Origin of the sequence: Arthrobacter sp. MYb229, from assembly GCF_002975405.1 — a bacterium.
GTDB lineage: Bacteria > Actinomycetota > Actinomycetes > Actinomycetales > Micrococcaceae > Glutamicibacter.
In genome coordinates this window covers 1-115343 of sequence record NZ_PCPS01000006.1, presented here as the reverse complement: position 1 = coordinate 115343, position 115343 = coordinate 1, and the positions used below count along the sequence as shown (strand labels likewise).

Genomic DNA, 115343 nt, shown 5'->3' with positions numbered 1-115343 from the left:
TTACGATCCAGTCAAAAGATTGTTGAACAATCTCTATTTTTGGTGCATGCTTAGATAAACGGCACAGCGAGACGGGGATCACAAATGACATGCATCGACCTGAATTCCGACGTAGGCGAATCTTTTGGCAATTGGGTTATGGGCGACGATGCGGCCATTTTCAGATCCGTCTCCTCGGCCAACGTAGCTTGCGGCTTCCATGCAGGGGACCCCACCGGCATTGCGCAGACCTGCCGCGCTGCAGTCTCTGCGGGCGTCACCATCGGTGCACATGTCGGCTATCGCGATCTTGCCGGGTTCGGACGTCGATTCCTCGACTGCTCCGCTACCGAACTCGCCGATGACGTGCTCTACCAGCTGGGCGCACTGCAGAGCTTGGCCCGAGCTGCGGGATCCAGCATCAAGTATGTCAAGCCGCACGGCGCCCTCTACAACACCATCGTGCACCATGAGGCCCACGCTCAAGCCGTCGTCGACGCCGTTAAGGCGTTCGGCGACGATCTTCCGGTGCTGCTCTTGCCCGGTTCGGTGGCACTGGCCAAGGCCGAGGCCGCCGGGCTGCGTCCGGTCGCCGAAGCCTTTGCCGACCGCAATTACACCCCCGAGGGCACCCTGGTCTCGCGCCGCGAGGCGAACGCCGTGCTCCACGACTCCGTGCTGGTCACCGAAAACATGATCCGCCTGGCCACCGAGGGGACCATCAAGGCGGTGGACGGTTCGATTATCCAGATGCCAGCCGAGTCGATCTGCGTGCACGGCGATACCGCAGGATCGGTCGCGATGGCGGCCGCGGTTCGCGCCGGACTTGAATCGGCCGGCGTGCAGATCAAGAGCTTCGCATGAGCATCACCGCGGTACACGCCGCCGGAAGCCACGATGTGCTCGTCGAATTGGATGATCTCGAATCCGTCCTTTCCCTCGACGCCCTGTTGCAGGCCCAACCGTTGCCTGGGCAACGCGACGTCCTAGCTGCCGCCGCGACGCTCATGGTGAAATTCGAAAACGTCGAACAGGCCCGGCAGGCCAGGCAGCTGTTGCCCAAGCTGACATTGAACACGGCAGCGGCAACTACGGGCAAACTTGTCACCATCGAGGTCTATTACGACGGTGCGGATCTGGAAACCGTCGGGGAGCTCACCGGCCTTGGGGCCCAGGGAGTTATCAACGCGCATACCGGCCAGCAGTGGCGTGCGACGTTCGGCGGATTCGCGCCCGGTTTCGCCTATCTTCTGGGAGAAAACACCGACCTGCAGGTTCCCCGCCGCGAGAGCCCCCGTACCCAGGTGCCCACCGGTTCCGTGGCCCTCGCCGGTGAGTACTCGGCCGTTTACCCACGCCAGTCCCCCGGCGGATGGCAACTGATCGGCCATACCAATGTCGCGCTGTGGGATCTGGGTCGAGAAAATCCGGCGCTCATCCGCCCGCAGGACCGTGTGCAGTTTATTGCCTCACGCCAAGCGCTGACCGTGAAAACGGCGGCCTCGGCCGCTACCGAAACCGAAGCTCCAACGGGTACCGGATTGGCCATTCTCGATTCGGGTTTGCAGAGCCTGCTCCAGGACACCGGCCGGCAGGGCTTTGGCGGGCTCGGCGTACCGGCCAGCGGCGCCGCCGATCTCGCCTCCTTGCATCAGGCAAATCGGCTGGTTGGAAATACGGCCGATTCTGCCTGCATCGAAAACCTGACCGGTCGGATGAGCCTGCTCGCCCACGGCGACCAGGTCCTTGCGGTGTGCGGAGCCGAAGCGAGGCTGGTCATCACTCCGGCGGCCGGCGACGACCTCCGTGCCGAACGCGAGGTTTGCATGGACGCGCCCTTCGCCCTGCTGGACGGCGAGCGCCTGGATCTGGAGCCCACCGGGAACGGATTGCGCAGCTACCTTTCGATTCGAGGCAAGATCCAGCTGCCCCGAATTCTGGGTTCGCTGTCCACCGACACGCTCTCCGGGGTGGGTCCGGCTCCACTGATGGATGGAAGCTTCCTGCCGGTATCGCTGCCGGAGAACCTGCAAATCGTGGGACAGGGCGAACCGAGCACCCTGCCCCGGCCAGATGCCGAGGGCTGCTATGTTCTGCGCGTCCAGGCTGGCCCGCGCGATGACTGGTTCGGCCCCGCCGGACTGGCGAAACTACTGGACCAGCGCTGGCTGGTCACCAGCGAGTCCAACCGCATCGGCGTGCGGCTGGGCGCGGAAGGGGACGCCAGCGCGCTTGAACGCGTTCGGTCCGGCGAGCTTTCCAGCGAAGGCGTCGCGCTCGGCTCCTTGCAGGTACCTCCCTCGGGATTGCCAGTGCTGTTCCTGGCCGATCACCCGGTCACCGGCGGCTACCCGGTGATCGCCACGGTCATCGCCGAGGATCTATCCGCCGCGGCACAGTTGCCGCCAGGCTCACAGCTTCGTTTTGAACTTTCCGAATCCACCCCAAGCACCGAAGGATCCCAGGCATGAAAAAGGTCTTGATCGCCAACCGCGGCGAAATCGCTGTTCGTATTGCCCGCGCCGCAGCCGACGCCAATTTGGTATCGGTTGCCGTCTATTCCGATCCCGATGCGGATGCCCTGCATGTGCGCCGGGCCGATGAAGCCTACGCGCTGGGTGGGACTTCGAGTGCCGAAACCTATCTGGATATTTCCAAGATCATCGCCGTTGCCAACCGCTCCGGGGCCGACGCGGTCCACCCGGGCTATGGGTTCCTTTCGGAGAACGCCGGCTTTGCCCGCGCAGTCATCGAGGCCGGGCTGATCTGGATCGGCCCAACCCCTGAAGCTATTGAGCTATTGGGCAATAAGGTGACGGCGCGCGAAATTGCGGTACGCGCCGGTGCCCCGCTGGTGCCCGGTACCGATGCACCAGCGGCCGACGCATCCGAGGTGCGCGCCTTCGCCGAGAAGCATGGCGTGCCGGTAGCCATCAAGGCGGCGTTCGGAGGCGGCGGACGCGGGTTGAAGGTTGCGCGCACCATGGAAGAAATCGAGGATGCCTTCGAATCGGCGGTCCGTGAAGCCACCGTCGCCTTCGGCCGCGGCGAGTGCTTTGTGGAGCGATTCCTGGACAAGCCGCGCCACGTCGAGGCACAGGTTCTCGCCGATACGCACGGCAATGTCATCGTGGTGGGTACTCGCGATTGCTCGTTGCAGCGCCGTCACCAGAAACTCGTCGAAGAAGCGCCAGCCCCATTCCTCTCGGATGAGCAGCGTGCCAAGATCCACGAGTCGGCCAAGGCCATATGCCGGGAGGCAGGCTACGTAGGCGCAGGAACCGTCGAATACCTGGTTGCGCCGGACGGACTCATCTCCTTCCTGGAAGTTAATACCCGTTTGCAGGTTGAGCATCCCGTTAGCGAGGAGACTGCCGGAGTGGACCTGGTCATCGAACAGTTCCGGATCGCCGAGGGCAAAGAACTGTCTTTGAAGGAAGATCCGCAGCCGGTAGGCCATGCCTTCGAATTCCGCATCAACGCCGAAGATCCGGCCCGTGGTTTCCTGCCCGGCCCGGGGACCGTGACCCGGTTCGAGGTCCCTACCGGCTCCGGAATTCGTGTCGATGCCGGGGTGCGCAGCAACTCGAATATTCCCGGGCAATATGATTCGCTGATGGCTAAGCTGATCGTGCATGGTGCGACTCGCGAGCAGGCTCTGCGCCGCGCCCAGGTGGCTCTGGCGGAGTTCACCATCGAGGGTGTTCCCACGGTTTTGCCCTTCCACCGGGCCGTCGCCAAGCATCCAGACTTCACCGCCGAGCAAGGCTTTAAGGTCTACACCACTTGGATCGAATCGGACTTCGCCGAGGAACTGGCAAATAGCGAGGAAATCGCCACCACGTCCGTCGGCGGTGAGCGTGAAGTGCTCACCATCGATCTAGACGGCAAGGCGATGGCGTTGGGCCTGCCTGCCGCGCTGGTGCACGCCATCCGCCACGGTGGTTCCGCCTCGGATGGGGCAGGCGGAGGCGAGGCTTCGGTGGTCGACGCCGACGCACTGCTGTCCCCCATGTCCGGAAATCTGGTCTCTTTCTCGGTCGAGGACGGAACCCCGGTGGCCAAAGGCCAGACGGTGGCAGTCTTGGAAGCAATGAAAATGGAATCACCGGTCATCGCGCATCGCGATGGAGTCTTCACCGCGGCATCGTTTAACCCGGGACAGGCAATTAATCGTGGTGAGTCATTGGGAAGCATCGCTTAGCCAATGCGGGATTCTGCGAAGCACTGGCTAGATTAGAGGAATGAGCGTGAACGAGATCTACACTTCGATTCCACTGGGCAGCGGATCCACCCATGCGCATACCAGCACCTGGGTGGCCTCGACGTTGCGCCAAGAAATCGCCCAGGGGCGGCTGTTGCCAGGCTCTAAGCTGTCGGAGCAGGCGCTGGCCGACGCGCTGGGAGTCTCACGTAATACCCTCCGCGAGGGGTTCACGCTCTTGGACAGTGAATTGATCATCACGCGAATTCCAAACCGTGGAGTGTTCGTGTCGTCCCCGGGTGCCGCAGACATCCGTGAGATCTACGCGGTGCGTCGCACCATCGAACCCGCAGCGCTTGCGTGGGGGCCCGCTTTGGATGTCCCGGCACTGGCCCAGGCGATCGTCGAGGCGCGCGCCGCGGCCAAAGCGCAGGACGTTCCGGGCATGGCTGATGCCAATCAACGCTTTCATGAGTCCGTGGTGCGAGCCACCGGGAGCGTTCACTTGCTCGAACTCATGGGCCGAATTCTCGCCAAAATGCGCTTGGTCTTCCATTCGATGAGTGATGCCCCAGATTTCCATTCGCACTATGTGGAACGAAACGCTGCACTTGTTGCATTGCTGGCCTCCGGCCAACGGAACGAAGCAGCCCAAACCCTACTGGGCTACCTGGATACCGCGGAAGCCGAACTTCTCGACCATTACGAGTCATCTCAAAAGATCTAGGAGCGCTATGCCTGAGTCTTCTTTGCCTGCATTGGCCGAAACGATTGCACGTCGAGCCCACGAAGGGCAAAACGATAAGTCAGGCGCGGATTACATTACGCATCCTGCTCGCGTGGCGGCCAACGTTAGTGAACAAGGCGGTAGCGAAGAGGCCGTCGCAGTGGCCTGGCTACACGACGTCCTTGAAGATTGCGCGGTCACTTCCTCGGATCTTCTGTCTGCTGGGATCCCGCAGCGGGTCATCGATGCCATCGAATCGGTGACCAAACGTGAAGGGGAACAAATCGAAGATTATTGTGCCCGGGTCCGGGCAAACCCCATCGGACTCATGGTCAAGTACGCCGACCTCGCGGACAATACCTCCCCGGAACGCACTGCGCTGCTTGAGGACGCGGTACGAACCCGGTTGGCGGAAAAGTACGCGTACGTCCACTCATTGCTGGCGAGCTAAGTGCGTCTGCGCCTGGTCGTCCAGTCCTGAGGTATACCAGGTTATGGGACCGGCATAGCCGGTCGTAGATTAATGTCCGGGCTGTGCCGATGACTTGGTGTGCGGAAATCGCTAACCAAAAACTGTCCTCAATACGGTTGCAGAGGCCCCTAGCCGTGCTCGCGAATACGCTGTGTCGTTGAAAATCTGCACGGCATTTTCTCTTCACATGATCCGTGAAGCGCGTAGCATCGAAGTACTAGGTGGGAAGGACCGTGCCGACATGTTTGAGAAATTCACCGATCGAGCACGGCTTGTCGTTGTCTTGGCACAGCAAGAAGCCACTGCTCGAAACGACGACCATTTAGGCACGGAGCATTTCCTGCTCGCTCTGGTGCGAGAACCTGATGGTATTCCTGCCAAAACTTTTGAGGCCCTGAACATCTCCTACGAAAATGTGCGCGAGCAGGTCAACGCGTTGGCAGGCAACGAGAAGTCCGGAATTACTGGCGAGCTGCCGATCACCAAGCATGTAAAGAAGCTCTTAGAGCTATCGCTGCACGAGGCCAAAGAGCTAGGCCATGACTTGGTCGACACCGAGCATCTCTTATTGGGGCTGCTTCGCGGTAGCGAAGGCATCGCGTCCAAAGCCTTCAAAAGGTTGGGAACCACTCCCAACCGAATTCGCCAGGAACTCATTAGGCTCTGGTCTGGTAATTCTGGTGAATCTCAAACCGGCAGCTAAGCCGGTCCTTCCAGCACTTGGGTGATCGCCACCTCATCATGCCTTGGGCCCAGCGTTCTGTTTGGAGAGTATCGTTAGAAACGGCTAGCAGGTCAATTAGTACGTGGCCAGAGCAACTTGAGTGGAGTTTGTCCGACACGGATACTGCATATTTTCCTTGCGCCGATGCTGCGACGGACCGAAGCAGCCATACTTTGGTTCATTTTCCGAAAGGACAAGACTTGAAACTGCCTGTAGCCGAACTACACATCCATTTGGAAGGTTCGTTAGAGCCCGAAACGATTTTTGCCCTTGCCGCCAAAAATCGGATCGCTCTGCCCTACCAGTCGGTGGAGGAGCTGCGGGAGCAGTACGATTTTAACAACCTTCAGTCCTTCCTTGATCTTTTCTACGCGAATATGGCCGTGCTGCGCACCAGCGAAGATTTCCATGAAATCACTCGCGCCTACCTGCAGCGAGCACACGATTCTGGTGTTCGTCACGTTGAACTGTTCTTTGATCCCCAAGCACATTTGGAACGCGGGCTGACACTGTCCGACGTGATTTCCGGAATCAGTGCTGGTCTTGATGAAGCCAAGCAGCGTTGGGGCATGACTCATAAGCTCATTGCCTGTTTCTGGCGACACGCCCCGGCAGCCTCTGCCATGGAAATCCTGCAGCTGATTGTTTCCGAAAAGCATGAGATCGATGGAATCGGCTTGGACTCTTCCGAGCTTGGATTCCCTCCTGAGCTCTTTACTGAGGTCTTCGCTTACGCCCGCGAGCACGGCTTGCATCTGGTGGCCCATGCGGGCGAGGAAGGGCCAGCTGACTATATCCGTCAGGCCTTGGACCTGTTGCGGGTTGAGCGCGTTGATCACGGCATCCGTTGCTTGGAGGACCCTGAGCTCGTGACACGCTTGGTCAATGAACAGATGCCGCTGACGGTATGTCCTTTTTCGAATGTGCGATTGCGTGCAGTGGATACCCTGGCAGATCATCCGTTGCCTCAGATGCTCGAAGCTGGGCTGAAGGTTTCCATCCATTCGGATGATCCTGCCTATTTCGGCGGCTATATGGATGCCAACTTTTCGGCCATCACCGAACAATTCTCCTTGACTGCCTCGCAGCTGGCTACGCTGGCCCGGAATTCCTTTGACGGATCTTTCCTCGAAGCGGGAGAAAAAGCGGCTCGCGTAGCCGAGGTTGATGCGTGGCTCGAATTACAGGCGGACGCGGAGCCGCGTTAATTAGAAGTGCCGCGATTCCTTGGGGATGGAATCGCGGCACTGGACTCAACAGGTACTCGTACTTTGGGGGTTACGGCACCTGATACATCGAGTCCCTGGCATCGGTGATTAACATATGCCCGGGGGCGTGTCCGATAGCCAGCACAGGACGGGATTCCATGACAGCGGCTTGTGGGGTCACGCCGCATGCCCAAAAAATTGGAATGGTTCCGTCCGGAATGGTGAGTGCATCTCCGAAGTCTGGTTTGCCCAGATCCGTGATGCCTATTTCTTCGGGATTGCCCACATGAACCGGGGCTCCGTGTACCGCTGGGTAGCGGGAAGTGATACGCACGGCGTCCGCTACCTGAGAAGCCGGTATTGGACGCATGGAGACGACCATCGGTCCGGAAATACTCCCGGCCGAGGCGCTGCGAATGTTCGTCTTGTACATAGGCACGTTCACACCTTGGTCGATGTGGGCAACGCCTATGCCATTTTCAATCAGGGCCGCTTCGAAGGTGAATGAACACCCCACGATGAAAGTCACCAGATCATCTCGCCAATACTCGCTCAGATCCGTAGGTTCGGCTATTTTCTGGCCGTTTTGGTAGACCGTGTATTTCGGAAGATCGGTGCGAATATCGCCATCGGGCAGTAATTCGTTGCTCGTCTGGCCCGCTTCCAGTACCCCTAGAATCGGGCAAGACTTCGGGTTGCGCTGGGCAAAGAGTAGTACCTCAAAGGCCAGCTCGCGTGGCACGATGATCAGATTCGCTTGGGCATATCCGGCAGCATACCCAGCGGTGGGTACGCTCAGTCCTTGCCGAAAGAGTTTACGGGCTGCTGACGGGGCCATACTGGCACGTTCGTCGCGATGTGGTTCGAGCGGGATCATGAAGTTCTCCTAGATCTCAGACGCGAGCTCAGGCCCACATTTTTGACAGGCCAGTGAGCGACATCCATCCGAGGTAAATAGTCAAGAGCCAAGTCAAGGCGCCAATAATCAACAGCCATGCCGGGTACTTGTAATCGTTCAGCAAGTCTCGGCGGCGCCAAGCCACCCACAACAGGACCGCAAAGCCAACGGGGAGGATCAATCCGTTGAAGGCGCCGGCGAAGATCAGCAAGGTCTGTGGGGCTTGGCCCAGGAATAGGTAGATTGCGGCGCATACGGCGATGAACGCCACGGTGATCAGATTTCGTGTGCGTTCTTTGGTCACCGATTTGGTGACGAAGGAAACCGAGGTGTAGGCGGCTCCGATGACGGAAGTCAACGCGGCGGACCAGAGGATGACGCCGAAGGTGCGTAGTCCAATATCTCCGGCTGCTGCGCCGAAGGCCTCGGCGGCCTTGTTGTCGCTGGTCAAGGCCACGCCACCGGCAACGACGCCGAAGATGGCGAGGAACAGCAATACTCGCATGACACCTGTGACGATGATGCTGACAACCGAGATGCGGCTAACGGCCTTGACATGCTCGACGCCCGAAGTGCCGGAGTCAATCATGCGGTGCGCACCGGCATAAGTAATGTAGCCACCGACGGTGCCGCCGATCAGCGTTGTAATGACCAAGAAATCTATGTTTTCCGGCATCACGGTGTTCTTCAGCGCTTCGCCAACCGGCGGGGCAGCAATGATTGCAACGTAGAGCATCAACAGGATCATGATCGCCCCGAGGAGTACCACGATCCGGTCCAGTGCCATGCCGGCTTTCTTCGATAGGAAGATGAGAATGGCGATTGCCGCTGAAATTGCGCCACCTATTTTTGGGTCAACGCCCATCATCGCGTTCATGCCAAGACCGGTGCCGGCAATATTGCCAATGTTGAAGACCATGCCACCGATAAATACCAGCGCCGCAAGGAACCAGCCGACGCCGGGAAGCACCTTGTTGCCCAATTCCTGGGCGCGCAATCCGGAGACTCCGATAACTCGCCAAACGTTCAGCTGAACTGCGATGTCTACCAAGATCGAAACGACAATCGCGAAGGCGAAGGACGCTCCTAGCTTGACCGTAAATTCCGAGGTCTGGGTGATGAACCCCGGCCCGATTGCGCTTGTTGCCATGAGGAACATGGCGCCCATAAGGGCTGTGCGCCGTGCCCTACTGCTGAGCTGCGGCTGAGTCTCTGAATGTGCCATGGTTCCATCCATTACAGGTTGCGGTGACTGCGGTCACAAGTCTTGGTGACTCACAGAAGAATACAGGTTGTTCAACAATCTGCACAAGAGGTTGTTCAACAATCCTCTTCCCGAATTTCCCAGAGACCGCGGTTGACCTGTAACTGTGTACACAAACAATGGCACAAGAATTCTTAAAATACGACACCTCGCCCCGCGAAAAACACAACTTCAGAGTTTTTGCGAGCCGAGGTGCCGAGCGAGCATGGCTAGCCCTGACGCGCTTTCATCCTTGGATTCTTCTTGTTGATCACAAAGACCCTGCCGCGACGGCGGACCACTTGAGCACCGGGCACCTTCTTCAGTGCTCGGATTGAATTTCTAACCTTCATACGCTTTCACCTCTTCCCCATATATCCGACTCCTCCTGATCTGGCCCAGTTGCACTCGAAGCGCCATGCAGGGCCAGAAGCTGTTCATCGCTTAGTTCGCAGGATTCCAAGAGCGCCCTGACCTCAGCTTCGCAATGCTCCGAGCCGGTCAATTCCAGATGAGTGCAAGCAACGTCGCTTTCCCATGCCCCGGTTGATTCCATCCAGACCCGTGGCCCAGTACCGGTGAGCGCAACACGTACGCCGGGGCAGCTTGCCATCCAGAGCGTCCCGCGAACGCACATGCAGGTTGCGACTACCTCCGGCAGCACCTCGCGGAAACGGTCGGCATCAAGTGGTCGCTCGACTCTGATGAGAATTTTTGAATCTGCGATCTCCGAATCACCCGCGCCATGCGAGAAATGACCGGGGCGAGACCTAAGAAGGGCTTCGTGCTGGTCATAATCACCCAAAACAACTTCGCTTGCGCCTGAATTGAGCGCCGCATGCGGCGCTAATTCCGCGATCAGCCTCGCCCCATGCTCGTATTGCTCACCGGAAGCTTTTAGATGCTCAGCCGATTCGCCAAGAAGCTCTACGCTCACTCCTTCAACGAGCATCAGGCTATCGGCCAGCGCGAGTTCACGGATCAGGAACTCCCCTGCGGTTCGCTCATCATTTGGCACGGCGTTGAAGCCTGACTCCCACAGGGTCCTTCGATCCCAGAACTGGTCTTCCGTCGCGGCCGGGTCCAGCGCGAGGACCACGTGGTCGATTGTGACCCCACGCCCCGCAAGCTCGGAACGCACTATGTCCAAGACCTGATCACTATGCCAAGTAGCCGGCAGCAGTTGGATCACCACGGCATCTTCGCGCCCAGGTAGCAGGCGCAACAGCGTCGGGAGAATTTCAAAGCGCACAGCGCAGCCTATGCAACCGTGCTCGAGTACGGATTCGGCGCGCTCGGTAGCATTATGCTTTCCTTCAACTCGGCGCAGGACACGATTGCCCTCTAGCAGATCGTGGCCAATAACCAGCGCCTCGGGATATTTCCCAAGCAGTCGACTGACGGCGACATCTCGGCAGTGGACTTCCAAAGATGAGACAAAAATAAGCTTCATAAGGCTCGAGCTTACATGAGAATGATTCTCAATATAAATAACGAATACTTCGTGTTAACCGGCAGCGGGCCGCCAAAATCATCAATGATTGATGATTTGGCGGCCCGCACCGTGGAAAATTCCTAGTGGAAGAAGTGACGCGCTCCGGTGAAGTACATGGTGATGCCAGCAGCGTTTGCCGCGGCGACAACTTCCTCATCACGAACCGAACCACCAGGCTGAACGACAGCCTTAACGCCGGCGTCAAGCAAGATCTGCAGGCCATCGGCGAACGGGAAGAACGCATCCGAGGCGGCAACGGCACCTTCGGAACGTTGCTCGGAAGCGGAGCCGTCAACGTTTTCCGCGCCCCCGGCGGCATCTGCACCGGATTCAACCTTCACGCCAAGGGTATTGGCGCGCTCGACTGCAAGCTTGCACGAGTCGACGCGGTTGACCTGGCCCATGCCGATACCCACGGCTGCACCGTCCTTGGCGAGGAGAATTGCGTTCGACTTCGCCGCACGCACCGCACGCCAAGCGAAGGCAAGATCTGCCAGCGTCTTCTCGTCGGCAGCCGGGCCGGCCGCAAGGGTCCAGTTCGCCACGTCGTCACCGGCAGCAGTGATCTTGTCACTGGCCTGCACCAGCATGCCGCCGGAAACCTGACGGAACTCGTTTGCGTTGCGCGCGTAGCCCTCTGGCAATGCCAGCAGGCGGATGTTCTTCTTGGCCGAGAGGATCTCTACTGCTTCTGGCTCGAAGTCCGGTGCGATGACCACCTCGGTGAAGATGCCCTTGACCGTTTCGGCCATTGCTTTGGTCACCGTGCGGTTAGCGGCGATGACACCGCCGAAAGCCGACACCGGATCGGTGGCATGCGCCTTGGCATGGGCCTCGGCGATTGGATTGGCCGCCTCCGGGGAAGCGACCGCAACGCCACAGGGGTTGGCATGCTTGATCACTGCCACCGCGGGCTGCTCAAAATCGAAAGCGGCGCGCAGCGCCGCATCGGCATCCACGTAGTTGTTGTAGCTCATCGGCTTACCGTGCAGCTGGTCCGCCTGAGCAATACCGGCTGGGGCCGCCTCGTCAACGTACAGGGCTGCCTGCTGGTGCGGGTTTTCACCGTAGCGCAGCGCTTCGGCACGCTGCAGGGCTACGCCCGCGTAGGCTGGCCAGTCGATAACACCGTCGCCGTCCTCGTCAAGGAACTGGCTGGCGGTCCAAGAAGCCACTGCGGTGTCGTACGCCGCGGTATGGGCGTAGGCCTTCGCCGCCAGACGCTGACGGGTCTTCAGATCGAAGCCGCCCTCTGCGGCGGCCTCGACGACCTTGGAGTAGAAGGTTGGGTCCACCACGATGGACACCGCTGCGTGGTTCTTCGCAGCCGAGCGGACCATGGCAGGTCCTCCGATATCGATCTGCTCGACAACCTCGTCCTGGCTGGCTCCCGAGGCTACGGTCTGGACGAATGGGTAAAGGTTCACCACGACTAGATCGATCTGCTCGATGTCCATGGCGGACAGGGTGTCCATATGTTCGCCCACGCGACGGTCGGCAAGAATGCCGCCGTGGATGCGCGGGTGCAGGGTTTTCACACGGCCATCGAGCATTTCCGGGGAGCCGGTAACCTGCTCTACCTCGGTGACTGGAATCCCTGCTGCCGCGATCTTCTTGGCGGTGGAACCGGTGGAGACCAACTGCACGCCAGCTTGGTGCAGTCCGGCGGCCAGTTCCTCCAGGCCAGTCTTGTCGTATACGGAAATCAAGGCGCGGCGGATGGCCACACGATCCAAGACGGTCTTACTCACGAAAATGCTCTCCCGGCGGTGAGATGAAAAGGGGCGGGCAACCAATGGTCGCCTTCCCTATTCTAGCGCCGGAAGCAGGCGATTCTTCAGTTCATGTCAGCGCTACTGAACTGGTTGCTCCAGCTGCGGGAAATGCTCGACGAGCTGCTGCGGTGTCAGGCAGAGTTCGAGCAGTTTTTCTGCATGATCGTCGTCGGCAACATAGGCGACCAAGTCGACCTTTGTCCGTTCGTTCAGCTCCTCACGCAATGACTGAGCGACGGCAACGAGGGTGTGATAATAGCGCTTAATTGTGCTCTCCCACCCTTCGCGGGTAGCCAGATCCGTCATCGCATCCGACCAGATTTGGGCGGCCGGGTCTTGGCATAGATCGATAGCGGACCAATGCCAATCGCTCGGTTCCCACTTATCTGAGTAGAAACTGTCGCCATCGTCTTCTTCGAGATCTGCCTCGATGGCACTCAGGACGGCATCGAGATCTTCGCTGTCCCCGTCCTCATCTGCCTCATCGTTCTCATCCGCGGAGTCTTGAAACTCATCCTCGGTTTCGGTGACATGCTCAACGCTGAGCTGCCCCTGAAGATCAGCGTCCGAACGATCCTCGTAGTTGTCGTCCTCGTCGAGATCTTCGCCGCGTTCCACCAGTAAGTCCCGAGATTCGCTTTGGCGATCGCGTTCGAGCGCTTCAACAGAATTTAATGCCAGCAGCGGCATTGCGATGTTCTCGCTCTCCGAGGTGCTGACACCATGCAGGGCAATGGCATAGAAGTTCTGTTCCGGGTGTTCGGCAATCACTTCCGCCGCGTGTCGAAGGGCAGCCACCCGTATCGCCTCTTCGAGAGCGGTCCAATCTACTCCCATGACCAGAGAATACTCCCTTCGGGCCTCGCGCAACAGGCCTTGACGAAGCCGTGCAAAAGGCGTAATGAGATGCGCTGAAGCTACAGGTTTCGGTATGCTTCGACGCGAAGCGTGCCGCACTTTATGTGGCCGATCCTAGGAAAGGCCAACGACAGTGCCAACTGCCACACTCCCCTCCGGCACGCACATTGTGCAGGAGCTGCCCTTCAAATGGAAGGTGCAAGGCACCATCTTCATCATTGGTGGGCTGGGCTTCATGTTTGATGCCTGGGACGTGACCCTGAACGGTGCGCTCATCCCGTTGGTGGCCGCCGAATGGGGCCTGGACCGCCCCACGGCCGCGTTGCTTGGAACCTCTAACCTGGTGGGCATGGCGCTTGGCGCTTTCCTATGGGGAGGAATCGCGGACAAATACGGTCGCAAAAATGCCTTCTCACTGACCTTGCTGATGTTTTCGATATTCACCGTGCTTGGCGCGCTCTCCCCTAACTTTGGTTTCTTTGTCGCCTTCCGCTTCCTTGCAGGAGTAGGCTTGGGAGGCTGCATTCCGGTGGACTACGCCTTGGTTGGCGAATTCACCCCGGCAAAACTGCGCGGACGGGTGCTCACGGCAATGGATGGCTGGTGGCCCATCGGCGCGGCACTGTCCTTCTTCGTTTCCGGGTGGGTTATGGCCACTGCCGAGAACTGGCGCTTGATTCTCGCGGTGATGATCCTTCCGGCCTTCATGGTGTTTCTGGTGCGTTTGAAGATGCCCGAATCCCCGCTGTTCCTCGCGGCCAAGGGACGCGAGGTCGAAGCCCGACAAGTCATCGATGAATTGGTGCAGCGTACCGGTGCCGCACCTCGGGACTACGTCATCGAGGCGGCCCCATCTGGCAAGGGACCACGCTGGTGGGAGCAGGTCGTGGAGCTGTGGCGCTACTCGGCCAAGCTGACGGCAACCAGCTGGCTGTTGTTCGTCACCGTCTTGCTCGTCTACTACCTGGCACTGACTTGGCTTCCCACCATCTTGACCGAGGCCGGCATGGCGCAGTCCGCCTCGTTTTTCGCCACCGCGGTGATGGCCCTGATGGGTCTGGTCGGTGTGCTGATCGCCGCCTTGCTCGTAGAGCGAGTGGGCCGCAAATGGCTGCTCGGCATCTCCGCACCACTGGCGGGGATCGTGCTGATCGTGGTCGCCGTCAGCCTGGACGCACCGGCCACCGCGGTGGCCTGGATTCTGGTGTTCGGCGTTGTGGTCCAGGTGGCGATTCCGGTGTTGTATGCCTACGTCTCCGAGCTGTACCCGACCGAACTGCGCGCCAGTGGCTTCGGCTGGGCCTCAACCATGTCCCGCTTTGCCGCGGGCTTTGGTCCGTTGCTCTTCGCCGCCCTTTGGCCGATCGTCGGACTGCCCTGGCTCTTCGCCGGGGCTACCTTCTTGGTGCTCCTCGCGGTGTTGTTCATGGCCCGCTTCGCCCCGGAGACCCGCGGGCGCGACCTTCGCTAGGGACTGCGCAAGCCAAAGGGAGCACGAATACTTCGTAGTGGACGAGGCGACTTTTTCCTCGCTTACCGAGGTATTGTGAGCTCATGCCTAGGCTCGGAACTGTGCGGCCGCTCGGCGTCACGCGCCGGGTAGCTTTCCCGCTGATTTTCGCGGGCGCCCTGGCGGGAGCGCTGGCCTCCTGCAGCGCGGACACCCGGCCGGATTCGGCCTGCATGCCGCCGGAATTTTCGCTGTCCCAAGGGACCGCGCAGCGCGGAGAACCGGTGCAAATTTCGGCACCAGATGCGGATTGCGACCCTCGTTACGGACCTCAAGCCCAGGTGGAAATCAGCATCACCGATGCGCAAGGCATCGAAGTCATCCACACCACCGAACCCATGGGCGATGCCGGGAAGTTCAGCTACACCTTCGAAGTGCCGCAGGACATGGAACTTGGCAAGGCGGCTATCAGCGCCTTTCCGCACGCGGTGGACTGGTGCGATGACACCGGGGTGAACAACCGGATTTACGGCGGGCTGGCTATCGTTCGCGCTTCGTGCAGTATTCCCGTGAAAACCTTAGAGATCATCCGCTAGGCCGGCAAGGAATGCCGCCCCGTGCACCGGGCTTCGGGCCAAGAAGCGAAGGTCCTCGAAACCTTCGGCGGCCAGTGCCGCGCGGAGGCGCTCTTGATAAATGGGCTGGTGCTCGATTACCCCACCGCCGAGCACCACGGGAGCGGAGATTCCCAGCTGGCCGGCGACAACGCATACCTTGGACACCACAAAGGTGATCGCCCGCTGAAGAATTTCTTCGGCCGCGGCATCCCCCGACGCAATAGCTTGGAAAACTAGCGGTGCGCACCGAGCCCAGTATTCACGCGAACTTCGCTTGTGGAAGAGCCCAATGAGCTCTTCGGGATTCGCGCACCCGACATGCTCCAGCAACGACGAGGTCAGAGCCGACTCGCGTCGGCCTCGGTTGAACTCATCCAGGGCGTGGCGCACCGCCTCACGGCCAAACCAGTAACCCGCTGCTTCGTCTCCCAGCAGGTAACCCCATCCCCCGTACCGTGCGGTCTTCCCGGCGGAATTCAGACCCCAAATCGCTGACCCGGTTCCCAGAATGACCGCGATCCCCAGATCCGATTGCCCGGCGGCCAGGATCAGCCGCGTATCGTGCACCACCCTGACCTCAGCATCCGGAACAAACGGTTCGATGAGTTTGCGCAGCGCCAGGCTATCGGCGTCGGTGTCGATCCCTCCGGCACCTGCAATCACCAAATCAACCTGCGGTTCGCCGAGTTCCGCGAACGCTTCGCGTAGCGCCTGCCGGGCTTCGTCCAGGCTGACGTTTTGCACGTTGGCGCTGCCGGTGCGAACCTCTGCAACGATCTGGTCGTCCAGGTAGCGCACCGCGTGCGTTTTTGTTCCACCGATATCGAGCGCGATCAGTCGAAGCGGTGCTGATTTACTTGCGTGCGTCGATTCCATGGTGACCTTTGTCTGCCGTCTCTTCGGGTTCTTACCCGGCTTTAGCTTTTCATGGCGCTTGCCCAATGGCCGAGGAAGCAGCCAAACCACCTGCACAGAACGCGATTTTGCAGAACCGTCCACGTGAGAGCGCGGTGGAGAGCTCAACCATTCCGCTTATTGGATAGTCTAAATGCAAGCTTACTGTTCTCAAGGAACCGTTGTTCCGAGAAAGGCATTCATGCATGATGACATCTCGCTGACCACCGGACGCGTCAAACGCGTCCTCAATGAACGAATCCGTCCCTCGGTGTATTCGGATTCGGTCCCGTTCGAGGTGTCGTGGCATGAGCTGCCAGGTGAACCGATCCCCGCCGTGGAAGGTATCGCCCTTGACTACACGCCGACGCAGGTCGGCGCCGCGTGGGGTGCCGCTTGGGGTACCACCTGGTTCAGGCTTCGCGGGCAGGTCCCGGAAAGTTGGGCCGGACGCCGCGTGGAGGCGGTCATTGACCTGGGCTTCGATGCCAACATGACCGGGTTCCAGTGCGAAGGGCTGATTTACCGTCCCGACGGAATCACCATCAAGGCGCTGAACCCGCGCAATCAATGGGTTCCGGTCAGCGAGTCAGCCGAGGGCGGTGAACAACTCGAGCTCTTTTTGGAGGCAGCTTCCAATCCGGTGCTCCTTGATTATCACCCGTTCTTGCCCACCGAGCAGGGAGATATCCTTACCTCGTCCCCGCGCAAGCTCTACACCACTCGCCGCATGGATTTAGCGGTCTTCGAACCGGTCGTCCATGATCTGGTCCTCGACCTTGAAGTGCTGCTGGATCTGCAAGCCGAGCTGCCCGAAGGTCCACGTCGCATGCAGATTCTGCAGGCGCTGGATAACTCAATGGACGTGCTGGACCTGCAGCGCATCGTTGACACCGCGCAGGCTGCACGCGACCGGCTCGCCCAGGTGCTCGCCGCCCCGGCGGAACACAGCGCCCATCAGATTTCGGCGATCGGCCACTCGCATATCGACTCCGCCTGGTTGTGGCCACTGCGCGAAACCATCCGTAAGGTCTCACGCACCTGCTCCTCCATGGTGGAACTGCTGGATTACGATGATGAGTTCCTCTACGGAATGTCCAGCGCACAACAATACGCCTGGCTGAAGGAACACCGTCCCGAAGTGTGGGACCGCGTGAAAAAGGCGGTGGCCGACGGCCGTTTCCTCCCGCTAGGCGGCATGTGGGTCGAATCGGACACGGTGATGCCTTCCGGGGAGTCTTTGGTCCGTCAATTCCTCTATGGACAGAAGTTCTTCCGCGACGAATTCGGGATCACCTCGGCCGGAGTGTGGCTTCCGGATTCCTTCGGCTACTCCCCCGCGCTGCCGCAGCTGATGCGCCGGGCAGGCTTTGAATGGTTCTTCACCCAAAAGATCTCCTGGAACCAGCAGAATAAATTCCCACACCACTCGTTCTTGTGGGAGGGAATCGACGGATCGCGAATATTCAGCCACTTCCCCTCCATGGATACCTATAACTCGCAGCTTTCCGGCGAGGAAGTCGCCAAGGCTTCCCGACAATTCCGCGAGTCACGGCTGACCAACAATTCGATCGCCCCGGTGGGCTGGGGCGACGGTGGCGGCGGAACCACGCGCGAGATGACCGGCAAGGCGCGCCGACTGGCAAACCTTGAAGGCAGCGCCACGGTGAAGTGGGAACATCCCAACGACTTCTTTGACCGCGCCCAGCAAGAGTTGCCAAGCCCTCCGGTTTGGGTGGGCGAACTCTATCTTGAGCTTCACCGCGCCACGCTCACCAGCCAGCACCAGACCAAACAGGGGAACCGGCGCACCGAGCAGCTGCTGGTCGAAGCCGAACTATGGGCGGCCACCGCCACCATCTATGCCGGTGCCGAATACCCCTACGAGCGGATCGACGCGCTCTGGCAGACGGTATTGCTGCACCAGTTCCACGACATCCTCCCGGGCACCTCGATCGCCTGGGTGCACCGCGAGGTGGTGGCCCGGTACGCGCAGGTCATCGAGGAAGCAGAAACGCTCATTGGTGCAGCGCAGCAAACGCTCGCCGGAACCGGCACGACATCGCTGACCTTCAACGGCGCAGCCTTTGCCCGTGCGGGCATACCCTTCGGGGCCGCCGGCGAAATTTGCGCAGCCGAACACGAGGCCGTGCAGGTCGCGGACCATGAGGGCGGATACCTGCTGGAGAACGCTCTGGTGCGGATTTTCGTCACCGCCGAGGGTCTGGTGAGCTCCGCAATCGATGTGGCTACCGGCCGGGATGCCATCGCTCCGGGGCAGGTGGCGAACCTGCTGCAGCTGCATCAGGACTTCCCGAATATGTGGGATGCCTGGGACGTGGACAAGTACTACCGCAATCAGGTCACCGACTTGCGCGCGGTGGACTCGATGGAGCTTTCCCGCGAAGCGGATGGAAGCGTGAAGCTGACAATTCTGCGCAGCTTCTCGAATTCCAAGATCGAACAACAGCTCGTTCTGGCGCCTGGCTCACGGACCCTGCAGATCAAGCAGAGCACCGAGTGGCATGAGGCGGAGAAGTTCCTCAAGGTCTCCTTCCCGCTGGATATTCGTGCGGAGCATACGATCGCCGAGACGCAGTTCGGCTACCACCAACGAGTCACCCATGTGAACACCAGTTGGGAGGCTGCGAAGTTTGAAACCTCCATGCACCGCTTCGTGCTCGCGCAGGAGCCCGGCTTCGGTGCGGCACTGATCAACGATTCCATCTATGGCTTCGATGTCACCCGCGACTCCACCGAGGCCGGCATCTCCACCACCTTGCGCTTGTCGCTCTTGCGCGCTCCGCGATTCCCGGACCCGGAAACCGACCAGGGGCGCCAGACCCACCGCTACGGTTTGGTCATCGGCGCGGATATCGCCTCGGCGACCGAGGCAGGAGCCTTGCTGAACAGCGCCGCGCGGGTCATCCAGGGTGCCACGCCGGTGGCTCCGCTGGTCACCCTCGACGGCGAAGGCCTGGTGGTTTCCAGCGTGAAGCTTGCCTCCGATCGCTCCGGCGACCTGGTGGTTCGGGTCTACGAGTCGCTGGGACGGCGGGCGCGCGGCAGCTTGAAAATCAACGCAAAAATCGCGGCGGCGAGTACCGTGAGCCTGCTGGAAGATGCGCTCCCCGAGAACGGCACCGAGGTGGCAGACGCTGAGGTGCGCCTGGCCTTGGGTGCCTTCGAGGTGCGCACGGTTCGCTTCGGCTTGGCCAGCTAGCCGGCGACAGGCAAGGGGCGCCTGGTCCACGCGCTGACTCGTATGGACCAGGCGCCCCTTGCCGCTCCGTGAGGCGACCGCAGTATCCGGCGCCGCTACTGGATCATCGTCCCGTCGGGTGCGACCGCGTACCAGACTTCGTTAACCCCTTGGCCGGCAACATCACCCGCTTTGCTGTCATTGATGAAGGTGTACAGCGGCATTCCGTTGAGCGTCAGATGCATTTCGCCCTCGGGGCTGGTGATAGTTCCAACTTCGCCGGTGACTCCTTCCAGGGTCGGGGTGTCGCTGGTGGTTGTGGCGATTGGCCAATTGGCCAGGCACTCGCCGGTGCAGGCGCTGGTCGTGGTGCCGGCCGTGTCGTTGGTGAAGTAGTACAGGGTCATGCCGTTCGCGTCCACCACGACATCACCCAAACTCGTGGAAGCAACGCCCAAATCAACGCCCGCGGCGGTGTCCATCGGCGCTTCGGAGGTGCTCTTCGGCCCGCCGTACATGCCGCCACCGCTGTCGTCGCCGCTGCCCGCGCCGCCACCGCAACCGGCAAGCAGCAAGGCCGCGCCAAATAACACCGCGGCGGGAGCAGCAAATTTCCTGCGGCTGATCGTATTCATGATGCATTCCTTTCATCGGACGGGCTGAGCGGTCTGGCCCCGGCCAAGACCGAATCCACGCGAGGCCATTGAGCAGAGTTGCCCGCAGACTGCCCTCAATGTCTAAGACGCAGAGAAATGTGTTCTGGTTCATGTTTTTGCAAATTTTTCTGCGCATACTTGGAATGTGAATGAACCATTTTCCGTACCGGCGCGTCTTAGTGGGTGAAGCTTTGCCCTCACGACGACCGACTGGAGCGAAGGTGCCATTAGACGCACAGGTAGTCTCCGACATCTACCGCGAGCATGGAGAGGCTCTGCGGCGCTTTGCCTTGCGTGTCGCGGACAATCGGGACGAGGCCGAAGATGTGGTGCAGGAGACCGTGCTAAAAGTTTGGAAGGCTGCGCCGGTATTGACCGGCTCGCTACGCAGTTATCTGTTTGCGACGGCGCGCAATGTGATTATCGATCGGCACCGCCGGGCGGCTGCCCGAATTTCGGCCCTGCCCTTGGGCGAAACCGATCCGGAGGCCGGCGACACCTCGCGAGAAATATCCGAGGCCTTGGACCGGATACTGATGGAGGAAGCGCTCATGCGCTTGAGCTTCGAACACCGCAAGGTAGTTTTGCATCTGCATTATTTCGGTTCCACGGTGGCGCAGGCAGCACGGGATCTTGGCATCCCGGAGGGTACGGTGAAATCGCGGGCCTACTACGCGATGCGTTCCCTGCGCGGGATCTTGGAGGAGATGGGGGTTGGGCAGTGAACGAGCACATTGATCTTGGAGCGCATGTGCTCGGCGGGCTGAGCCCTGATGAGCAGGCTGCCTTCGAACTGCACCTGTCCGGATGCTTGGAATGCCGGCAGGAATTGGCTGTCTTCGCTCCCGTGGCCGGGCGTTTAGGTTCGGTGGACGCGGGCACTGCGCGGACCTTGCTGGAGCCGCGCCCCACAGAACCAGAGCTGAGGGCCGAGGTTGATTTGCTGGACTCCTTGCGTGCCCGGCGGCGCTCGCGGCGCCTGATTCAACGGTCGGCGCTCGCGGTCGCGGTCGCAGCTTCGGTGGCCGCCGGGGTCTTCCTGGCCCCGGTAGTGCGCCCAGCCCCGGCGCCGGATGCCACCTATGAGGTTGTTGGCCTCACCGGGCAACAGGTCGGTCTGGGGCTGAATGCAAAGGCCTGGGGCACCGAACTCCGATTCGAAGGTAGCGGACTTCCCACTCAGGGCACGCTGTCGCTCTGGGTGGTCGATTCCACCGGCGCGGTGGACCAGGCTGGCGCTTGGAGCGCCACGAAAACGGGCAAGACCCAGATGACCGGTGCCGTCCCCGTGCAGCTGGACGAAATTTCCTCGATTCAGTTGCGCGACGTCGATTCGAAAGTTCTCGCCGAGCTGCAATTGCCTGCGCATCCCGCGCCGCAGTCAAGCTAGCTGCTGGCGGTCCACCGCCGGCAGCCCGTGATCCTGCCATCCGGTTGGCGCCCGGCCAGCGTGGCGGGCAAGAATCTAGCCGCTCCCGGTACGAGCCTCGCTCAGCCCGGGATGTGGCCGGTGGCCTACCAGGGGGAGGGCTCGTAGTCCTTGAGGAAGCAGCCGTAGAGGTCGATGCCGCGTTCCCCGTCGACGATCGGCTGGTAGACCCGGGCCGCCCCGTCGATCAGGTCCAGCGGCGCGTGCCAGCCCTCGGCGACCATGCGGACCTTGGAGTCATGCGGGCGCTCGTCGGTGATCCATCCGGTGTCCACCGCGGACATCAGGATCCGGTCGGTGACCAGCATTTCCTCGGCGCTGGTGCGCGTGAGCATGTTCAGCGAGGCCTTGGCCATATTGGTGTGCGGGTGCCCGGCGCCCTTGTAGCGGCGGGAGAACTGGCCCTCCATGGCCGAGACGTTCACGATGTACTTGCGGTGCGCGTCGCTCGCGGCCAACGCCGGGCGCAGCCGCGAGGCCAGCAGGAACGGCGCGGTGACGTTGCACAGCTGCACCTCAAGCATTTCCAGCGCGTCGACGTCCCCCAGGATCTGCGTCCAGGAGTTTTCGGTGACCACGTCGGGCACCAGCCCGCCGGCGTCGATCGCGGTGCCGGTGGCAATTTTTTCGAGGGTGGCCGAACCCGCGGTCATCGCTAGTTCGGCGAGCGCCTGCGCATCGTATTGCGCGTGGGCTGCCGGTGCCAGCAGGGCTGAATCTTCGAGCCGGAACGCGCTGGCCAGCGCCTTGGGGTGTTCTGCCGGCGGATTGGCCTCGCCCCACAGCTCCGGTCCGCCGCGCACGAATTCGAGCTCAGCCGGAAGTTGCTGATGCTCGGCTTCGATCAAGTGCTGGTAGGAATTGGTGGTGCGCCGCACCGTCTGGGCCGCGTTATTGATCAGGATGTCAAGCGGACCTTCGGCGGCGACGCGGTCGGCCAGCGAGATCACCTGAGCGGGGTCACGCAGGTCGATTCCGACGATGCGCAGCCGGTGCATCCAGTCTGCCGAGTCTTCGATCGCGGCGAAACGCCGGACCGCGTCGCGTGGGAAACGCGTGGTGATGGTGGTGTGGGCGCCGTCGCGCAGCAGGCGCAGCGCGATATGCATCCCGATTTTTGCCCGGCCACCGGTGAGCAGTGCGCGTCTTCCGCTGAGGTCTGCGCGGGCGTCCCGGCGTTCGCGGCCCTGCGCGGCACAGGCGGGGCAGAGGTAATGGTGGAAGGCATCGACCGTGGTGTAGCGCTGCTTGCAGATGTAGCAGCCGCGCGGGCGCAGGTATTCACCTGCGCTTTGCTCCGCGGCGGAGGAACTCAGATCCAGACCCAGGGTTTCGTCATCCAAGCGATGTGGCGAGCCGGTGGCGGTGCGTTCGATGACCGCCCGGTCTGCCGCGGTGATTTCGGCGCGCTTCTGGGATTTGCGGTGGCGTTTGGCGGCCTTGAACATGTTGCTGGTGGCACGGCGGACGGCGATATGCCGCTCATCCTCGCTGGGAAGCCGGTGCACCATGCCCAAGACCTTCAGGGCGGTTTCGAGTTCGGCTTCGGTAAAGTGGGCGTCGTCGCCGGTGGGCTCTGCCGGGTGTGGATGTTCAGTCATGTCGCCATCCAGTCTACTTTGTGCCGTTGCTGGCTACTTGCCCGTTGCCAGATCCGCCAAGGTATCGATCAGCAAGCGGCGTTCGACCAGCTTGATGCGTTCGTGCAAGGTGTCTTCGGTATCCTCGTCGCGCACTGCCACGGCTTCTTGACGTAGGATCGGGCCGGTGTCTACCCCGGCGTCGGCGATGTGCACCGTGCAGCCGGTGACCTTGACCCCATAGGCCAAGGCGTCCCGCACGCCGTGGGCTCCCGGGAAGGAAGGCAGCAAGGCCGGGTGAGTGTTGATGTACGTGCCGTCGAAAGCATCGATGAATTCCTCGCCGACAATGCGCATGAATCCGGAGGAAACCACGTAGTCGGGCCGGTAGGACAGGCACTTTTCGGTGAGCTCATGATTCCACTGCCCGCGGTCGGCGTAGTCCTTGAAATTGACCACGAAGGTTTCGATGCCGGCGGCCGCCGAACGCTCAACGCCGTAGGTGCCGTGCTTGTCCGCACCGACTGCGGCGATCTCTACATGAGGCAATTCGCCAGTTGCCACGGCGTCAATGACCGATTGAAGGTTCGAACCGGTTCCGGAAACAAGTACAACAATGCGCATACAGGCTATTCTACGGTTCCTTTGGCGTGCGGTTATCGCCGCCGCCGGCAGGTGAAGTAACGGCGCTCACAATAGCTGCGCTGCACAGCCTAGACTGGGCAGAAGCGCAACCAGAAAAGGAGCATGCCATGACCGAGATCATTCCGGATGACAAGAATTGGACCTTCGTCCTAGAATCCGTCTGCACCGAATGCCATCACGACGTGAGGAACGTGTCTCCAGCCGATGTTATCGAACAGCTCCCCCAGCTCGTCGACCGCTACCTGCTCGCATTGCGCCGCCCGCAGGCGCAAGAGCGCACCAGCCCGACGCGTTGGAGCGATCAAGAATATGTGCTTCATGTAGCCGAGATGCTGGTGACGATGACTCGCCGTTTGGAGCTTATGACCACTCAGGATGATCCGACCTTCCCCAGCTGGGACCAGGACCAGGCCGCCGAAAAGGGCAACTACAACCAGCTCGAAGTCGACGAGGCAGCAGCACGGTTGCGAGCCGCAGCCTCGCTCTATAGCAACAAGCTGGCCCGCATCGACAGCTCCGATTATGGCCGCAAGGGGCTGCGCTCCAATGGCGCAGCCTTCACCGTAGCTACTTTGAACCAGTACGCTTGGCACGATGTACTGCACCACATTTGGGATTTGAAAGCCTAGCGGACTACTAGGAGTTATTTATTTCAACCGTTTTTTGCCCCGCGGATCTCCTTGATTAGACTGCTTGATAAGCACGCCAAATCCTCACAGTTCAAGGACCGCAAGAGTATGAAGAATCATCACGCCGGCAAGGTATTGGTCTTGGCTCTCCTCGGGCTGTTCATGCTTTCGGCCTGCAGTGCCGATACCGCGTCCGAGGAAACTACCGCCCCGGTTCCGGACGCAACCGAACTAATGCCGGTGTTGAGCGAAGAAGCTGGAGACGCAGACCGGCTACCGGAGGGTTTCGAGACTTCCGAGGCCTACACCGCCGAAGCGCTGAGGATGTTGGCGCAGTCGAGTTATGGCGACCATTTTGTGGCCGAAGGCGTCAACGGCGAGCTCTGCTTGATCACCGTGGCCGCACCAAAAGAGCAAGGCATGGAACCCGAAGTCGCCGCCTCAACCTGTCCACCGGTCGAGCATGTGGCCGAGAACGGTATCCTGCTAGCGGTAACCGGCGGCGAGTCGAGTTTCGACGTGGTGACATTCCTGTTGCCACCGGATATTTCAGAGCAAACCGCCACCGAGACGATCAACAAGCTAGTACCCAATAATCACACCGACCTTCGTCCTGCGGTGGAAATCCTCAGCAATGATTCGGCCGTCTTGCTTGTCATGACTTCAGAGACTTCTCAGGAACTGGGCGATTTCCAGCTTCCCCGCCCGAATGGTGATTCGCTGACGATACGGCCATTGGATTAAAGCAAAAACGAACACCTTGGAATCTCAGATGCAATGATCTACGCTGAAACGCCAAAGTGCTCGACAGTTGATTCGGTCCATACGCGGGTGCGCCACCACCGCAGCGCTGTGCAAAAAGATCGCATGCTTTTCTGCGCCTCTCGCCCCGCTGGCTACAAGGCCCAACCAACTCGGAGGCCGGTTGCCCTTCGCTGAATTGAATGCGAACCTGAGGTTGCCGGGGTTTTCTATCCTTCTAGTACGGGATCAGTTTCGAACAAGGGGGCAACCAGATAGCCGATCGCGGTACCCAAACCAATTTGCAGCGCCAACGCGCCGGCGGTGATCCACATATGCGGGCCCAACTCGGTCAGCCGGCCAACGGCCAAGGAACCCGAAGATAACCATGAACCGCTCAAGCTCACGAGACCGGCGACTATTCCGGTGAAGATTGAAAGGCACATGGTGGACAGGCCAAGGGAGAGAATTGTAAAAGGGATGCGGCGGGCAAACCAATCTTCCAGATGGTTTTCTCCCACACGAAGGAAGTACCAGCCAGCAACGATTCCGGCAACTACCGGGAGCAAGAGAAATAGCCATTGATTTCCCGCTTCGCCCGAGGGCAATGCCGCGAAGAGCGGCATGGACGGCAGCGGACCCACGGTGGTTTCCAACGTTGAAAGCGTGCTTCCGGCGCCGATGCTAAAACCGCCACCGCTAATCCAAGACAGCACCCAAAATACCGCATTCGGGATCAGCCCCAGCTGCAGCAGGGTCAGCGCAAAGGAACCGATGGGGCCCGGACGCAGCTCCTGGTAAATATTTGCTACATCGGCCCAGTGCAATCCCACGGTCACACTCATCAAGATGCCGGAAATAGCTACGGCGGCCATATATCCGATGAAACCGGCCACGATGACGTGCCATACATAGGATCCGGCCCAACGCCGATGTGGCGAGACACGCGATATATGTGCCGCAACGTCGACGCCGATGAGCCTGCCCCAGGTACCGGCTTCCCGGCGTGCGCCAAAGATCAGTCCGATGAAGGCGATGATCAGCGGGATAAAGGTCGCCGGCACGACGTCTGCCCTCGCGTATGCGTTACTCGCCAGGAAGGCCATGCCGGTGCCGATGGCACCATAGGTAATGAATGCCCCTGCAAGGCCTTGCCACAACTGGTCGGTGTATGAGGCCCTCGCGATTCGCCGCCCTGCGCGCCAGCAGAAAATGAATGGCAGCAAGCTCAAGCCCAACGGCAAAAGTGTCAACCACCCGGAGGCCGAGCTGGGATCTGCCTCCGGTCCGAGGTTCATGACTTCTAGCGGAACCCCGTGAATCAATAGCCACAGCAGGCCGCCAAATTGCAGGATCGTTTCAAAGGATTCTTCGAGGAACCCACCGCTGAAATACACCGCAACCAGGGGCACGATCAGCAGCGCCATGCAGAACACGACAGATTGCACAATCTCGAACACACCCTGCAGGGCAAGGGGCATTGGCCATCCGTTGCGCAAGCGCAGCATCACGGCTTTCATGGGTTTCTTTTCGCGGCTCATCATCTTCAATGGTGCCACCATTGCCGCCGCCCACCGAGAAGCGACGCGCAACGGCAACCCATCAGGTCATCGGACCGGAAGCTAGTAACTTGCCGGAGCAGCTGCCTGTCCATCGTCCTTAAAGCTCGCGGCCAATGCCTCCGTGGCCCGGGCAAGCAAGGCAACGTCGGCACCGACACCCACATAATCGGCGCCGGCTTCGATGTACTTTCGCGCAGTTGCCTGATCGAAGGCATTCACTCCGGCATATTTGCCGGCGGCTTTTGCTGCCTCGATGGACTGCAGCACGCCGGAGACCACATCCGGGTGGCCTTGCTGACCGATCACGCCCATTGATGCTGCCAGATCCGAGGGGCCGATAAAGATCCCATCAACACCTTCGGTGCCAACGATCTGGGCGACGTTTGACACCGCCTCAGCCGACTCGATCTGCACCATCACGGTGATCGTATCGCCTGCACGATTAAGGTAGTCGGGAATTCGGTTCCAGCGCGCCGATCGCGCCAGCGCCGAGCCGACACCGCGCACGCCAAGCGGCGGATAGTTGCATGCGGCGACCGCGCTAGCCGCTTGCTGGGCATCGTTGACCATCGGAATGATCAGCGACTGCACGCCCAGATCCAAGAACTGCTTGATAACGACCGGGTCGTTGACCGGCGGGCGCACTACCGGGATGGTGGAATAGCCGCGCACCGCTTGGAGCTGCGCCAAGATGTTCTGCAGGTCATTGGGTGAATGCTCGGCATCGATGAATAGCCAGTCAAAGCCTGCGCCCGCGCAGATCTCTGCGTTGAGCGCCGAGGCGGAGCAGACCCAGATGCCGGTGAGCGCATGGTCTGCCTCGCGCAGCGCGTCCTTGAGCGACGGGTCGGGTTCTACTCGAAATGACATGTCACGGTTCCCATCGGTCCGTAGTCCGCAAAGACCGTGTCGCCCTTGTCCACCGGCATGGGACGGGTGAATGAGCCGGCCAGGATGATCTCCCCGGCGTTGAGCTTGTCCCCGTGCGGAACGATTTTATTCGCCAACCAGTACACTCCAGCGGCCGGGTGGTTTAGCACGCCCGCTGCGACCCCGGTCTCTTCGATGGTCTGGTTCTTGAACAGGATGCCCGAGACCCAACGCAGGTCGATGGCATCCGGCTTCATCGGTGTGCCACCGATGACCATGGCACCCATCGCGGCGTTGTCGCTAATGGTGTCGACGATGCTGCGGCCCTTCATCTCAATGCGGGAGTCTAGGATCTCCAGGGCCGGAATCACATATTCGGTGGCCTCCAGCACGTCAAAAATATTCGCGTTTGGGCCTTCGATATCTTTCTTCAGTTTAAAAGCGAGTTCCATCTCCACTCGTGGGAACGTGTATTGATCCCAGTTGAAGGTGCACCCGGTGTCCAGCACCATATCTTCGAAAATGATGCCGTAGTCAGGTTCGGTGATTCCGGTCGCCATCTGCATGGCGCGCGAGGTCAAGCCGATCTTCCGGCCTGCCAAGACACGGCCGTTGGCTTCGCTGCGCTGGCGCCACAGGTTTTGCACCCGGTAGGAGTCCTCGACGGTCATTTCCGGGTAGCGTGCGGTCAGGAGCGGCACGGGCGTACGGGTAGCGCCTGCCTCGACAAGTTCATCGGCAATCGCCGTGATAATTTCCTCGGATAGCATCGACGGCTACACCTTTCGCATTCGAATTAAATCTACATGGGCTTTGTGGATGACATAGCTCACAAGTAAATATGCTATCGAGCTTCAAGGCTTCTGGCACATCGTACTAACATCCGCCGCCCGCAACGTCCGGAGGCAACGGCTAGATCGTGGATCAGCTTTTGCTCCCCTGGATGTTCGCCAGTAGGGCTTCGAACGGAAGTGTGGTTAGCGGGTCGTTGGGGTTTGCCGTGTCGCTGACCGATGGAGCAATCGAGCGCGTATCCGCCAGATCGGTATCGGCTTGGAGGTTTCCTCCATCCGCGGCAAGGGCCACAATGACCTCGCGAGCCACCCGCCGGGTGCGTTCGGCCAGGGTCCCGGCAAGGCCCTCGCCGCCAAAATCTTCCGAAGCGGCAAAAACGGTAGTAGGCATGATCTGCGTACGCAGGTAGGAGAAGATCGGTCGCATGGCGTAGTCCACGGCAAGTTGATGGCGCTGCGAGCCGGCAGTTGCAGCCAAAACTACCGGCTTTCCGTCCAGCGACCTCGGATCCAGGATGTCGATAAAGGATTTGAACAGTCCCGAAATCGAGGCCGAAAAGACCGGAGTGACAGCCACCAGTACGTCGGAATTCACAACCGCATCCACGACTTCCTGCAGCGCAGGTGGAGCGAACCCGGTAAGCATGTTATTCACGATGTCCTGCGCAAATTCACGCAATTCTACGTTGAGTACGTCGGCTTGGACTCCTGCACCGGCCAGTTCCGCTGCGACGCTTTCACCGATCTGGCGCCCGAGCAGCGAGGTGCTCGAAGGGTTGCCCAGTCCGCCGGAGATGACCACGATTGATTTGCTCATTATTCCCATCCTGAATCCAAATTTTATATGCGTATGCATGTAATAACGGGCGGGCGGTTGATTCTATTCCCGCCCCGGCGCGAATGCCCCTGCAGCTCATCTTGGGAACTTGTTTTCATTATTGTGACGGTCGCAAAGATATTGATACGATGATCTTTATGAGTAATGACCATGCAGAGTCCAAGAATCAGCGCGACATCGAGTCCGGCGTTCGCACCGATTTCCGAAATGCCATGTCGTACGGAAGCTACCTGGATTTGGAACGCATCCTTTCGGCCCAGCACCCGGTCAGCGTCCCAGAGCATCACGACGAAATGCTGTTCATTATTCAGCACCAGACCAGCGAACTCTGGCTGAAGCTGATGCTGCATGAACTGCTCGAAGCTCGCCGGCTGATCGACTCGGACGACCTCGGCAAGGCCCTGAAATGCCTCGCTCGTGTGAAACATATCCAGAAAACCCTCACCGAGCAGTGGTCTGTTCTCGCAACGCTCACACCACGCGAATACGCGCAGTTCCGTGGTTTCCTCGGCTCATCCTCGGGTTTTCAGTCATTCCAATACCGTGCGGTGGAGTTTATCCTCGGCAACAAGCACGAAGGCATGCTCAAGGTGCACGAATCAGACCCGAAGGCACACGAAACGCTCACCGAGCTACTTAACGAACCAACACTTTACGACGCCTTCCTCGCTGCGCTTTCGCGCAAGGGCTACCAGATCTCCTCAGAAATCCTCGAACGCGATGTCACCAAGCCCTGGGAATTCCAAGCGTCGCTAGTGCCAATCTTCAAGGAAATCTACGAGTCCGAAGATACCGTGTGGAATCTCTACCAGGCCTGTGAAGACCTAGTGGATCTGGAAGACAACTTCCAAGCTTGGCGCTTCCGCCACTTGCGCGTGGTGCAACGAACCATCGGCTTCAAATCCGGGACCGGCGGCTCATCAGGCGTCAGCTTCCTGAAACGCGCACTGGACCTGACCTTCTTCCCCGAGCTCTTTGCGGTGCGTACAGAAATTGGCTCCGACTAGCCCCCTTGCCGCATTCGCCCTTGATGATTTCGAGTCTAGGACCGGTAGCGCGGCGTCGGTGGTACGCACCATTGCCGGCCTCTACCTGCGCCATGAGACAACGCCGGTTCCACGTCCCCGAATCATTGAGATGGCTCGAGCGGCAGGGGTGTCGACTCCCGCAGCACAGACCGCTGTTTCGCGGCTCATCGACCGCGGTGTACTGGAAACCGCGGGGCCTGCGGCACTTTCGGTGACCACGCCCGCTATGGCGATGTTTGCCCGCGGCAATAGGCGTATTTTCACTCCGCGTTGCATGGAACATTCCGATCGTTGGGTCCTTGTCGCTTTTTCCTTGCCGGAAGCCCTGCGCGCCACCCGGCATCAGCTGCGCAAACATTTCGTCCAGTTAGGTGGAGGCCTCGTCTCGGCTGGCCTGTGGATCTTCCCCGAATATTTGCAATCCGAGGTCTTGGAAGTCCTGGGAGCCTTGGACGCGAGGAACTACGCCACGCTTTTCATTTCGGAGACATTCGACCACCCGGGATCGGCCCGTGAAGCCTCCGCACAGTGGTGGGACTTGGACAAATTGGCCAAACTCCACCGCTCTTTTCTTGCTGCCACGGCGGGACTCGACGCGACGTCGATAGACGCTGAAGATGCCTATCTCGGCTATGTCGTGCTCATTGATGCGTGGCGAGCCATCCCGTACCTTGATCCGGGTCTCCCCGAACAGATGCTCCCCGATAACTGGCCTGGCCAAGCAAGCCGGGAGCGGTTCGTGGAAATTTCGGCCGCCTTCAAAGACCGGGCTGCGGCACATGCCGAGCACCTGCTGCGCTTGGCGGGCTGAAATCCTTCGATTAGCGCCAGACGGGCTCATCTGTGCCGTAGGGAGCCGGCGGCCCTGCATAATCAAGTGCCAGGCCTCCACACGATAGAGCTGGCGGGGCATAGGTCAGTTCTCCGAACGTACTGTTGATCTTGCGCACTGCGGGTTGACCCAGCGGTTCAATGTCCGCAGTTGGCAAGGGCTGCTCCAGCAGTGCCGTAGCCGTGCGAACCAGCGAGAATCTCGCGTGGCCGGTCATTCCCTGAGTTCTTCGCGCAGCCGCCAAGGACACCACGGCCGCAGCCATCCCGTATCCGGTTGCATGATCCAGCGCCTGCACCGGCAATGCGCCCGGTCTGCCCTCGGCGTCCCGGTAGATATCCGCGATACCGCATGCGGCTTGTACGATGCTGTCGAAGCCACGACGCTTTGCGTAGGGGCCGGTGTCACCCCATGCGCACAACTCGACGATGATTAGATTCGGATAGCGTTCGCGTAGCTGCTGAGTCCGCAATTCGTGCGCCGCTAAAGCACCGGGACGGTACCCGAGTAAAACCACGTCTGCTTCGCTCAACAGCTCATGCACGGTGTTTGCCTGCCGCAGATCGCGCAGGTCAATTTCCGTGCTTCGCTTTCCGAATCCGGTTTCTATGTACTGGCCCTGCAGTTCGGGCATTTGCGGAGGATCGACACGTAGGACGTCGGCACCCAACATCGCTAGGGTACGCGAGGAAGTGGGTCCCGCTATGACCCGGGTGAAGTCCAGGACGCGTAGCCCTCGAAGCGGCTTGGCTAAGTCTTGAGAATATTTCCACAATCGGCCCTGCGACACCTCGCTCATCGCGAACTCGACCCAAGGTCCGGCGGCAGCCGCTTGCCCCATTGCCGTAGCTTGCCATTGCGCGCGCGTTCGAACCTCTGCCGCGATCCCTCCGCAGGCGGTGATCAGTTCGACGACGTCGCCGGCTTCAACCATCAGAAGAGACTCAGCGAGCCGTTCGGGGCGGTCAATCCTCAAGGCTTGGAGCAGGGCGCGACGGTGATGCGGATAATTCGCGTGCGTGCGTATCCAGCCGTCGCTCGTTTGATAGAACCCAGAACAGGCATCGAACGCATCTCTTCGTTGCCCAGCGATGCGCAAGTGTTTCGTGGAAGCAAAGGCGGCGGCAGCCCTGCGAGCATCGATGGTGAACAAATCTTGGCTGCCGGTCAGCTGATTAACCGCCGCGGCACATAATTCGGTGGAGGCAATCGTTAGCCCCTCAACGTCCAAAGGCCCACCCCACCACCGCCGGGGCCCACTCCAGTTCTTTGCACGCAGAGCTGGAAGCAGCCCACACTGGGCAAATTCGGCATCGAGTGAAGGCACATCTCGGAGCTGGGAGGTACTCATCCCCGCGTGAACTGACTTTTAGGCATGTGGCTAGCGTGCCATTGCGCTCAATCACAGGCAAATGCTGCGGATACCGCGGTGCCTGCCCTGCAGACGCAGGGTTAAACACCTTGAGCTCGTGCCATTACCCAGCTGGGTAATGGCACGAGCTCAAGACCAAAAGCGAAATTAGTTCGCTGGTACGTTCAGGGTCTGACCAACCATGATCAGATCTGGGTCATTCAACTGATCGTCGTTCAGCACGAACAATCCACGCCAGTCCTTGACGCCCAAGCTGTCAGCAATCTTCGCAAGAGTATCGCCGGACTTTACGGTGTAGTCCTTGCCCGAGTCGGTAACCTTGATGTTGAAAACTGGTGCCTGAGGTGCCGCTTCAACGTGCTTGCCAGCGCTTGGCTGCGTGACCTTCTTGGAGCTACCGGTGCGCTCCAACGACTGCGAAGGCGCAGCCTTCTTGGTGGTCTGCTGCTTAGGCGCTGCCTGCTGCTTTGGCGCTGCCTGCTGCTTTGGAGCCTGCTTCTTTGGAGCTTCCGGAGCCGAGTTGCCCGATGGCGTGCCGCTCAGCCCAAGCTTCGCCGAGCAAGCTGGCCACGCACCCCAACCCTGTCCGGCCTGGACCTTGGTGGCGATACGAATCTGCTCGGCCTTCGAAGCCTGGTTAGGCATGCCACTGCCGCCGAATGCCTTCCAAGTCTGAAGCGAGAACTGCAAGCCACCGTAGTAACCGTTGCCGGTGTTGATGGACCAGTTGCCACCGGATTCACACTGTGCAAGCTTGTCCCAGCTGCTAGCCGCGGAAGCCGGCACGGTCGAGGCGACGACTGCGGTGCTTGCTACTGCTACGGCGGCCAAGGTGGCTCCACCGCGACGAATGATGTTTTTGGTCTTCTGCTGGATCATGACTCTCCAGTGCCCTTCCACGCTCAGGCCTTCCTAGGCCATCCCTGTGCACCGCTCTGCGTCGCATTTCGACTTTTTTTGAAGTACTGCCCTGGTGAGCGGTTTGGAAGTCCCGGCAGTAGGTGTTTCCCCATAACACTGCGAGTGTTATCGAAACGTTATAAATGACCATAGCGCACGACCCCGCACCCTACGCAACTCAGGATTCTTTCAGAAACCCCGTAAATACAGGTCAAAACGGCCAAAGAAATTTTTTCGACGATCCCTTTTTTGGGCGATTTCTTCGAATCCACCGCCGAAGTTGTTATCTTTTCTAAGTGGATCTTGCTTGTGCTTTTGTGATACAGCTTTCACCGTTTTCTCGCTGTGTCCTCCACCTAGGTTCACTGCCCGATGGTGCACTAACGAGAAAGTTTGTTTCCTCACCGTTCGCCACCTCCTTGCCTGCCGAGCCGCTGATTGGGAAACTTCGATCCACTTCTAACTGCCGCCTCACCGCACGGTATTTAGGTAGTGTGGGACTCGGAATAACAAGTAGTGTTTCTGCAAAACGGCAGATAAGGGAACCCGATGGCATTTAGCGACCGACTGACCAAGGAACGAGTCAGGGAGGCCTTGAGCTGCTATCCCCGGGCGATGCGAGAATTCTTCCGAATCGACGGGCTAGACGGAGCCGCTTCCCTTTCCTACTATATGGTTCTAGCGATGTTCCCCGGACTGCTGGCACTGATCTCTTTGCTTTCGCTGGTTGGAGCAAGCGAAAGTAGCACTCAATGGATTATGGATCTGATTCGCCAAAGCCTCGCTGCTAGCGGACAGCAAACCGGCGACGCCCAGCAACTAGTCGAAACCGCTGAGCAGCTACTCACCGGCCTCGCGAGCTCAGCCAAGGGCACATTTTGGGCCATTTTGATCGGTTCCCTCGGTGCCCTGTGGAGCACCTCCGGATACGTGACCGCATTCAGCCGGCAAATGAACCGGCTTTTCGGTGTACGCGAAGGTCGTCCACAATGGAAGAGACGCCCGCAAATGTTTGCCATCACCGTGCTGATCATGGTCGTGGCCGTGATTTCTTTGGCACTGCTGGTAACGTCCGGTTCGATCGCACGGGCCATGGGAAATCTTTTCGGACTCGGCGACAGCTTCGTGCTGCTGCTGAACATCGCCAAACCGCCAGCCCTATTTGTGATGATCCTGCTGGTTCTTGCCTTGTTGTACCACTTCACCCCGAACGTTAGACGCGTAAAGTTCCATTGGTTTTCCCCAGGAACATTTACGGCTCTGATAGTTCTTGGCCTTTCCGCAGTGGGATTCACCGTCTACCTCGCAAAATTTGCAAGCTACTCGGCCACATACGGAGCGATTGGCGGCGTCATTGTTCTCGTTCTGGCCTGCTGGATCAGCAATATCGCACTCATTATCGGGGCATTGGTAGACATTGAATTTACCCGTCTGCGCCAACTACGAACCGGCCTTGCCTCAGCAGCTGAGGTGCATCTTCCCTTGCGCGACAACACCATGGTGGCTCGCGAACAACTTGCGGTTTACAAGGACTTAGTCCGAGCCCAGGAGATTCGCATCAATCATGGCGGAGATCCATTACAAGATATGGAAATTGACCCGGCCGGACGGACCAAGCGCAAAACAAAGTGGCTGCCGGTTGGCATTGCGGCTGCCACGGCTTGGCTGGTGTCGCGTAGCCGTGCGACTAAAAAGCTAAAACAGCCGAAGAAGACTCTGAACTCCTAAGAATATGCCGGCTCCGCCCAACGCCATGATGACCAACAGCCAAAGCGTGGCAAAGGTCCCGGTGGCGCGGGCAATCAGGTAAGCATCGGATTGCTCAATGTCACGGCGCCGCCAAGTATGAACTGCCAAGACCTTGAGGTAATCACGGATTCCCGAGCAAAGCAGGAATCCGCCAAGGAGCAAGGCCAAATATATGTAAGCACTGGACGGTGCAAAGAAAACGACTCCGAGAGCGACCAAAGCGCTCGCGCTGCACACGACAAATGCTGGCCAGTTACGCACGAAAACTAAGGCAAGCACAAAGAACAACGCGTATATGCCCAAGGCTCTGCCGGCATAGCCGGCGGCAGTGGCCCACAATAATGCAGCCGAGACTAGAAGTGGCGCGGGATAGCCAAAGATCCCAGAAATAATGATCGAGACCTTTCCCCGACCACGGCTGACAACTTCGCCGGAGTGGTCCCAGCCGAGGCGGAGCCCAGTGACGAAGCGCCCGGTGAACAGCGCACTGATTACATGTCCTAGCTCATGGACCAGAGTGGAATACATTCCGGTAATTCGCCATACCGGGCGTGGAAGTACCAGCCCAAGGACAAGGACTAATAGGATTGTCCATTGCCCGGAGACGAGATCAACAGGTTGCGATTCCCATAGCCGAGCCCAAGCTCCATTGAGATCTACAATCATGTTCGCTCCAGATGCATTTCGATCGTCGATTTCTCTCATTCTTTCAATCCCTAGCGCATTCCCCGAATTGCCACTTCGACCATGCACCAACTTCTGGGGATGGTCACAGGTGAGAGCAATACGATTAACGGCAGCATACTGTTGTCGTTTTCTGGAGGTTTCCTTGTCTCGCTTGGCTTCTACCGCCATTGCCGTCACCGGATTGACTGGCGGATACGCCACGGGTCGCATCACCAAGAAGCGCCCACTTGCCGCGGTGGTGTTGGCAGCAGCCGGTACCGGGGCATTCTTCATCTGGAAAAAGGATGCCGGAACAGCCAAGGCAATTGCCTTGGTCGGCGCATACCTCACTGCTTTCGGTGCATCGCACCCATTGTCAAAGAAAATCGGAGCTTGGCCAGCGGTCAACACGGTCACCGCCGCGGTGGGTGTTCTTTCGCTAGTTGTCGGCGGCGCGACGAAGCCTTCGCAAGACTAGGCAACGGACATCAATTGGTCGGGGCAGAGTGCTACGTTGACTAGGTAACCACCCAGTCTGCGAAAGGCACCGCCCCCGTGTTCTTCTTTGGTGATCAGTTCGTCTTTTCGGCTAGTGACCTTGCGGTCGCAGTCGACTGTCATTTTCAATCGTTGTGCCTGCTGGATGTAAAACTCGGGCGCCGGGGAAAGACCGAGTCGGCTACCGACGAAATGCTTGTAAGAACCGCGGAGCTCGGAGACGTCCACGAACGAAACGTGCTTGCGGAACTAATTGAGCAATACGGTGACTACGACCCGCAGTCCGGCACCGGCGTCAAACAGCTCCTCACAAGACCCGAACACAATGCTGCGTCCTTGCAGGCAGCGCACCGCGAAACCATCCAAACGCTTCGCAGCGGTGCGGACGTCATCTTCCAAGCTACGTTCTTTGACGGCTCTTTTATCGGATTCGCCGATTTCTTGGTTCGCCAGCCCGACGGCAGCTGGGCTGTTTGGGACACCAAACTCGCAAGGCATGCCAGGGTTTCCGCATTGCTTCAAGTTGCCGCCTACGCAGACCAACTGCAAGCCGAAAACATAGCCGTACACCCACAAACAACATTGGTTCTTGGCGACGGTACTCACTCGGTGCACCGAATCGACGAGATCCTCCCGGTGTTCCGCGCTCAGCGCGAACGATTTATCAAGATGGTCGGTGAGCACTCCGCAGCCAATGGCCCGGTGCTCTGGGATTCGGACACTATACGCATTTGTGGCCGTTGTGATTTCTGCGCGGAGCAGGTGAGCATCACACGCGATGTGCTGCTGGTAGCCAATATGTCCATGGTGCAACGTGAGAAGCTTCGTCGACAAGGAATCTTCACTATCGACCAGCTTGCCGCAACGAACGCCAAGGAAGGCACCTCGCTGGCCCGCACGGTCGATCAAGCAATAATGCAATTGGGTTTGGGACAGGTGGACGGTACCGAGCAGGGGGTGTCCTACCGGGTGAAGTCGTCGCAAACGATATCGACGCTGCCCAACCCCGACCAAGGTGACATATTCTTCGACTTCGAAGGCGACCCGCTATATCAGGAACCCGTCGATAACTCGTGGGGATTGGAATACCTATTCGGGGTCATTGAAAATGATACTGGAGCACCGGTATTCCGCCCCTTTTGGGCACACAGCCGCGCCGAAGAACGACAAGCCTTCTTGGACTTTATTGAGTACGTGCAAGCGCGCCGTCAGCGCTTCCCGAACATGAAGATCTACCACTACGCGGCCTATGAAAAAAGTGCACTACGTAAACTCTCACAGGTTCATATTGCAGGAGAAGACGAAGTCGACCAGTGGCTCCGCGACAATCTACTCATTGATCTCTATGAAACGGTACGAAACTCGTTGGTGGTGTCCACCCGTTCGTATTCAATCAAGAAGCTTGAACCGCTTTATATGAAAGAGCATCTGCGCTCCGGTGATGTCACCGATGCGGGTGCTTCCGTGGTCGCCTATGCCCACTATGTATCTGCGCTGGCCTCCGGTGCTGATGCGCAGGCAGCGCAGATTCTCGAATCAATCGCTGACTACAATGAATACGATTGCCTGTCGACGCTTCGCTTGCGCGATTGGCTCTTGTCGCTCGTAGACTTCCAGCCACAAAGGCATCCTGATGTAGAGCTTTTGGACGAAGTCCCCGACGAATATGAGCCCACCGAAGAAGAGCTACGGCTCCAAGAATATTTGGCCGGGCTCCCGCACAACCAAGCACTGAGTGACGATGACCGGGCAATCGCCATGGTCGCGGCGGCCACTGGCTACAATCGCCGCGAGAGAAAGCAGTTCTGGTGGGAGCATTTCGACCGGCTCTCCGCACCTATGGACGATTGGTCCGAGGTACGCGGCATCTTCACGGTGGACTCCGCAGAGCTACTTGAAGATTGGCATAAAGCAACCGAACGCGCCCGGACGTTGACCAGAGTCACCAAGCTTTACGGAACTCTGGCCGAAGGATCACTGCTCAGCCCGGGCACCGGGGTCTTTGCCATGTTTGCCGCACCCCTGCCCGAAGGCATGGAAGCAGGCGACGACGCGCTTCGCGGCGGAGCTTTCAACGCCACGGTGGTCGAGGTTGGCGAAGGATGGATTGCCATCGCAGAAAAGACCAGTGGGAAAGTCTCCGAATACGGGTCTTTCCCCGTCGCGCTCACCCCAGGCCAGCCAATAGCCACCAAAAGCATTGACGAAGCATTGGCACAGATCGCCCAAGAGGTAGGTGCCATTGTCCCGGAGCTACCGCAACAGCCTGGCATAGATATTCTGCGTCGAATTCCACCGCGGTTGAAAACTCTAGCTACCCCGACCGCCCCAGCAATAGTGGACGGTAACGCCCAAGTTTATCCTGCCTTGGTGGAAGCCCTGAAGGACTTGGATCATTCTTATCTTGCTGTTCAGGGCCCTCCGGGCACCGGCAAGACCTTTGTCGCTTCGCATGTGATTCACGAATTGGTTAAGGACGGCTGGAAGATTGGAGTCGTCGCCCAATCTCACGCGGTAGTTGAAAACGTTTTGCGCAAGGCCATCGAAGCAGGCGTGCACCCCGATCAGGTTGCGAAGGAAGTCAAGCACAAGGACCCGGTGCCGTGGACTGGTATCAGCGCCGCGGCGATTGACGATGCGATCCGCTCTGCAGACGGTGCGCTAGTTGGCGGCACCGCGTGGACGATGACCGGCAAACGGATCCCGGCCGCGAGTTTGGATTTATTGGTCATCGACGAAGCCGGACAGTTTTCGCTGGCTAACACCTTGGCCGTTTCACGGGCAGCACGTAACCTTCTGCTGCTCGGAGATCCGCAACAGTTACCGCAGGTAACCCAGGGTTCTCATCCCCAGCCTGTGGATGAATCAGCATTGGGCTGGCTATCCGAAGGTCGCCCGGTACTACCGGAGGAATTGGGCTACTTCCTTGCAACATCATGGCGCATGCACCCGCAGCTTTGCGAAAAAGTCTCGGCGTTGAGCTACGACCACAAGTTGTTCTCCGCGAAGGCCGCGGGGCTCCGCGAACTGAGAGGAACAGCCCCTGGCGTTGAGACCCGCATCGTGCAGCACCGTGGGAACACGACCAGCAGTGCCGAAGAAGCCTCAACCATTGCGGGGCTAGTCCGCGAGCATCTGGGAATGCTGTGGAATCCGGGTGGCGGGAAGGAACCGCGGGTACTGGCCGAAGCAGACATTCTTGTCGTGGCCGCCTACAACGCCCAGGTGAATCTGGTGCGCGAGATCCTTGACGGGGAACAGCTTTCCGGGGTGAAGGTCGGCACGGTGGACAAATTCCAGGGTCAAGAAGCACCAGTGGTACTGGTGACAATGGCCTGTTCAAGCGCCGACGATGCTTCACGAGGTATCGATTTCCTGTTGAACCGAAATCGCATCAACGTGGCCATCTCCCGAGGCCAGTGGAAAGCGGTGATCGTGCGTAGCGAGCGACTCACCGACTTCCTGCCATCGAATCCCGCCGCATTGTCGCAACTCGGTGCTTTCATGGCGCTTTAACCATTGGCCGTCCATCGATTCGGCGCGTCTTTCACCGCGCCGAATCGATAACTTCTGCTACGTCAAAGAAGGACTTCAGCACGGGCCGATCCCCGCGTTGCTCTTTGTCGAATTGCAGGCCATCGACGTTTATTCGCATCTGCCGCTGGTAATCATCGCGTTGCTGCATCCATGCGGTGATGGTGCCGTCTACACCGTAGAAGTACATAAACCCTTCCTTCTTCAACAGCTCAAATCGTGCACCCGAGTATGACCCGGTGCGAGCGATATCTGAGCCAAAAGGGTAAATGAACTGATCGGTTTCGCCCAGGATTGGTTCGACTTCGTCCTTCCACAGCTTCATGTCACGTTTGAAACGGCCCAGGCTCACGGTTCCGGTTGCGATATGACCCCATGAATGAGAGGCGAAGACCCACCCTTCCTTTTTCATCGCCTCGGCGATTTTGGTTGCTTCTTCCCGGTCCTTTTTAAGATTCTTACTATCCGGATATTGGCTTTGCGAAGTCCGGTAGCCGAATACACCGTTATAGCCGGTCATGGCGATGATCCCGCGAGCATCCCGGTAGGAAAAATCCGGATGCTCGGCTACAAAGTCATCGAGCACTGTGGTCACGTCGTACGCGCCCACATGCTTCTTACCGTCACCGTCTACATATTCGTTTCGGACGTTGCCCTTCTTATCGAGCACCAGCCGGTCGGCGAAACCATCGCCTTCCATATATTCGTAGTAGCTCAGGTCATCAAGGGATAAGACGATGGGTTTTTTCCCGGCCGGAAGCATAATTTCCCGGTAGCTCATATTTTTCTTCTTATCGAGACCGGCGAAGTCAGCAGGGTTGACCAGCACGAAATCACGGCTGTGCAGCTCTTGGAGGATCGCTTCAAATTCCTTTTGCGTCACCATATAGTCCCGGTAGCCCTGTGCCCTATTGTCTTTATCGAAGGCGCGCTTCGGATCAACAACGAGCGAGTGGAAGAATAAGTGCGGAATCTGGTCGGGGTGTTCCCACGCAGAGGTGCCCTTCTTTTCAGATTCGAGACCCCGAACCAAGTCGTTGAGTTTGGCGCTAGGGTCTTCCTCCGCCAGTTTGATGGCGGCGTTGTAGTCGTACCCGTCGGCAAGTCGATTGATCTGGGCAAGGACGCCTTCTTCGCGTGCAGCTTCATCTGCAGCCTTTTGAGCCTCTACGGCTGCTTGAGACGCGCTACTAGCAGCTATTTCAGGGTCGACTTGGTCACTACAACCGGCCAATGCCAAGACGACTGTGGCCACTACCGCGATCTTGATGTGCTTCACTTCGCATCTCTCTCCTCGTAGCGGCTATCCCCATGGACGCTACGATTTCTCCTTGCCATCACCTTGTTTCCGACCTTACACATACTTATCTGGGGTTTGTACCCTTGGACGCAGTCGGCCGGGCAACAACTTGGCAACACTTTTCACTTCACAATTTCTCACATGAACCTTCAGGCTCGATGGCTTAGAATTGATAGGTTAGGCGTCGAAAGATCAAGGATGTACATGCAGCCCTCGCATCGCGCGAACAGCTTGTGGCTTCAGTCCCAGCAGTTCAGGAGTTCGGCAGCATATCGGCTTCTTACCGCGCAGCCTTGGGCTGTTGCCTTTATCCGATCAGAATTTACTGCGGACAAGCCACGTGTAGCCCTAGAACTTTTCCATGCTTCATTGGATTCGTTCTTGAAGCTCGCTCGCACCAGCGACGAACAGATTCCCCAAACGTATTCCGCCCAAGACTTCGCCGAGGTCTGGGTCAAGCAGGGAATCTTGGCCCGTCCCCTGATCGACGGGCGTTTCGTCTACGAACCGAGCGCACAGACCTTGCGTACCCTGCGTTTCCTCGCAGATTTTTCGGCTGACGACTCGCACCTGAACTCTTCTCGCTTGAATACCTTGCTGTCCTCGCTGGAGTCCTTAGCCCACGAGACAGATCCAGACCCTGAAGCGCGTATTCGTGCCTTGGAGTCACAGATTGCCATGCGGCAAGCGCAGATCAATGAACTGCGCACCGGTGATGCTCCTGCGGTGCTTTCGCGTGCCACCGCGCTGTCCGCGACTCGCTCGGTGCTTGACTTGGCTTCGAGCCTTCCTGCCGACTTCCGCCTAATGCGCGACGGGGTTCAGGAGATGTTGCATTCCCTACGGGAAGGCATCTTGGACGCGTCTACGGCAAAAGGCGTTGCGGTAGGCCAAGTCTTAGAAGCCGACCGCCAGCTCCGTTCAACCGCCGAGGGCGAGACCTTCCGGGGCTTCACGGAGTTCCTCAACTCTCCAGACGCGCAACAGCGTTTCCGCGCCGCACTTTCTGAAGTCCTAGAACGCAACTTCGTGGACGACCTCGATACTCCGGAACGCCAGATTCTGACCAATTTGCTTCGTGAGCTCCGACGTCAGGCAGCAGAAGTCCATACTTCGTACGGAAAGCTCTCCGAATCGCTGCATGCCTTTGTTCAGTCTGAGGACTACCAACAAGCACAGCTTCTGCGCCAGGCGGTACGTAGTGCTGAAGCGGCGATCGTGAAGTCTGTGACGCTCAGGCCACGCAGTGCTTTGGCTCCGCTTGAACTTTTCGCCCCACAGTTCATGACGCTTGCTGGCCTAGGCATCTTTGACCCGTCCGAGCATGTGGCCCCGCCGCCGTTGGCGGCAGCACCGGACTACAGCGCCTCCGATATCGTGCGCACCCCATCCACTCCGCAAGCGAATATGGCTTTCCTCCGTGAGTCGGTAACAAGCAAGCTTGGCCACCGCTCAGAGGATCGGCTCCCGCTCGATGAAATTTTCAATGATCTGCCCGAAGAGCACCGCCATCTGAATACCGTGCGTGCCTTGATCGAAATAGGCCGGACCAACGGCGAATCACTGAGTGAAACGGATTTGATGACCATCACCTTCCGGCAGATTGATGGTTCTGAACGTACAGCAATTCTTCCCGCCCTAACTTTCACGAAGGAGCCGCTATGACCAGCACAAATTCATATGCTGCACCCATCACCGAATCGCTCTTTGAGGGAGACCGCGGCAACTTCTCATTGGAGCTGCGGCAATTACTAGTACGTTTGCTACGCGGCCCCTACCTCGATGGGTCAAACGACCCGGCGGCTTGGCAGCTATTGCTAGACCAGCAGGAAGTAGTAGGAGCCTATGTTTCGGAAATTTTTCTGACCATCTCCATGGACACGGATCGAAAAATTGCGATGCTTACTCCAGCGCAAATCGATCAGGTGCACACCTCTCCGATTGCCCCGCGCCGCGCCTTGAAGCGCGACGAAACCTTGCTCGCGCTACGCCTGCGCCTACTGCTGGAACAGCATTCCGGCACCGGAACCGACGCAGTCCTTTCACGAAGCGCCATGCATGAGATCTTGGCCGAACATCGTAGTCCCTCCGATCGCGATGACAAACGCTTTGCCGAATCCTGTGACGCGGCAATTGCCCGGCTGAATTCCCTGCGCTTGCTCACCGGCACGGAATTAGCCGACGAATTCAGGATTTCTCCGGCCCTAGCGATGGCCCTGCCCATTTCACGAATCGAAGATATTCCCCAATATATCGCTGCGATCGATGCAAACGAATCGACGCTGAATCTGTCCGCCGACACTTCCGAAGAACTGTCCCTGGATTCAACCGACCTGGTGCAGGAGTAGCCGATGAGTATAGAAATGACCCTCCCGCTCGGTGTCGCCCTCAACCCGGGACAGCATCGGCTCTGCCGGATCCAGATCGTTAACTGGGGCACTTTCCACGGCCTGCACAACCTTGAAATTGATCGCGCTGGAACGCTGGTCACCGGACACCCCGGCGTGGGTAAGTCGACCTTGTTTGATGCCATGGGGCACATCTTCTTTGCGACCCCCAAGCTCAACGAGTCTGCAAACGATGCCGCAACTCGCGCCGATCGCCGCACCACCTTCTCCTACCTGCGTGGCCGCAAGTTCAAGACCAGCTCGGGCACCGTCTATCAGCGCCCCGGCGCTACATGGAGCGCCATCTTGCTGGGCTACGAGGATGGCCTGGGCAACACCGTCAGCATTGGCGCGGTTTTCGACCTGCCAGACGCAGGGTTAGAGAATCAGGTGTCCAAGCATTATCTGCTCAGTGAAGGCGCGCTGGATATTGCGGAGCTTGAACATCATGGGCCACGACGTTTTACCGTGTCTTCGCTGTCCAAGTCTTTGGAACCAACCGAGGCATTTGATACGCACAAGGCCTTCATCGAACGTGTCCGCCGCCGCCTTGGGGTGGAAAGCGACAAGGCTTTTGCCTTGCTTCGCACCTTGCAAAACGGCAAAGGGTTGGCGAAGGGTGTCAACCAGTTTTTCCGTCACGAGGTGTTGGAAGAACCCACCACGCTGAAAGCGGCAGCGGCGGCGGTGGAGGACTTCGCCCATCTGCGCGGCATCTACCGTCAATTGGATACGGCGCGCGCACAGCGCGATGTGCTGGCCCAGGTTCCAGAGCAGGATCAGGTTTATCGAACGCTCGCCCAACGCATCGGCGAGACCGAACAGCTGCTCAATAGCGATCTGCAGCAACTCGATGCCAAGGTCCGCCAGCATATTCTGCGCAACGACTTGCACCGTCATCAACGCGAACTAGCCGAGCTCAAGGAACAAGAAGCTGACATTCTGGCGCGCAAGAGCCGGACCGAGGGCCAGCTTCAGTCGCTCGCGGCGGCCCACGATTCCGCTGGTTCAGCCTCGCTGATGCTACTAGAGCGTGAGGCGGATGCGGCACGCAAGGCACTTTCGGAAAAGGAATCCGCGTTACGCGCGTTGCAGGAACAGGCGACCGCTGCCGGCTTGAACTTCGAGTTCAGCGCCACCGGGCTCGATGAGCTGCGCGGGAATGCCGCCCGGACCATGCAACAGCTGGCTTCCATCACCAAAGATGCGCAGACGGTTGAGTACGAGGCCATGGCCTCGCTGATGGCGCTGCGCAAGCGTGCAGAAGCATTGGACGAGCAGATTCGTTCCTACCAGCGCCGTGGCACGAATATCGATGACCGTTCAGTGGCAGCACGCAGAGCCATCGCATCGGCTTGTTCCTTGAGCGAAGAGCAGTTGCCCTTCGCTGGCGAACTGATGGATGTGGCCGCTGACTCGGCCATCTGGCGGCTGGCTGCCGAAAAGGCATTGCGCTCGCTGGCTCGCACCATTTTGGTGCCAGGCGAATTCCTCACCCAGGTAACGCACGCAATTGACGAACTCGACGGATTGGGTCGAGTACGTTGGGTCGATACGTCGGTCAAACCACGCGAAGCAGAAGCCGGACCGGCCGATTTGGTCAGCAAACTCGACTTTGCTTCAGGTGAAGCGGGAACCTGGCTGCGCACCAAGATCACCGCCGATTATCCGCTGGCCTGTGTGGAGAATGACGCGGCGATGCATGTGCATCCCAAGGCCATCACTCCCGCAGGAACCATCAAATCCGGTGCGGGTAGCTTTGAACGCGATACCCGCAGCGTCCCGGCCTCTGATTATCTGCTTGGTTTCACCAACGAATCCAAAATTTCGGAATTGCAGAACAAAGCCGAACGCCTCAAGGAACAGATCCTGAAAGCCCAGGATGCCGCCGATGAACGGACGGCAGCAAAAAACCAAGTCGTTGCGAAGTCTCAGCTGCTTGCGGCCATCGTTGCCGACGAACGCAATTTTGCCCAGCTAGATGCTTCAGCTGCGCTAGATTCCCTGCGTCGCAGCGAGCAGAAGCTCGGCGACGCACTGGTGCTTTCGGGCGATTCTTCGAAAATTCGCCAGCAGATCGAAAACGCAAAGGCAGATTCTGAGCAGTTGGTTGGCGACCTCGCGTTGGTGCGCTCGCGTATTGATGATCTAGAGCTACAGAACGAACGTGCGCAGAAAGTGCTCGCAACCACCGAAGGTGAGGATGCAAACGGCAACTGGGTCTCCGCTGTCCCTACTCATCTGCGTCACCATGCGATCCTTGGCCCGATTTTGGAACAGGTGGCTGCGGGCGATTGCCCGCCAGTAGATTCCATTGGCGAAGCCTTCGCCGAGGTCAAGGTGCAGCTAGGCGGCCAGCTCAACGATTTCTCCTCGCAACGCCATGAAGTAGGTGGGGCGCTAAGCGACACCTTCAAACGCTTTGCCCGAGAATTCGGTACCTCGCACGCGCAGACGCACGGAACAACTCCGGAAGCCGCCGAGCACTATGCCAAACTGCATGGTCAGATCGTTGCAGACGGATTGCCCCACCACGAAGCACAGTTCCGCGAGTACTTTGCCAACCGTTCCTACGAACGCTTCAGCGACCTGTTGCAGCTGCTTGACGAGGAACGCCGGATGATTTCCGAGCGAATCAAACCGCTAAACCAGATCCTTGCCGATGTCACCTTCGAACATGGCTCGATGCTGCGGTTGGAAGTTGAAAACTCGATTCCCGTTGAGGCTGGAACCTTCCGCAAGGAACTGAAGGCGGCATTAAATGACGCCTACACCACCAAGGAAGAAAGTACCCTGGCGAAGTCCTACCAGGCACTTGAAGCCCTAGTTTCCGCACTGAGCGATCCAGGCTTGAACGCCTGGCGGTCTACCGTGCTGGATGTTCGGCAACACGTGGTGATTAGCTGCAATGAGCACAAGCCGAACGGAGAGGTGGAGACCGGCCTGGAACCTGGCACGCTATCCGGTGGTGAGGGCCAGCGCTTCACGTCCTTCATCATGGGCGCAGCCCTGGCCTATCAGTTGGGCTTTGCCTCGGCGGGTTTCACTTCCTACGGCACCGTGATGATTGACGAAGCGTTCATCCAAGCGAACTCCGAATATGCGGCAGCTGGCATCCGTGCGCTGCAGGAGTTCGGTTTCCATCTGGTTCTGGCGGCGCCGGAAGACAAGATCGATTTGAGCCACCACCTGGGTTCCATTATCGATATCATCAAGCATCCGGGATCTAATATCTCCGGCTTCGTCACTACTGGTCGCTCCCCGGCGCTGGCCACCACCATTACGCTGCGTGGTTAGCGCGGCAAGACAACAGGCAGCACCCAGCCCTGCTCCCAGGAGCATTTCGGCAAATTAAACACGACGGGGTCGGAATAGTTGCTCATCAACTATTCCGACCCTTGCCGCATCATCAATTACTCGGTAGCGAGCCCCTCCACCGGAGATAGCTTCGCCGCACGACGTCCTGGTGTAATCGAAGCAAGCAACGCTGCCAGGAGGCTCACCAGCAGAACCGCCGCCAGCTGCAGCCATGGGATCTCGTAGCTCATACTTCCCACGCTGGACAAGGCGCTGTGCGCACCGAGCAATCCGTAGACCGCGCCGAGAATGAGTCCCAGCAAGGCTGCCACGCCACCGATCAGCACCGCCTCCGTGGCAAGCATGGAACGCAACTGCTTCTTCTTCAGCCCCAATGCGCGCAGCAGGGCGTTTTCCCGGGTGCGTTCGAGCACCGACAGGCTCAACGTGTTGGCCACGCCGATCAATGCGATCAGCACGGCTACGGCAAGCAGACCCGAAACGATCATCAGCAACACGTCGATAATCTGGGAGAACATTGCCTTCTCCGTCACGCCGCCGGAAATCATCGAATTTTCAACACCCGCGACATCCGCAATGGATTCCACCAGCTCAGTGACCGCCCCATTGGAGAGCGACGGATCAACCTTGATCGCTACCCCGGACTTCCCCTCCTTGTCGGAGATGCCTAGTTTGGCTGCGGTGTTTTCGGTCAATGTGTTCGAAACGAAGCTTGCCGAAGTAGTTCTGAGCTTCACCGGCTGACCGTTGACCGTCGCGTGGTCCGCCTCGATCTGCCACCAGGTCGAAAGCAATTCGCCATCTCGTGGAACGATCTGCTCGTCATGGACTACCGATGCGTACGACTCCGGGTCGACAACCATCGCGTACTCTTCGCTCGAGGAACCGTCGGGGAATTCGGTGGCAACGGTGCGCATGGTGTACGCCGACACGCTTTCAACGCCCTCCAGCTCGGCGAGCTTAGGCGCCACGGAGTCACTAGTCAAAGTGTCTTGAGCCACCGTCAAGTCGATCGGGTATTCGCCGCTGATGCTCCCATTCAAGGTGGCCTTGGCACTCTGCCCGCCGACCATGATCATCGAGACTAGCGTGACGCCGATCAGCAGCGCGGTGGCAGTAGCGGTGGTGCGTCCGGGGTTTCGAACGGCGTTGAGCGAAGCCAGCCTGCCAGCCACCGAGCGACCGGTCATCAGCTTGCCGATACCGAACACCGTAGCCGGAACAAACAACGAGGCCAGCATCAAAATGCCGGGGAAGGACAACAGCCCACCGGCGAAGGCAATCAGCAGCTCGGAATTGAGTGCTCCATAGGCTAGCAAGGCTGCGCCTGCGAGCGTCAGTAACGAGCCGAAGATGATGCGTACGAGGCCTGCACGGTTCTTGACGCTGGCCGCATCAAATGGGCGCAAGGCGGCAAGCGGGGCCAGGCTCATGGCTCGACGCGCCGGCAGCCAGGCAGCCAGAACAGTCATCACGATACCGACGGCCAAAGGAATAATGATGCCGCGAGCATCCACGGCCAAAGTTGCGTAGGACATTTCAGGTACTAGATTTCGCAGCAGCTGAATCAGGCCTGCCATCAGTGCCACGGCCAGAGCTACACCCACCACCGAAGCGATAACGCCGATCAGCAGCGCTTCGATCAGCACCGAGCTGCGGATCTGTGCGCGTTTGGCACCCAGGGTGCGCAAGAGCGCCAGCTCGCGGGTGCGTTGCGCGATGACTACCGAGAAGGTATTCATCACCACCAGACCGGTGACTATCAGCGCGACCAAGGCAAAGACCAGCAAGATGATGGTCAGCTGATCGGTTCCTCCGGTCATGCTTGCCACGTCGTCGAGCACCTGTTCGTCGGCGGTGTTGACCACCACATCGACCAAGTCCTTGCCATGGAAATACTCGGCCACTGCGGCTTGGGTTTGAGCGACGTCCTTCTCTGCATCGATCACCAGCCTGTTCAGCTGGGCATTCTCGCCTGCAAAGCGTTCCCAAGCGTCTTCTTGCATGGCGAGCTGGGCGAAGGAGGAAGACATCGGATCGGTGGTAGTCTCCACGATTCCGACGACTTTCAATTCACGCATCTTCGCGTTATCCTCCATGCTCGACAACGCGACGGTGTCGGCAACTGAGAGGCCCATCTGCTCGGCATGCTCCTGGTCGATCACGACCTCATCGGCGCCCAGCGGGGCACGTCCCTCGAGCATCGACATACCCGAGAGCTTATTTTCTGCGGAGATGGGTTGCAGCATTACGGTGTAGCCGTTGTCGCCGGTACGCAATGCTGCGCCCATGACTCCGTCGCCATAAACGCCTGAGACTTCGGGAAGATCACGGATTTCACGGACCGTATCCATGCTCAGCATGCTCGTGTCGCGATCGTTGGGTGTTAGCTCCCAATCGACCGAGGCCACCAGGTCGGCGTTCTTATATGAGTCGCCCAAGCTATTCTTTAGCGTTGCACGCGTAGAGGAATCCACCGCGAGGGTGGCGCCAAGGAAGGCCGTGCCAATGGCGACGGCCAGGAGCACGGCGATATACCGTCGCGCATAAGTTTTAATGTTCGCTATTGCTACCTGAAGCATGATCCTACTCCGCTAGGGAGGCGAGAGCCTCGGTGACGCTGGCTACGGTGGGGTCTTCGAGCGAACCGACGAGGTTTCCATCCTTCATCAGCAATACGGTGTCCGCGTAGGATGCTGCAGCCGGATCGTGGGTGACCATGATGATGGTCTGTCCCATTTCGCGGGTGGAGGTGCGCATCAAGGAGAGCACTTCAGCACCGGTTCGAGAGTCCAAGTTGCCGGTCGGCTCATCGCCGAAGACGACTTCAGGGCGGGTGAGCAATGCACGAGCTACGGCTACGCGCTGCTGCTGTCCACCGGAAAGCTCGTGTGGTTTGTGCGTCAGCCGGTCACGCAGACCCAACGAATCGATGACGACGTTGAACCATTCACGGTCGTGCTTCTTGCCGGCTAAGGACAGCGGCAGCAAGATGTTGTCCCTGGCATTTAATGTTGGAACGAGGTTGAAGGATTGGAACACGAAGCCGATCTGCTCGCGGCGCATAGTGGTCAGCTGGTCATCGTTGAGTTCGGTAAGGTTCTTGCCACCGATGATGATTTCGCCAGAATCGGCGTTGTCCAAGCCCGCCAAGCAGTGCATCAGGGTCGACTTGCCAGAACCTGAGGGTCCCATGATTGCGGTGAAACGGGAACGGGCAAAGGCCACATCCACTCCGCGCAAAGCTTCGACTCGGGTGCTGTCACGACCGTAGCTCTTGCTTAGTCCTCGAGCTTGGACTGCATAGTCGGTTACCTGCTGTGTTTCAGTTGTCATGCATCAATTATATAAAGCTCCTAGCCAATTGAGGATCGGTCAGAAGGTTTGCATCTACGCTGCGGGAGTCATACCACGGGATGAGAGAGCCTCCCGGTACCCTCATCCCGTGCACGGTCACGAACGCCTAGCACTGCGAATGGTAGTCCGAGTCGCGGTGGCTTCGGGGTTCGATCTGGAAGGTTGAATGCTCGATGCTGACCTCAAAATGATCCGCCACGCACTGTTGAAGTTCACGCAGCAGTTGACCGGCCGCACCGGCCGTGAACATGTGGTCCTCGGCGACAATATGCGCGGTGAGCACCGGAAGGTTCGAGGCAATTTGACTGGCGTGCAGGTCGTGAACGGCGATCACGCCCGCCTGTTCTTCCAAGTGCCGGCGTACCGATTCAAGGTCCAACCCACGGGGCGTTGATTCGAGCAAGATATGCGTCGTCTCCCCCAGAAGCTTCACGGCGCGTGGCACGATCAGCGCGGCAATGACGAGCGCTGCGACCGAGTCCGCGCTCGCCCATCCGGTGAAATGGATTGTCAGCGCGGCAATAATGACCGCTACGGATCCCAGTGCGTCATTCATGACCTCGAGGAACGCAGCGCGCATGTTCAGATTGGCCTCGCGCCCCGCGGAGATGATCCACATGGCTAGGAGATTTCCGGCCAAGCCGACGATACCGAAGATCAGGAGGCCTTCGGCGTGCACCTCTGCCGGTACAAAGAGGCGACGAACCGCGTCGATGGCCGCGTAGATGCCGACGGCGAGCAACAGTGCGGATTGTAAGGTCGCGGAGAGCACCTCGGCGCGGCGGAACCCCCAGGTGCGTTTGAGTGTGGGCTTGCGCTGAATCAGATTGGCTGCGGTCAACGCAAGCAAGAGCCCCACCGAGTCGGTCAGCATATGGGCCGCGTCGACGAGCAAAGCCAGCGAGTTGGTAACTAGCGCGCCAATAATCTCCGCGAGCAAGATACTCACGGTAATCGCAAATGCCCATGCCAGCCTGGTGCGGTTCACATTTGAGTGGTCATGTTCATGGCCATGGCCAGAAGTGTGCTCATGCCCCATGCCCTAGGCCTCCAGAGATTGGTGCGGGTGAGCTTCGTGCCATCGATGACCGCTGGCGCTGGAACTTGCCAACTGCTCCGCTTGGGTGAGAATCATTGTCAGTTGCGTGGTCTCAGTAAGGGAATAGAGACTTGCACGTCCCTGCGTGCGCACGGAAACGAGATCGCTTTCGCGGAGGCAAGCCAGATGAGCGCTGACGGTGCTTTGCGCTAGCCCAAGGTGTTCGGTCAGCTCTTTGACCTTGTGTTCACCTGTTTTGAGATGCACCAGGATGAGCAACCGCGTGGGGTCAGCTAGGGCGTGGAACAACGCTGCCATTTTCATGCGTTGAGTTGCTCCAAGCTTTGCATCGACAAAAGACTCTATTATCGCCATATGACGATAATAGCTCGAGCTTCTGCAAATGGCCGTTTATGACTCTGCGTCCTCGATACGCAAGTGGCATGATGATTTCATGAGTGAAGATTTAGTTATTGGTGCAGACGGGTTGGCCCGCCCGCAATGGGCCGCAAGCAACGCGCTGCTGCGCGAGTACTACGACACCGAATGGGGCATGCCTGTCACCGGGGAACAAGCCCTGTTTGAACGACTCAGCCTAGAGGGCTTCCAGTCAGGTTTATCGTGGGCCACAATTCTGGCCAAGCGCGAAAACTTCCGTTCCGCCTTTCAGGGATTCGACCCGCAGTTGGTCTCGGCCTACGGTGAGCAGGATTACGAGCGACTCATGGACGATGCCGGTATTGTCAGAAATAAACTCAAGATTCGGGCAACCATCGCCAACGCTCAGGCGACGCTCGCATTGCGTGACGATGGAGGCCTGTCCCAGCTGATCTGGTCTTTCAAACCTGAAAGCACCCCGTTCCCACGCACCTTGGCTGAAATTCCCACGCAGAGCCCGGAGTCCAGCGCGCTGGCCAAATACCTCAAAAAGCGTGGCTTTAAGTTCGTTGGCCCAACGACTATGTTCGCGCTAATGGAGGCTATTGGGATCGTTGATACGCACCTAGTCGGCTCACATCGCCGCGGCACCTCTGGCGTCTGGCCAGCCTAGATGAAGTTCACGGTTCCAGTGGACGGAGTTCTGGATGCCTCGCACGCACTCTCGGTCCTGGCTATCCATTCATTGCCGAATCAGGAGCGGCTGGATCGCGAAGCGTCGAGCGTCGTCCGCGTGCTACGCATCGATGATCAGCTCCACGAACTCAAAATACTGCTCGGCACCCACGAGGCCACGGTGCACACGCAAGCCCCAGAATCGCTGCACCCCAGACTCGCCAAGATCATTAGCACCTGGCTAGGCCTAGCTGACTCGAATGAGCTCAGTTATCAGCAACTGGCCACCATCAGTGCCCTGCAGCCAGCATTGGACAACTTCCCGAACCTGCGGCTTATCAGCTACCCGGACCTCTTTGAGGCGCTCGCCACGACAGTTCTAGGGCAACAGATCTCAACGAGCGCAGCCCGAACCCTCGCCACCCGATTCGTCGAAGCGCTCGGAGAACTTCACGCCTGCGGACTGCGGGCGTTCCCCGATGCGCACGCCACCGCGCAACTAACCGCCGAAGAACTCCAGCAGGTGATCCGCTGCCCGCTTTCCCGCGCAGAGACGCTTCTCCGGGTCGCCACGTGGTTTATTCACACCGGCGGGCGTCTAGCCGAAAACCATGACGAGTTCCTCAGCAGCCTGCTCGCCCTGAAAGGCGTTGGCCCCTGGACACGGGACTATGTTGCATTGCGTGGCTTACGTCAGAAGTCCATATTCTTGGATACGGACTTAGTAGTGAAACGGGCCATGCGCCAGTTGCGCATCCCAGACATTGAATGCCTTCAGCTTCCAGAAGGCGCTAGATCACTGGCCACCGTCTTGTTGTGGGCCTTCGAAGCAAACAAAAATTGAGACGCACCGACAGATTCTAAGCCGATACGTCTCAATTTTGCGGTTCGGCTGATTGAGCAAGCCAGCTGATCCCCTGTTTACAATTTTCCCGGTACCGCCGGCAACTACTGCATGGTGAGTAAGCCACGTGGTAGCAACCGAACGATCCCCGTCGATCAAATTGCTTGCCTTCCCCGTCCACACACGGGGTAGGCATTGACCTTAGCTTACGGCAAATTCAGCCAATAACGTCAAGCATCAATGATCATATTTCCGATTATTAAGCTTAGGGGTGCCTAATTAACCGAACTTGCAGTTCACGGATCATTTGCACTGCAGGCCCAAGGCTCCATCCAGGCCAATTGCGTTCGGGCTACTCGTTGAATATTTGACCCACGGGCGTCCGCTTTTCAGCTTGGAATACATCTTCCGCGCGGCCAAAAGCCCAGTAGGCCGACAGCGACATATCCCGACGGTCCACGCCACGCTCGTCATAGAAATAGGAGCGCAGTGCCTTCATCACCTCACGCTCGCCATGCGCGAAAACTTGCACCCGTCCGCCCGGCCAAGGGTGCTGGCGCACTGCCGACTCAAGGGTTGAGGCCTCCGGGGTAAACGCCGCGCCGCGATGGATCCAGCGGATATCAACACCACGGGGTGCGCGCATTTCAATTTCGTCCCCTGCGCCTTCGACCTCAATGAGCACCTGCCCCACCATGTCTTCACGCATGGCCTCGAGCGATGCCGCGATCGCAGGAATCGCAGTCTCATCACCTACGAGGAGGTGGAAATCGAATTCGCCCTTGGGCTCATACATGCCACCGGGGCCCGAGAAGCAGACAGAGTCGCCGATCTTCGCATCACGCGCCCACGGTCCGGCCAGCCCATCGCTTCCATGGACGACAAAGTCAACTTCAATAGTGCCCGCGGCCGCATCGGAACGGCGCACCGTATACGTCCGGCGCACCGGCATATCTTCTCCGGGCAGCCGTTCGCGCAATTCATCCATGTCGTAGGGTAGCGTCAAGCCCAGCTCCGGCTTGGCGAAAAGTATCTTGATGTAACGGTCTGTCGCTGATTTGTCGACGAAATTCTCAAACCCAGGGCCACCAAAGGTGAGGCGAACCAGGTGTTCCGAAATTTGCTGCCGCTTAACAACCTGCAAAACAACTTGCGGGCGCACCGGGCGCCCACCCTCTGCTCGTGCCACAAAAACACTTCCTAACTGAATAAGACTAGATAGACCTACCCTAATTCATTTACAGCCCACCAGTTATCGCGCGAACGTCGATGGACCTTCCAACACAGCCAATGATTCACGCTCCGCGATGCTCAAACGTTGCACGCGTGAAGTTAATGGGTCAAAATAGGCCAGCGTTGTCGAGGCCTTTACGCAGACGTGGCCCTCCACAGGATCTCGGAATTCATAACAAATATCAAAACTCGCAGGCTTGATATTCGCTACCCACAGATCGACTCTGACCGGAACATTCCGATATTCCAGCGGCCTGGAGTAGCGCACGCGATGCTCAACAACAAGGATCTGCACCCCATTGGGGACCGCGGAGAATATATCCACCTTAGGCTTGGAACCTGGTGCGCCCGTTCCGCCAGGTACGCCGAAGCCAGCGATTCGCGCCTCTTCCATAAGCCGAATCAGATTGACGTTGTTGACATGTCCATATGCGTCCATGTCGCCCCAACGCATGGGTACTTCTACGCACAGTACCGAGCCGGACATTATTTTTCCTCCCCCAAGCGATCATCGGGACGAATCACATCATAAGCAGCTAATTGCTCTAGGATCTGGGACCCGTCGGGCTCGTAGCTCCAGCGAATGCCTGGTGTCGTGCGGCGCAAATCAGTTGAACGCCCACCGGCGAGCACCGCTTCGGAGGGCGTCAATTGACGGATGACTATCGTGTGCACATGCTCCGGGTAGCGCCGGGCAAACTCCGCGTAAATCGTCGGATCATGCTGCCCGTCGTCTCCGATAAGCATCCACTCAATGTTTGGAAATTCCACAGCGAGCCTGCGCAATTGGTCAACTTTATGTTGCATACCGCTACGGAACCAGCCTCGGTCGGTTGGCCCCCAATCGGTCAGAAGCAGCGGACCCCGTGGATACAAATTGCGCGAGATGAATCGTTCCAGAGTCTGCGCAACATTCCACGCACCGGTAGAAAGATAAATTGTTGGGCTCGTCGGGTGCTCCGCCAAAACGCGTTGCATCATCACCGCCATACCCGGCGTCGCGACGCGGGCATGCTCCGAAAGCACGAAGGAATTCCACGCGGCGAGCAGTGGCCTAGGCAGCGCCGTCACGACAACCGTGTCATCCACATCGCTAATGATGCCGAAACGTTGCGTCTCGTCGATGACGAGAATCTGCGCGGTGGCGGATTGCCCATTGTGGGCAGTGATTTCAATATCGTTCCAGCCAGCTGGCAGATCCACCGAAAGTTTGACATCTAGGACGCCGCCGCGGTCCGCGAGGACTTCGAACCGCTTTCCGTCAGCAAGCACAGTGACTTTCCCAAAAGGAAGTACCGCCGAGGTGAAGTTGCGGAACCCTCGGATCCCATCTTCGACAACCTTGGCATGGTGCTTGCCACCCTCGAACGCGCCGGGTTTAGCCATGACCACGCGAGCGAGAACCCGCACCCATCCGCCTTTTTTGGCCGCATATCCGTACCCGTTGTAAGGAAGGATAACCGGACCCAATCCCTTGTCGATGGCACGGCGTGCTCGCCATTGCAGGACATGGTCCTCAAGTCGCGAGGCTACGTGGCGTGCGACCCTATTACTTGCTGCATGGCTCATGTTAGTAGTCTTTCATGTTCGGGGACTGCAACGCGTCTAAAAACAAATGCGTCACAAACTCTTGAACTTTTCTACATAACGTAGAAAACTAGTTGCATGAGATATCAGCACACTAATGATGCTCCAGTTTTGGTGCTCACCGAAGAACAGTCCTGGGAGCTATTGGCTCACACGGCACATGGCCGAATAGCCACTGCGGCGGCCGGAACCGTGGACATCGTTCCGGTAAATTACGCGGTGCATAAAGGAAATATCTACCTACGCACTGCGCCGGGAAACAAACTCGCTTCGATGGTCGTGAACTCCTCGATTGCTTTGGAGGCCGACGGAATCCTTTCCGACGAGGCCTGGTCCGTAGTGGTGCACGGTACCGCAGAAATTTTGGAGCACGAAGCAGATATCAATGAGGCTCTCGAAAGCGGTGTCAGCCCCTGGGCACAGAGCATCAAAGATTTTTGGATCAGAGTGACCGTCAACTCGATCTCCGGTCGTCATTTCATCCTCGGTGAGCAACCGGAAGCCATCTAATCCCTCCGCATATGCGGTAGCAACACGATGGGCTCGCGGACAGCACATTGTCGATACCGGCCGCGAGTCCAGATTCTGCAGTTTGCTGCTACCTGCGATATTCGTAGAATCCTTCACCGCTCTTACGGCCCAGTTTCCCCTCGGTCACTTTCTGCGTGATCAACGGGTGCGGTTGGTCCACCTCCTCACCGGTCTCTGCGTAGGTCGCTTGGGCAATGAAATCGATAACGTCCAGACCCACGAGGTCCATCAGCTCAAAAGGCCCCATCGGGTGCCCCAGCGCGGTACGCGCCGTGGTGTCTATATCTTTGATGCTGGCAACCTCCGCAGAAGCCAGATTGAGCGCTTCACGCTGTATTGCCCCCATCATGCGGTTAGCAATGAAACCCGGGATTTCTTTATTCACCAGCACCGGCTCTTTCCCTAGCGCGCGGGCGACCGCCGTCACCGCCTGGATGGTCTCATCACTGGTTTGCTCGTTGCGCACAATTTCTACGCACTTCATGACCAAGGCGGGGTTGAAAAAGTGCATATTGCAGACCTGGCTCGCGCGCCCGCTGGCCTCAGCCACTTGGGACGAAGCCAAGGTCGAGGAATTGGTTACCAAGATGGCATGAGCTGGAGCGTTTTTGCCCAGTTCGGCGAAGATTGAGCGTTTAATGTCTAAACGTTCGGCTGCCGCTTCGATCACTAGGTCCGCTTGGGCCGCGCTAGCGTCCAGCTCGGTAGATCGGCTCAGCCGTGCCAAGGCGGCGTCGGCAAACTCTGCCTGCAGCTTGCCCTTAGCGACACGTCCGGCGGCCCAACTTTCCAGATCGCTGCGAGCCGCGTCCAAAGCGCTGCCCGAGATGTCCTGCAGGATCGTGGTGTAACCGCCCAGTGCGCAACTCATCGCAATCTGCCGGCCCATAGTTCCGGCGCCGATGATCAGAATAGTCCTAATATCCATTAGTTCCTCTTCCTAGCCGCGGAGATACACGGTAGTGGTGTGGGTATAAAACTCGCGGGCGGCGGCTCCCTGTTCTTTCGGCCCGTATCCGGATGCTTTCGCCCCGCCAAATGGTACGTGCGGATCGGCTCCCGCAGATTCGGAGTTCACATGCAAAATACCGACGTCCAGGCGTTCTTGCGCGCTAATCGCCGTAGCCAGGTCGCGAGTGAACAGCGCAAGACTCAACCCGAATTCGGAATCCGCGGCGGCTTCGAAGGCGGCCTCGGTTCCGGAAACGCGCAGCACACTGAGTGCCGGGGCGAAGAATTCCTCACGCCAAGCGCAATTTTCCCGACCCCGAGAATCGCTTGGGATGCCAAGCACGGTCGGTGCCACGTAGTTTCCGCTGGCTGGAACTGCGCCCTCGAAGATAACGGTGGCGCCTTCCGACCTAGCTTTTGCGACGCCCGCCCTGACCGATTTCGCCGATTTGGCGTCGATGACCGGTCCCATCTGGACCCCTGGATCCAGTGGATTTCCGGTTACCCAGTTTGCCAGTCGCGAGGTGAGCTTTTCCAAGAATTCATCGGCAATCGAGTCATCCAAGATCAGTCGACTCGTAGCGGTGCATTTTTGCCCGCTGGAGCGGAATGCCCCAAAGAGTACCTGTTCGCTGGCCAGGTCCAGGTCTGCATCGGCCAGCACCACCGAGGCGTTCTTTCCACCCATTTCTGCTTGCACTGGGATGCCACGCGCAGCACCCATGGCGCAGAGCTTTCTCCCGACACCTGTGGATCCGGTGAATGACAAGCCCTCCAGATGGGGGTGGCTCATGATCGAGTCTCCCAGTGCGCCCGGACCGATCACCAGGTTGAGCACCCCGGCAGGTAGTCCGGCGGCTTCGAAGGCTTCGACCAACCGCACCGCCAGCAGCGGGACCAGGCTCGCCGGCTTGAAAACCACGGTATTTCCGAAGATCAGCGCGGGGGCGATCTTCCAGGCGGGGATAGCTATCGGAAAATTGAATGGGGTCACAATGCCCAACACGCCCAAGGGCTTATGCGAGACCAAGATCTGCTCCCCAGCGCGCGGAGATTGGAACATTGTTCCGGCGCTACGTTCGGCTTCACCTGCATAATAGGAGAGGATCTGTGCCGCACGGCGTACCTCGCCTATTCCTTCTGCGAGCGTTTTACCTTCTTCACGAGTAAGTTCCGTACCGATTCTCTCCGCATGCTCCGTGAGGTAGGCCGAAGCTCTCAGCAGATAACTGGCACGTTCGGCCATCGGGGTGGCCGCCCACCCTGCCTTCGCCGCGTTCGCGGCTTCAAAGGCTTCAACTACCTGGTTGGCATCTGCCGCTTGGCCTGCGGCAACAATCAAGGAGGAATCGGCGGCGCTGGTGGAGCTGAGCTCGCTGGCGTTTCCCGGAAGCCAGACACCGTTCAGGTACTGGCGAAGGCTTTCCACTTTCGTCTGCTGTGTCATATTCTAAGTTTTTCCTTGTACTGATTTTTAGCGGAAGGCCGGGACACCGGTGAGCTTATTACCCAAAATCAAGGTGTGTACCTCGTCGGTACCTTCGTAGGTGCGCACCGACTCGAGGTTATTTGCGTGACGCAGTGGCGAGTAGTCCAAGGTGATACCGTTTCCGCCAAGGATGGTGCGCGCTTCGCGGCAGATCGCGATTGCTTCGCGGCAGTTGTTCAGCTTGCCAACGGATATCTGGTGCAGGTCGAGGGTTCCTGCATCTTTCTGGCGCCCGATATGCAGGGCGAGGAGGAAGCCCTTGTTGATTTCCAAAGCCATATCCACCAGCTTCTGCTGGGTCATCTGATAACCGGCCAATGGCTTGTCGAATTGCAGCCGTTCCTGGGAATACTTCAGCGCCACCTCGAAGGAGTCACGCGCCGCTCCCATGGCGCCCCAGATAATGCCGTAGCGGGCTTCGTTGAGACAGGAGAATGGGCCCTTGAGACCGAGAACGTTCGGTAGCACCGCGCTAGCTGGCAGCCGCACATCGGTCAATTCGATCTCGCACTGGATCGAAGCTCGCATCGATAGCTTCGGCTCGATTGGTGTGGCCTTGAATCCAGCGGTCTCGGTAGGGACCACGAACCCGCGGATGCCTTCGTCGGTCTGCGCCCAGATGACGGCAACCTTTGCCACATTTGCCAAGCCAATCCAGCGCTTCATTCCGTTGATCACCCAGTCGTCCCCGTCGCGGCGGGCAAAGGTCGTCATGCTCGACGGGTCGGATCCGGCGGTTGGCTCCGTCAGGCCAAAGCAGCCGATTGCTTCGCCGGAGGCCAGCTGTGGCAGCCACTCTTGTTTTTGTTCCTCAGAACCATGTTTGTAAATGGCGCTCATGGCTAGCGATCCTTGGACCGAGACGAAGGTGCGCAGTCCGGAGTCGCCGGCTTCCAGCTCGGCTCCCGCAAGCCCATATTCGACAGCAGAACGTCCTGCGCAGCCGTAGCCTTGCAGGTGCATGCCCAGCAGACCGAGTTTGGCCATTTCTGGAACGATTTCCAGGGGGAACGTCGCTGTTTCGTACCAGCTGGCAATGTTTGGTTTGATGTTTTCGTTCACGAAGGAGCGGACCTGATTCCGCAGGGCAAGTTCTTCGCCGCTGAGCAGTGCATCAAAATTGATCAGGTCTGCTGGGTCAATGGCGGTGTTAGGTGAAGGGGCAATCATTTGAGCTGTCTCCTTTAGAGGCTGGTGGTGCTGAGGAAGATATGCTGGTGTTCACCCAAGGCCGGGGGCACTAGCCGATATGTGGGCTTAGTTCGGGACAGGACGATCGGGTTGGCAATTTGCCGGGAGCTTCGTCCGGTTTTTAGATCGTTGATCGTTACCACCGGTTCCAGTCCTAGCTCGTCGGCGAACTCCAAGGCTTCAAGAACCGAGTTAACCTTTCCTGCAGGTACTCCGACCTCCATGAGTCGATTTGTCCACTGGGCCGCCGATCCTCGCCTGGTGACTTCTTCGATCAGGTCTTTGAGTTCCTGCCGGTGTTGCACACGCGAAAGATTGTCTGCGAACCGTGGATCTTGCGGCAGGTTGGTCAGTCCCAGCTCTGTGCCAAGGGCGGTGAACTGGCGGTTGTTTCCCACCGCGATCACCATGACACCATCAGAAGTTGCGAAGGTTTCATAGGGCGCAATACTTGGATGTGCGTTCCCCAAACGCGGTGGCGGATTACCGGTAACCGCGGTGCTGCTAGCTTGATTAGTCAATCCCGCCAGCAGGGAGGTCATCAATGAGATTCCTATATTTTGCCCCTGCCCGCTAATATCCCGTTCCCGAAGCGCCAAGAGTATTCCCGTCGTGGCGTTCTGTGCCGCGAGGACATCAACCAGCGCCACTCCCACCTTGCTTGGCGTTCCATCGGGCTCACCGGTGATGCTCATCAGGCCTCCGACCGCTTGAACCAGAAGATCGAAGCCTGGCAGCGAGGCGCCGAGCCCATCGCCAAATCCCGAAATTGAGCAGTAGACCAACGCAGGATTCGATGCTCTCAAGGACTCGTAGTCCAGGCCGAACTTGGCGAGCACGCCCGGACGAAAATTTTCCACGACAACGTCGGCATCTCGGATGATCTCGCGCAGCTCGGTTAGTTCCGCGGAGTTGTTGAAATCTACAACGATTGCCTGCTTATTGCGGTTCACTGCCGAATAGTAGGTACTCACCCCGTCTTCGGTGACCGGCGGCAACCATGCCCTGGTTTCATCTCCATCTCGGCTTTCTACTTTCAGCACCTCGGCGCCAAAATCGGCCAGCGTCATGGTGCATAACGGACCGGCGAGGATGCGGGAGAGGTCAACGACCTTGATTCCTTGCATTGGTTGAGTCATCGGGTTACCTACGTTCTCGTCATCGAAAAAACGTTGTTACATGTTGCATGCAACTGTATGGCAAATGGTCTCTGTGTTCAAGACCACCCCTATATGTTTATGGCTCTAGAAGATCAATTCGTCCAAGCGCGTCAAATAGCGCTCGGCCTCAAGTCCCGGGGTCCGCGCGCAGACAGCCGTCACGAGCATCTGCGCAGTACGAAGCACGTGGTTGCGCATCGCAGTAGCCGCGCCAGATGGGTCACGTTCCAAGATGGACTTCATCAATTCATCTCGATCGCTGGCCAGGTCTTGGCTGGTTCTGGCCTGAGGAATCGTTACTTGTCCGTGCGCGAGCACCAGGTTGCGCAACTCCCCCACGATGCCGTCAAGTTTGGCGTTGCTTGCCAGGCTTAGCAGATAGAGGTGGAACTTTTTATCTGCCTCCAGCGTTGCCCGGCCATCCCCGGTCTGCCCCACCTCAAGCATTTCACGGTGCAGCTCACGAAGAGTTCCGAGGTCTTCTTCGCTAGCATTGAGCACGGCTCGTGCGGCTGCAGGTGGCTCGACGATCAGCCGGACCTGAAATACCTCCACGATGTCGTCTAGCGAAATCTGGTTCACGCGCACGCCACGATTTTTCGCGACGGTCACGATGCCCTCTTTTTCTAGTAGCTGCAGCGCTTCGCGGACCGGAGTGCGTGAAACTCCGAGCTTTTCGGAGATAGCAATTGCCGAATAATGGTTGTCCGGGGTCATTTCGCCGGACACGATAGCAGCGCGGATCTTCGTGGTGACTTGCTCGGTCAACGATTCTTTGGGCGAGATCGGTTGCATGCTACTCATATTTGAAGTCTATCTTCCCCTGTCAATGTGGGCGCTGAACACCCCGCTGCACTTTTGCGCTGCGGGATTTCGTTCCTCGCGGATTCCGGTGCCGGCGTTCGCCAATACCGCAGTGCACCAGGCTCCCATGCTCCTGAGATCCTGCGGTTTTGAACACTATTGGGCGTCGTATTACTTGGTTCGTGAATGCTTCTTCTCAGACTTCGCTCTTCTGCCAGCGGTCTCAGTCAAAAAGATTAAGGTGCACTTAGAACACCAAGATAGGGTGGAACCGTGAATGCTCAGATGACTCCCACCCGACTAGCTCTGGCCGAATCGCTGCGTCAGGCAGCACTGATTGCCGCGCTCAAAGCTGCACCACAAGTTCGTGAAGCATTCCGCGGAAGTGTCGGCGCCGAAGAAAAAACGAACGCCCATGATCTCGTCACCGATGTAGACCGGCAAAGCCAAGAGATCATTACCCAGTCGCTACGCGAGGCCTTCCCAAAGTCTTGGGTACTCGGCGAAGAGAACATAGCCGCGGACTCAGGCATAGCCTCCCCGACCGAAGTGCAATGGATTGTGGACCCTATTGACGGAACCAGTAATTTCGTTCACGGCGTCGCGTTCTTCTGCATTTCAATTGCCGCGGCAATCGACAACGAGTTGGTCGCAGCAGCAATAGTCGATCCGATCTCCGGAGATCAGTTCAGTGCCAATAGTCAGGCTGCTTATCACAATGGGGAATTGTTGAGCCCAGGCAATCGACCTGAACAAGCACGCGCAAACTTGATGACAGATTACCCGGGAGCCGAGTCCATGCTTAAGGACGGCCCATTGGCGCTTGAGCTCTTTGGGCAGTGGATTCAGGATTTCGCCACCGTGCGGCGCAAAGTTTCTGCCGCTCTGGGGCTCGCTCATGTGGCCGCCGGCTGGTGCGATGCAAGCGTGGGGTTCGATACGAAGCCTTGGGACGTGGCCGCGGGAGCGCACCTGATTCGAATGTCCGGCGGAAGTTACCGAGGCTTGGCTTTCGGCAAGCAGGTGGCCGCTGACCATCTCTGCGAAGGTTTCATCGCCCAAGGCCCAGGCGCCGACTACGAGTCGTTGGCTCGATCAGCCTCGCGGGTTCATCAGTTGAGAAGCCAGAGCCAAGTCAAACAAATCTGACAATACCCAGATTCTTATCCGGTGCACCGCAGATTGCTTGGCTTCGGTCGTACCATGAGTGCATGACACCACGTATCCAACGAACTGCACATTCCGCCGTGCAGCATCATGGTGGCGGAGGGTTGATCCTCGGAGGAATCGGAGCCATGTTGCTCTTCGGTATCTTCGCAGTGATGTTGGCAAGCCAGTCCCTAGACTGGGTGCCACTGCTCATAGGCATCAGCCTGGGCTTCTCCACATTAATGTTTGGCGTGGTTTACCACTTCACGCACTAACAAGAGTCACTTCGGCGCCCCCTTCGAAGGGCGCCGAAGCTATGCCTTACTCGCCTAAATGCGTCGGGGCGAACATGCGTAAGAGCGTCTGAACCACGATGACATTTGGGCCTTCTCCGGCGAATGACTCGCGTAACGCGTCACCGATCTGGTCAGCTTCGACCAGTCGCGCAGGAACTCCGAAAGCCTGGGCTAAGGCAACGAAATCCGGGCGTTCCAGCTCGGTGGCCGTTGCCTTGCCAAAAGCCCCTTCCATGTATTCACGCAGAATTCCATAACCACCGTCGTCAACGATCAGCCAAGTGACCGGCACGTTGTGCTGTTTTGCCGTGGCTAATTCTGCAATGGAGTACATCGACGAGCCATCACCGGAGACCGCGAGCACTCGCGCTTGCTCGGGCGTAGCTCCCTCGATCTGCAAGCCGATGGAACCTCCAATGGCCGAGGGGAAACCGAAACCTAGGCCACCGGCACCCTGCGCCGAATGGAACTCTCCCTGGCGCGAATCCCAGCAGCTCCAACCCCAATAAGCCGCAATGGTCATATCCCAGAAGGTCTGCATTTTCGCGGGCACTGCCTCGCGGATATCAGCCATGAACCTTCGTTCATGGTCCAGGCCCTGCTCCGCCAGCCGTGCCTGCACCTTTGCCAAGGTCTGGGTGACGACTTGAGTCGGGCTCTGCCCATGCCAATCTGGCCCGTTGGGCAGGCTTACTTCCTTAAGCTTCGAAGTTAGGAACTGCAACGCCGCCTTGGCATCCGCGCGGATACCCAATGCTGGCGTATTTGACTCAAGGACGCGCGGTTCGGCATCAATTTGGATTATGTGCCCACGAGGTGCGAGCGAGAAATAGTTGCTGGAGACTTCGCCGAGCGCTGAGCCCACGACCACCAATACGTCAGCATCTTCGAGAACTTCGGTGACATGCCGATCCTCCACCCAAGATTGCAAAGACAATTCGTGATCCCACGGGAATGCACCGTTGCCTCCCGGGGTGCAAAGCACCGGGGCATTGAGCTTCTCGGCCACCTCCAGCAATTCGTTTTCGGCTTGGGCCCGACGGACACCTCCGCCCGCAACAACCACCGGTCGCTTTGCTTCCGAAAGCCAGCGAACCGCTTCATCGATCAATTCCACACGTGGTGGATGATCGTAGGCTTCGGCAAGGGCATCACGCACCGGAGGAATGAGCACCGATGCCAGCAAGACATCCTGCGGAACTTCGATCCAGACCGGCCCCATCGGCACGGTGATCGCCTGCGCCCAGGCATCTTGGATCGCCGAGGGAATACCCGAGGCGTGATGCACCGTCTGCTGGAACTTGGTGACGTTTGCGGCCGAGGCCTTCTGGTCATCGAGCTGGTGCAGCATGCCTTTTCGGCGAGCGCCCAGTCCATCCAAAGGAATCTGGCTGGCAACCACCACCATGGGCACGCCGGTGGCATAGGCTTCCTGCAATCCGGCGAGGGCGGTCAGCGCTCCCGGGCCGGTAGAGAGGAAAAGCACTCCGACCTCTCCAGTGGCCCTGCTGTAGCCGTCGGCGGCGAAGGCCGAGTTGTTTTCTACCCGGGAAGAAATGAATTGCAGATTGGAGCGTGAGAGCGCATCGAACAGCCCCAGCGCATGTTGTCCAGGAATGCCGAAGACCGTTTTCGCGCCGAGCGCTGTCAGCGTCTCAACGACGAGATCTCCACCGTTACGTTGTACTTCGTTGCCCATTAGTTGTTCTGTCCGTTCAGCTGACGGTATTCGCTGATCAGGCTGATCAGGTCATAGGTGACATGTGAGGCAGCGACGCCGGTTAGCTCCGCATGATCGTATGCCGGTGCCACCTCCACGATATCGGCTCCCACGATTTTCAGCCCGCGCAAGCCGCGCAAGATTTCCAGCAGTTCGCGGCTGGTGATGCCGCCTGCTTCCGGGGTGCCGGTGCCCGGTGCGTGCGCCGGATCCAGCACGTCGATATCGACCGAAATGTACAATGGGCGGTTGCCGATGCGGTCCCGAAGTTTCGCGACGATCTCTTGCACGCCCTGATAGTAGACATCTGAGCTGGTGACGATGCCGAAACCGAAGCGCTTGTCGTCTTCGAGGTCTTTTTTGCCGTAGAGCGGGCCTCGGGTTCCTACATGGCAGATCGCCTCGGTATCGAGAATGCCTTCCTCCACCGCCCGCCGGAAAGGGGTTCCGTGGGTGTATTCGGCTCCGAAGTAGGTGTCCCAGGTATCCAGGTGGGCGTCGAAATGCAACATTGCTACCGGCGCACCGGCACGTTGCGAGGCCGCACGCAACAAGGGCAATGCGATGGTGTGGTCGCCACCAATGGTCACCAGCGTTGAACCGTCTTCGGTCAGCTCCAGCGCATTGTGCTCGATGGTCTCGATGGCCTCGTTGATGTTGAACGGGTTGACCGCCATATCACCGGCGTCGGAAACCTGGCTCAAAGCGAAGGGGGAAACCTCGGTGGCCGGGTTGTATGGGCGGATCAACCGAGAGGACTCACGGACGTGGTTTGCTCCAAAACGTGCGCCGGAACGGTAGGAAACACCGGAGTCAAAAGGAACACCGACGATCTTGATATCGGATTTCTGGACTTGGTCCAGCCGCGGAAGCCGTGCATAGGTGCCGCCTCCGGCATAGCGCGGAATTACCGCGGCATTAATGGGTCCGATGTTCCCATTTTCTTCGATCCGGACTTCCTTCATGAGCGCTTCTTCCCGGCACACTCGACAAGAGTTGCCTAATATGAAACATGAGTTTCCTCCCATGCTATTTATCGGTGCGCCGACCGTCAAGGTGCAATCAACAGCGAAGCCACGAAAACCGGTTTTTGCTGGTTAAAACAGCGATCCCGCAACACCGATTGGGTTGCGGGATTAGGTCGCTGATTTGGAACGTGAAAATGCGATGAAGCGAATAGTGCGCATTCGCAGGAAACGAGTTACCCGTGCCACCGGGCCAAGTCCGCAGCGCCGATCAGCCCGGCATCCGAGCCAAGCTCGGCTCGTACAACGCGAGCAAACGGCCGGTAGCCTCGCCCCGGCAGTAACTGCCGGTAGGAGGCCTCCGCCTGTTCGACCAGGCAGGTAGAAGCAGACCCTAGTCCCCCGCCGATGACCACGACACCAGGATCCAGCACAGCCACAAGATTCGAGATTCCCCTCCCGAGCCATCGGCCCATCTCATCGATGAGCTCCATGCAGGCAGGGTCGCCATTGACCGCCAATGCCGTCACCATCGCTCCGCTCACCTTGGCTGGATCCGCATGGCAGGCTTCACGCAGGCTATGCGCCCGCGGAGAATCCAACCGGACAAGCTCCGCGCCTTCACGGCCCAGTGCGTTGCCCGACGCGTATTGTTCCCAGCACCCTCGATTTCCGCACGGGCAACGATGGCCGTCCACCACCAAAGTCTGGTGCCCGAACTCCCCTGCGACGCCAAAACTGCCACGCAGAATACTGTTGCCGAACATGATGGCACCGCCGATACCCGTGCCAAGGGTCAGGCAGACGCTCAGCTCTTCGCCTCGCGCAGCTCCGAAACGATGCTCGGCCCACCCTGCGGCGTCGGCATCATTATTCAGGACGACCTGGCGGTTCATCTTCGACTCAAGACGTTCACGCACCGGCTCATCACGCCATGCAAGATGCGGGGAGAAGAGGACATGCGAACCGCTTCGGTTAATCCAGCCGGCGACCCCGACGCCCACGGGCATATGAGCATCCCCGTCGCTGAGCTCGCTGACTACCTCGGCAATAGAATCTTCGGTCAAGGCTGCGCTCCGGCCCGGAGTAGGGCGGAAGCTTCGGCGAAGAATCCGGCCGTGGCCATCGACCACGCCCCCGGCGATCTTCGTCCCGCCGATGTCTATGCCGACCGCAAGGTTTTCGGTAGACATTTCACCCTCCCAATGCGTGCATGTAGTTCAGCAGCTAGCCTTCGAAGGACTTCTTGCTGCTCGCTACCAATGCCCGGTCCACCTCATGGAACCCAAAACAGAAACCTGCCGAAAGCACGAAGGACTTAATCGCAATCTCGTCGAGTTCATCCGCCACATATACCAGCTGGACGGGCCCGGCAAGCACTAGTAGCACCAGCGTCCACACCGCATATACCCAAGAGGTTTTCGCCTGTGCCATCTGCGGGTATTGAGAACGACGGTGAATAGTGCGTAAGCCGATGACCAGAATGACCCCCGCCAGAATCGCCGCCCCAGCGATGAAGAAATAACGTTGAGTGCGGATCAATGTCATGGTCACACCAATTAAGACACCGAGAATTGCAGACATCCACCAGCTCGCGGAGCGCAGTTCGACCAGTTCAGCCCGTGGCTCGCTTTCCGTCACGGAGCTCCCTTCGGTTATTTATCGGCGTCGAGAAAAGTTGTTGACGCTATGTCAAGGATACGCTTTGGGCTTTGCCCGGCCGAAACCCGGCACAGACGGAAAACGCGCAAGCCCTTCAAAAGCGCACTGCGGTTTTGGTCAGAGCAACAGCGTCCAGGTCACTACGGCGGTCCGGTCCGAAGTATTCTCCCAACTGTGCGGCTCACGGCCCGGGAAGGTTACCGTATCGCCCGCTTGCAGTTCAATGCGGTCCTCGGGCAGAACCAAGGTAAATTCTCCGGAAATCACGTGCAGAACTTCCACCTTGCAATCCACCGAATACAGCTCGGCTTCCCCCGAGCCCTGAGGCGCGACCTCTGCCCTAATCATCTGCACCCTGGTCTCGGCGCGGGGAGTGACCAGTTGTTCGGTGATCCCGTGACCACCCAAGGCGATTCGCGGCGCGTGCTCCAGCCTGACCAATTTGGTTTCAGGTACTGAGAAGAGCTGTCCAACCTCTAAGCCCAACACTTCGCAGAGCCTGAGCAACGTCGACACCGAAGGGCTAGTCAAGTCTCGCTCCACGCGAGACAAGAACCCCTTGGTCAGTCCGGACATTTCGGCCACCTGGTCGATGGTCATTCGTCGGGTTTGGCGTACCCCACGCAAACGGGCGCCGATATTAATCGACGAGCCGGTGGGCTCTACGGGCAGTGTTTTCATGCTCTCCCACCATTTTGACACCGGCGCAGCCCTAGCTTGGCAGTACCCGGCCTACAATTCCGCTAAACCAATCCGGTTCAGGTTCCTACACTGCGTCAGTTTACCAATAGGCAACGAGAACTTCGCCGAACTCACGCTTCAGTCCTGAAGTCAGCAAACAAGCCCTCAATGCGCCGTCGCTGTTTATTCAATCGCCATGAAACTAGACTCGGCACATGGATACCGATAGCAATCCGTCCTCCAAGAGACTTCGGAACTATTTGAACGAGGCCCGAAACACCGTGCTCTGGAAGTGTCAGGGACTCTCCGAAGAGTTGGCCCGCCGTCCCATGACGGATACCGGAACACACATGCTTGGTGTCATCTACCATCTAGCAATCACCGAATACGGTTATTTCGGCGAGTGCCTAGGTCGTGTGCCCAACGATCGGCATGTGCTTCAACTACTGCAAAGCGATGATCCGCAGATCGACTTCCTGCCTCCCGCCAGCTTCTCCGTAGAAGATGTTCTCGCGTTGTATCGAAAGTCCATCGCATTCGCCGAGCAGACGCTCGATGAATTAAACTTAGAGTCCCCGGCTGAGGTCCCCTGGTGGTCAGTGCATCGGCATACCACCGTGGAGCATCTCATTGTTCATATGATCGCGGAAACCTCCCGGCATGCTGGGCATCTTGATATCGTCCGAGAGCTTCTCGACGGACAGGTAGGACTGCGTGAACAGGCGAGAAATATCCCCGGCTTTAGCGCTGAGCAATGGAAGCAACAGCGCTCCACCCTGCAGCGAATCGCCGAGCAGTCCTAACACCGGTCTTGGTTAAAGCTCGCTCAAACCCCTAGCCGGGCACCGCCTCAAAGTGCTCGCATAAGCTCGCACCAGCTCGGATGGCCTCATCCGAGCCCAGCGGCTAGAGCACCAGCTTTGAAATCCTCACCACGCAAATGATTCGGATCCCCTTCCCTTCCTCGCACGCCTGAAGATCTCGAAGGCCAAGGCCTCGCCTGCGACGATGGAACTCTGGTTGATCGCTGTAAGGAGCTGGCAGGCTTGGGACTTGGCCGTGACTTTCACCCTCGCAGCATGCGCTCCGGCAGACTCCGGGATCTCAGGCAATGCAACCTTGCCGGGGAAAACTCGTTGTCCTTCTCAGGATTGCAGAATGAGAATTACCTGCGCAGCGTACAGCTCACAGACGCGAACGGCATCGTGCGCTTCACCAGCATCTTCCCCGCGTATTACGCCGGACGCTGGCCGCATATCCACCTCGAAGATTGCCCGGCCCCAGAACTCGTTCACCGATTCGGCCAACGCTATCGCCAACTCAAAGGCAGCCCTGCCCCAAGAGGCCCGTAATGCGGTGCATGCAGCGACCGGTCACGAGCGGTCGGCAACTAATCTGAAGGGCGCCACCTGCGGCGAAATCACCTCCGGTTACGCCGTAAAGTTCGAAGTCGAGGTCAACCCCTGGACCGAACCCCGCGACGGGGCATGCCTGGCGGTGGCCCCGGCAACGACGGCGGGCCGGCAGGAGAATCACCGGTAATGCCGGATGGGCAGGGCCCCGGCCAGCAATCTGCACCTTCGGCGAGCGCAGAATCCTAATCGGCACGGGGCCGTGCACCATGAGACCCGCGAGAGCTGCGTATGACGTTTCACTACGCGGCCGGATGGCGCACCGGTGTAACATCGTGGTGTTGCTTCACGAGATGCGGCGCCAAGCTCCGACTGGCCGCACACCAACCCCAGGTTCATGGGTGGTTCGGATGAAGAAGCGGTCCGTACGCCAATCGGCTACGGGCAAGAGCTCTTTTAAGGGTCCACGATAGTTATGGCTTTAAACGTCCTTCCCATTATCGACCTGCAAACCGGCCAGGTGCAGTTTCCGCTTCGCGGGGTCTGGGTCAGCTATTACGTCACGGACCCGCACCTGCTCACCCGTTTGCTAGCCAGAACCGTGGGTCCGCCGAGCTTCGATAGTCAGCGCGAGGAACTTTCGGTATTCGTGGCAGTTCGGGGGCAAAACGCTGGCACCGCCCACGTATTTAGTCTTGCCAAATTCCCAGTGCTTGAATCGCTCACTAAACTAGGGGGTTGAACCTAATCCGGATCATCTGCCCGTGAACATGATCCAATCTGCCGCAGGAGACGCATCCCCGTGATGGCCCAAACCTCAACTCCCGAACCAACCAAGGCGCAGATCCGCCGCTGGCGCCAGTACATGGCCGATGAGGTCGCCGAAGGCGCGATCTACCGTGAACTGGCCGAAAAGCGCACCGGACAAGAACGCCAAATTCTCCGTGGGCTAGCCGAAGCGGAAGAACGCCACGAAAATTACTGGCGAACCAAGCTCGGCGAACATGTACGCCCGGTCCGCCCGTCCATGCGGCGCACAATGTTGCGTTTCATGGCCCGTCATTTCGGTTCGGTGTTTGTCTTGGCGCTGGCCCAACGCGCCGAAGGCAACTCTCCCTACGCCACCGATCAGGACGCCGCTCCGCAAATGGCGGCGGACGAGCAGGTGCATGAGGAAGTCATTCGTGCTTTGGCTACGGTCGGCCGGTCCCGGTTGTCCGGCAACTTCCGAGCCGCAGTATTCGGGGCGAATGACGGTCTGGTCTCAAATCTAGCCCTGGTCATGGGCATCGGGGCCACCGGTGTGGCCTCGTCCCTCGTGCTCTTCTCCGGAATTGCCGGCCTGCTGGCTGGCGCGCTGTCCATGGCTGCCGGGGAATTCGTGTCAGTCCGTTCCCAACGTGAGCTTCTCACCGCGTCGCGCCCTACCCAGGTCACGCTTTCTGCCGCCCGCGACCTCGATCTAGATGCCAACGAATTGGTCTTGATCTACAAGGCACGTGGCATGAACAATGAGGATGCCGAACACCGCGCGGCAGAACGCATGGGGCTGTTTACCTGCGATTGCAACCCCTCCTTCTCGCTCCATCCAGAAGTTCGCAGCGCGGAGCTGGAACGCGAACATGAGGAGCTAGGTTCGGCACCGGGAGCCGCCATTTCTTCGTTCATGTTCTTCGCTTCCGGCGCAGTTATTCCGATCCTGCCTTACATCTTCGGGCTCACCGGGCTAGCTGCGGTGAGCGTGGCAGTCGCTTTGGTCAGCATCGCGTTGCTGCTCACCGGCGGCGTCGTTGGCCTGCTATCCGGCGCGTCCCCGCTCAAACGCGGCATCCGTCAGCTGGCCATTGGCTTGGGTGCGGCCGCTGTAACCTACTGCTTGGGTTTGCTCTTCGGCACCACCGTGGCTTAGCTCCAAGAAGCAGACTACTGGCCGTTGCCCCAACATGATGCGTCGTGGGGCAACGGCCGGTCTCGTTATTAGAACCGCGTGCGGCGCCGCAATGGAGTCATTGTTTCAATGAATTCGACAGCTTCTTGCACCGAGTCCACCAAAGCTATCCTGCTTTCCATGGCCCTCCCGGCGGCAAGCGCCTGCAGCAAGGGCCAGACTGGAAGCTTCCGGGTCCAATGCTCGCGGCCCACCAACACAATGGGAGCTACGCGAGCGCCAGTCGCGTAGTAGTTTTCGCAGGCGTCTTGGAATATTTCCTGGACTGTCCCGGCTGCACCGGGAAGCACAATGATTCCGCCATTTGCCTGTTCGAGCAGGATGGCTTCGCGAATCGAGTTCGTGAAAAACTTTGCTATATGCGTGGCGAACAGGTTCGGTGGCTCATGGCCATAAAACCAGGTGGGTACGCCCATTGAACTTTTCGTGCTGGGGAATTTTTCACGCACTCGCAATGCCGCACGCGCCCAGGCAGTCCGATGACGGATCGCGTCCGGAGCTTGTGCGAGGATATCCACGGCTCTACCGATAGCCGTTTCGTCATAGTCTGCAAGCCACGCGCCGGCGTTAGCCGCTTCCATGGCCCCTGGTCCCCCACCGGTAACAATCGAATAGCCTCGACCGGTCAGCATTGCACCGAGCCGTACTGCATCGGCGAATTCTTGCGTGCCACGTGCTACCGCGTGCCCACCCATGATCCCGATCATGGGTGTCTCGGCAAATACCCCGTCGTAAACAGCATTCAACATGGCCTGGCCAATATGGTGATCATGCAAAGTCGTTGCCATCGTGCTGTCATCGGTAGAAAATTCCGCAGGTGAATTTGCTTGCGAATAGGTATAGATCTGCGCGTCGAGCACCTGCGAGTAGGGCGCTTCCTTGATCCCCGCGTAGAGCTCTAGCGGGGAATAGAGCTCACGTTCGGAAATATTGAAGGGCAGTTGCGCTCCGGTACTCATGCATAGCCCGCCGGTTGCTTCCACGAGCGAACGTCCGGCCTTGGAGTAGACGCAATCAATAAAAAGGCAGTCGGCAAGGTCCAAAGCGCCTAAGACCGCGTCCCTAGCTTGAAGATCAACCCGGTGTACGCGCCAGTTTCGGGCAAGCGATGCTTGGGTTTCCATGGCTTCGGCGGCGAGCCTGTCGAACTCAATCACTGTGGTGATATTGACCGCTCGGGCGGGGAGGTGGGGCCACACATGAGACATGCACCTACGCTACCTTGAACACAAGTGATTATTCACAGTTAGCGTCCTCAACTTTCACCTACGCCCCGAACGTGAAACGATGAGAGGATGACTGATTCTGTGCCACCACTCATTGACGCAAGGCACCTACTGGCGTACCTGGGTGACGTTCCATTCTTCTTCGGGCAACAACTTGCCAAGAACGACGAATCAGTGACTGAGGTCGCCTTTGACGAAACCTCGAGTGTCATCTCGGGTACCGTCCTCGAAGATGGTCAGAAGTTCTCACCCACTCTCACGGTAATTCGCAGCGCTTCGGGCTGGTCCATCGACGTTTCGGCCTGCAGCTGCGACAAAGGCTCGATCTGCCCACATATCGCGGCGCTGTCCCTCACCGCCAATAAGATCGCAAAGCTGCCCCGCCCGGCGGTCGTCCAAGAGCAAAAGACCGTTGCCGCTTGGTCCCAGCAAGTGAACACCTGGTTTGAAGAACCCGAGCCGGGGCCCGCAGACGGACTCTTAGGGTCCCCAAATGACCCGGTCGTGGCCATGGCCTTGCAGTTCATGGTCTTTGATTCGAAAAATACCTCCCAGCAACAGCAGTGGATGCCTTCGGGAGCGGTCCCCCACCCCACGCGCAACAAACGCTTCCGTTTGGGCGTCCGCCCCATGGTGCGCAATTCCGAGGGACGCTGGGTTCGTGGACAGCTGCGCTGGACTACCATAGCGTTCAAGACTTACGGCTGGAATATGCTGCGCAATCAGCACCATTGGTTCACCCGTTTTGCTGCGCTAGCTCGAAGCAACACTCAGCTGCAGTTTAAGGTCGACGAAGACTGGCTGTTCCTCGATGAGTATGCCTCGGATCTGCTGTGGCCAATGCTTGGCGAAGCTCAAGATCTTGGCATCGAGCTGATTAGCACCCGCAATGAGACCAGCGTGAATATTGACCGCCAGTCCAGATTTGAGTTGCTCGCCGACCTCGGCCAGGACAAATCGCTCACCGTGGCTGGACACTTGAACATTGCAGGTCAGGGCCTAACGCTCAACGCAGAGACTCCCAGCGGAACGATCTCGGACCACGGGTTCTATGTTGAATTGGAAGCACCTGAACAAATCTGGTTGGCGCCAAGCCAAGAGATCGTTCCCGCTCAGCACCGCCGCTGGTTTCAGAATCGCGAACCCTTGCAGGTTCCCGAAGATCAAATGCAGGACTTCTTCGCCGGTTCGTACGCGCGCCTTGCGCGCCGTTTCAATCTGCGCAGCATAAGCAAGGATCTGGTACTTCCCGCCCTGGCCCCGCCGATGGTCCACGCTGATGTGAAATTCATGCGTGAGGAAAAGGAAGATGGCAGCATCAAGGAATCTGCCACCATTGATTTCCAGATCCACTACCCGGGAGTGCCCAACGACCGCGAGGTCTATGACGCCCAGGCCGAGGATTCTTTGCGTAGCACGGTCAATGACGTCTTCGAGCGGCACACAGGCATCAGCAACCACGACTTGGACTCGAAGTTCTTCTCCGGTGAACACATGATTGTTTTTGTTTCGGAGCTGCTGCCCGCCCTACATGGCCTGTCCATCATGAAGATCACCGAAGAAGGTATTCGCCCGGTTTACCGTCAGCTACGTGAACTTCCGCGGCTGAAGATCAACGCGGTGAGCCACGAACGCAATGACTGGCTTGATTTGGGCTTGCTGATCGCCGTAGGCGACCATGAAGTACCTTTCTCCACCATTCTCGAGGCGCTCACCAGCGGAGCCATGAAGGTCAAGCTTCCGGATAACACCTGGTTCTCACTGGACCACCCGTTATTTGCCAAGCTGAAGGCGCTGGTCGATGAGGCTCAGGCGCTGAATGACAAGCCCAAGGATGCCGACCTGAAGCTCTCGGTCTTCCAAGTCTCGCTCTTCGATGAATTTGATGAGCTTGCCGAGGGAATCGAAGGTGCCGACCTATTTATCGGGCGCATGCGTTCGCTCCTGCGTGTGGCGGAAGGTGAAGAGGCCGAAGTGCCCGATACGCTCAATGCCACCTTGCGCCCGTATCAGGTCGAGGGCTATCAATGGCTTGCGCGCCTGTACCGAGGCGGTTTTGGCGGCATTCTTGCCGACGACATGGGACTGGGCAAAACCCTTCAAACCATCGCGTTAATGCTTCACGCACGCAAACTCTGGGATGACCCGAAGCATGTGGCGCAGCTACCAGCCGCTCAGCGAAACAGTGCCCCCTTCCTCGTCGTTGCTCCAAGCTCCGTTGTTTCCAACTGGGAGATGGAGATCAAACGGTTCGCTCCGAGCCTGAGCGTGATCACCGTAGAAGGTACCCTCGGTTCCGAACGCGAGCTGAACGAACTAGTGGCCAACTATGACGTCATCCTGACCACCTACACGCTGCTTCGGCTCAACGATGAGATGTATGAATCCCAGCGATTCGCTGGCCTGATCCTGGACGAGGCTCAGTTCGTGAAGAATCGTTCGACCAAGGCCCACCGCAGCGCGGTGAATATCCAGACGAACTTCAAGCTGGCGGTCACCGGCACGCCAATGGAGAACAACCTCGCCGAGCTCGGCGCGCTGCTTTCGTTGACTTCTCCATCGCTGTTCATGAATACCAGCCGGTTCAACCGCCAGTTTGCCCGTCCCATTGAAGTGCTAGGCGATAAGGAAACCCTGAAGTTACTGCAGCGCCGCGTGAAACCTTTCATGCTGCGCCGCACCAAGGAATCTGTCGTCTTGGATCTCCCCGCCAAGCAAGAACAGCAGGTCTTGGTGCGTCTGAGCGAAGAGCACCAGCATGTGTACGACACGCATCTGAACCGTGAGCGACAGAAGATCTTGCACCTTGTTGAGGATCTAGACCGCAACCGCTTTACGATTTTCCAGTCGCTGACCCATCTACGCATGCTTGCCTTGGAACCTTCTCTGGTTGACCCGGAACTTGCCGAAATCCCGGGCTCTAAGTTGGAAGCGCTCTTCGAGCAGCTTGAGGATGTGCTCAGCGAACAGCACCGCGCTTTGGTATTCTCACAATTCACTTCCTACCTGAAGGTCCTTGCGGCAAAGTTGGAAGCACGTGGTATCCCGTACGTATATCTGGACGGCAACACACGCAACCGTGCGAAGGTCATTGAGCAGTTCAAGGACGGCGAAGCGCCGCTGTTCCTGATCTCGTTGAAGGCCGGCGGTTTTGGCTTGAACTTAACCGAGGCCGACTACTGCTTCCTACTTGACCCTTGGTGGAATCCTGCCGTAGAAGCGCAGGCGATCGACCGCACCCACCGAATCGGGCAAACCCGCCAGGTGATGGTTTACCGGATGATTGCCCAGGGCACCATCGAAGAAAAGGTTGTTGCTCTCCAAGAATCCAAGCGGAAGCTGATCTCCACGGTTATGGACGAAGCCGATGGATTCTCGAAGGCTTTGACGGCTCAGGATATTCGCGGGTTGCTCGAATAACAGCTTTATTACATCTGCGTTGTTTGACGGGCTTTTACCAGCGAATCGCGCTATATTCAATATGTCTAGTTGCGTGTTCTCTGCCACACTGAGCGCAGGCAAAGAGGCAAGCCCCGGAGGTCTTCTCCGGTGGCACAACGCAAGATGAAGGCGGTTATAACCGTGTCCCTGATTAAATCGGAGACTCTGAGTACACCGAGTGACGACTGGATGAGCGCATCGGTGAGCACTGAACAAGATCGTGTGGTGATTGAAACCGAGCAGGAGCGTCTGTCTCTGGACAACGAGCGGCTCTTGGAAAAGATCCGGCGAGTTATCGCTTCGCCGCTCGAGGAAATTTTCTATAACCCAAAGCACCGGATGCTTTTGATACCTGGTGCTTTCGCGGTCATCGGCTCCTCGTTCTTGAGGGTCGACACGGACGCAGCTGCTGGCCTACGCGGCTAGGACATTGTCCGAGTACAGGTAAAGCCCCACGGCATCGAAAACCGATGCCATGGGGCTTTTTCGCGTCTGCGAGTTGCCTAGGGCTTAGAGAGCCGCGAAAACTTCGCGCAACAGGACGGCAGTCTCCGAAGGAGTCTTGCCTACCTTCACGCCGGCAGCTTCGAGAGCTTCCTTCTTGGCCTGAGCGGTACCTGCCGAGCCGGAGACGATGGCGCCAGCGTGGCCCATGGTCTTGCCCTCGGGAGCGGTGAAGCCAGCCACGTAGCCAACAACTGGCTTGGTGACGTTGGCCTTGATGTAGTCGGCTGCGCGCTCTTCAGCGTCGCCGCCGATCTCGCCGATCATCACGATGGCCTTGGTCTCTGGATCAGCTTCGAAAGCGGCCAGGGCATCGATATGGGTGGTACCGATGACTGGGTCGCCGCCGATCCCGATGGCGGTGGAGAAGCCCAGGTCGCGCAGTTCGAACATCATCTGGTAGGTCAGGGTACCGGACTTGGATACCAAGCCGATTGGGCCCTTCTTGGTGATGTTGTTCGGGGTGATGCCGACCAGTGCTTCGCCTGGTGTGATGATGCCTGGGCAGTTAGGGCCGATAATGCGGGTGATCTGGTTGCCGTCGGCGTCAACCTTCGACTGTGCCAGCGCCCAGAACTCGGCCGAGTCCTGCACTGGAACGCCTTCGGTGATGACTACGACGAGGCCAACCTCGGCCTCGATAGCTTCAACGACTGCGTCCTTGGTGAACTTAGGTGGGACGAAGACGATCGATACGTCTGCGCCGGTCTCGGCCTTGGCCTCAGCCACGGTGCCGTACACCTTGATGTCCTTGTCACCGTGGGTGACGGTGGTGCCGGCCTTGCGGGCGTTCACGCCACCGACAATGTTGGTGCCAGCCTTGAGCATCAGGGCGGTGTGCTTGGTGCCTTCGCCGCCGGTGATGCCCTGGACGATGACCTTGGAGTCCTTGTTCAGGTAAATGCTCATTGTTCGCTTATCCCTCTTACTTCGCTGCGTTGGCGAGCTCGGCAGCCTTGTCGGCGCCCTCGTCCATGGTTGCTGCCAGGGTCACCAGTGGGTGGTTGGCTTCGGCCAGGATGGCGCGGCCTTCTTCAACGTTGTTGCCGTCAAGGCGGACAACCAGCGGCTTGTTAGCGGAATCGCCCAAGGTGTTCAGCGCGCCAACGATGCCGTTTGCTACGGCGTCACATGCGGTGATGCCACCGAAAACGTTCACGAAGACCGAATTGACCTGTGGGTCATTCAAGATGACGTCCAGGCCTGCAGCCATAACCTCAGCCGAGGCTCCACCGCCGATATCCAGGAAGTTAGCTGGCTTCACGTTGCCGTGGTTCTCGCCCGCGTAGGCTACAACATCCAAGGTGGACATAACTAGGCCAGCACCGTTACCGATGATGCCTACTTCGCCGTCCAGCTTGACGTAGTTCAGGCCAGCGGCCTTTGCCTTGGCTTCCAGTGGGTCTGCTGCGCCCTTGTCCTCAAGCTCTTCGTGAGCCGGGTGGCGAACCTCGGATGCGTTCTCATCCAGGGAAACCTTGCCATCCAGTGCAACGATGTCACCGGCACCGGTCTTCACCAGCGGGTTCACCTCAACGAGGGTGGCGTCCTCTTCCTTGAAAACAACCCACAGCTTTTGCAGGGTGTCGGCAACCTTTGCGCGCAGTTCTTCAGGGAAACCTGCTGCGGCAACGATTTCGTCGGCCTTGGCAGCGTCGATGCCAACCAATGGATCGACGGCGACCTTTGCCAGTGCGTCCGGACGCTCAACTGCGAGCACCTCGATCTCCATGCCACCTTCTACCGAGCACATGGCCAGGTAGTTACGGTTTGCACGGTCCAGCAGTACCGAGAAGTAGAATTCCTCAGCAATGTCGGCGCCCTGGGCGATCATGACCTTGTTGACGGTGTGGCCCTTGATGTCCATACCGAGAATGTTGGAAGCGTGCTCGAAAGCCTCGTCTGCGGTCTTGGCAACCTTAACGCCGCCAGCCTTACCGCGGCCACCGACCTTGACCTGTGCCTTAACTACAACAACGCCGCCGATCTTCTCAGCTGCGGCTTTGGCTTCTTCCGGGGTGTAAGCGACGATACCGGCAAGCACGGGAACCCCGTGTGCCTCGAATAGATCGCGCGCCTGGTACTCATACAGGTCCACGGGTTTGTGTCCTTCGTTCGAAGTTCATGCTGACTCGCGACATGGCCATAAATCGAAATCCATGCCACGCCCTAGAGAGCGCAACGTAACTATCGGCAGTCATACGGCGCCGTAGCCGTGCGCACCTCTCAGACTATCCCTACTTTTACAAACTTCCCACTTTTACAGGCTGTAGAGAACCGCCGAGCAGCCTGTCGCCGGTTTCAAGAAACCTCAAAGCGCGCGCCAAAGATTCTTCGGTTAGTCAACCATTTCTAATGGCGCGTAACGCAATAGAAGCCGTTTTTCCGAGTCAGCAAATTGCACTTTTGCAACCGTCTTATCACCGACACCTTCGATCGCGATAACAACACCCAAGCCAAAGCCAGAATGTTTCACGTTTTGACCAACCTTTGGAATGACAATTTCTTTGTTCTGCTGCACGCGCTGCTTGGCCACCGGAGCGGCGTTGTGCCCACGAGATGCAAAATTCGAAGCATTGCCGGCACCCCAATGAGATCCACGGTCATACCGACTCGTGGCGAAATTCACCGTTCCGTTACTCGCACCCCACCCTGAAAGCTGGGCTCCTTCACGCTTCCAGTCCAACAAGTGGGAAGGAATTTCATCGAGAAACTGACTTGCAGGGTTATATTGCGACTGTCCCCACAAGCTACGCTGTTCGGCACGCGTCAGGTACAACCGTTCCCTAGCCCGCGTTAGCCCCACATACGCTAAACGTCGTTCCTCTGCCAATTCCTTTTCGTCGGTCATGGAACGCTGGTGCGGAAAGACTCCGTGTTCCATGCCGGTCAGGAACACTACCGGGAATTCCAGCCCTTTCGCGGTGTGCAGCGTCATCAGCGTGACCACACCTTCACGAGCCGCCATTTCTGCGCCTTCGCTATCCGTAGGCGCCTCGGGAATCTGATCTGCGTCGGCCACCAACGCCACCCGCTCCAAGAACCCTTCCAGGCCCCCCTCCGGCTCATCATTCACATAGTCACGGACCACCGCGACGAGCTCTGCAAGGTTTTCTACCCGGGATTCATCCTGCGGATCGCTCGACGCGCGAAGCACCTCGAGATATCCGGTCTGCTCCAGCACCGCTTCCAGCGCTTCGGCCGGGCCGGAGCCTTCTGCAACAGTCTTCAAATCGTCCATCAAAGACACAAAAGCCGCGGTCATCTTGATGCCACGAGTCCCTAGACCCGGGGCTTCATCGGAACGGCGCAACGCTTCCATAAATGAGATCCGGTCGCGTTCGGCTAGCGCTGCCACCGCTCCTTCGGCTCGGTCGCCGATGCCGCGTTTGGGCTCGTTGAGGATGCGGCGAACGTTAATGTCGTCTTCGGGATTCACCAATGCTCGCAAATAAGACAGGGCGTCTTTGATTTCCTTGCGGTCGTAGAATCGGGTGCCGCCAACCACCCGATACTTTAGATCTACGCGCATGAGCTGCTCTTCGAGAGCTCGGGACTGAGCGTTGGTGCGATAGAAAATGGCTACATCGCCCGGTCGCACGTCTTCTTCGTCGTTGAGCCGAAGGATCTCCTCTGCGATCCAGCGCGCCTCGTCCCCCTCGGATTCGCCCACGTAACCGGTGATCTGATCGCCGTCCCCGCTGGCCGTCCACAGTCGTTTATCGTTGCGGTCCGGGTTCCGTTTGATCACTTCGTTCGCTGCCGAAAGGATGTTCTGGGTGGAACGGTAGTTCTGTTCAAGTTTGATCGTCGCCGCGTCTGCGTAATCCTTTTCGAATTCCACAATATTGCGAATATCCGCTCCACGAAACGCATAAATCGACTGATCGGAGTCGCCGACCACCGTCAGTTCGCCAGGCATGGTCAGCCCATCAGGTCCGGTTAGTTCTCGTATCAACGAGTACTGCGCGTGGTTCGTATCCTGATACTCGTCAATCAGCACATGGCGGAAGCGGCGACGATAGTTGTCCGCCACCGCTGGGAAGGCCCGGAACATGTAAACGACCTGTCCAATCAGGTCGTCAAAGTCCATCGCGTTCGCCGCGCGCAGCCGTCGGGTATAGCCCCGGTAGACCTCTGCCACGGCTCGCGCGAACGGATCATTGGTGTTCATGGTGGAGGCGAAATCTTCTTCGTCGATAAGTTCGTTCTTCAACGACGAGATCTTGTGGGCGATGGCCTTGGGCGTGAACCGCTTTGGATCAATGTCCAGTCCCTTGGCAATAAGCGTGATCAAGCGCAGGGAGTCGGCCGAATCGTAGATCGAGAAGTTCGACTTCAAACCGATAGTTGCCGCCTCACGGCGCAGAATGCGTACACATGAGGAGTGGAAGGTAGAGATCCACATCTTTTTTGCCCGATCTTCACCGATCAGCGCGGAAGCGCGCTCACGCATTTCCGCTGCGGCTTTGTTGGTGAAGGTGATAGCAAGAATTTCGTGCGGTCGGGCCCGTCCGGTAGCTAGCAAATACGCAATGCGATGAGTCAGCACACGGGTCTTACCAGAGCCAGCACCAGCAACGATCAAGAGCGGACCGCCGTGATAGCGAACTGCCTTGTCTTGCTGTTCGTTCATCCCCACCAATAGCTCTTCGGGCGTTGGTAAAGTGCGCTGTGCCGGCTCCGCGGCGAAGTCATCGTTAAGGAAATCCATGGTGAAGCCAGTCTACGTGGGCTCTGCGACGGTTTCACCGACCTACCCGGCATAATGGACGGTATGGCAAAGAACGTTAAGAAGAGCAAAGAGTACCGCAAGCCAGCGCATTTCCAAGATGAGCAGGCCAAGAGGCTCGGTCAAGGACTGCGAGATTCTGCGCAGCAACGTGAATCCACTTCCAATCCGATGCTGTTGATATCGGCGGGGTTGGTCACGTGCGTGTTCCTCTTTGTGTACTACCACCTGCTCACGATGCACCAGATGACCGATCTCAGCAACGGGTTAGCCATGCCAGATCAGCGTGTCTTCGGTTACACGGTGTCGGATATTGAAGCGCTACGTGCAGCCATGGATTCGGATGCCACCGGACAGCTAAATTATCTTCACAAGACCGCCGGATTGCTGTTCCCGTTGCTGACCGGGCTGTTTTCCATGCTGATCTTCATTCGGTGGATCCCCAACCGTCAGATGCGCTGGCTGGCCTGGCTGGCACCGTTGCTGTTTGCGGTGACCGACCTGTGGGAGAACTTTGCCATTGATTCGCTCTTCGGCGCGGAACTCAACGAAAGCACCGTCGTGCTCGCTTCGATCCTGACCACGATTCGGTGGGCCACGCTATTCATCACGGCTGCGCTAGTCTTTGGCTTGGCGGCTCGTCGTGCGAACAAGGCGATGATTAAGAAAATGGCTCAGATTCGACAGCAGTCATCCTGACAAATTCATCATCAACTTCCTAGTAGGATAGTGTTGATGGCGCGCTTAGCGCCTGCGCCCCTGTAGCTCAGTAGGATAGAGCGACCCTCTCCTAAAGGGTAGGCCGTCGGTTCGATTCCGGCCAGGGGCACCAACAAAAAGTTGAGGTCCCGCTCCTAACCGGAGCGGGACCTCAACTTTTTGTTGGTCTTATCGAACGACTTAGCGCAGTAGCAGTGCGGTAGCCTTCGGCGAGAGCGAGGCATCCATGACGACGCATGCGCCACCGATGGCGCCAACCTGCGAGCCTAGGCTCGAGGTGCGGGTACCGACCTCGTGGACTGCACGTAGCCCGAAGCGACGCTGAACGGCTTCATCGACTTCATCAGCAACGAGCTCGCGAACCTTGTCCCACTGTGGACCGCCGAAGACGATCTCGCGGACGTCCAGCGCATTGGCCAGCTGTCCGGCGACTTCACCCACCCGAATCATCGATTCAATGATCAGCTCCTTGGCGACGGCGTTGCCTTCCAGCGCAAGTTCGGTGAGACGGTTGATGCCTTCGGAGCGCTGCTCCGGGCCCATGATTTCGTAGGTCGGCAGTTCCAGTCCGCGTTCCTTAGCCTGGGCGGCCATGAACTCGTAGGAGGTGCCTGTAGCCAAGCAATCGTCGGCGCCGCACTCTTCGCAGGCGACGGCCTTGCGTCCGGTGGAGTAATGCCCGATTTCGCCAGCGTTGTTGCTCGAACCGTGGTGGACTTCGCCGTCGATGACGATACCTGCGCCGAAGCCGTGGCCGCAGTAAACGAAGACGAAATCATCTGATTTCTCTTCCTTGGACTGCCAACGCTCACCGACCGCAGATGCGATGGTGTCCTTTTCGATGATTACCTGCAAGCGCAGTAGCTTACGAAGTGGATTGACCAGCTCTACATCTGCCCAGCCATCGAGCAGCGGTGGGTTGAGCACCACACCGTCTTCGACGTTAACCGGTCCGGGTACGGCAATGCCGACACCGACGATGTGTTTTTTCGGCACACGAATCTCGGAAATCAATTCCTTGACCGTGTCTGCCATCAGCTGGATGGTTTCCGCGGCTACTTCGAGATTCGGTACATCGATACTGCGCTCACGCAATACTTCGCCGCGCAGGTTCATGGCCACGAAGGTCAGCACGCTTGGGTCAAGATGGATGCCGATGGACACTAATCGGTTTCCCTCTAGTTCCAGAACGGTTCTCGGCTTACCTGGACCGGACACAATGGTTCGGTCTTCGCGAACGATGCCATCGTCAAGAAGACGACGAACGACGTTTGAAATTGTCTGTGGTGAAAGTCCAGTCGAACCTGCGAGCTCCACACGGCTGATGCCGTCCGGGGCTCGTCGGATGGACTCAAGGATAACCGCCTGGTTAAAATCGCCAAGGCGGCCTAAGTTTGTTCCCCGTCGCATTAAAGCTCCATAGATCTATAAATTTGATGGATCGATCTCTCTATTCCAACATCCGGCCAAGACGTCGTCGTACGATCTGAAACTGCGAGTTCTCTAATCACGACGTTGCTCAACTAAAAACGTTGGAGATCCAATAATGCACGTTACCATTCGTCACGAGTTTTCACACGCGATATTGTGTTTTGGTGATGAAAAATTTAACTATCTCGGCAGCGTGTTTAATCAACGATCAGGGACAAATTCTTCTTGTTCGGAAGCGTGGGACTTCAAAATTCATGCAACCCGGCGGAAAACCGGAAGCGGGCGAGACACCCTTAGAGACCGTGATGCGCGAGGTACATGAGGAATTAGGGGTGAAGTTCGAGGAAAAAGACTTTGCAGAGTACGGCCAATGGCTTGGACCGGCGGCCAATGAAGCAGACACCTCAATACAAGCCTATTTGTTCGGCGCAAGATATAACGGTTCCCCCAAACCATTAGCCGAACTCGAAGAGCTCATGTGGATCCACCCCCACGATGCCCTATTGCGTGATGACATCGCCCCACTATTACGCCAGCACGTATTGCCTACCCTTCTCGCTCGGAGAAACGCTCCCAACTAACGAGCAGATATGTAGAAGAGTTTGTCACGTGGCGTTGAGGACCGACCTCGAACCACTTTCATTGGTGCCCGCGGCCATGACAGCTCACCGGTTCTCTGGCATCGCCACGAGTTCCGCGTAGTGCAGGAATATGGCGCATAAGCTGCTTTAGTTGCGATCCGGGTCCTGGGCCGAATTGAACTGAGTTTCATAGAACTTTGAGTAGGCGCCTTGTGCGCTTAGCAAGCTCTGATGCGTTCCACGTTCAACGATGCGTCCACCGTCGATCACCAAAATTTGATCCGCTTGCCGGATCGTTGAAAGCCGATGGGCAATGACCAAAGCCGTGCGGTTTTCCAGCGCCTGGGACAGCGCCAGCTGCACAGCAAGTTCACTGCGTGAATCCAAAGCTGCAGTTGCTTCGTCGAGAATGACCAGTCCCGGATTCGCCAGAATCATTCGGGCGATCGTCAGGCGTTGGCGTTCACCGCCAGATAGCCGGTATCCGCGTTCCCCGACCACCGTGGCCAGTCCGTCCGGGAGGGCTTCGATTTGGCTCCGCAACTGCGCGTCTTCCAAAGCCGACCAAAGTTGCTCTTCGCTGGCGTCAGGGTTTGCCAGCAACAAATTGGAGCGTACGGTCTCGTGCAACAAGTGCCCGTCTTGGGTGACCATGCCCAGTTCGCCATATAGGGACTTGAGGGTGATATCGCGCAGGTCGTGTCCGTTGAGCGTGATAGCACCGCCACGCACGTCGTAGAGCCGTGCGAGCAGCTGCGCGATGGTCGATTTACCAGCGCCGGAAGAGCCGACCAACGCGACGGTGTGACCGGGCTGAATTTCAAAGGAAATATCGTGCAGAATCTCTTCGCCACCGCGTTTGTCGAGCACCGCAGTATCTTCCAGCGAGGCTAGCGACACTTCCTCGGCACTCGGGTAAGCGAAGTTCACCTTGTCGAATTTCACTGCCACAGGCTCTACTGGAAGGGCAATCGCGTTCGGGGCGTTTTTGATCAGCGGTTCGAGGTCTAGCACCTCAAACACCCTGTCGAAGCTAACCAGCGCGCTGGTGATCTCCACGCGGGCGTTAGCAAGTCCCGTAAGCGGCGTATACAGGCGGATAATGAGCATCCCGAGCACTACCACGTCACCCGCCGCCATCTCGCCACGCAAGGCATAGAACCCGCCCAGTCCGTACACTAGGGCCAGCGAAAGCGCCGCGACCAGCCCTAGCACCGTTACAAATGCGAATTGCCGCATGGTCATCTTGATGCCGATGTCGCGTACTCGCGCAGCCCGCAATCCAAATTGCTCGGATTCTTCGTTGGGACGCCCATAGAGTTTGATCAGCGTAGCTCCGGGTGCGGAGAATCGTTCGGTCATCTGGGTGCTCATTGAAGCGTTCAGATCTGCCGACTCCTTGCGCAGCCCAGCTAGGGACTTTCCGAAGCGTCTTGCCGGCAGCAGGAACAGCGGGAAAAGGACCAGCGCCAGGATCGTGACCTGCCAGGAGGTAGTGAGCATGACGATAGCGGTCAGGATCAGTGCAACTGCATTTGAAACGATTCCGGATAAGGTTCCGGCGAAAGCGGCTTGGGCCCCGATAACATCTGAATTGAGCCGGGAGGTCAGTGCTCCGGTGCGAGTTCGTGCGAAAAACGCGATGGGCATCTTCTGCACGTGGTCAAATACCTTGGTGCGAAGATCAAAGATGATTTGCTCACCGAGGTTAGAGGACTGCCAGCGTACGAGCATCGCGAATATCGAATCGAAAACGGCGACTACCACCATAACGATCGCCAAGTTCCGCACGGTCTCCCAACTGCCTTGCGCCACGATTGCGTCAACGACTCGTCCGGCAAGCACCGGTGTGATGACAGCAATTGCCGCTGACAATACAGAGAAAATCACGAAGATTATCAGACGTGCTTTATAGCTGAGTGCGAAGTCGAAAACACGCCGCGGGGTCTCTGGACGATATGCACGTCGCTGTTCGCTCTTTGAGAGCTGCCACAGCGTACTCCACGCCGCGCCTTCCATACTCACGAGTTACCTCCGTGATTTGTTCAGATTAGTACTAACGTCTCAACATCTCACGGAGTCCGAATATTTCCTAGCTGGCATGAAGGTATTGAGCCCATGAAGAATCAATATGGTCAAGTCCGGAAACCAGATGCCCTCCCACCCTTGGCTGATGCGGTGTGAGCAACAATTGCCATCCCAATTGCGAGAGCATCTTGTCGGCCTTGCGGCTGTTACACGACAAGCAGGCCGCTACGAGGTTCTCCCAGGTATTCTGCCCGCCTCTGCTGCGCGGAATTACGTGGTCGATGGTGTTAGCGGTTTTTCCGCAGTAGGCGCAGCGGAAGTGGTCTCTACGAAGAACGCCCCTACGGGTCACATGATTCATGTTCCTGTAGGGGCGTCGCACATATCGTTTTAACACGATCACGGTGGGGCGCGGTAAGTCGCCGTGCGAGCTGCGCACGGGTGACTCGTGATCTTGCAAAATGATTGTTGCTTTCTCGGCAAGCACAAGGAGCAAGGCGCGACGGAAAGTCACCACCGCTAATGGCTCATAACCTGCGTTCAAAACCAACGTTCGCATTCGCATATTTCCTTCAATGAGCTTGTGTGCATCACTAGAAGTTGATGACGACGAGCTCGTCGCAGTTAGATCTCTTGCCGTTAGCCTATGCGATATATTGCCGATTTGGCTTCAAGATTAGGAAGATATTCGTTGATTTTCATCGCGAAGTAGCCCGTAGTTCACCCGGTTAAACGACCATTGGCCACTGAACATTACGTTCGATGGCCAATGGGAGCAGGCTGCTTAGCCAGCTAGAGTGTAGTAACCGTACATCGGGTTGCGGGTCACCGAGTGGATCATGGTATCCACGGTTGGGTTCTGCGCGCCGATCATCTGGCCTCCACCTAGGTAGATGCCTACGTGGCCGCCACCGTTCTGGAACACCAAGTCGCCCGGCTTCGGGCTGCTGGTGCGCTTGAACTGGCCGGATCCGAGGATCGCGGAGGTGCCACGAGCGATGTTGATGCCGTGCTGCGCGTAGACGTACTTCACGAAGCCAGAGCAGTCCCAGCCGCTTGGAGTGTTTCCGCCCCAGACGTATGGAACGCCCGAGTACTTCGAAGCCGTAGCCGCGATACCGGTGAGGTTCTTGCTCGGGACCGAGGATTCCTGCTTGGTGGATTCCTTCTTGGTCTCAGTTGGCGCGCTCTGCTGGCCATTGCCGCCGCGGTTCTGGCGGGTCATTGGTGCCATGGAGTCCGAGCTACCCGAAGAATCGGAGTTGCCCGAGTTTTCGCGAGTGGTTGGCTCGATGTCATCAGCGACAGCGATAACGACCGGCTCGGGCTTTGGCTCAGCAGTGAAGCTGGCGCGCTCGATCTCGACGTTATCCGCCTTCTTGGTGGATACCTTGACTGCCTTGACAGCAACGCGTTCCGGGTTGATCGTGTCAACCGGGGAAGCTGATACGTCACGTGGGGCGGTTGCCTGACCTGGTACGCCCAGGGTGACGATCAGACCGGACGCAGCAGCAACAACGGCTGCCTGACGTCCGACCGAGCCTGCATTCGAGGACACTGCCTGCGAAATGCTAGCAAGTGGGTTGGTACGTGCTGCTGGGGCGCGGTGGCGTCCCGGCGCTTGACGCTTGGTCACAATAAAGCCTCTCCTTGATACCTACGAGGTAAGCTGTCGGGTTCGAAGTGGAGTTACCTCGGTGGATTCGAAGTTTCCTTCTCTTCCACTTAACCCCTAGGGTTGTTAGCCAAAACTAACGACCCGATGTTGGTTCCCCCGTCACTGCCGTACGAGTTGTGTATAACTGCTCATTGCGCGTTGGCAGTGCTCGGTTCTCACGCAATGTTGCTCAAGGATTCCCCTTGGCACGCTGTTTAGCCTATAGGACTATCTTTCAAATGTCACGTTTTGATCACGGTAAGGTGACGAACGTCGTTATAACCAGCCGGCGGGGTCTTTGAACTGACCGTCGACAATTACTTCGAAGTGCACATGCGGTCCGGTGGAATTACCGGTGCTACCAGCCAAAGCGATGACATCTCCGCGCTTGACGGTGTCTCCCACGTTGACTAGTAGTTGCGAATTGTGGCTGTACCCGGTTTCCAGGCCGTTTCCATGGGCCAAGGTGACCCGCTGACCGGAATGACCTGCCCATCCGGAGACTGTGACCTTGCCCGATGCTGCGGCATAAACCTTTGTGCCGCTCGGCACACCGTAATCTGTGCCACTGTGGATCATGAAGCCGGCGCCAGTTGGGTTCTTGCGGTGCCCAAAGCTTGAGGTAATGCGGTTGCTATCCACCGGACGCTCGAGCAATCCACCGGTCGAACCGACCTTCTGAATGTCGCCGCCGGAAGCGGTGAGGATTTCAGAGAGCTTTTCTTCGTTGGCCACCTTGGGGTTGATGTCGGACTTCAAAGCCGCACGCTGCACATCTAAGCCAGCATCGCTTGGAGCTTTAACATCGACCACTGCGGAAGTTGCGGTGCGCTGCGCGCCCGCTACCACTGGGCCCTCTTCAGGCACGGCGCTACTGAGCTGCGGAGAAACCGCGGCTAGTGCCAAACCCGATACCGCGGCAACAGCAGCGATCTTGTGGGTAAACCCAAGTCGGGAAGTCTTTTTTGGCGAAGCGCGAAGGCTCTGAACGAGCTCTTCGTTACTTGCTACTACGCCTTCAGGCGCAACAACTGGCTTAGCTGTAGGTAGGGCAATGACGTTTCCGTCAACATCCTGGGTAGCAAGAGTTTTCTGCGTTGGCGCAACGCCGTAACGCTGACCCGACTCAAAGCGGCGCCCGACATAATCGGCGCAAAGCGGCTCTGGAACTGCTACTGCTTCGACAGCGGCTGCGCGTGATGCGCGGCGACCAACGGATCGTTCTGTGGCGGCCGCTGCGATCTCAGTGATCGCATCGATCTCGACGTCTGCGGCACGGCGTCGACCCGTCGTCCTGGTTTCTGCCAAAACATTCCTCTCATATCTACACCTGCGAAGTTAGCTGTCGGGTTCGGCCCTGAGATTGGTCCGGTCCTGCCTGTTGGCATGACTTCACCCCAAGACGAAGTATTCGTCGAATGAGTGGGTTCCCCGCTATTGCCCTTAAAAATCATTTCGCATCCAAGAGGCAGGACAATACTCGGCGTTTACGCTCTCGGAATCGGCACCAGTTAGACAACTGGCACCCTTTGATAACCCTACCGTTCGATCGGAAAAGTTACAATTTCGTTACCTTATTTAGTGCGTACAAAAACGTGCGCACTGACTTCGACTGGCAGTTCCAGCGCACCTTCGACGCCCTGCACGCGAACCACGACGTAATCATCTGCGCGCTCTAAACTAACGATCGCTCCGGGCCGGATTCCGCCTTCGTTCAGTTGTCCGAGCAGGATTGGGTCGGTCTGGATCGGCTCTGCAAGACGCTCAATGGCCACCGGGCCAATGTTCCCGGAGAGCAACGCGTTATCTAGATTCTCGACCTCATGTGAGATTTCGGTTACTTTTGGCCCGCCAAGGACTTCAAGCCCGGGAATTGGGTTGCCGTACGGAGAGACCGTGGGCTTGCCCAGCAGGTCGTATAAACGACGCTCGACACGCTCGCTCATCACGTGCTCCCAGCGACACGCCTCATCATGTACATATTCCCATTCAAGACCGATCATGTCCGATAGCAAGCGTTCGGCCAGCCGGTGCTTACGCATCACGCCCGTTGCCAGTTCGTGACCCTTTTCGGTTAAGGCAAGATGACGGTCGGTAGAAACCACAACGAGCCCATCGCGTTCCATTCGAGCGACTGTCTGCGACACGGTGGGGCCGGAATGCCCCAGACGTTCTGCGATTCGCGCGCGCAAAGCCACGATCTCCTCTTCTTGAAGCTCAAGAATGGTACGCAGGTACATCTCGGTTGTATCAATTAGGTCAGACACGTTAGCCACTCCTGGAAGTCACAACAGTTAGGTTCGCATAAGAAATCGGAACGTCAGTATGCAACTCTACTTGGTATAGCCGCAATCCCTGCGACGGCCTCGTAGTTTGCATGTCGTAACCGACGGTCTCGTTTTTCTCTCATCTCCCGCAGTTTGCGAAGATGTTAACTGAAACGTCGTAACTATCCTGAACTATTCCTTCGCGCTCGCGATCGGTCGGGAAGTCAGCACCTTCAATCAAAACGCTATTAGAGGAGCGAGATGAGCACCGGCATCAACATTCCAAGGAACCTTCTGCCAGCCGACGGACGATTCGGCGCAGGACCGTCCAAGGTTCGCCCCGAGCAAATTCAGGCAATCGTGGACGCAGGTGCCGACCTATTGGGCACCTCCCACCGTCAGGCGCCGGTCAAGAATCTGGTTGCGTCCGTGCAGGATGGCTTGAAGGAAATGTTTAGCGCACCCGAGGGTTATGAGGTGCTTCTCGGAGTTGGCGGCGCCACCGCATTCTGGGACGCTGCAGCATTCTCCCTAGTGCGCAATAAAGCTCAGCACTTGTCCTTTGGTGAATTCGGCTCGAAGTTTGCCAACGCTACCGACAAGGCCCCATTCCTTGCGGCCTCCTCGATTATCACCTCCGAGCCTGGTTCGGTTCCGAGCCCCGTTGCCGAAGCTGACGTGGATCTCTATGCCTGGCCGCATAATGAAACATCCACTGGCTCCGCTGCCCCGGTCAAGCGCGTTCCGGGTGCCAACGAAGATTCACTGATCGTCGTTGATGCAACGAGTGCCGCTGGCGGCTTGGATGTAGATCTGGCGCAGACCGACGTGTACTACTTCGCCCCGCAGAAGAACTTTGCTTCCGACGGTGGCCTCTGGATTGCATTCGCCTCCCCCGCAGCAATTGCACGCATCGAGGAGATTGCAGCTACCGATCGTTGGATCCCAGACTTCTTGAATCTGAAGACTGCGCTGGACAACTCGTTGAAGAACCAGACCTACAACACGCCGTCGTTGACCACCTTGGTGACTCTCGATGCGCAGGTCAAGTGGATCAATTCCAATGGCGGCTTGAAGTGGGCGGCGGCTCGCACCGCCGAGTCAGCTGGCCAGATTTACGCATGGGCCGAGGCTTCAAAGGTTGCCACGGCATATGTAGCCAACCCGGATCACCGCTCAAACGTCATCGCCACGATCGACTTCGACGACTCGGTGGACGCGACGGAAATCTCCAAGGCGCTGCGCGCCCACGGCGTGGTGGATGTTGAGCCATACCGCAAGCTCGGCCGAAACCAGCTGCGTATCGCGACCTTCGTGGCTATCGATCCGAGTGATGTCGCGGCACTGCTGAAGAGCATTGATTATGTCATCGAGCAGCTCTAACTTCTGAGCGAGCAAAAGCGATCCGCGGTTTCACCCCATTGGGGCGAAACCGCGGATCGCTTTCGTTTTTCTAATGCCTCGCTCCGCTAGCTTTCCTTGCGTGTCCGGTTACGCTGGGCTGCGCGGCGACGAGCCGCCGTGCGTTGCGCGGTGCGTCGCCGACGCACCTGACGGCGCGCAGGGGTTTTGATTCCCTGTTCGGACGTCGCCTCCTGTTGGCCGGTTGCTTCGTGTTCGGCTGTGGCATTGGTCGGCTCCGACAAGTCCTCCAGGGTTTCGTTCCCAGCGGGATCGGCAGCGGTGTTCTCTGCGCCGGAGTTCTCAGTTGCGGTTGCACTAGGGTCAGGTTCATCCTTGGGCTCTTTGGCCTCGGCTTCCGCCGCCTCGATTTCTTCTTTGACTAAGCGCTCGGCCCACGGGACCCATGCCGGTGCAAGAAGTGCGTCTTCACCGGCAACAATGCCAGCTTCGCAAACGGTTAGGTCTTTAGCTTTTGCTCGTGGCACCCGTGCGATTGTCGCGAACCAAGTCCAGCCCCGATAACCCTTTTTCTGGGAGACAAATCGATGGGTGACTAATCGTTCACCTTCGGGCGTGGCTCCGAGATACTCACCGATCTCCGTTTCTGCCGCGATCTCGATGAGTGCGTTGCGCGCAACATCAACCGCTTCCGCGAGGGTGGTGTCTAACTTGGGTTTACGGGCCATTATTTAAACGTCCAGATCATCGGCTACCGCGCGTAGCACGGTAGCAACCTTTTTGCCGTGTGCTTGTTCAGGATATCGCCCCTTGCGCAAGGTATTGGATACCTGATCAAGAACCTTGATCAGATCCTCGATCATTGCGGCTTGCTGCTCGGGATTCTTCCGTTTTGCGCGAGCCACCGACGGAGCTTCCTCCAAGATGCGCAGGCTCAGCGCTTGAGGACCACGGCGGCCTTCGGCCACGCCAAACTCCAGGCGTGTGCCCGGGCGCAGATCATGAACGCCTTCCGGCAGCGCCGCGGCGTTCACGTATATCTCTTTACCATCTTCGGTGGTAATGAATCCGAAGCCCTTGGCCTTTTCGTACCACTTAACCTTGCCGCTAGGCATGATCCCTTACCTCGTTCGTTTCTCGTGCTGTAGCGCAAATCAGTGCAACTAATTTACTTCACGCTACGCCTTTTCATATCTCCGGATCCATGGAGCATTCATCCGGGTCGTACATATACTTCTACCGGGTGCTCAACGTACGGATTCGAATTAAGTCGAATACCTTAGATTATGACACCTTGAGGCCCGCAACTTCACCTTGAGTCACGGCGGCTGCATTAGAAGCGCTGTATCGTTAATAGCCGTGAGCGCTTCATCGATTACCTTGACCGTCATTTCCCGCACCGCAATTACACTCGCGGTCCTCTCGGCATTGTCCCTCATGACGGTCCTCGTGTTGTATTTCAAGGAAATTTCAATCCCGCCGATCATCATGGCATTCGGCGTTTTCGGTTTACCTCTGGCCTTCATACTGGCCGGCGTGGTCATCATCGGTAATATCCGAAAACGCCGCAACAGCTAACCGCCACTCCCAGAGGGCTCTCAGCAGACTCCCAGTCTCCGCGTGCACACTGGGTTTATGAGTGCAAAAACCCCAGAGGCCAAACTCCTTGTCGTGGATGACGAACCTAATATCCGCGAACTTCTATCAACGTCCCTGCGATTCGCCGGTTTCCAGGTGGTCGCCGCAGCCAACGGCCGCGAGGCTCTCGCAGCCGTGGAAGCAGAAGAACCAGATCTCGCGGTTCTGGACGTCATGCTTCCAGACATGGACGGCTTCACCATCACCCGCAAGCTACGCGCTGCCGGACGGCACTTCCCCGTGCTGTTCCTGACTGCTCGCGATGACACCAGTGACAAGGTCACCGGCTTGACTGTCGGTGGAGATGATTACGTCACCAAACCATTTAGTCTTGATGAAGTTGTCGCCCGCATTCGTGCGGTGCTACGCCGCACCGCGACGGGCGAAGAAGAGAACGCCACCATAGTGGTCGCCGACCTTGAACTTGATGACGACGCACATGAGGTGCGTCGAGCAGGCGAGGTCATTGATCTATCGCCTACCGAATTCAAGCTGCTGCGCTACCTGATGATGAACCCGAACCGCGTACTGTCCAAGTCACAAATCCTGGACCATGTCTGGGAGTACGACTTCAACGGCGACGCTTCGATCGTTGAATCATATATTTCCTATCTGCGTCGCAAGGTTGACCGCCCCGAGTGGCCTGCTCTGATTCAGACCAAGCGCGGCGTCGGATACTTGATGCGTACCCCGGACCGCCGCTAGGGCCGATGCCGCTTGGTGGCCCAAGGGATTGTAAAGTCATTACATGCAGGCATTTAGAACGCTGTGGCGTCGCACTTCGTTGCGCACCAAATTGGTGATGTTGATGTGCGCGCTGATGATCTGCGGCGTCGGCGCCACGGCGTTCGGCTCCGCACACACACTTCGCATCTCGATGACCAACCAGATCGATGATCAGCTCAACGTTGCTGGCCCCACCATGGGCTTTGGCCTGAACAAGGCCTACCAGTATTCCTTGGACAATGATCAATCTGGCAGAAACGCTGGCATCGATTCAACGTTGCTGGGGCTGAACCGCTCCTATGCGGACATTCGAGATATAAACGGCAAGATCGTCTACATCATGCCTCGAAGCCGGGTTACCCCCGGTAACACCAGCGACACTCCCCTGCTCGCGCCAGTGCAAATGGCCGAGCTGGCTAAGACACCGTGGGCACCCGTGACCATTCCGGGCATCCACTCCGGCTCGGCCGGCTGGCGTGCCATGATCGTTCCGCTGCCTACCAGCGAGATGAATGTTTTCATTGCGCTTCCGTTGGAAAACGTTAATGACACGGTTCAAAAGACCGCCATCCTCGTCTTATCAACCGGCCTGTTGGCGACCTTGCTCATGTCAATGATCGCCTACGGATTAACCTCCCGGTCATTGCTTCCGCTGATCCGCGTCGAACGCACCGCAGCCATGATTGCCGAAGGAGATCTATCCCAGCGTGTACGCAATTATCCGCCGGAAACCGAAGTCGGCAGACTCTCCCGCTCCTTGAACGCAATGCTTGCACAGATCGAGCGGGCCTTCCGCGACCGTGAGGCCTCGGAAAACAAGATGCGTCGTTTTATCCAAGACGCCTCTCATGAGCTGCGCACCCCCCTAGTGACCATCCAGGGCTATTCGGAGTTCTACCGCCATGGGGGACTTGCCGACTCCGAAGCGCTGGATTCAGCTATGGGACGTATCGAAGCCGAATCCAAACGCATGGCTCACCTGGTCGAAGACCTGCTTATGCTGGCCCGGCTCGATGAGCAGCGCCCCCTCGAAAAGCAATCGGTCGACCTGCTGGTACTCGGACAGGACGCCGCCGAGGACACCAAGGTCCGAGCGCCACTACGCAAAGTTACCTTGGTCGGATTGGACACCAAGTATCCTTCTCCAGCCAGCACGGTCGGCGATGACGCGCGCATCCGCCAGGTCATTGCCAATTTGATCACCAACGCACTGCGCTACACCCCCGAAGACTCAGCTATCGAGATCGCCGTGGGAGTTCGTTCTCTCGTGGCAGGTGCCATGGATGCGGTGCTCGAGATTCGAGATCACGGACCGGGCATTCCAGAGGATGACGCAAACCGTATCTTCGAGCGCTTCTACCGCACCGATAGCTCGCGTCAACGCGAAACCGGCGGCTCGGGCCTGGGGCTGGCGATCGTCGCCGCGATCGTCCAGCAGCACGGCGGTTCGGTTGCGCTGAGCGAAACTCCTGGCGGGGGCGCAACCATGGCCATCTGCCTGCCCTATGTGCCGATGCAGGAGCCGCGTGACCACGAGCAGCAGGACGAGGACTAGAACCCGCGTTTATGTTGTCCACAGCATGTGGGAGCTTCGCGCTGCGCTTGTGCTGCCCGCCCTATGGTGATCTCATCTATCGGATCTCCCCGTAAGGCAGGATCACCCCATGAGTACCTTTTCAACCAACACCGGCGAAATGCAGGTCAAGTCGCAGGCGGTCATGAACACCATCGACAGGTTGCGCTCCGAAGTTTCCACGATGCAGATGAATCTGGATCAGCTTCAAAGCACCTGGCAGGGTTCGGCCGCCGCTTCCTTCCAGTCGATTGTGGCCGAATGGCGCAGCACTCACGTACGCATCGAAGAGGCCTTGAGCAGCATCGCAACGGCGCTAAACCATGCGTCCATGCAGTATGAAGAAGTCGAACAGGTCAACACCTCGCTGTTCCGCTACTGAGCCGTTGGAGCGGGTCCCTCGGTACGCTTAGATCATGAGCATACTGATCGACCCGCCACGCTGGCCCGCTCACGGGACACTCTTTTCCCATTTAGTCTCCGACACCTCGCTGCTGGAGCTGCACCAGTTCGCCAGCCGCATGGGCATCCGGCAGAGAGCCTTCGACAGGGACCACTATGATGTGCCGCAGGAACGCTACGAAGAGTTCGTGGCGGCCGGAGCCCAGGAAGTCTCTGGTAGCGACTTGGTCCGCGCCTTAGTCCATTCCGGACTTCGGATCCCTGCCCGGTTCCGCCCCGAACGGCTCAATCCCGCATTGCTGAAACGGTGGGAGCGGACCTTGCCCGGGCAACGGGCCATGGCTGAGGATTTATTGCTTCGCTGGAGCCAGAAGCACCGCCGCTATCACGATCGAGTACACCTGCTCGCGGTCCTTGAGTCATTGGACTGGCTCTGCGGCACACAGGTTGAGGCGCAGGATCGGCAAATATTGGAGTTGGCTGCTTGGTTTCATGATGCCGTCTACGATGGCACCGCCGAGGACGAAAAAGATTCTGCAAACTTAGCAGCGCGCAGCTTGCATGGGCTGATTACCGATAGGGCTCTTGCCAAGGTTCAACAATTGATTCTGCTGACCATCGAGCATCGACCTGCCGAAGGCGATCTGCTCGGAGCGTTGCTCAGCGACGCAGACCTAGAGGTTTTGGCACGACCAGCCAAGGCCTATCAACGCTATGCCCAAGCTATCCGGGACGAATACGATCATGTGCCGGCAGCAGACTTTGCCCGAGGCCGAGCAAGCATTCTTCGTGAGCTCCTGCGAAAAGACCGGCTGTATTGCACCGCGTCTGCTCAGGAACGCTGGGAAAAACAAGCACGGGCGAACCTTGAGGCCGAGCTTGACCGACTCCACGTGCAAGCCTGAGAACGCTCAAACGCACTCTGCTTGCCGGTTAACGACCCGAGGGCCTGCTTCGTGGTGAAGCAAGCCCTCGGGTTCAGGTTGTCCTGCGAGACAGGTGCCTGGGAAGTACGGAAGCTTAGAAGCCGCCCATTCCGCCCATGCCACCCATGTCGTCGCCACCTGGCATGGCAGCGCCAGCAGGAGCTGGCTTATCTGCAACGACTGCCTCGGTGGTGAGGAACAGACCTGCGATAGATGCAGCGTTCTGCAGGGCCGAACGAGTCACCTTCACTGGGTCATTGACGCCGGCTTCCAGCAGGTCAACGTACTGACCGGTGGCAGCGTTCAGGCCGTGGCCAGCTGGCAGGCCCTTGACCTTGTCGGCGACTACGCCTGGCTCCATGCCGGCGTTCAGTGCGATCTGCTTCAGTGGTGCTTCGATGCCAACACGAACAATGTTCGCGCCGGTGGCTTCGTCGCCTTCCAACTCAAGCTTGGCGAATGCTGCGGCGCCTGCCTGAATCAGAGCCACGCCACCACCGGCGACGATGCCCTCTTCAACAGCTGCCTTAGCGTTACGCACAGCATCTTCGATGCGGTGCTTGCGCTCCTTGAGCTCCACCTCGGTTGCGGCGCCGGCCTTCAGCACAGCGACACCACCGGAAAGCTTTGCGTGGCGCTCCTGCAGCTTCTCGCGGTCGTAGTCCGAATCGGTGTTCTTGATTTCGGCTGCGATCTGCGCCTTGCGGCCCTCGATAGCGTCGGCGTCGCCGCCGCCTTCAACGATGGTGGTCTCGTCCTTGGTGATAACGACCTTGCGGGCGGTACCCAGAACTTCGAGGCCAACGGTGTCCAACGACAGGCCGATTTCCTCGGAAACAACCTGGCCACCGGTCAGCAGTGCGATGTCGGTCAGCATTGCCTTGCGACGATCGCCGAAGCCTGGAGCCTTGACGGCTACAGACTTGAACAGGCCACGGATCTTGTTCAGGATCAGGGTGGCCAGTGCTTCGCCCTCTACGTCTTCGGCGATGATCAGCAGCGACTTGTTCGACTGCATGACCTTCTCCAGCAAGGAAACCATATCCTTGACCGAGGAGATCTTCGAGTTGACGATCAGGATGTAAGGGTCTTCCAGCACGGTCTCCTGACGCTCAGCGTCGGTGACGAAATATGCGGAAATGTAGCCCTTGTCGAAGCGCATGCCCTCGGCCAGCTCCAGCTCAAGGCCGAAGGTGTTGGACTCTTCTACGGTGATAACGCCCTGCTCGCCAACCTTGTCCAGTGCTTCGGCGATCAGTGCGCCGATTTCTGGATCGCCAGCGGAGATCGAAGCGGTAGCAGCGATCTGCTCCTTGGATTCGATCTTCTTAGCAGCGGTGAACAGCTCGGCGGTGACGGCTTCTACAGCCTTGTCGATGCCGCGGCGTAGCGCGATTGGGTCGGCGCCGGCAGCAACGTTGCGCAGGCCTTCCTTGACCAGAGCCTGAGCGAGCACGGTAGCGGTGGTGGTACCGTCACCGGCGACGTCGTCAGTCTTCTTGGCAACTTCCTTGACGAGCTCGGCACCGATCTTCTCGTATGGATCCTCGAGCTCGATTTCCTTGGCGATGGACACACCGTCGTTGGTGATAGTGGGTGCGCCCCACTTCTTCTCCAAAACAACGTTGCGGCCGCGTGGGCCCAAGGTCACCTTAACGGCGTCCGCCAGAATGTTCAGGCCGCGCTCAAGTCCGCGGCGTGCTTCCTCGTCAAATGCAATCATCTTGGCCATAGTGGCTTTCGGTCCTTTCGGGGACGATTTTGCGAAAATGCAACCGACAGACAGCGCCCGCGACGGACGAGCACACCGTTGCCGGCATCGGGCCGACAATTCGGATTAGCTCTCGCTATCTGAGGTATTCTTCACGCTCCGTGCGTTGAGCAACCGCCGAGACGAAAGGGTTCGATTCTAAAACGAACAACCGATCGGCATTAGCAGTCGTAACGCATGAGTGCTAATACAAATATTGGCACTCTCGCATGGCGAGTGCAAGCTGATCGGCTGTGAGCGAAGCTAATTATTACTTCGAGTTCAACGTATCGTCAGCGCCAAGGACGACCGAAACTCGGTTGGGGATGTTCCGGGTCTGCAGAACCTCATCGATGTTCAAGACTTCGGCGGCTTTTTCCGCGGTGGTCCGGTAGGCCTCGGACATGTAATACACCGTCGAGGTCTCGGCGTCTCGGGTCCAATTATCCGTCACGATATTCGTGAAATCAGCCTCGGCAAGCAATTCTTCGCCTGCCCCTGCAGCTCCTGCAATACTTGCGCCGTTGTACACGCCGATGAGTTGTCCGTACAACACGTCAGCGTCATCGATGGTGCTAGACGGAGTTGCGCTTTCGGATGCGGCTTCGCTTTGGTCAGAAGAGCCTTCGCTCTCCGCCGGTGCCGAGGTTTGCCTCGGTTCGGACCCTGCTAGACGATCGGCAACGCCTGGACCAAAGAAGAATCCGGCACCACCAATCAACAACACCGCAATCGCGGACAGAACTACCCAACGAAGCTTGCTGTCCTTGCCCTTGGTGGCGGCAGACTGCGCCCAGCCGTGGGCATGATGCGACCCAACGCGGGTACTAAACTCCGGAACGCGATCGAATTCGTCACGTGGGTAGTTGGTCATTCTTGTCCTTGCTCGAGGTCTGGCTGGCCGAGGCCGGCTATGAACTTAGCGTTCCCCGCCGACGGTACCGCTCACACGACGCTTAGTAGATCGAAGTCTACGCAACCGCTTTACCAGCATTGGGTCATAGGCCATCGCCGCATCCGTGTCGATCAGCTGGTTGAGTAGCTGATAGTAGTTTGTCGGCGAGATAGAGAACTGCTTGGTAATAGCTTGTTCCTTGGCTCCGGCATACTTCCACCACAGCTTCTCCATGTTCAAGATCTGTTGCGAACGCTCATCCAGCTCGGAATCGGGGTTCATCACGAAATCCACTAAAACCTCATTGCCAGCCATACGTTCACCTCATCCTAGAACTTCGAAAAGTCGGGTTTATTCATGCATATTTATCCACGCGTGGTGGACACACCACCGATATTCTAACCAATCAACCAACGCCGTGCCGTGTAACGCGGCACAACCGCGCCGGAAAACCGGCAGAATGATTGCCATGAACAACGAGCAGCCCGCCCTTTTCGACGCTCCCGAGCCTACCGCGCCGCCGGCATATTCCACCGAAGACTTCCCCTTCTTCTTTGGTGCAAAATCGCTGGCAAGTCGCGGGTTTATCGCCGCGGATTGGGTTTCCACTTTGGAACCGCTCGATGGCGTGTTGCAGGAAATCGCACGTAAGTTGGCGGCACGCTCACAGGCTGGCGAGCAGATACTCCCGGCCCCAGAGGTGATGTTGCGCGCACTATCGCTACCCGTAGCCGAGATCAAAGTCCTGATCATGGGTCAAGACCCCTATCCGACGCCCGGACAGGCGAATGGCTTGGCCTTCGCCGCAGCGAAGAACGTGCGCCCCCTGCCGCGTAGCTTGCGCAACATTTACAAGGAGCTGTTCGTAGATCTTGGCGTGCCCGAAGCTGGGCATCCAGACCTCGGCGCCTGGCATGAGCAAGGGGTCATGCTGCTCAATCAGGTTCTCTCTGTGACTGCGTCTAACGCCGGCAGTCACCAGAAGCTTGGCTGGGCACCGGTAGTTGAAGCGATTATCGCTACGCTCAATGCCCGCAAGGTGCCGGTGGTGGCTGTTCTGTGGGGTGCCCACGCACAGAAGCTTGGTACCCTGATGAACAATATGCCCCAGCTTCGCAGCGCTCATCCTTCCCCGTTGTCCGCTTCACGTGGATTCTTTGGGTCAAAGCATTTTTCGCAAATCAATAGGCGCCTGGCCGAAATCGGCCAGGCGCCTATTGAATGGAAACTGCCGGCCGGCTAGCGGCGGCGGATGCGTCGGCGTTCGCGCCGTGCGTTGGAGGCCAGCGGACGGCACAGTGTGTCGCCGAAGACCACACCACCGGCGATGGACAGCATGATTGCAAACGCGTTGAACATTTCCACCAGGCCGGCGAACATTTCATCCACCTCGAAAACGATGCCGTACATGGCCCGGAAGATCATCAGGCCAGGCAGCATGAACATGACCGCGGGGGCTGCGATCACCAGCTGAGGTGAATTCAGCTTGTCCGCCAGGAAGCGCGCAGCGAAGCCAATGGCCGTGGACACCACCGCTGGCGTTGCCCGAGCGCCAAGCCCGACCTGCTCCGCCAAGAGCAGCACCAGATAGCCGCCGACCGCGATCAACGCGGTAGGCAGCAACAAGCGCTGTGCGGTCTGCTCGGTGACCGAACCGGCCAGAATGGCGACTGCTACCAAGGCGATCAGCATCCATGTCGGATAATCGGTGGCGACGATTTTATGGACATCCACCTTGTCCCCGCCCAATACGGATGAAACCACCAACGCCGCGGAGATCCCGGAAAGTATTGCCGTATAGGTCAACCCAGCGGAAAATAGACGTCCGACCGCGGTGACCGGGAAGCCATTGATTGCGTCTTGCAGCGCCGAAACAAATCTGCCAGAAGGCAGCAGAAGCAAGATGCCACCAGAGACTACCAACGCCGGATCCAATGGTGCGTGGACCTGATGGCTAAGCAAGGCTATTCCGGTGACGGTAAAAGTCGAGGTCGCCACGGTGAAGAACTCTGGGACCCGCCATCGGGATCCATACCGGCCTATCTGCGAGATCAGCCAGGACGAAGCCATCGCGACGAGTGCACCGAGCCATGAACCGCCGATGAACAGGACGAAGGCGGCGGCGAAAACCGATTGGCCAACCGCAACGAACCAACGCGGGAAAGGCTTCGGCTTCCGTGTGATCCTTTTAAGCCGCTTGGCAGATTCGGTCCGCGAAACACCGCCAGCGATGATGTCCGAAACCAGCTCGTGCACCATCACCATGCCCGCGTAGTTCGTAGTGTACGAACGCACCACGCGCAGGATAGAGTAGCTCTCAGCTTCTGGCGGGCTGTAGTTCAGGTGCAACGATTGATTGGTGATATCCACGTCTAGGTGGCTAAGCCCTAGGGCTGCGGTCACCGCGATGATGCTGGTTTCCACTTCCAAAGCACCAGCCCCATAGCGAATCAGCGTTTCGCCAAGGTCCAGCGCAAACTCCATGGTTCGCCGCGCCGAAGCATCTTGATCGACGTTGACCCTAGGGTTCGCGTAGGGGGTGCCGCGCAATCGGTCAACGACCTTCAGCGCCTCAGTCGGCGGCGTATCCGAGATCCACATTTTTGCCAGCAAACGGCGAGCCACCGGGTTGGCCCGTGTAGGCATCAGTGTAATGCCGTCATCAGAGGTGTAGACCTGGCCGGTACGCGACTCGATATCCGCCACGTCCGCTGACGCAACGCTCGCACTTACCGCGGTATTTAGCGGTAGCTCGGAGGCCATGGTCGTCTCAAAAGACGCCGTCTCGGGAAGGTGCCCCATGTTGATTTCACTCGTCGAAATACGAGGTAGCGACCCGGCCAATGGCGAAGGATCTTCTCCTGGATTTTTCGAATCCGCGTGCTTCTCACCATGGTCTTGCTGCGCCACGAATCACTCCCCCTAGGCTCTTGTTCTATTCGTCATCCTCACGATACAACCACGGCAAGTAAAGCGGGAGAATGGAATCAAAATAGGCCGAGTATCCCTGAACACATCTGGCATTTTTGCTGTCGGAAATAAATTTATCGGTGGACTGGTTACCCACTTAGATGCAATTGCATGGAAATCTAAGAGAAGAGGATCATTGTGAGTTCCATCGGTCAAACAAGCCTCCGGCCTGAAATTGGTGTTGAAACTTTCGGGGATCTCTCCGAAGACCAGCAGGGCAAGCAGTTATCGCACGCTCAGGTTATTCGCAACGTCATCGTCGAAGGGCAGAAGGCCGAAGAAGTTGGCCTTGATTTCTTCGGCGTTGGTGAACATCACCGAGACGATTATGCTGTATCGTCGCCGGAAATAATTCTCGCGGCGCTGGCGCAAGTCACCGACAAGATCCGCCTCGGTACCGCGGTAACGGTGCTCTCCAGCGATGACCCGGTTCGGGTGTACGAGCGCTTCGCAACGCTCGATGCCATCGCGCAGGGACGTGCCGAAATTATCGCCGGACGCGGATCCTTCATCGAGTCCTTCCCGTTGTTTGGGCTCAACCTCGAGGACTATGAGTCTCTCTTCGAAGAAAAACTCGATCTCCTGGCTAAGGTCCGATCCGGAGAGCCCGTGACCTGGTCTGGAGAACACCGCGGCGCTTTGAACAGCCAACAGCTGTACCCGCTATTGGAAAACGATGCGCTCACCACTTGGGTGGGCGTCGGCGGCAGCCCGCAGTCGGTACTTCGCGCCGCTCGCCACGGCCTTCCACTCTTTCTCGCAATCATTGGCGGCCAGCCATCAGCCTTCGAGCAGCTAGTTCAGCTTTACCACCGCGCGTTGAAAGAGCTGGGCAAGCAACCTCAAAAGGTGGGTGCGCACTTCCACGGATTGGTTGCACCGACCGATGCGGAAGCTCTCGAACTGTTGTGGCCGCACTATCAGCGCACCATGAATCGCTTGGGCGCCGAACGCGGTTGGCCGCCGGTTAGCAAAATGCGCTTGGAGGCCGCTATGGGGCCTGAAGGTTCCATGATGGCCGGTAGTCCGCAGACCGTCGCCACCAAGATGGCGAAGGTCACCAGAAGCCTCGGACTAGGTCGAGTAGACATCAAATATTCGGCAGGCTCTTTGCCACACGAGACCATGCTCGAGAGCATCGAGCTGCTTGGCAACGAAGTCAAACCGCTGGTTCACGAGTTACTCGCCAAATAACCACCGGCAACGCGCGATCCACTAAAAGCAGTTAAATAAAGAGAAAACCACCGCCGGCGGTGGTTTTCTATTTATTTGGTGGATCTTACTGGACTCGAACCAGCGACCTTTCGCGTGTGAGGCGAACGCTCTAACCAACTGAGCTAAAGATCCATCTTTGCGTCAACCTCCCGGTCAAGCACCTAAACGATCTTAGCGGTCATTGCCTTGGCCGCAAAATCGGCGCCAGCTGCCCCACAGCTAGCGGCTACGTCGCCCATCACGCCACCGTCCTAGGGCAGGAGCTCAAGAGAAAAGCCGACTACGGCAGACCTAAAATAATAGTGCCTTTCGTTTATCTAGATTTCACTTTATTGCCCCTATTTTCTCTTGCTAACGAGCAGAGATTGAATGCATAATTTTTTTAGTTCCTCGAGCTCATACTGGGCCCTGCAAGGACGTTGCCGTAAGCCACCGGCTGCGGCCCCCTGAAGGCCAACGAAACCCATTGCTCTGCGTCCCACACAACAGCAATAGCCAGATAGTTCGTTCGTCTTAGCATTTAGGACGGTTCCCAGTGCGCCCTACCCTTCGCTATGCCCTGTCATCAACAGCTCCTGCTGGTGCCGCACGCACCGAGATGGCGACTTTGTATCCGGAAATTGATGATCGATGGAATCAAAAAATTGACCGCGCACGTTGTGTGGTCAGCGTCCGTGACTCAGGTGTTCTGGTCGCAGCCGGAGTCGTGCACGACGCGGTGCTGGCTCCAACTAGCGCCATGGGCGCGCTTGAATTAGGTTGCATGGCGGTCCGCCCGGAATATCGGTGCCAAGGCATACGCCAGCAAGTGACAGACCTACGCCTGGAGTATGTGGTGCAGGCAGGCTGCATACCCATCACCGTCATCGATTCGGCAAATCCCAGCTCCTGGGCAGCCTACGAACGCTCCGAGCGATGGGAACGCGAACGAACTTTCGAATCCGACGGGCGGACCAAGTACATTTATCGCGCCACTGCTCTCGCATCGGATTGGTTGTCTCCCCCACCGCAGCGTGACATCGCCTCCAGCACACTGGCTGGCCACTCGGTTCGACCTTTGCCGAGCTCTTGGCATTCGCCACAAGTTCACACAACCAGATGAGCTAAAAGAGCGCTTCTTGTAGCTCATCGACGAGCTCATGCCCTGGCACTGGCACGACCTCACCGGCTCGGCGAGCGCGCGCCGACTCATGCAAGTCGATCGGAGTAACTTTCAACACCGAGTCAACCATGGCATTTAGGAACTGAGCGGTGCCGACATCTTCGGGCACCGGGTGGTGCACCGCCTTGACCTCTGGCTGCTCGGCACTGTCATCCCAGTCCACAAGCAAAAGTCCGGTCGCTGTATAGCCAAAGCCATCGCCGAAATCGCGCAGCTTGCGGATCATGTCCACGGTACGTCGGAAAGCTGCCGGTTCGGTTTCTAAAATGGTGGCGCGTTGCACGAAGTAGAAGCCGACGGCTGCCAGCGGGTAGCGGGCACGCAGGTTGGCCGCGTCCCCGTAGGCTTCTTCGTACCGATTGGACAGGTTCTTGCCGAAGGAAGAAGTCATTGCCTTGGTGCTTAATAGCAACTCCGGTCCCGTGGACCAGTGGGTCATCACCACGTCGGTCTGCTTCATGTAGGCGCGGCCCAGAATCCTGGCGTCGGTGCTTCCGGCCTTGCCGGCCAGGATTGCTTCATGCAGCTCGTCGGAGAGCCGTTCGGGGAGCTTGCGCAGCAATTCGAGGATGTCCGAAGACAACACCCGTGGCGCTTCCGCGCGCGGCCAGACGAGGTCTGCGTCGAACCCCGCCCGGCGGAGTTCATGGGCTAGCCAAGCGTCGACGCCCTGGGCAAAACGACCGGAACGGGTCGCGGCCTTAGAACGCACCGGAATGCTTAGCAACCGCTCGAGGACGTCGAAAGAAGGGTTGAACTCCTCGGTGACGGCGCCGTTAAGGATCCACGGCGAATCTTTGAGCGCAGATATCAACGTCGCGTCGTATTCGGCGAAGGCCAGGGATTTCTCGACTGTGCCTGATCCCATGATTAGTTCTCCACTGCCTTAGCTCGGGACTTGCGTCGTTCCAGCATGTCTTGGCGTGCGCCGCGTAGCGCACCGATCGCGGCAGCGTCTAGCTCCAGCATCATTCCCAACACTATTTCGTCTACCAGCTCCGTAGCTTCTTGCTTACGGCCATGCAGCAGATGTTCGCGGACCTCGTTTTTGATGGATCGCAGCGGTATTGCATGCTCGGCGACCAACTGGGTTGAGGGCACTGGAAGCTTATCCGCCTCGCCGGGTTCCAGCTTCAAGATGCCTCCCCCGTAGGAGCGTCCCACCATTTCGGCACCCAGCATAGTCAAGGTATTAAGCGAAGCCAGAGGCAGCAGCTCACGTCCCAGCTCACGCACATCGGCCCCGAGGTATACCCCATGGATTGAATTGATGTGATGCACACCTGCATGGTTAGTCGTCAGCCGGGGAGTGTCAGCATTCATATAGGTCATGAACAGATCAGGCACCGACAACAACGGGACCCGCCACCAGGGAGTACGCATCCGGCACTTATAGGCTTGGTCCACCGACTCCAGCTCGCCGCGGCCAATTAAGCGCTCTCCCGCGGTGGAGGCGCCACCCTGGGGCCGGAACATCAAGGTCGCCAAGCCGTGCTCCCCGAGTCGCTGCCATTGCTTAGCGTCTAGTTCCAAGCCGCGAAGATGCCTAGAACCGGGAGGCGATATTTCCACCAGGTCGCTCGCGTCCAAACCTAATTCCTCGGCCCGCGCCGGGCTGAGCGTAAACCATTTATTGTTGCCGGTCACCGCGCCCAGCGAGGTCTCTCCCCAGCCCTGCAGATCAATAAACCCGCCGGTAGCATGCGCCTGGTTGAGTATCCCCTGAGCTTCAAAAGTCACCAAGGACCCGGTCCAACGGTCACTTGGACGCTTCGGAGTGTGGATTGCTCCCTCGCCGAGTCCAATCAGATCCTTGGCATTACGAAATTGGTGCAGGCTGAAGGAGTCGCTGGAACCGGTCTGATAACCCTCCGCAAGCAACAGCACCACTTCTTCCTGCGCGTCGACGAATAGCCGCTGTTCGAAGACCGCGAGATGCACCTTGGCGAAACGTTCAAGCAGCATTGCACGCACGGGCCCCGCATAGTTCACGAACATCAGCTCTGCCGGGAGCACTAGGGCCAGACGACCGCCGACCTTCAGGAAGCTGGTGGCGTGCACGACGAAGGCCGCCCACACGGAGGCAAGCTCGTTCAGCTCGACTCCGGAGCGCCGTGCGGCTTCGCGCGAGATCTTGCGCTGGGCTCCGCGGTGCAGCTGATAACGCACGTACGGGGGGTTGCCAATCACCGCATCCATATCCGCGGTGCCTGGGATATCAAAGAAATTTGCGTGCTGGATCCTAGCCTGTGCGCCTTGTTCCGCGAGGATTGCGCGTGCCGCCAGCACCGAAGGCTCGTGAAGCTCCACCCCGAATAATTCGCTGGCGCCGCGCCCATCGTTGGTGACTTGGGCAGCGGTCGCCAAGAATTGGGCTTCGCCACATGAGGGTTCAAGCACACGACGACCCTGCTCGCCTAGCGCCCACTCGGTCATGAACCGGGCTACCGGCTCGGGGGTGAAGTAGGCGCCCCGCTCATGCCGAGCGGCGCTCCCTACAATATTTATCTTGCTCTTCAACACACATCGATCTTTCCATGGCCACCAGACGTTTTGGCAGGGCCAAGACGATCGCCGCACACCGTGCGAAACACCGGCAGACTTCGCGACTGGCAGGTTTTACGGCGGGGCAAGTTTCTTATCTGCCTATTCTACGTGGCCGGCCTGCAAAGCTCGTTAGTGCTTGGCACGCAGCTTGTTGATGCCCACGACAGCGGCGGCAACCACGCAACCAATCAAGAATCCGGCGATGCAAGAAAAGGCGGTATTCGTCACCCAGCCCAAGATCGCCCCGGCCGAACCGGTAGCCTCGTGCACCAGCAGTTCCATATGATGCACAAAACCGTAGGGGGCGTGCCAGCCCAGCTCGTCCATCCCGACCAGAATTAGGTGGCCACCGACCCAGAGCATCGCCACCACACCTACCTTGCCGAGGATCGACATCACGATCGGCATGGCCTTGACCAGGCCACGGCCAACCTTCTGCGACAGCTTGGATGCCTTCTGCGCCATGTGCAGTCCAATGTCATCCATCTTCACGATCAGCCCCACCGCACCATAGACCACCACGGTCATCAGGATAGCGATCACAATCAGGATTAGCGCGCGATTCAAGAATGGTTCGTGGGACACTTCGTTCAGCGAGATGACCATGATCTCCGCTGAGAGCACGAGGTCTGTCCGCACCGCCGCGCCGATGATCGCTTTTTCGTCGCGCACTCCCTCCTTGCCGCCCGGTGTGTGGTGCTTGACCACGCCCATCGCTTCAAGCAGCTTTTCGGCCCCTTCAAAAACAAGATAGGCACCTCCGAGCATCAGGATCGGGGTGAGCGCCCACGGAGCGAACTGCGAAAGGATCAGAGCCACCGGAAGGATGAACAGCATCTTGTTCCGGATTGACCCAACGGCGATCTTCCAAATGATCGGAAGCTCCCGCTTGGGCGATAGCCCGGCCACGTATTGCGGGGTGACAGCCGCATCGTCGATGACGACTCCAAGCGACTTGGTGCTTGCCTTCGCAGCTCCCATAGCGATGTCGTCGAGTGACGCCGCCGTGACCTTTACGAGGGCTGCGACGTCATCCAGAAGAGCCACGAGTCCACCGGCCATGCCAAAACTCCTTGAGATATTGTTCGGTCGTTTTGGTGCCACCGTACAGGCGCCAGAATCGACAAGGAAATACACCTGAAGTTTAGCGCCCTGAGTTGCCCAGAAACTGTGAGACACCAAAAGAATGCGGATTTTTCGGGGCAAGCCACGGTCGATCCGCAGATGCGGTTGGGAAATAAAAGACCCTCGCCGAGGTTCAAGCTTGAACATCGGCGAGGGTCATCCGAGCCCCCTATCGGATTCGAACCGATGACCTACGCTTTACAAGAGCGTTGCTCTGGCCAGCTGAGCTAAGGAGGCGTACTGCATAAGAATATCCGAAGACTGCGCCCGACTGCGAATCGAGACTTTGGCGGCGTTAACCACCCGTGGGGAGCGCACCGCTAGCGATGCACTCCCCACGGGAATCGTGTCAGAGCGGCAGAAAATTATCGACCGCAGTTCACGCAGCTTTAGGCAGTCTAGGCGTTGGCCTTGATGGCCGCCTCAACTGCTTCGACAAAGTCCTGATTGGCAAGGTCCATAACCTCGCCCTGGATGAAGATGCTCGGAGTGCCCAAGACACCGTCGTAGCCGGCAGCTAGTGTTGCAGTTTCCACGAACGGACGGTAGGTTCCCTTGTCGATGCAGGACTTCACCGAGTCTGAAGCGCCGGCGGCAATCGCCATTTCGGAGATCTCAGCATTCTTCATTTCGCCCTGATCGTAGTGCCCCCACAGAGCGCTGGCAAAGTCCAAGTAGGCTGCTGGGCTCTGGTCAGCTACACAGGCCAGCGCGTTGGCCCCACGCGAAGAGAAGTTCGTTGGCGAGTTTCCATCGAGGAAGCCGACGTTGCGGTATTCCAAGGAGATCTTGCCGTCCGCCAACCACTGCTTCATCTGCGGCCCATACTTGCTTTCAAATTCAGCACAGTGGACGCAGTTCGCATCAACAAACAAGGTCACGTTGATCGGCTCGCCCTTGGCGCCCACGGTCAGATCGCGTGGTTCGGGAGTCGCCGGCTTCGAATCGGGAGCGACAAGTTTGGTGTTGTCGATCTTCACACCCGAGGTATTTGCAACGGTGGTCGGCGACGTCAACAGAATACCGCCAGCGGCGTTGCCGCCCTGAGGCGCGGCTCCGGCGTCCGGAACCTTGGCGTTGTTATTCTGCACGATGAGCACAACCACCAGGACCACGACCAAAACGACAGCAGCCAGCACGCCAAGCTTGACGAAGAGCGACTTGCGTTTCTGGGCCGAGGCCTGAGCAGCCTGCAGCTGCGCGGCCTTTTCACGGGCGCTAGCGTTGCGCTCCGCTTTGGACGGACGCGAGTTGTTTGTAGACATAAGTTCGAATGTTCCTTGGCTCAACGGAAATACTGTAATCTGCTTCCAAGCTTAGCCAATGGAATGGCCGCCCTCCCCCGTAATTGCCAGATTCCCCAACCTTCACAGGTTGCGCATAACATTCGCCAACATGATGCAAAGCCCCATTTTGGGGTTATTTGAGACTTCAACCAAGTCATGCCGGATAAGTTCATCTTTGGGCCTCATTCGGCGTTAAAAGCCCATCCGCGCCGCTTCTCACGTACATTGAGTGATGGAACACAGTTTCCTCCCGCTTCCGGCTAGCATCCGGAATCCGGGATGACAGTGAAGTTGAGCTGACAAAGAGGTCATTCACTTACAACCGACAAAGCTGCGAGGTTTTCTTCTCGCAGTAAGTACGTGGCCAGGAGGTTTACGGTGGGTAATGAACTAGCAGGCGTAGCGGAAGGCAATTCCCATGACTTTGTAGTGGTGGCTAACCGGTTGCCGGTGGATCGGATCACGCTTCCGGATGGCACCCAAGGGTTCCAGCGTTCTCCCGGCGGTCTGGTCACCGCGCTCGAACCGATCATGGCTGCCGCGGATGGCGCATGGGTCGGCTGGCATGGCGGAATCGACGAAGAGCTCGAAGAGTTCGACAAGGACAGCATCCACCTCGTTCCGGTCCCGCTCAGTGAACAGGACCTAAGCCTCTACTACGGCGGATTTTCGAATTCCACCCTCTGGCCGCTCTATCACGACGTGATCATACCTCCGGAGTACCACCGCACCTGGTGGGACCGTTACAAGAAGGTCAACCAACGTTTCGCTGACGCGGTGGTGCGAACCGCCGCGCACAATGCCACCGTGTGGGTCCACGACTACCAGCTGCAGCTGGTTCCACAGATGCTGCGGATGGCACGCCCCGATCTGAAGATCGGCTTCTTCCTGCACATCCCTTTCCCCGCCGCCAGCCTGTTTTCTCAGCTGCCTTGGCGCACCCAAATCCTGGAAGGTCTGGCCGGAGCCGATCTAGTCGGCTTCCAGCGCGAGACCGATGCGTCCAATTTTCTACGCTGCCTGCGACGGTTCACCGACTATTCGACCAAGGGGCACGAAGCTACCCCGTCGTCGACGCATAAGATTCAGAATCTGTGCCGCGCTGTGGCCCATCCGATCTCAATCGATACCGAAGAAATCGCCAAGCTGTCGCGTGATCCGCAGATCATTGCCCGCGCCGCACAGATTCGTTTGGAATTGGGCAATCCGAAGACAATCATGCTTGGCGTGGACCGGCTGGACTACACAAAGGGCATCAGGCACCGGCTGAAAGCCTATGGCGAGCTGCTCAACGATCAGGCACTTCGCGCCGGAGATGTCTGTCTGATCCAGGTAGCCAGCCCAAGCCGTGAAAACGTAGATTCCTATATGGAGCTGCGCGATCAGGTAGAACTGATGGTCGGCCAGATCACCGGCCAACACGACACGCTGAGCCACACCACGCTTCGCTACTTACACCACTCCTATCCGCTGCGCGAGATGATCGCCCTATACCTAGCCGCCGATGTGCTACTGGTGACAGCCCTGCGCGATGGGATGAACCTAGTGGCCAAGGAGTTCGTGGCATCCCATCAGGATGGTCGTGGAGTCCTTGTGCTTTCCGAATATACCGGTGCGGCCGATCAGTTGACCCAGGCGGTGCTGGTCAACCCTCATGACATCGATGGCATGAAGGCAAGGATCGTCGAGGCGGTCAACATGGACCAATCCGAACAGGCACGACGCATGCGTCGAATGAATCGCCATCTGCTGGAACATGACGTGACCCGTTGGTCCGCTCGCTTCTTGGAAGAACTCGCCGAAATCAATTCGCGAGCGAACCAAATCAACGCCGTAGCCAGCCGTTAATAACATCGCCTAGTCTGAACGGAACGACAGTGCCGAATCTCGCGCCCGAATTACGCGCCGATCTCTCCACCTTCGCCGGGCACCGGCGAATCCTGGTTGCTTTGGACTTCGACGGTACGCTCTCGCCGCTCGTGGACCGCCCCCAAGACGCCAGGCCTTCCACGCGGGCCGCACAAGCCTTTGACGAACTTGCGCGACAATCCGGCGTGCACACGGCGGTGGTCTCCGGCCGGAACCTTGAATCGCTCACGGCGGTGTATCCGGCCCCCAGACCGGATAACTTGATCGGTTCCCACGGAGCCGAACGGCGCGTTCCGTCCGTAACCCCGGATGCGCCAGAACAACGGGAACTCACCGATGCCCAGCGGGAGAACCTCACGGAAATCACCGCCCGGTTGAGCGAAGTCGCGCAGCGGCATGAGGGAGTCAATCTGGAGCACAAACCCTCGGCTACCGTCCTGCACGTACGCCAAGCCCAAAGTCCTGGCATTGCCGAGGCCGCCTTGGCCGAGGGGAACCACGCCCTCGCGCACTTGCCGGAAGTGCGCCTCATGGCAGGAAAGGCGGTGCTAGAGGCCTCGGTCCATGCAGGCGACAAGGGACAGGCTTTGCAATGGTTGCGCCAGGTTCTCGATGTTGATGCGCTGCTCTTCGTCGGAGATGACGTCACCGACGAGGATGGCTTCCGGATCCTCACCCGTGAGGACCTCGGAATCAAGGTAGGCCCAGGCCCTACACTGGCCGCGCACCGCATTTCTGGGCCGGAGATACTGTCCGAACTTTTGGAATTGCTGCTTTCTATGCGAGACTAAGGTGTCCCATATCACTTTCACTACGGATCGTCGGGCACGTACCTGCCCGTGAAAGGATTGTCATCATGGCAACTGTGACCTTTGAAAAGGCCACCCGAATTTACCCGGGCGCACTTGTGCCTTCAGTCGACGCAATTGATTTGCAGATTGAAGACGGGGAATTCCTTGTTCTAGTTGGCCCATCGGGCTGCGGCAAATCGACTACCTTGCGCATGCTAGCTGGTCTCGAGGAAGTCGACTCCGGGCGAATTCTCATTGGCGATAAGGACGTGACTAACGTTCCGCCAAAAGACCGCGATATCGCCATGGTCTTCCAGAACTATGCTCTTTACCCGCACATGACGGTCGCTGAAAACATGGGCTTCGCCCTGAAGATCGCCGGCGTCGATAAGGAAGAACGCAATAAGCGCGTCCTCGAAGCTGCAAAGCTGCTGGATCTAGAAAATTATCTAAGCCGCAAGCCGAAGGCGCTCTCCGGCGGCCAGCGCCAGCGCGTCGCCATGGGACGAGCAATCGTTCGCTCGCCTCAGGTCTTCCTGATGGACGAGCCGCTGTCGAACTTGGACGCCAAACTTCGCGTGCAGACCCGCACACAGATCGCATCGCTGACCCGCCGACTCGGTGTCACCACCGTGTATGTCACCCACGACCAGGTGGAAGCGTTGACCATGGGTGACCGCGTGGCGGTGCTCAAGGACGGCGAAATCCAACAGGTTGGCACTCCCCGTGACCTCTACGACCGCCCACGCAATGTTTTCGTGGCTGGATTCATCGGATCTCCGGCAATGAATCTCATTGAATTGGAAGCCTCTAACGGTCAGGTCGCCTTTGGCAACACTTCCTTGCCCGCTCCTGGCGCGCAGGGTGCAACCACCATGGGCATCCGACCGGAGGATCTGACTCTCGCCACCCCAGGCGAGGGTGCAGAGCTGATGGTGGATGTGGTCGAGGAGTTGGGTGCAGATGCTTATGTCTATGGCACGGCCCAGCTAGGCGGCAAGAGCCAAACCATCGTGGTCCGAGTCAACGGCCGCACCCCGCCTGCCCGCGGCCAGAAACTGCATATCCTGCCGCTAGGGCAGCACGTGCACCTCTTCGACACCGCCTCGGGCCTGCGTCTAGCTGATTAGTCTCCGAAAGCAATAAGACCGGTTGTAGGACTCGTTAGAGTTTCACAACCGGTCTTTTGCGGTCCGTACGGGAGGACGTGGAACGGTGGTTAAACATCGAAGGTCCCGAGATATTTCTCGGGACCTTCGGCAAAATATGCCCGGCGATGACCTACTCTCCCACACCCTCCCGAGTGCAGTACCATCGGCGCAGTGGGTCTTAGCTTCCGGGTTCGGTATGGGACCGGGCGTTTCCCCCACGCTATGATCGCCGTAACTCTAACCCTCACGGTCAAACCGTGGGAAAATTACAGTGTCATTCGCAGTTGCGATAACTCAATAACTATAACAGGGCCAGGCTTCTAAGGGCCAATCGATAGGCTCCTATCCGACGGTGCCCTTCGCCACACTAAATACAATTCGGTTGCAGCCTGTGCAGCTGATAGACACTGCCCGCCCTCCGACTCCTGAGCCGGTACAGGACATGCGTGCAGACCGCCGAGCGCGTATCGATTGCTGCCATATGCGCTGCGTCAACGCCGAGTTTATTGATTCGGATTCGCCGCGGCAGAACGGCTTATTGCAAAGTTTATTGCTCAGGGCCGGCGTGAGCAGCTGTCTGTCGGAGCTGTATGTACGTTGATTGAAGTTAAATTCTGGCCAATGAGTTCAATATCATTGAGCTGGTCGAGTTTCTGGGCGCTCAACCCGCCATTCGCCGTATGCGGACGTTTCCGGTTGCGCCAATCCTCGATGTAGCATTACCGCAGTCCTAACCGCCACCCGTCTGGTGATCACGCACCGTCGTGTTCTTGAAGGCACTCATCGGTTTGCCTCGATCCCCAGCTCTTTCATGATCGACAAAACCGTCGACTTCGGTATGTCGTCTTCCTAGTGCTTGCGGATCAGGTCCACCAGTTGCCCGGCGCCGTCTACCCCATTTCGATGCTTCGTACTCGTGCTGGACCGGCGTGCTGCGCCTGGCTCACAGCGCTTTAGCTTCGCTCGGTTCCTGTGATGGGCTCATCAATCAACCGGCGGAGCACTACACAGCGCCGACAAGAACAAAGCCTATGCAGGAAGATGGAGTAGTGACTATCGCGCCAGAGCTCTATGGAGTGCACCATCGCGGGGAAGGAGTCGTCGATCAGAACGACTGGGTCAAGATCCAGAAATTCAACCCTGGTTAAAGCACTAAAAGGTCCCGCCCCACCAGGCAGAACCACACAACCCACACACCCCGCGGGTTAAACAGGTGAGGCCCCCACACCAACAGGTGCAAGGGCCTCAAACCATCATACTAAGTTAAGTCCGGCGGTGACCT

104 protein-coding genes, 3 tRNA genes, 1 rRNA gene, 2 pseudogenes and 3 riboswitches are annotated in these 115343 nt (G+C 58.3%); of the genes and pseudogenes, 49 read left to right on the top strand and 61 right to left on the bottom strand.

Features of this window, described 5'->3' with window-relative positions; all coding sequences use genetic code 11:
- Positions 1 to 84 precede the first annotated feature (84 nt).
- The 7 genes from CQ019_RS15315 (at position 85) to CQ019_RS15285 (ending at position 7314) form a co-directional block, all read left to right on the top strand.
- The gene (locus tag CQ019_RS15315) at positions 85 to 843 is read left to right on the top strand and encodes a LamB/YcsF family protein (protein WP_105570053.1); all 759 of its coding nucleotides are present in this window, start codon (positions 85 to 87) and stop codon (positions 841 to 843) included.
- On the top strand, positions 840 to 2450 hold the full coding sequence (locus CQ019_RS15310; protein WP_105570052.1) for a carboxyltransferase domain-containing protein: 1611 nt from the start codon (positions 840 to 842) through the stop codon (positions 2448 to 2450). The genes CQ019_RS15315 and CQ019_RS15310 overlap by 4 nt, the downstream gene beginning before the upstream one ends.
- Complete coding sequence (locus CQ019_RS15305) at positions 2447 to 4183, top strand: biotin carboxylase N-terminal domain-containing protein (protein WP_105570051.1); 1737 nt, start codon at positions 2447 to 2449, stop codon at positions 4181 to 4183. The genes CQ019_RS15310 and CQ019_RS15305 overlap by 4 nt, the downstream gene beginning before the upstream one ends.
- A gap of 40 nt (positions 4184 to 4223) precedes the next feature.
- A complete protein-coding gene (locus CQ019_RS15300; RefSeq protein WP_105570050.1) occupies positions 4224 to 4910 on the top strand; it encodes a GntR family transcriptional regulator in 687 nt (228 codons plus the stop codon).
- A gap of 7 nt (positions 4911 to 4917) precedes the next feature.
- Complete coding sequence (locus CQ019_RS15295) at positions 4918 to 5361, top strand: HD domain-containing protein (protein WP_105570049.1); 444 nt, start codon at positions 4918 to 4920, stop codon at positions 5359 to 5361.
- A 208-nt stretch (positions 5362 to 5569) separates the two neighbouring features.
- On the top strand, positions 5570 to 6085 hold the full coding sequence (locus CQ019_RS15290; RefSeq protein WP_105570048.1) for a Clp protease N-terminal domain-containing protein: 516 nt from the start codon (positions 5570 to 5572) through the stop codon (positions 6083 to 6085).
- Positions 6086 to 6213: 128 nt separating this feature from the next.
- Positions 6214 to 7314 carry an adenosine deaminase gene (locus CQ019_RS15285; protein ID WP_374954805.1) on the top strand — a complete coding sequence of 367 codons (1101 nt, stop codon included), beginning with the start codon at positions 6214 to 6216 and terminating at the stop codon, positions 7312 to 7314.
- A gap of 70 nt (positions 7315 to 7384) precedes the next feature.
- Here CQ019_RS15285 and CQ019_RS15280 read toward each other — a convergent pair whose 3' ends face one another.
- The 6 genes from CQ019_RS15280 to CQ019_RS15255 all read right to left on the bottom strand — a co-directional run bounded on the left by CQ019_RS15280 (position 7385) and on the right by CQ019_RS15255 (position 13562).
- Complete coding sequence (locus CQ019_RS15280; protein WP_217990442.1) at positions 7385 to 8191, bottom strand: putative hydro-lyase; 807 nt, start codon at positions 8189 to 8191, stop codon at positions 7385 to 7387.
- Between the two features lie 28 nt (positions 8192 to 8219).
- Positions 8220 to 9437, bottom strand: coding sequence for an NRAMP family divalent metal transporter (locus tag CQ019_RS15275; RefSeq protein ID WP_105554171.1), 1218 nt, complete (start codon positions 9435 to 9437; stop codon positions 8220 to 8222).
- A gap of 248 nt (positions 9438 to 9685) precedes the next feature.
- The gene (ykgO, locus tag CQ019_RS15270; RefSeq protein WP_096289084.1) at positions 9686 to 9808 is read right to left on the bottom strand and encodes a type B 50S ribosomal protein L36; all 123 of its coding nucleotides are present in this window, start codon (positions 9806 to 9808) and stop codon (positions 9686 to 9688) included.
- Entirely contained in the window at positions 9805 to 10908 is a 1104-nt protein-coding gene (locus CQ019_RS15265; protein WP_105570047.1) for a GTP-binding protein, read from the bottom strand. The genes ykgO and CQ019_RS15265 overlap by 4 nt, the downstream gene beginning before the upstream one ends.
- Positions 10909 to 11030: 122 nt before the next feature.
- Complete coding sequence (gene purH / locus CQ019_RS15260; protein ID WP_105554173.1) at positions 11031 to 12701, bottom strand: bifunctional phosphoribosylaminoimidazolecarboxamide formyltransferase/IMP cyclohydrolase; 1671 nt, start codon at positions 12699 to 12701, stop codon at positions 11031 to 11033.
- A gap of 102 nt (positions 12702 to 12803) precedes the next feature.
- Positions 12804 to 13562 carry a DUF4303 domain-containing protein gene (locus tag CQ019_RS15255; RefSeq protein WP_105570046.1) on the bottom strand — a complete coding sequence of 253 codons (759 nt, stop codon included), beginning with the start codon at positions 13560 to 13562 and terminating at the stop codon, positions 12804 to 12806.
- Between the two features lie 154 nt (positions 13563 to 13716).
- Here CQ019_RS15255 and CQ019_RS15250 point away from each other — a divergent pair, with 154 nt between their 5' ends.
- Both CQ019_RS15250 and CQ019_RS18810 read left to right on the top strand, forming a co-directional pair.
- Positions 13717 to 15054: an MFS transporter gene (locus CQ019_RS15250; protein WP_105554175.1), complete on the top strand. Its 1338-nt coding sequence runs from the start codon at positions 13717 to 13719 to the stop codon at positions 15052 to 15054.
- A gap of 83 nt (positions 15055 to 15137) precedes the next feature.
- Complete coding sequence (locus tag CQ019_RS18810) at positions 15138 to 15629, top strand: hypothetical protein (RefSeq protein ID WP_258134022.1); 492 nt, start codon at positions 15138 to 15140, stop codon at positions 15627 to 15629.
- On the opposite strand, the gene CQ019_RS15240 is transcribed toward CQ019_RS18810, so the two are convergent.
- Positions 15612 to 16526 (bottom strand): N-acetylglucosamine kinase, encoded by a 915-nt coding sequence (locus CQ019_RS15240; protein WP_105570075.1) that lies wholly within the window; start codon positions 16524 to 16526, stop codon positions 15612 to 15614. The two genes, CQ019_RS18810 and CQ019_RS15240, sit on opposite strands and share 18 nt — an antisense overlap.
- 220 nt (positions 16527 to 16746) lie before the next feature.
- Here CQ019_RS15240 and CQ019_RS15235 point away from each other — a divergent pair, with 220 nt between their 5' ends.
- Positions 16747 to 19767, top strand: a complete 3021-nt coding sequence (locus CQ019_RS15235) for a glycoside hydrolase family 38 C-terminal domain-containing protein (RefSeq protein WP_105570045.1) — start codon at positions 16747 to 16749, stop codon at positions 19765 to 19767.
- A gap of 95 nt (positions 19768 to 19862) precedes the next feature.
- Here CQ019_RS15235 and CQ019_RS15230 read toward each other — a convergent pair whose 3' ends face one another.
- Positions 19863 to 20381: a hypothetical protein gene (locus CQ019_RS15230; protein WP_105570044.1), complete on the bottom strand. Its 519-nt coding sequence runs from the start codon at positions 20379 to 20381 to the stop codon at positions 19863 to 19865.
- A 242-nt stretch (positions 20382 to 20623) separates the two neighbouring features.
- Here CQ019_RS15230 and CQ019_RS15225 point away from each other — a divergent pair, with 242 nt between their 5' ends.
- Together CQ019_RS15225 and CQ019_RS15220 are read left to right on the top strand one after the other, a co-directional pair.
- Positions 20624 to 21127, top strand: a complete 504-nt coding sequence (locus CQ019_RS15225) for a sigma-70 family RNA polymerase sigma factor (protein WP_105570043.1) — start codon at positions 20624 to 20626, stop codon at positions 21125 to 21127.
- Positions 21124 to 21792, top strand: coding sequence for a zf-HC2 domain-containing protein (locus CQ019_RS15220; protein WP_181148539.1), 669 nt, complete (start codon positions 21124 to 21126; stop codon positions 21790 to 21792). The genes CQ019_RS15225 and CQ019_RS15220 overlap by 4 nt, the downstream gene beginning before the upstream one ends.
- A 125-nt stretch (positions 21793 to 21917) precedes the next feature.
- Here CQ019_RS15220 and CQ019_RS15215 read toward each other — a convergent pair whose 3' ends face one another.
- Complete coding sequence (locus CQ019_RS15215; protein ID WP_181148536.1) at positions 21918 to 23432, bottom strand: SDR family NAD(P)-dependent oxidoreductase; 1515 nt, start codon at positions 23430 to 23432, stop codon at positions 21918 to 21920.
- A 33-nt stretch (positions 23433 to 23465) separates the two neighbouring features.
- Positions 23466 to 24035 carry a phosphoribosylglycinamide formyltransferase gene (purN, locus tag CQ019_RS15210; protein ID WP_096289096.1) on the bottom strand — a complete coding sequence of 190 codons (570 nt, stop codon included), beginning with the start codon at positions 24033 to 24035 and terminating at the stop codon, positions 23466 to 23468.
- A 128-nt stretch (positions 24036 to 24163) separates the two neighbouring features.
- Here purN and CQ019_RS15205 point away from each other — a divergent pair, with 128 nt between their 5' ends.
- Both CQ019_RS15205 and CQ019_RS15200 read left to right on the top strand, forming a co-directional pair.
- Positions 24164 to 24685 (top strand): DinB family protein, encoded by a 522-nt coding sequence (locus CQ019_RS15205; protein ID WP_096289098.1) that lies wholly within the window; start codon positions 24164 to 24166, stop codon positions 24683 to 24685.
- A gap of 108 nt (positions 24686 to 24793) precedes the next feature.
- The gene (locus tag CQ019_RS15200) at positions 24794 to 25429 is read left to right on the top strand and encodes a hypothetical protein (RefSeq protein WP_096289100.1); all 636 of its coding nucleotides are present in this window, start codon (positions 24794 to 24796) and stop codon (positions 25427 to 25429) included.
- A 227-nt stretch (positions 25430 to 25656) separates the two neighbouring features.
- Here CQ019_RS15200 and CQ019_RS15195 read toward each other — a convergent pair whose 3' ends face one another.
- From CQ019_RS15195 to CQ019_RS15180, 4 genes are all read right to left on the bottom strand, one after another.
- Positions 25657 to 26988 carry a DUF6350 family protein gene (locus tag CQ019_RS15195; protein ID WP_258134021.1) on the bottom strand — a complete coding sequence of 444 codons (1332 nt, stop codon included), beginning with the start codon at positions 26986 to 26988 and terminating at the stop codon, positions 25657 to 25659.
- Between the two features lie 60 nt (positions 26989 to 27048).
- Complete coding sequence (locus CQ019_RS15190; protein ID WP_105554180.1) at positions 27049 to 27858, bottom strand: aldolase/citrate lyase family protein; 810 nt, start codon at positions 27856 to 27858, stop codon at positions 27049 to 27051.
- Complete coding sequence (gene hpaH, locus CQ019_RS15185; protein WP_105570042.1) at positions 27843 to 28628, bottom strand: 2-oxo-hept-4-ene-1,7-dioate hydratase; 786 nt, start codon at positions 28626 to 28628, stop codon at positions 27843 to 27845. Before hpaH ends, CQ019_RS15190 begins: the two co-directional genes overlap by 16 nt.
- 154 nt (positions 28629 to 28782) lie before the next feature.
- Complete coding sequence (locus CQ019_RS15180) at positions 28783 to 29469, bottom strand: CE1759 family FMN reductase (RefSeq protein WP_096289108.1); 687 nt, start codon at positions 29467 to 29469, stop codon at positions 28783 to 28785.
- A 158-nt stretch (positions 29470 to 29627) separates the two neighbouring features.
- Between CQ019_RS15180 and kynA the strand changes: the two genes are divergently transcribed.
- Positions 29628 to 30497 carry a tryptophan 2,3-dioxygenase gene (gene kynA / locus CQ019_RS15175; protein WP_105554234.1) on the top strand — a complete coding sequence of 290 codons (870 nt, stop codon included), beginning with the start codon at positions 29628 to 29630 and terminating at the stop codon, positions 30495 to 30497.
- 130 nt (positions 30498 to 30627) lie between these two features.
- On the top strand, positions 30628 to 31329 hold the full coding sequence (locus CQ019_RS15170; RefSeq protein WP_176484311.1) for a PaaX family transcriptional regulator C-terminal domain-containing protein: 702 nt from the start codon (positions 30628 to 30630) through the stop codon (positions 31327 to 31329).
- 10 nt (positions 31330 to 31339) lie between these two features.
- Here CQ019_RS15170 and CQ019_RS15165 read toward each other — a convergent pair whose 3' ends face one another.
- Complete coding sequence (locus tag CQ019_RS15165; protein WP_258134020.1) at positions 31340 to 32284, bottom strand: CoA transferase; 945 nt, start codon at positions 32282 to 32284, stop codon at positions 31340 to 31342.
- 45 nt (positions 32285 to 32329) lie between these two features.
- Here CQ019_RS15165 and CQ019_RS18805 point away from each other — a divergent pair, with 45 nt between their 5' ends.
- A complete protein-coding gene (locus CQ019_RS18805) occupies positions 32330 to 32545 on the top strand; it encodes a hypothetical protein (protein ID WP_258134019.1) in 216 nt (71 codons plus the stop codon).
- Between the two features lie 324 nt (positions 32546 to 32869).
- On the opposite strand, the gene CQ019_RS15160 is transcribed toward CQ019_RS18805, so the two are convergent.
- Entirely contained in the window at positions 32870 to 33601 is a 732-nt protein-coding gene (locus CQ019_RS15160; RefSeq protein ID WP_096289114.1) for a transglycosylase family protein, read from the bottom strand.
- 210 nt (positions 33602 to 33811) lie between these two features.
- On the bottom strand, positions 33812 to 34027 hold the full coding sequence (locus tag CQ019_RS18340) for a hypothetical protein (protein ID WP_141393623.1): 216 nt from the start codon (positions 34025 to 34027) through the stop codon (positions 33812 to 33814).
- Positions 34028 to 34171: 144 nt separating this feature from the next.
- On the opposite strand from CQ019_RS18340, the gene CQ019_RS15155 reads away from it, so the two are divergent.
- Entirely contained in the window at positions 34172 to 35350 is a 1179-nt protein-coding gene (locus tag CQ019_RS15155) for a YihY/virulence factor BrkB family protein (protein ID WP_105554182.1), read from the top strand.
- Here CQ019_RS15155 and CQ019_RS15150 read toward each other — a convergent pair.
- On the bottom strand, positions 35318 to 36226 hold the full coding sequence (locus CQ019_RS15150; RefSeq protein ID WP_181148534.1) for a M50 family metallopeptidase: 909 nt from the start codon (positions 36224 to 36226) through the stop codon (positions 35318 to 35320). The two genes, CQ019_RS15155 and CQ019_RS15150, sit on opposite strands and share 33 nt — an antisense overlap.
- Between CQ019_RS15150 and CQ019_RS15145 the strand changes: the two genes are divergently transcribed.
- Both CQ019_RS15145 and CQ019_RS15140 read left to right on the top strand, forming a co-directional pair.
- Entirely contained in the window at positions 36210 to 36515 is a 306-nt protein-coding gene (locus tag CQ019_RS15145; protein ID WP_308727265.1) for a hypothetical protein, read from the top strand. The genes CQ019_RS15150 and CQ019_RS15145 overlap by 17 nt on opposite strands.
- A 212-nt stretch (positions 36516 to 36727) precedes the next feature.
- Positions 36728 to 40051, top strand: coding sequence for a bifunctional RecB family nuclease/DEAD/DEAH box helicase (locus tag CQ019_RS15140; protein ID WP_258134017.1), 3324 nt, complete (start codon positions 36728 to 36730; stop codon positions 40049 to 40051).
- Between the two features lie 31 nt (positions 40052 to 40082).
- On the opposite strand, the gene CQ019_RS15135 is transcribed toward CQ019_RS15140, so the two are convergent.
- On the bottom strand, positions 40083 to 41348 hold the full coding sequence (locus CQ019_RS15135) for a polysaccharide deacetylase (RefSeq protein ID WP_096289124.1): 1266 nt from the start codon (positions 41346 to 41348) through the stop codon (positions 40083 to 40085).
- A 219-nt stretch (positions 41349 to 41567) separates the two neighbouring features.
- Here CQ019_RS15135 and CQ019_RS15130 point away from each other — a divergent pair, with 219 nt between their 5' ends.
- From CQ019_RS15130 to CQ019_RS15120, 3 genes are read left to right on the top strand one after another with little or no spacing between them, the layout of a single operon-like run.
- Entirely contained in the window at positions 41568 to 43034 is a 1467-nt protein-coding gene (locus CQ019_RS15130) for a DUF3375 domain-containing protein (RefSeq protein ID WP_308727264.1), read from the top strand.
- Positions 43031 to 43717: a DUF4194 domain-containing protein gene (locus CQ019_RS15125; protein ID WP_105570039.1), complete on the top strand. Its 687-nt coding sequence runs from the start codon at positions 43031 to 43033 to the stop codon at positions 43715 to 43717. Before CQ019_RS15130 ends, CQ019_RS15125 begins: the two co-directional genes overlap by 4 nt.
- A gap of 3 nt (positions 43718 to 43720) precedes the next feature.
- Positions 43721 to 47053, top strand: coding sequence for an ATP-binding protein (locus CQ019_RS15120; protein ID WP_105570038.1), 3333 nt, complete (start codon positions 43721 to 43723; stop codon positions 47051 to 47053).
- 116 nt (positions 47054 to 47169) lie between these two features.
- On the opposite strand, the gene CQ019_RS15115 is transcribed toward CQ019_RS15120, so the two are convergent.
- The 4 genes from CQ019_RS15115 to CQ019_RS15100 all read right to left on the bottom strand — a co-directional run bounded on the left by CQ019_RS15115 (position 47170) and on the right by CQ019_RS15100 (position 51845).
- Positions 47170 to 49656, bottom strand: a complete 2487-nt coding sequence (locus CQ019_RS15115) for an ABC transporter permease (RefSeq protein WP_105570037.1) — start codon at positions 49654 to 49656, stop codon at positions 47170 to 47172.
- Positions 49657 to 49660: 4 nt separating this feature from the next.
- On the bottom strand, positions 49661 to 50410 hold the full coding sequence (locus CQ019_RS15110) for an ABC transporter ATP-binding protein (protein WP_096289133.1): 750 nt from the start codon (positions 50408 to 50410) through the stop codon (positions 49661 to 49663).
- 127 nt (positions 50411 to 50537) lie between these two features.
- Positions 50538 to 51470: a cation diffusion facilitator family transporter gene (locus CQ019_RS15105; protein WP_096289135.1), complete on the bottom strand. Its 933-nt coding sequence runs from the start codon at positions 51468 to 51470 to the stop codon at positions 50538 to 50540.
- 3 nt (positions 51471 to 51473) lie between these two features.
- Positions 51474 to 51845, bottom strand: coding sequence for a helix-turn-helix transcriptional regulator (locus CQ019_RS15100; RefSeq protein WP_105570036.1), 372 nt, complete (start codon positions 51843 to 51845; stop codon positions 51474 to 51476).
- Positions 51846 to 51924: 79 nt separating this feature from the next.
- Between CQ019_RS15100 and CQ019_RS15095 the strand changes: the two genes are divergently transcribed.
- Together CQ019_RS15095 and CQ019_RS15090 are read left to right on the top strand one after the other, a co-directional pair.
- The gene (locus CQ019_RS15095) at positions 51925 to 52521 is read left to right on the top strand and encodes a DNA-3-methyladenine glycosylase I (RefSeq protein ID WP_096289275.1); all 597 of its coding nucleotides are present in this window, start codon (positions 51925 to 51927) and stop codon (positions 52519 to 52521) included.
- On the top strand, positions 52522 to 53367 hold the full coding sequence (locus CQ019_RS15090) for a DNA-3-methyladenine glycosylase (RefSeq protein ID WP_105570035.1): 846 nt from the start codon (positions 52522 to 52524) through the stop codon (positions 53365 to 53367).
- Positions 53368 to 53719: 352 nt separating this feature from the next.
- Here the strand turns inward: CQ019_RS15090 and CQ019_RS15085 are convergent, their stop codons facing one another.
- The 3 genes from CQ019_RS15085 to CQ019_RS15075 form a co-directional block, all read right to left on the bottom strand.
- Positions 53720 to 54529, bottom strand: coding sequence for a siderophore-interacting protein (locus tag CQ019_RS15085; protein ID WP_258134015.1), 810 nt, complete (start codon positions 54527 to 54529; stop codon positions 53720 to 53722).
- 90 nt (positions 54530 to 54619) lie between these two features.
- Positions 54620 to 55087 carry a thioesterase family protein gene (locus tag CQ019_RS15080; protein WP_096289143.1) on the bottom strand — a complete coding sequence of 156 codons (468 nt, stop codon included), beginning with the start codon at positions 55085 to 55087 and terminating at the stop codon, positions 54620 to 54622.
- A complete protein-coding gene (locus CQ019_RS15075) occupies positions 55087 to 56169 on the bottom strand; it encodes an App1 family protein (RefSeq protein WP_096289145.1) in 1083 nt (360 codons plus the stop codon). The genes CQ019_RS15080 and CQ019_RS15075 overlap by 1 nt, the downstream gene beginning before the upstream one ends.
- A gap of 96 nt (positions 56170 to 56265) precedes the next feature.
- Between CQ019_RS15075 and CQ019_RS15070 the strand changes: the two genes are divergently transcribed.
- Positions 56266 to 56697 (top strand): pyridoxamine 5'-phosphate oxidase family protein, encoded by a 432-nt coding sequence (locus tag CQ019_RS15070; protein WP_096289147.1) that lies wholly within the window; start codon positions 56266 to 56268, stop codon positions 56695 to 56697.
- Positions 56698 to 56785: 88 nt separating this feature from the next.
- On the opposite strand, the gene CQ019_RS15065 is transcribed toward CQ019_RS15070, so the two are convergent.
- The 5 genes from CQ019_RS15065 to CQ019_RS15045 all read right to left on the bottom strand — a co-directional run bounded on the left by CQ019_RS15065 (position 56786) and on the right by CQ019_RS15045 (position 62313).
- The gene (locus CQ019_RS15065; protein ID WP_105570034.1) at positions 56786 to 57646 is read right to left on the bottom strand and encodes a 3-hydroxyacyl-CoA dehydrogenase family protein; all 861 of its coding nucleotides are present in this window, start codon (positions 57644 to 57646) and stop codon (positions 56786 to 56788) included.
- Between the two features lie 12 nt (positions 57647 to 57658).
- A complete protein-coding gene (locus tag CQ019_RS15060) occupies positions 57659 to 59116 on the bottom strand; it encodes an aldehyde dehydrogenase family protein (protein WP_105570033.1) in 1458 nt (485 codons plus the stop codon).
- A gap of 27 nt (positions 59117 to 59143) precedes the next feature.
- Positions 59144 to 60328, bottom strand: coding sequence for an acyl-CoA dehydrogenase family protein (locus CQ019_RS15055; RefSeq protein ID WP_096289153.1), 1185 nt, complete (start codon positions 60326 to 60328; stop codon positions 59144 to 59146).
- Positions 60329 to 60342: 14 nt separating this feature from the next.
- Complete coding sequence (locus CQ019_RS15050) at positions 60343 to 61488, bottom strand: CaiB/BaiF CoA-transferase family protein (protein WP_105554190.1); 1146 nt, start codon at positions 61486 to 61488, stop codon at positions 60343 to 60345.
- Positions 61489 to 61593: 105 nt separating this feature from the next.
- Positions 61594 to 62313 carry a GntR family transcriptional regulator gene (locus tag CQ019_RS15045; RefSeq protein WP_105554191.1) on the bottom strand — a complete coding sequence of 240 codons (720 nt, stop codon included), beginning with the start codon at positions 62311 to 62313 and terminating at the stop codon, positions 61594 to 61596.
- A 273-nt stretch (positions 62314 to 62586) separates the two neighbouring features.
- Here CQ019_RS15045 and CQ019_RS15035 point away from each other — a divergent pair, with 273 nt between their 5' ends.
- Positions 62587 to 63462, top strand: coding sequence for an inositol monophosphatase family protein (locus CQ019_RS15035; protein ID WP_258133669.1), 876 nt, complete (start codon positions 62587 to 62589; stop codon positions 63460 to 63462).
- A gap of 62 nt (positions 63463 to 63524) precedes the next feature.
- On the top strand, positions 63525 to 63737 hold the full coding sequence (locus tag CQ019_RS18335) for a hypothetical protein (protein WP_146112495.1): 213 nt from the start codon (positions 63525 to 63527) through the stop codon (positions 63735 to 63737).
- Positions 63738 to 63783: 46 nt separating this feature from the next.
- Here CQ019_RS18335 and CQ019_RS15030 read toward each other — a convergent pair whose 3' ends face one another.
- From CQ019_RS15030 to CQ019_RS15010, 5 genes are all read right to left on the bottom strand, one after another.
- Positions 63784 to 65457, bottom strand: a complete 1674-nt coding sequence (locus CQ019_RS15030) for a thiamine pyrophosphate-binding protein (protein ID WP_105554194.1) — start codon at positions 65455 to 65457, stop codon at positions 63784 to 63786.
- A complete protein-coding gene (gene speB / locus CQ019_RS15025) occupies positions 65457 to 66443 on the bottom strand; it encodes an agmatinase (protein ID WP_105554195.1) in 987 nt (328 codons plus the stop codon). The genes CQ019_RS15030 and speB overlap by 1 nt, the downstream gene beginning before the upstream one ends.
- 236 nt (positions 66444 to 66679) lie before the next feature.
- Complete coding sequence (locus CQ019_RS15020; RefSeq protein WP_105570031.1) at positions 66680 to 67636, bottom strand: ROK family protein; 957 nt, start codon at positions 67634 to 67636, stop codon at positions 66680 to 66682.
- A 34-nt stretch (positions 67637 to 67670) separates the two neighbouring features.
- Positions 67671 to 68084, bottom strand: coding sequence for a hypothetical protein (locus tag CQ019_RS15015; protein WP_105554197.1), 414 nt, complete (start codon positions 68082 to 68084; stop codon positions 67671 to 67673).
- A 138-nt stretch (positions 68085 to 68222) separates the two neighbouring features.
- The gene (locus tag CQ019_RS15010; RefSeq protein WP_105570030.1) at positions 68223 to 68786 is read right to left on the bottom strand and encodes a helix-turn-helix domain-containing protein; all 564 of its coding nucleotides are present in this window, start codon (positions 68784 to 68786) and stop codon (positions 68223 to 68225) included.
- 215 nt (positions 68787 to 69001) lie between these two features.
- On the opposite strand from CQ019_RS15010, the gene CQ019_RS15005 reads away from it, so the two are divergent.
- The 4 genes from CQ019_RS15005 (at position 69002) to CQ019_RS14985 (ending at position 72047) form a co-directional block, all read left to right on the top strand.
- Entirely contained in the window at positions 69002 to 69589 is a 588-nt protein-coding gene (locus CQ019_RS15005) for a DinB family protein (RefSeq protein WP_105570029.1), read from the top strand.
- Between the two features lie 355 nt (positions 69590 to 69944).
- Entirely contained in the window at positions 69945 to 70328 is a 384-nt protein-coding gene (locus CQ019_RS18330; RefSeq protein WP_146112496.1) for a hypothetical protein, read from the top strand.
- Positions 70329 to 70482: 154 nt separating this feature from the next.
- Positions 70483 to 70595: riboswitch (SAM riboswitch) on the top strand.
- 18 nt (positions 70596 to 70613) lie between these two features.
- Positions 70614 to 70880 carry a hypothetical protein gene (locus CQ019_RS14990; RefSeq protein ID WP_105554201.1) on the top strand — a complete coding sequence of 89 codons (267 nt, stop codon included), beginning with the start codon at positions 70614 to 70616 and terminating at the stop codon, positions 70878 to 70880.
- A 63-nt stretch (positions 70881 to 70943) separates the two neighbouring features.
- On the top strand, positions 70944 to 72047 hold the full coding sequence (locus tag CQ019_RS14985; protein ID WP_105554202.1) for a VIT1/CCC1 family protein: 1104 nt from the start codon (positions 70944 to 70946) through the stop codon (positions 72045 to 72047).
- Between the two features lie 68 nt (positions 72048 to 72115).
- On the opposite strand, the gene CQ019_RS14980 is transcribed toward CQ019_RS14985, so the two are convergent.
- Positions 72116 to 73243 carry an LOG family protein gene (locus CQ019_RS14980; protein WP_258133671.1) on the bottom strand — a complete coding sequence of 376 codons (1128 nt, stop codon included), beginning with the start codon at positions 73241 to 73243 and terminating at the stop codon, positions 72116 to 72118.
- A gap of 150 nt (positions 73244 to 73393) precedes the next feature.
- Between CQ019_RS14980 and CQ019_RS14975 the strand changes: the two genes are divergently transcribed.
- A complete protein-coding gene (locus CQ019_RS14975) occupies positions 73394 to 76732 on the top strand; it encodes a DEAD/DEAH box helicase (RefSeq protein ID WP_181148532.1) in 3339 nt (1112 codons plus the stop codon).
- 222 nt (positions 76733 to 76954) lie between these two features.
- Positions 76955 to 77179 carry a hypothetical protein gene (locus tag CQ019_RS14970; protein WP_096253737.1) on the top strand — a complete coding sequence of 75 codons (225 nt, stop codon included), beginning with the start codon at positions 76955 to 76957 and terminating at the stop codon, positions 77177 to 77179.
- An 84-nt stretch (positions 77180 to 77263) separates the two neighbouring features.
- On the opposite strand, the gene sucD is transcribed toward CQ019_RS14970, so the two are convergent.
- The 3 genes from sucD to pcrA form a co-directional block, all read right to left on the bottom strand.
- Positions 77264 to 78166: a succinate--CoA ligase subunit alpha gene (gene sucD, locus CQ019_RS14965; protein ID WP_105554206.1), complete on the bottom strand. Its 903-nt coding sequence runs from the start codon at positions 78164 to 78166 to the stop codon at positions 77264 to 77266.
- Positions 78167 to 78182: 16 nt separating this feature from the next.
- Positions 78183 to 79355, bottom strand: coding sequence for an ADP-forming succinate--CoA ligase subunit beta (sucC, locus tag CQ019_RS14960; protein ID WP_105554207.1), 1173 nt, complete (start codon positions 79353 to 79355; stop codon positions 78183 to 78185).
- A 240-nt stretch (positions 79356 to 79595) separates the two neighbouring features.
- Positions 79596 to 81971: a DNA helicase PcrA gene (gene pcrA, locus CQ019_RS14955; protein ID WP_105554208.1), complete on the bottom strand. Its 2376-nt coding sequence runs from the start codon at positions 81969 to 81971 to the stop codon at positions 79596 to 79598.
- A gap of 63 nt (positions 81972 to 82034) precedes the next feature.
- On the opposite strand from pcrA, the gene CQ019_RS14950 reads away from it, so the two are divergent.
- Together CQ019_RS14950 and CQ019_RS14945 are read left to right on the top strand one after the other, a co-directional pair.
- Positions 82035 to 82688 carry a hypothetical protein gene (locus tag CQ019_RS14950; RefSeq protein WP_105554209.1) on the top strand — a complete coding sequence of 218 codons (654 nt, stop codon included), beginning with the start codon at positions 82035 to 82037 and terminating at the stop codon, positions 82686 to 82688.
- Between the two features lie 56 nt (positions 82689 to 82744).
- Positions 82745 to 82821, top strand: a tRNA-Arg gene (locus tag CQ019_RS14945).
- A 68-nt stretch (positions 82822 to 82889) separates the two neighbouring features.
- Here CQ019_RS14945 and CQ019_RS14940 read toward each other — a convergent pair.
- Positions 82890 to 83873 carry an ROK family protein gene (locus tag CQ019_RS14940; RefSeq protein ID WP_258133682.1) on the bottom strand — a complete coding sequence of 328 codons (984 nt, stop codon included), beginning with the start codon at positions 83871 to 83873 and terminating at the stop codon, positions 82890 to 82892.
- 81 nt (positions 83874 to 83954) lie between these two features.
- A pseudogene (locus CQ019_RS18800) lies at positions 83955 to 84119 on the bottom strand (winged helix-turn-helix transcriptional regulator); the annotation flags it as partial.
- Between the two features lie 188 nt (positions 84120 to 84307).
- Here CQ019_RS18800 and CQ019_RS14935 point away from each other — a divergent pair.
- Entirely contained in the window at positions 84308 to 84721 is a 414-nt protein-coding gene (locus CQ019_RS14935) for an NUDIX domain-containing protein (protein WP_181148547.1), read from the top strand.
- Between the two features lie 147 nt (positions 84722 to 84868).
- On the opposite strand, the gene CQ019_RS14930 is transcribed toward CQ019_RS14935, so the two are convergent.
- The 5 genes from CQ019_RS14930 to CQ019_RS14910 form a co-directional block, all read right to left on the bottom strand.
- Positions 84869 to 86746, bottom strand: a complete 1878-nt coding sequence (locus tag CQ019_RS14930) for an ABC transporter ATP-binding protein (protein WP_105554212.1) — start codon at positions 86744 to 86746, stop codon at positions 84869 to 84871.
- 67 nt (positions 86747 to 86813) lie between these two features.
- On the bottom strand, positions 86814 to 87308 hold the full coding sequence (locus tag CQ019_RS14925) for an HNH endonuclease (RefSeq protein ID WP_105554213.1): 495 nt from the start codon (positions 87306 to 87308) through the stop codon (positions 86814 to 86816).
- 225 nt (positions 87309 to 87533) lie between these two features.
- Positions 87534 to 88385, bottom strand: coding sequence for a C40 family peptidase (locus tag CQ019_RS14920; protein ID WP_258133673.1), 852 nt, complete (start codon positions 88383 to 88385; stop codon positions 87534 to 87536).
- 3 nt (positions 88386 to 88388) lie between these two features.
- A riboswitch (cyclic di-AMP (ydaO/yuaA leader) is annotated at positions 88389 to 88558 on the bottom strand.
- Between the two features lie 124 nt (positions 88559 to 88682).
- Positions 88683 to 89714: a M23 family metallopeptidase gene (locus CQ019_RS14915; protein WP_105554215.1), complete on the bottom strand. Its 1032-nt coding sequence runs from the start codon at positions 89712 to 89714 to the stop codon at positions 88683 to 88685.
- Between the two features lie 2 nt (positions 89715 to 89716).
- Positions 89717 to 89902, bottom strand: a riboswitch (cyclic di-AMP (ydaO/yuaA leader).
- A 78-nt stretch (positions 89903 to 89980) separates the two neighbouring features.
- On the bottom strand, positions 89981 to 90673 hold the full coding sequence (locus CQ019_RS14910; RefSeq protein ID WP_096289201.1) for a metal-dependent transcriptional regulator: 693 nt from the start codon (positions 90671 to 90673) through the stop codon (positions 89981 to 89983).
- 261 nt (positions 90674 to 90934) lie between these two features.
- Here CQ019_RS14910 and serC point away from each other — a divergent pair, with 261 nt between their 5' ends.
- Complete coding sequence (gene serC, locus CQ019_RS14905; protein WP_105554216.1) at positions 90935 to 92056, top strand: phosphoserine transaminase; 1122 nt, start codon at positions 90935 to 90937, stop codon at positions 92054 to 92056.
- An 86-nt stretch (positions 92057 to 92142) separates the two neighbouring features.
- Here serC and CQ019_RS14900 read toward each other — a convergent pair whose 3' ends face one another.
- Complete coding sequence (locus CQ019_RS14900) at positions 92143 to 92763, bottom strand: DUF3027 domain-containing protein (RefSeq protein ID WP_105554217.1); 621 nt, start codon at positions 92761 to 92763, stop codon at positions 92143 to 92145.
- A 3-nt stretch (positions 92764 to 92766) separates the two neighbouring features.
- A complete protein-coding gene (locus CQ019_RS14895; RefSeq protein WP_096289207.1) occupies positions 92767 to 93150 on the bottom strand; it encodes a cold-shock protein in 384 nt (127 codons plus the stop codon).
- Between the two features lie 244 nt (positions 93151 to 93394).
- Here CQ019_RS14895 and CQ019_RS18325 point away from each other — a divergent pair, with 244 nt between their 5' ends.
- From CQ019_RS18325 to CQ019_RS14875, 5 genes are all read left to right on the top strand, one after another.
- Positions 93395 to 93613: a hypothetical protein gene (locus CQ019_RS18325; protein WP_146112497.1), complete on the top strand. Its 219-nt coding sequence runs from the start codon at positions 93395 to 93397 to the stop codon at positions 93611 to 93613.
- Positions 93614 to 93670: 57 nt separating this feature from the next.
- The gene (locus CQ019_RS14890) at positions 93671 to 94378 is read left to right on the top strand and encodes a response regulator transcription factor (protein ID WP_096289209.1); all 708 of its coding nucleotides are present in this window, start codon (positions 93671 to 93673) and stop codon (positions 94376 to 94378) included.
- A gap of 43 nt (positions 94379 to 94421) precedes the next feature.
- Positions 94422 to 95954 carry a cell wall metabolism sensor histidine kinase WalK gene (locus CQ019_RS14885; protein WP_105554218.1) on the top strand — a complete coding sequence of 511 codons (1533 nt, stop codon included), beginning with the start codon at positions 94422 to 94424 and terminating at the stop codon, positions 95952 to 95954.
- Between the two features lie 109 nt (positions 95955 to 96063).
- Positions 96064 to 96354: a WXG100 family type VII secretion target gene (locus tag CQ019_RS14880; protein WP_096289213.1), complete on the top strand. Its 291-nt coding sequence runs from the start codon at positions 96064 to 96066 to the stop codon at positions 96352 to 96354.
- Between the two features lie 34 nt (positions 96355 to 96388).
- Positions 96389 to 97279, top strand: a complete 891-nt coding sequence (locus CQ019_RS14875) for a DUF4031 domain-containing protein (protein ID WP_096289215.1) — start codon at positions 96389 to 96391, stop codon at positions 97277 to 97279.
- 115 nt (positions 97280 to 97394) lie between these two features.
- Here the strand turns inward: CQ019_RS14875 and groL are convergent, their stop codons facing one another.
- The 3 genes from groL to CQ019_RS14860 all read right to left on the bottom strand — a co-directional run bounded on the left by groL (position 97395) and on the right by CQ019_RS14860 (position 100260).
- Positions 97395 to 99032 carry a chaperonin GroEL gene (groL, locus tag CQ019_RS14870; RefSeq protein ID WP_096289217.1) on the bottom strand — a complete coding sequence of 546 codons (1638 nt, stop codon included), beginning with the start codon at positions 99030 to 99032 and terminating at the stop codon, positions 97395 to 97397.
- A gap of 289 nt (positions 99033 to 99321) precedes the next feature.
- Positions 99322 to 99924, bottom strand: a complete 603-nt coding sequence (locus tag CQ019_RS14865; RefSeq protein ID WP_105554219.1) for a LytR C-terminal domain-containing protein — start codon at positions 99922 to 99924, stop codon at positions 99322 to 99324.
- Positions 99925 to 99969: 45 nt separating this feature from the next.
- A complete protein-coding gene (locus CQ019_RS14860) occupies positions 99970 to 100260 on the bottom strand; it encodes a DUF3263 domain-containing protein (protein WP_096256066.1) in 291 nt (96 codons plus the stop codon).
- 154 nt (positions 100261 to 100414) lie between these two features.
- On the opposite strand from CQ019_RS14860, the gene CQ019_RS14855 reads away from it, so the two are divergent.
- A complete protein-coding gene (locus tag CQ019_RS14855) occupies positions 100415 to 101188 on the top strand; it encodes a uracil-DNA glycosylase (protein WP_255248544.1) in 774 nt (257 codons plus the stop codon).
- Here CQ019_RS14855 and CQ019_RS14850 read toward each other — a convergent pair.
- Positions 101185 to 102855, bottom strand: coding sequence for a threonine/serine exporter ThrE family protein (locus tag CQ019_RS14850; RefSeq protein WP_258133678.1), 1671 nt, complete (start codon positions 102853 to 102855; stop codon positions 101185 to 101187). The genes CQ019_RS14855 and CQ019_RS14850 overlap by 4 nt on opposite strands.
- 198 nt (positions 102856 to 103053) lie before the next feature.
- Here CQ019_RS14850 and CQ019_RS14845 point away from each other — a divergent pair, with 198 nt between their 5' ends.
- On the top strand, positions 103054 to 104109 hold the full coding sequence (locus CQ019_RS14845) for an Atu2307/SP_0267 family LLM class monooxygenase (RefSeq protein WP_258133679.1): 1056 nt from the start codon (positions 103054 to 103056) through the stop codon (positions 104107 to 104109).
- Between the two features lie 76 nt (positions 104110 to 104185).
- On the opposite strand, the gene CQ019_RS14840 is transcribed toward CQ019_RS14845, so the two are convergent.
- A tRNA-Val gene (locus tag CQ019_RS14840) sits at positions 104186 to 104262 on the bottom strand.
- A gap of 403 nt (positions 104263 to 104665) precedes the next feature.
- On the opposite strand from CQ019_RS14840, the gene CQ019_RS18320 reads away from it, so the two are divergent.
- On the top strand, positions 104666 to 105232 hold the full coding sequence (locus tag CQ019_RS18320; protein WP_146113381.1) for a GNAT family N-acetyltransferase: 567 nt from the start codon (positions 104666 to 104668) through the stop codon (positions 105230 to 105232).
- A gap of 1 nt (position 105233) precedes the next feature.
- Here CQ019_RS18320 and CQ019_RS14835 read toward each other — a convergent pair whose 3' ends face one another.
- The 5 genes from CQ019_RS14835 to CQ019_RS14815 all read right to left on the bottom strand — a co-directional run bounded on the left by CQ019_RS14835 (position 105234) and on the right by CQ019_RS14815 (position 110229).
- Entirely contained in the window at positions 105234 to 106160 is a 927-nt protein-coding gene (locus CQ019_RS14835) for a hypothetical protein (RefSeq protein ID WP_096289223.1), read from the bottom strand.
- Positions 106161 to 106162: 2 nt separating this feature from the next.
- Positions 106163 to 107815 carry a class I SAM-dependent DNA methyltransferase gene (locus CQ019_RS14830; RefSeq protein WP_105554223.1) on the bottom strand — a complete coding sequence of 551 codons (1653 nt, stop codon included), beginning with the start codon at positions 107813 to 107815 and terminating at the stop codon, positions 106163 to 106165.
- 153 nt (positions 107816 to 107968) lie between these two features.
- Entirely contained in the window at positions 107969 to 108901 is a 933-nt protein-coding gene (locus tag CQ019_RS14825; RefSeq protein ID WP_096289227.1) for a DUF808 domain-containing protein, read from the bottom strand.
- A 226-nt stretch (positions 108902 to 109127) separates the two neighbouring features.
- Positions 109128 to 109201, bottom strand: a tRNA-Thr gene (locus CQ019_RS14820).
- A 161-nt stretch (positions 109202 to 109362) separates the two neighbouring features.
- Positions 109363 to 110229: a thioredoxin domain-containing protein gene (locus CQ019_RS14815; protein ID WP_096289229.1), complete on the bottom strand. Its 867-nt coding sequence runs from the start codon at positions 110227 to 110229 to the stop codon at positions 109363 to 109365.
- A 399-nt stretch (positions 110230 to 110628) separates the two neighbouring features.
- Here CQ019_RS14815 and CQ019_RS14810 point away from each other — a divergent pair, with 399 nt between their 5' ends.
- From CQ019_RS14810 to CQ019_RS14800, 3 genes are all read left to right on the top strand, one after another.
- Positions 110629 to 112098 (top strand): trehalose-6-phosphate synthase, encoded by a 1470-nt coding sequence (locus tag CQ019_RS14810; protein WP_105554224.1) that lies wholly within the window; start codon positions 110629 to 110631, stop codon positions 112096 to 112098.
- A gap of 29 nt (positions 112099 to 112127) precedes the next feature.
- Entirely contained in the window at positions 112128 to 112910 is a 783-nt protein-coding gene (otsB, locus tag CQ019_RS14805; protein WP_176484316.1) for a trehalose-phosphatase, read from the top strand.
- Positions 112911 to 112975: 65 nt separating this feature from the next.
- Entirely contained in the window at positions 112976 to 114040 is a 1065-nt protein-coding gene (locus tag CQ019_RS14800; RefSeq protein ID WP_096289235.1) for an ABC transporter ATP-binding protein, read from the top strand.
- 138 nt (positions 114041 to 114178) lie between these two features.
- Here the strand turns inward: CQ019_RS14800 and rrf are convergent.
- Both rrf and CQ019_RS18795 read right to left on the bottom strand, forming a co-directional pair.
- Positions 114179 to 114295: ribosomal RNA gene (gene rrf / locus CQ019_RS14795) — 5S ribosomal RNA — on the bottom strand.
- Between the two features lie 511 nt (positions 114296 to 114806).
- Positions 114807 to 115046, bottom strand: a pseudogene (locus CQ019_RS18795) (IS3 family transposase); the annotation flags it as partial.
- Positions 115047 to 115343: the final 297 nt, after the last annotated feature.

What these genes read in the sequence shown, in the direction of transcription:
- CQ019_RS14815 (WP_096289229.1), bottom strand. Translation starts at nt 110,229, where the DNA reads ATGTCTACAAACAACTCGCGTCCGTCCAAAGCGGAGCGCAACGCTAGC.
- sucD (WP_105554206.1), bottom strand. Translation starts at nt 78,166, where the DNA reads ATGAGCATTTACCTGAACAAGGACTCCAAGGTCATCGTCCAGGGCATC.
- CQ019_RS15215 (WP_181148536.1), bottom strand. Translation starts at nt 23,432, where the DNA reads ATGACTGAACATCCACACCCGGCAGAGCCCACCGGCGACGACGCCCAC.
- CQ019_RS14895 (WP_096289207.1), bottom strand. Translation starts at nt 93,150, where the DNA reads ATGCCTAGCGGCAAGGTTAAGTGGTACGAAAAGGCCAAGGGCTTCGGA.
- CQ019_RS14990 (WP_105554201.1), top strand. Translation starts at nt 70,614, where the DNA reads ATGGCTTTAAACGTCCTTCCCATTATCGACCTGCAAACCGGCCAGGTG.
- CQ019_RS15125 (WP_105570039.1), top strand. Translation starts at nt 43,031, where the DNA reads ATGACCAGCACAAATTCATATGCTGCACCCATCACCGAATCGCTCTTT.
- serC (WP_105554216.1), top strand. Translation starts at nt 90,935, where the DNA reads ATGAGCACCGGCATCAACATTCCAAGGAACCTTCTGCCAGCCGACGGA.
- CQ019_RS15055 (WP_096289153.1), bottom strand. Translation starts at nt 60,328, where the DNA reads ATGATTGCCCCTTCACCTAACACCGCCATTGACCCAGCAGACCTGATC.
- hpaH (WP_105570042.1), bottom strand. Translation starts at nt 28,628, where the DNA reads ATGCTATCCGAGGAAATTATCACGGCGATTGCCGATGAACTTGTCGAG.
- speB (WP_105554195.1), bottom strand. Translation starts at nt 66,443, where the DNA reads ATGAAGGAAGTCCGGATCGAAGAAAATGGGAACATCGGACCCATTAAT.
- CQ019_RS14880 (WP_096289213.1), top strand. Translation starts at nt 96,064, where the DNA reads ATGAGTACCTTTTCAACCAACACCGGCGAAATGCAGGTCAAGTCGCAG.
- CQ019_RS15290 (WP_105570048.1), top strand. Translation starts at nt 5,570, where the DNA reads ATGATCCGTGAAGCGCGTAGCATCGAAGTACTAGGTGGGAAGGACCGT.
- CQ019_RS15095 (WP_096289275.1), top strand. Translation starts at nt 51,925, where the DNA reads ATGAGTGAAGATTTAGTTATTGGTGCAGACGGGTTGGCCCGCCCGCAA.
- CQ019_RS15310 (WP_105570052.1), top strand. Translation starts at nt 840, where the DNA reads ATGAGCATCACCGCGGTACACGCCGCCGGAAGCCACGATGTGCTCGTC.
- CQ019_RS15100 (WP_105570036.1), bottom strand. Translation starts at nt 51,845, where the DNA reads ATGGCGATAATAGAGTCTTTTGTCGATGCAAAGCTTGGAGCAACTCAA.
- CQ019_RS15070 (WP_096289147.1), top strand. Translation starts at nt 56,266, where the DNA reads ATGAGATATCAGCACACTAATGATGCTCCAGTTTTGGTGCTCACCGAA.
- CQ019_RS15165 (WP_258134020.1), bottom strand. Translation starts at nt 32,284, where the DNA reads ATGGTTGAAGCCGGCGACGTCGTCGAACTGATCACCGCCTGCGGAGGG.
- CQ019_RS15240 (WP_105570075.1), bottom strand. Translation starts at nt 16,526, where the DNA reads ATGGAATCGACGCACGCAAGTAAATCAGCACCGCTTCGACTGATCGCG.
- CQ019_RS18330 (WP_146112496.1), top strand. Translation starts at nt 69,945, where the DNA reads ATGAGAATTACCTGCGCAGCGTACAGCTCACAGACGCGAACGGCATCG.
- CQ019_RS15305 (WP_105570051.1), top strand. Translation starts at nt 2,447, where the DNA reads ATGAAAAAGGTCTTGATCGCCAACCGCGGCGAAATCGCTGTTCGTATT.
- CQ019_RS15155 (WP_105554182.1), top strand. Translation starts at nt 34,172, where the DNA reads ATGGCATTTAGCGACCGACTGACCAAGGAACGAGTCAGGGAGGCCTTG.
- CQ019_RS15190 (WP_105554180.1), bottom strand. Translation starts at nt 27,858, where the DNA reads ATGTCATTTCGAGTAGAACCCGACCCGTCGCTCAAGGACGCGCTGCGC.
- CQ019_RS14985 (WP_105554202.1), top strand. Translation starts at nt 70,944, where the DNA reads ATGGCCCAAACCTCAACTCCCGAACCAACCAAGGCGCAGATCCGCCGC.
- CQ019_RS15010 (WP_105570030.1), bottom strand. Translation starts at nt 68,786, where the DNA reads ATGAAAACACTGCCCGTAGAGCCCACCGGCTCGTCGATTAATATCGGC.
- CQ019_RS15030 (WP_105554194.1), bottom strand. Translation starts at nt 65,457, where the DNA reads ATGGGCAACGAAGTACAACGTAACGGTGGAGATCTCGTCGTTGAGACG.
- CQ019_RS15230 (WP_105570044.1), bottom strand. Translation starts at nt 20,381, where the DNA reads ATGAATACGATCAGCCGCAGGAAATTTGCTGCTCCCGCCGCGGTGTTA.
- CQ019_RS18335 (WP_146112495.1), top strand. Translation starts at nt 63,525, where the DNA reads ATGACACCACGTATCCAACGAACTGCACATTCCGCCGTGCAGCATCAT.
- CQ019_RS14890 (WP_096289209.1), top strand. Translation starts at nt 93,671, where the DNA reads ATGAGTGCAAAAACCCCAGAGGCCAAACTCCTTGTCGTGGATGACGAA.
- purN (WP_096289096.1), bottom strand. Translation starts at nt 24,035, where the DNA reads ATGCGCATTGTTGTACTTGTTTCCGGAACCGGTTCGAACCTTCAATCG.
- CQ019_RS15065 (WP_105570034.1), bottom strand. Translation starts at nt 57,646, where the DNA reads ATGGATATTAGGACTATTCTGATCATCGGCGCCGGAACTATGGGCCGG.
- CQ019_RS15115 (WP_105570037.1), bottom strand. Translation starts at nt 49,656, where the DNA reads ATGCTTCAGGTAGCAATAGCGAACATTAAAACTTATGCGCGACGGTAT.
- CQ019_RS15120 (WP_105570038.1), top strand. Translation starts at nt 43,721, where the DNA reads ATGAGTATAGAAATGACCCTCCCGCTCGGTGTCGCCCTCAACCCGGGA.
- CQ019_RS15205 (WP_096289098.1), top strand. Translation starts at nt 24,164, where the DNA reads ATGACCGAGATCATTCCGGATGACAAGAATTGGACCTTCGTCCTAGAA.
- groL (WP_096289217.1), bottom strand. Translation starts at nt 99,032, where the DNA reads ATGGCCAAGATGATTGCATTTGACGAGGAAGCACGCCGCGGACTTGAG.
- CQ019_RS15060 (WP_105570033.1), bottom strand. Translation starts at nt 59,116, where the DNA reads ATGACACAGCAGACGAAAGTGGAAAGCCTTCGCCAGTACCTGAACGGT.
- CQ019_RS14925 (WP_105554213.1), bottom strand. Translation starts at nt 87,308, where the DNA reads ATGCGAACGTTGGTTTTGAACGCAGGTTATGAGCCATTAGCGGTGGTG.
- CQ019_RS15045 (WP_105554191.1), bottom strand. Translation starts at nt 62,313, where the DNA reads ATGAGTAGCATGCAACCGATCTCGCCCAAAGAATCGTTGACCGAGCAA.
- CQ019_RS15195 (WP_258134021.1), bottom strand. Translation starts at nt 26,988, where the DNA reads ATGGTGGCACCATTGAAGATGATGAGCCGCGAAAAGAAACCCATGAAA.
- CQ019_RS15315 (WP_105570053.1), top strand. Translation starts at nt 85, where the DNA reads ATGACATGCATCGACCTGAATTCCGACGTAGGCGAATCTTTTGGCAAT.
- CQ019_RS15090 (WP_105570035.1), top strand. Translation starts at nt 52,522, where the DNA reads ATGAAGTTCACGGTTCCAGTGGACGGAGTTCTGGATGCCTCGCACGCA.
- CQ019_RS15200 (WP_096289100.1), top strand. Translation starts at nt 24,794, where the DNA reads ATGAAGAATCATCACGCCGGCAAGGTATTGGTCTTGGCTCTCCTCGGG.
- CQ019_RS15050 (WP_105554190.1), bottom strand. Translation starts at nt 61,488, where the DNA reads ATGACTCAACCAATGCAAGGAATCAAGGTCGTTGACCTCTCCCGCATC.
- CQ019_RS14855 (WP_255248544.1), top strand. Translation starts at nt 100,415, where the DNA reads ATGAACAACGAGCAGCCCGCCCTTTTCGACGCTCCCGAGCCTACCGCG.
- CQ019_RS14800 (WP_096289235.1), top strand. Translation starts at nt 112,976, where the DNA reads ATGGCAACTGTGACCTTTGAAAAGGCCACCCGAATTTACCCGGGCGCA.
- pcrA (WP_105554208.1), bottom strand. Translation starts at nt 81,971, where the DNA reads ATGGATTTCCTTAACGATGACTTCGCCGCGGAGCCGGCACAGCGCACT.
- CQ019_RS15300 (WP_105570050.1), top strand. Translation starts at nt 4,224, where the DNA reads ATGAGCGTGAACGAGATCTACACTTCGATTCCACTGGGCAGCGGATCC.
- CQ019_RS15295 (WP_105570049.1), top strand. Translation starts at nt 4,918, where the DNA reads ATGCCTGAGTCTTCTTTGCCTGCATTGGCCGAAACGATTGCACGTCGA.
- CQ019_RS15005 (WP_105570029.1), top strand. Translation starts at nt 69,002, where the DNA reads ATGGATACCGATAGCAATCCGTCCTCCAAGAGACTTCGGAACTATTTG.
- CQ019_RS14860 (WP_096256066.1), bottom strand. Translation starts at nt 100,260, where the DNA reads ATGGCTGGCAATGAGGTTTTAGTGGATTTCGTGATGAACCCCGATTCC.
- CQ019_RS14935 (WP_181148547.1), top strand. Translation starts at nt 84,308, where the DNA reads ATGAAAAATTTAACTATCTCGGCAGCGTGTTTAATCAACGATCAGGGA.
- CQ019_RS14835 (WP_096289223.1), bottom strand. Translation starts at nt 106,160, where the DNA reads ATGGGATCAGGCACAGTCGAGAAATCCCTGGCCTTCGCCGAATACGAC.
- CQ019_RS15160 (WP_096289114.1), bottom strand. Translation starts at nt 33,601, where the DNA reads ATGATCCAGCAGAAGACCAAAAACATCATTCGTCGCGGTGGAGCCACC.
- CQ019_RS15150 (WP_181148534.1), bottom strand. Translation starts at nt 36,226, where the DNA reads ATGGCGGTAGAAGCCAAGCGAGACAAGGAAACCTCCAGAAAACGACAA.
- CQ019_RS14885 (WP_105554218.1), top strand. Translation starts at nt 94,422, where the DNA reads ATGCAGGCATTTAGAACGCTGTGGCGTCGCACTTCGTTGCGCACCAAA.
- CQ019_RS15180 (WP_096289108.1), bottom strand. Translation starts at nt 29,469, where the DNA reads ATGAGCAAATCAATCGTGGTCATCTCCGGCGGACTGGGCAACCCTTCG.
- CQ019_RS15265 (WP_105570047.1), bottom strand. Translation starts at nt 10,908, where the DNA reads ATGAAGCTTATTTTTGTCTCATCTTTGGAAGTCCACTGCCGAGATGTC.
- CQ019_RS15140 (WP_258134017.1), top strand. Translation starts at nt 36,728, where the DNA reads ATGCTTGTAAGAACCGCGGAGCTCGGAGACGTCCACGAACGAAACGTG.
- CQ019_RS14825 (WP_096289227.1), bottom strand. Translation starts at nt 108,901, where the DNA reads ATGGCCGGTGGACTCGTGGCTCTTCTGGATGACGTCGCAGCCCTCGTA.
- CQ019_RS15075 (WP_096289145.1), bottom strand. Translation starts at nt 56,169, where the DNA reads ATGAGCCATGCAGCAAGTAATAGGGTCGCACGCCACGTAGCCTCGCGA.
- CQ019_RS15255 (WP_105570046.1), bottom strand. Translation starts at nt 13,562, where the DNA reads ATGGGAGTAGATTGGACCGCTCTCGAAGAGGCGATACGGGTGGCTGCC.
- CQ019_RS15170 (WP_176484311.1), top strand. Translation starts at nt 30,628, where the DNA reads ATGGCTCGAGCGGCAGGGGTGTCGACTCCCGCAGCACAGACCGCTGTT.
- CQ019_RS14865 (WP_105554219.1), bottom strand. Translation starts at nt 99,924, where the DNA reads ATGACCAACTACCCACGTGACGAATTCGATCGCGTTCCGGAGTTTAGT.
- CQ019_RS15280 (WP_217990442.1), bottom strand. Translation starts at nt 8,191, where the DNA reads ATGATCCCGCTCGAACCACATCGCGACGAACGTGCCAGTATGGCCCCG.
- CQ019_RS15130 (WP_308727264.1), top strand. Translation starts at nt 41,568, where the DNA reads ATGTACATGCAGCCCTCGCATCGCGCGAACAGCTTGTGGCTTCAGTCC.
- ykgO (WP_096289084.1), bottom strand. Translation starts at nt 9,808, where the DNA reads ATGAAGGTTAGAAATTCAATCCGAGCACTGAAGAAGGTGCCCGGTGCT.
- CQ019_RS15275 (WP_105554171.1), bottom strand. Translation starts at nt 9,437, where the DNA reads ATGGCACATTCAGAGACTCAGCCGCAGCTCAGCAGTAGGGCACGGCGC.
- CQ019_RS14900 (WP_105554217.1), bottom strand. Translation starts at nt 92,763, where the DNA reads ATGGCCCGTAAACCCAAGTTAGACACCACCCTCGCGGAAGCGGTTGAT.
- CQ019_RS15110 (WP_096289133.1), bottom strand. Translation starts at nt 50,410, where the DNA reads ATGACAACTGAAACACAGCAGGTAACCGACTATGCAGTCCAAGCTCGA.
- CQ019_RS15105 (WP_096289135.1), bottom strand. Translation starts at nt 51,470, where the DNA reads ATGGGGCATGAGCACACTTCTGGCCATGGCCATGAACATGACCACTCA.
- CQ019_RS14875 (WP_096289215.1), top strand. Translation starts at nt 96,389, where the DNA reads ATGAGCATACTGATCGACCCGCCACGCTGGCCCGCTCACGGGACACTC.
- CQ019_RS15080 (WP_096289143.1), bottom strand. Translation starts at nt 55,087, where the DNA reads ATGTCCGGCTCGGTACTGTGCGTAGAAGTACCCATGCGTTGGGGCGAC.
- CQ019_RS18810 (WP_258134022.1), top strand. Translation starts at nt 15,138, where the DNA reads ATGCCTAGGCTCGGAACTGTGCGGCCGCTCGGCGTCACGCGCCGGGTA.
- CQ019_RS14950 (WP_105554209.1), top strand. Translation starts at nt 82,035, where the DNA reads ATGGCAAAGAACGTTAAGAAGAGCAAAGAGTACCGCAAGCCAGCGCAT.
- kynA (WP_105554234.1), top strand. Translation starts at nt 29,628, where the DNA reads ATGAGTAATGACCATGCAGAGTCCAAGAATCAGCGCGACATCGAGTCC.
- CQ019_RS15235 (WP_105570045.1), top strand. Translation starts at nt 16,747, where the DNA reads ATGCATGATGACATCTCGCTGACCACCGGACGCGTCAAACGCGTCCTC.
- CQ019_RS15020 (WP_105570031.1), bottom strand. Translation starts at nt 67,636, where the DNA reads ATGTCTACCGAAAACCTTGCGGTCGGCATAGACATCGGCGGGACGAAG.